Genomic DNA, 111689 nt, shown 5'->3' with positions numbered 1-111689 from the left:
GGATGTCGTAGGGCATGTCCACGCAGGTGGTGACCCCGCCGGCCGCCGCCGACATCGTCGCGCCCTCAATCCCCGGCCAGCCGATCGCGCTGGCGGTATGCATGTGCCCGTCCACCAGCCCCGGGAAGACAAGATTGCCCGAGTGATCCTCCGTGGCCGTGGCAGGAGGCGGCGCGCCCTGGCCGATGGCGGCGATCGCCTCTCCGCGCACGGCGACATAGCCGCCCTCCAGCACGCGGTCGGGTAGGACCAGGTCGCCGAGGATCACGCGGTCGAAGGGCTGGCTCATGCGGAATTCCCGGCTTGCTGCAACGCCGGAGAGGTTAGGGCAGATCGGAGGCCGCGGGTATCCCGCTGCAAGGCCGGGCGGGCTTCGCAGGGGGAAGCCTTCCGTGATGTGATGCCCGCCACCTGCCGCGCGGCGGGTCGACGATGGGCCCAGATTGGACGATGCCCCATCCCCGGTGCAGAACCGCCGCGCACGAATCAGAGGAGGAAACGCCGGTGCAGATGCATCCCGTGAAGGTCTATCCGTCCAAAGCGCTGCTGAAGCGCGAGGACCAGCTCGCCTGGAAGATCGCGGGCGTCGCCGCAGACTCCGTCGCGGTGCCCGAGGACACGGCGGCCATGATCATCAACCGCGTGATCGACAACGCCGCCGTCGCCATTGCCGCCATCAACCGCTCCGCCCCGACTTCGGCCCGCCAGATGGCGCTCGGCCATGCGCGCCAGGGCGGGGCGACGGTGTTCGGGCTGGACCCCGCGCAGCGCTACTCGCCGGAATGGGCGGCCTGGGCGAACGGCACCGCGGTGCGCGAGCTGGACATGCACGACACGTTCCTGGCCGCCGACTACTCCCACCCCGGTGACAACATCCCGCCGATCCTTGCGGTGGCGCAGACCATGGGGAAGTCGGGCGCGGAGCTGCTACGCGGCCTTGCCACCGGCTACGAGATCCATATCGACCTGGTGCGCGCCATCTGCCTGCATGAGCACAAGGTGGACCATATTGCCCATCTCTGCCCCGCCGCGGCGGCCGGCATCGGGACGTTGCTGGGCCTGGACCAGGCCACGATCTTCCAGGCCGTGCAGCAAGCACTGCATGTGAGCGTGACCTTCCGCCAGAGCCGCAAGGGCGAGATCTCCTCCTGGAAGGCCTTCGCCCCGGCCCATGCCGGCAAGCTGGCCGTCGAGGCGGTGGACCGCGCGATGCGCGGCGAGGGCGCGCCGAGCCCGATCTATGAGGGTGAGGACTCCGTCATCGCCTGGGTGCTGGCTGGCCGCACGCAGCGCTATCAGGGCGATGTGTACGAGCCCACCTATTACGAGGTGCCGTTGCCGGGTGCCGGAGAGGGCAAGCGCGCAATCCTCGACAGCTACACGAAGGAGCACTCGGCCGAGTACCAGTCCCAGGCGCTGATCGACCTTGCCTTCCGCATGCGGGAGAGGATCAAGGACCTGGAACAGGTGGAGAAGATCCTTCTGCACACCTCCCACCACACCCATTACGTGATCGGCACCGGCGCCAACGACCCTCAGAAGATGGACCCCACCGCTAGCCGCGAGACGCTGGACCACTCCATCATGTACATCTTCACCGTCGCGCTGCAGGACGGCCGCTGGCACCACGTGGACAGCTACGCCCCCGAGCGCGCCGCCCGTCCCGAGACCGTCCGCCTCTGGCACAAGATGGAGACGCGGGAGGACCCGGAGTGGACGCGGCGCTACCACTCGCGCGACCCGAACGAGCTTGCTTTTGGCGGGCGTGTGGAGATCACCATGAAGGACGGCACCGTACTGGTGGATGAGCTGGCCGTCGCCAACGCCCATCCGCTGGGTGCCAAGCCCTTCGGCCGCGCCGATTACATCCGCAAGTTCCGCATCCTGACCGACGGCATCATCGACGCCGCCGAGGCCGACCGCTTCATCCAGGCGGCCGAAAACCTCGCCTCCCTCAAGGCGGGCGAGCTGGACCAGCTCACCGTGCGCCTGCCCGAGGGCAAGCTGGCCCAGGGCAAGCCGGGCATCTTCTGATCGCACGATGCGTCGCCGGCGATGCCGGCGGCGCGCATGGGCAGGGCCTGCGGGCCCGTCCTTTCCCGCGACAAGCAACGGAGGAATACCCCTTGAGCGAAACCCAGCCCGACATCCGCAAGGGTCTTGTCGGCGTCATCGCCGACGTCTCGGCCGTCTCCAAAGTGATGCCGGAGACGAACAGCCTGACCTATCGCGGCTACCCCGTGCAGGACTTGGCCGAGAATTGCAGCTTCGAGGAGGTCGCGTATCTCCTCTGGAATGGCGAGCTTCCCAACGCTGCCCAGCTCGCCGAATTCCGCCGCGAGGAGTCCGGTGAACGTGCCCTGACGCCCGCCCTTCTCGAGGTGATCCGCGCCTTTCCGCGCGACGCACACCCGATGGACGCGATCCGCACCGCCGTCTCCTTCCTCGGCATGGAGGACCCTGAGGCCGCGGATACGGGCGAGCCCGCCACCCGCCGCAAGGCCATGCGCCTGCTCGCGAAGATCCCGACTGCCATCGCCGCTGCCCACCGCGCCTCCAAGGGGCAGGACGCGATCGCGCCCGACTCCTCGCTCACCTTCGCCGAGAACTTCTTCCATCTAGTCTTCGGGAAGGTACCGCAGCCCGAGGTCGTGAAGGCTTTCGACGTCTCTCTCACCCTCTACGCAGAGCACGGCTTCAACGCCTCCACCTTCACCGCCCGCACCATCACCTCGACCGGCGCGGATCTGCATGGGGCGGTGGTGGGCGGCATTGCGGCGCTGAAGGGGCCGCTTCATGGCGGCGCCAACGAGGCCGTGATGCATATGTTAACCGAGATCGGCGATCCGGCCGGTGCGGTGGAATGGCTGCAGTCCCGCTTCGATCACCGCGCCCTGGTCATGGGCTTCGGCCACCGCGTCTACAAGAACGGCGACAGCCGCGTGCCGACGATGACCAAATATGCCGAGCGCATGGCCGATGTGGTGGGCGACCGCCGCTGGATGGAGATGTCCCGCCTGCTCGCGGCCGAGATGCTGGCGAAGAAGAACATCCACCCGAACCTCGATTTCCCGGCAGGCCCCGCCTACCACCTGATGGGCTTCGACATCCCGCTCTTCACCCCGATCTTCGTCGCTTCCCGCATCACCGGCTGGTCGGCGCATGTCATCGAGCAGGCCGCCGACAACCGCCTCATCCGCCCACTCTCGCAGTACACCGGCGCCACGCAGCGGGCGGTACCGCCGATGGCGCAGCGCGGCTGACGGCGCGCCCCGTGACGGATGCGAGCAGCAGCGCATCCGTCACGGCGCATCACTCTCGCCCATGCTCCTGCGCGGTGCGACGCAACGCACGTCGTGCATCGTCGGATGCACGCGAAAATCTGCGCATGCATGAAGTCTTTTCGTTGACAAGCCGGATGCGCGTGCAGATAGCGTGAGAGGCGCATGAACCGACCCGCGCGATTCGCGTTCGATGCTGTCAAGCACCCTGTGCAGTTCCGATGCACCCGGCATGACGGCGACGCGGCAAGAGCAGGGCGAGGTGATCGGCGCACGCAACGCGGAAGGACGGTTCTTGGGTTCCACGAACCGCTTTGAAAGAGAGCGATGTGGGCTTCGGAGACGGACCCCTTCGGGAGCACTGGACAGGCCACGATGTGGCACGGCCGCTTCTCCCTGCGCGCTGCGAGAGCAGAGGCCCTGTGACGCCCCCCGCAAGACCGTCGGGCGCGTCGACGGGCCCCACTGGCCCAGACGCGACCTAATCGGCATGAACCATCAGGAGATCCAGCACGTGAGCGACGAGAGCACCCCCCGCGCGGCCGCTATGGCCATGAGCACGACCCGCCGCACCGCCGGCACGCGCAAGGCGAGCACCGCCGGCCGTGCGAAGCCGGCCGCGAAGACCACGAAGGCCGCTGCCGCCAAGAAGCCTGCCGCGAAGAAGGCCGCCCCGGCCCGCAAGGCGGCGCCCGCGCGCAAGACGGCGGCCGCAAAGAAGACGACCACGACGTCTCGCGCCAGCACGGCCCGCAAGGCCCCGGCTCGCAAGACGGCCGCGACCAAGGCTGCGCCGGCCCGCAAGGCCGCGCCCGCTCGCAAGACAGCTGCAGCGAAGAAGGCGGCTCCGGCCCGCAAGGCGGCCCCCGCCAAGCGCGCCACTGGCGCGAAGACCGCCGCGAAGTCCGCGACCGCCGCCCGCCGTCCGGCCGCCAAGCGCACCACTGCCGCCGCGAAGCGCACGAGCGCGACGACTGCCCGCAAGGCTGCTCCGAAGCGCGCGACCGCCGCGAAGACGACCACGCGCGGCGCCGCGGCCAAGACCACGGCGCGCAAGGCCCCGGCCAAGCGCACCGCCGCCTCCACGCGTACCACTGCGACCCGCAGCACGGCCGCCGCGACGCGCAGCACGGGCGTCCGCAAGAGCGCCGCGCCGTCCGCGCGCAGCGAGGCCGCCCGTAAGGGTGCCGCGACCCGCGCCCGCAAGAAGGCCGAGGCGGCCGAGGCCACCCAGGCGCCGATGCCTGAGGCCGAGGCGCCCGCCAGCAACGACGCGACCTGAGCGCATCGTACCGACGAGAAGGGGGCGCTTCGGCGCCCCCTTTTTTTGTTTAGGCCTCTGTCAGAAAGGCCCGCAGCAGGATGTCCCGTCCGCCTGCCAGGCCCGGCTTGAACGCGATCTGGCCGGCAGTCCCCGCCACATCGCACCAGCAAACGGCCGCCGCGATCTCGGGCCCTGGCCGCAGCACGCATCCCACTGCGTCGAGCACGGGCCCGAATAGCTCTTCCCCTGCCACGAGTAGGCGCCCGGCGACGCGCGCCAAGACATCTCGCGCCAAGCCGCCGAGAGCGGCTGGGGCCTGGGCAACCAGCGCGGGAGACGCGGAGATGACCAGCGGATGCTCCTCGGAGAGCAGCGGCAACGCGCGGTCCATCGCGCCCGCCAGGTCACCTGACGTGCTCAAATCCAGCACCGGGCCGTGCAGCCGCGCGAAACCAATCTGTGCGAGTGTGGGTCGAGCGGAAGCCGCCGCAAGCACCACCCAGCTTCCGCGCGGTGTGGGAACCGGCTCCGCCGCGGGCTCGCCGGCGTGCAAGGTCGTAGCCAAGCCTGGGCCGAGCCCCGCAACGCCGACAAGCAGTGCCTGCGCGGAGGAGGCCTCGACGGAAGCGATAAGATGCGCGTCCGTCACCGCGTCCAGCACGGCAAGGCGTCGCCCTGCTTCGGCAAGTCGCGACATCTCCCGCCGGATCTCACCAGCCCCGCCGTCTACAATGGAGAAGGGGATCAGCCCGACCGGTGCCTCAGCCCGGGCCGAGAGGCGCCGTGGTAGGTTCGGCTCCTCCACGGCCAACGTGCCGGCCGTGAAGAGATGGCCGAGATAGACGCTGCGCCCGCGCGAGGGATAGGCGGGCATGACAGGCGCGAAGCCCGCCTGCAGCCGCCGCAGAAGCGCATCAGCGATCGGTCCCGTCGCCGGATCGGCGCAGGCTGCATCGGTGAGCAGCAGGATGCGTGTGGCGCCTGCCGCCAAGAGGGCGTCGCAGGCCGCCAGGGCGTCAGAGACCGGCGCGCCCGGCCCCAGCAGAGCGATGACCGCTTCGGCCTCCGGCATGGCGCCAATCCAGCCGACAGGGAGAAGCGCGGCACGCACGCCGCCGGTCGCCAGTGCGGCGCCCAGCTCCAGCGCCGCGGCGGGATCTACCGCGATGCAGCCCAGCCGCATTACCGCGCCCGCTTCGGCGGGAGGGCGAGCAAGTCCGAATGTCCAACCACTGCCCGAAGCCGCCCGCGGCGGGCCTGCGCAAGCCGCACGGCTGACCACGTGCGGACCGCCGGCGCGGCACGCGGCATCTGGCGCATCGCTGCCCCGGCATGGCCGCGCGTGAGGTCGGACAGCATCCGCGTCTGCTCCGCCCCGATACGCCAGGGCGAGGGGGCTGTCGCCACCTCAAAGCCCTCCGAGCGGAAGGTCGACGCCATGAAGCGCGTCGCGTCGGGGCCGAGTGCAGGGCCGCCGAGGCCCTTGTCGCGGATCTGGTCGCGCCGGAACCCGCGCGCGACGATCCCATCGGCCGGATGGGGCGGGAGAAAGCGCGTATCGCCCTGCACGTTCAGCGCCGAGAAGAACGGCAGGCGCAGTTCCGCTGCCATGCGCGAGGCCCAGGGACGCGAGACGAGATCGCAGAGCGCGGTGCAGACCACGCCATCCGCCCGGTCCAGAGGCAGGCCGTCCGGCGCGTCGGCAAGGTCGAGCACCAGGCCTTCAACCCGCCAGGCGCCCGAGGGGGTGTGGACCAACAGCGTGCGCTTGTTCGGCGCGGACACCTCGAGGCCGACATCCATGGCGCGCATGGCAATGGTGTCGAAGGCGAACTCGATCAGCGTTACATCCGCATCCACCAGCGTCCACGCCTGAGGGCGGTTCAGCACGGGGGCGAGCCAGCGAAACAGGCTGCCCGTGCCGGCACCGAGATCCAGCAGCCGCGGGCGGGCAGGAAGGGCAGCGGCGAGCCGGAGGGCAAGATCGATATTGCGGGCGCGCGCATCGGCAGGCTCGCGCAGCTCCAGCCAATCGGCATCGAAGCTCTCGGTCATACGGTTGCGGCCTCGATCTCGCGGGCAAAGGCGGCAGCGCGGTCGGACCAGCGCGGCAGGCGTTGCCCGGCGCGCCAGGCGGCATCCGACATCACCTGGCGCAGGCCTGCATCGTAGATGGGGCGTCGCATCGCCCTGGAAAGACTGTTGTGATCACCCGGCGAGCAGATCACGGCCGCATCGCGGGGCGCTAGGTCGGCCAGCGCACCGCCCGCGGTGATGGCCAGCGGCAGGCCCCGGGCCAGGGCCTCGGCCACTGCCATGCCATAGCCTTCCCACCAGCTGGCCGAGGCGAAGAGGTCGGCCCGGTCGTACAGGGAATCCAGTGCCGCCCCATCCACCTCGCCCGCAAAGGTGACGCGCTGCACGATGCCGAGCTCCTCCGCGAACGCCTGCAACCCCGCGGCGTGCACCGGATCCCGCGCGGCCCCGACGATGGTAAGGCTCCATTCGATGTCGCCCAGGCGGGACAGCGCCCGCAGCAACACGTCATACCCCTTGCGTGGCACGAGAGTGCCGACCGCGAGGATGGCGCAAGCCGGCCCACCCGAACCCTGGGCGCGCGTCGCTTCCTCTGTTCCTGGTTCCACCGTGCCGATCCGCGCCGGATCGGTGCCGAACTCAGGCGCCAGCCGTTCGGCGGTCGGGCGAGACGTGGTAATGAGCCGCGCTAGGTGCGGAAACACCGCGCGCTCGCGCTCGCGCAGCGCTTGTCGCTCCTCATCGTTGAAACCGGTCTCGAGCGCGGTCGGGTGATGGATGAGGCCGATCGCGCGCGCCAGGGCGGGCTCCCCGGCCAGGGACGCGAAGGCTGGCAGGCCGAGCCCGTCCACCACCAGCACCTCATCCGCCCCGACCCTTCCGAGCACATCCCGCGCCGCCTCCTCAGCAGCCGGATTTGGGAGCGGATGGCGCCCGCCCATCTCCTCGACCCGCACCTCATACCCGAGGTCACGCATCCCCGAGAGGATGCGCCGGTCATAACTATATCCGCCACTGACGGCGTCCAGTGGCGCTGGAACGGCGAGAACGATCTTCACGCGGACTTCGCCTCGCGCGGCACCTCAGCATCGTAGGCAGCCCAGGCCAGCGGGCTCTCGCGCAGCAGGACCTTCAGGCCGAGCACGTCTTTGCCACCCTCGCCCAGCCGGCCATCGGCCAGCGCGGCACAGAGCAGGCCGTGGACGTGGAAGCAGAGGAACTCCGTCGTTGTATTCTGCCCGGTGAAGGCGGGCAGCGTGTCCAGGTTGCTGTAGTCGAAGCTGTCCAGGATGCGGCGTAGCTCGACCCGCGCGGCGGCGATGTCCACCAGCAGGTTCGCATCGTCCAGCCGGGGCGCGCGGAACTCGGCCTCTACCACGAAGGTGGCGCCATGCACGCGCTGGGCGGGGCCGAAGCCCTCTCCGCGGAAGGAATGGGCGACCATGACGTGGTCCGCGACGGTCAGGCTGTACATGGCTGTCTCATTCATAAGTAACGACGGGGAGAAGCGGCGCGGACTGACCGTCGGGAACGGGGCCGAGCAGATCGGGCATGGCACGCGGCAGGTCGCGGAAGGCGACCATGGGGCCGCAAAGGGCATCCAGGGCCGAGTCGGCGAGCAGAGAGAGGGCGAGCGCCATCCGCTCCCCATGCGAGCGCCGCCCACGCATCGGCGCGGCGATCTGCCCGACCTGTGTGGATCGGATGGTGACGCGGTTGGCGTGGAAGCCGCCTCCCAGCGGCAGGGCGCACTCGGTCGAGCCGAACCAGGAGGCCTCGAGGATGCGCGCTTCGAAACCTGCGCAGCGCAGGGCCGTGCGCAGCCCTTCGGGATTGCCGGAGGCATGGATGATCAGGTCGCGGTTTTCCGGAGCCGCCTCCGGAGCGACAAGCCGAAGGCCTAGCCGCTGCGCCACTGCCGCGCGCAGGGGATCGGGGTCGACCAATGCAAGTTCCACCGCCGGGAAGCGCGAGAGCAACCAAGCGCTGAGCAGCCCGACCACCCCGGCGCCAACCACAAGCGCGCGCTCACCCGGGAGCGGCTGCGCGTCCCAGATGACGTTCAATGCCGTTTCCATATTGGCCGCCAGCACGGCACGCCATTCCGGCACCCGGTCCGGCACGGGCGAGCACAGCGCGATCGGGGCCACAAATCGGTCCTGGTGCGGATGCAGGCAGAACACCCGCTGGCTGACCCAGTCCTCCGGTCCGTCCTCGACGAGCCCGACCGCCGCGTAACCGTACTTCACGGGGAAGGGGAAACTGCCACCCTGCAGCGGCGCGCGCATGCGCGCCCACTCACCTTCCGGCACCCGGCCATTGAAAACCAGTCGCTCGGTGCCGCGGCTGACTCCGCTGGCAAGCGTCCGTATCAGCACCTCGCCCGGGCCGGGAGAGCGCAGGGTCTCACCGTGGATGGCACCCTGGCCAGGGCCGGTGACCCAGAAGGCGGTGGCGGTCAGCGCGCTCATGCACCCCCACAAACGCGCGGCCGCGTGCGGTGCAGCGGAATGTCGAGCAGGATGTCGCCACCCTCCAGAGGATAGGGAGTCCAACCGAACCGCAGGCCGTCCGCAATGCGTGCGGCCTCCGGCAGTGTGAAGGCTGCACGGCCGGAACCAAGGATGACCGGCGCGATGGTAAGATGCAGCCGATCCAGCAACCCGGCGGCGAGAAAGGAGGACACGGTCAGCCCACCGCCTTCCACGAAGATCCGCGACAGCCCGCGCGCGTGCAGCGCACTTAGCAGGACGGCAAGGTCGATCCCGTCGCCCTCGGCCGGAAGGCGCAGCAGCTCCGCCGCGCCGTGGTGGCTGCCACCGGGGCCGATATCCACACAAGCAAGGATGGTCGCCGGACCGCCGTCGCCGAAGATGCGGTGCGACTCGCCCAGCCGCCGGCGCGGGTCAATCACGACGCGGACCGGGCTTTCGCCCTCCACCTCGCGCGTCGTCAGCCGTGGATCGTCATGCGCCACCGTCCCGGCACCCACCAGCACGGCATCGCAGAGCGCCCGCAGACGATGCGTGTGAAGGATGTCGCCGCGCCCGCCGATCCACTGGCTGGAGCCGCCGGCTGTTGCGATGCGCCCATCCAGTGTCTGCGCGAGCCGCCCGATGACGGTGCAGCCATCCGCCCCCGCGCCAATGGACAGAACGGGGCCGAGCAGCGTGGCGAGCGGGTGGTCCGGCAACGGCACGTCGCGCCCGGCGCGGCGCGCCAGCAGCGCCGCCCAGGCCTCCGTCTCCGCCCGCGCGGCCGTGTGGAAGCAGGCATCCATACGCCGGAGCTATGCCCCAGCCACGCGGCGCACGCCAGGAGCGTGCGCGCGCCACCTACAGAGCTGCCCTGTCAGGCCCGCGCGGCGAGGGCGAGCGATGGCGTCTGCCGGGGCATGGCGCGGTAGCCCATCCCGCCATAGGTCGCAGGGCGGCTCGCCGGCAGTGCGGCGCCCGCGATCGTCTCGATGACGCGCGACTGCAGCGCGATAGCGCGCTCCAGTAGGCGCCGGTTCTCGTCCGTCAGGTTCCGCAGGCGAAGGGCGAGCGTCTCTGCCGCTTGGCGAAGGTCGCCCTCTGCCTTGCTGCCTGTGCGGGTTGCCGCGCCATAAGCGGCCGCAAAGGCATCCGAGGCCTGCAGCTTGGTGGTGGCAAGCGTGGCCGCGCGGCTGAGGTCGAGCCTGTCCAGCGCCTCATTCTCCTCGCGCAGCGCCTCGGCCAGGCTCTGCCCGGCGTTCAGCAGGGCCTGGATCATCGGCACCTGGCTCATGGGGTCGCTCCTTCAGGAACAGTGTGGGACGCGTTGGAGAGGATCGAGTTAACGGCGGTTCCCGGGACGGCCGTGTTTTGGCCCTCCGCGTTTTGGGCGGATGTGTTGTGGATGGCAGTCCCGTCGGCTCCCGGGTTTTGGGTGCCGGCGTCTCGGGCCTGCGGGTTCTGTGCGGCGGATTGCACCCGCACCAGCTCACGGAGGACGGCGTCGGCGATGCCGACCCCGCCGCGGTCGGACCAGGCGCGGGCGTAGTTCTCGACCAGCATCGGCCGCCACTGCGCCTCCGCCGCGCCGCCCGAGAGAAGCCCCTTCGGCCCTTCTCCGAAAACGGGCTGGAAGAGAGAGCCCAGCGCCTCCGCCTCGAAGCGCTTCGCGACGTGGGCAAGGGCGGCGTAGTTGGCGGGCAGGGCGTCCATCACCGCACCTCCAGCTCGGCCTGCAGGGCGCCTGCGGCCTTGATGGACTGGAGGATGGTGATCAGGTCGCGGGGCCCGACACCCAGAGAGTTCAGCCCGCGCACCAGGTCCTCAAGTGTGACCGAGCGCGGCAGGATGCCCAGGCGCCGCTCGCGCTGATCATCCACCTCGATCCCGGTGCGCGGCACCACCACGGTTTCGCCTTGCGCCAGCGCGTTGGGCTGGCTGACCTGCGGAGTCTCGGTGACGCGGATCGTCAGGTTTCCCTGTGCAATGGCGACGGTGGAGACCCGGACATTCGCGCCCATCACGATGGTGCCCGAGGCCTCCTCAATGATGACGCGGGCGGCCTGGTCTGGCTCCACGCGAAGCTGCTCGATATCCGTCAGCAGCCGGGCGATGTCCCGCCCGGCAGTCATCAGCACGATCGTGCGCGGGTCGCTTACCGTGGCGCTGCCGGCCCCGGTCGCGCGGTTGATGGCGGCGGCCACACGCTGGGCCGTGGTCAGGTCCGGGTTACGGAGGGAGAGGCGGACCCGATCGCGCCCGCCCAGTTCAAAGGGCAGCTCCCGCTCGACGATCGCGCCGGCAGAGATGCGAGCCGAGGTCGGCACGCCGCGCTGGACCGAGGCCGCCTGGCCCCGCGCCCCGATCGCGCCGGTGGCTACTGCGCCCTGACCTACCGCATAGACCTCCCCATCCGCTCCCAGCAACGGCGTGACAAGCAGCGTGCCACCGGTGAGGTTCGAGGCATCGCCGAGGGAGGAAACGGCGATGTCCACCCGGCTGCCCGGGCGAGCGAAGGCGGGCAGGTTGGCCGTGACCATCACCGCAGCCACGTTGCGGGTGTCGAGCTGTCGCTCCTGGTCCCGCGTGTTTACGCCAAGCCGTTCCAGCATCCCCACCAGGGACTGACGGGTGAAGATGGCCGAGCGCAGCCGGTCCCCGGTACCGGGCAGGCCGACCACGAGCCCGTAGCCGACGAGTTGGTTGTCCCGGACGCCCTCGATGTCGGCGATATCCTTGATCCGCACCTGCGACGATGCACAGGCGGACCATAGAAGGACGGACATCAGGACCAGCGCGGCCTTCGCGCTTCGGAAACCGGTCTGGCGCATAAGCTCCTCCACCAGGGCGCCTCCCTGGCGCATCCCCGGCAGCGCAACCGCTGTGCCAGCCGGGAAGGGGAGGGGAGGCGGCAGGTCTTGCCGGGTGACGGGCGTTTCCGACCGTCAGCGCGGCAGGATCGGGCGACAGGGCAAACGAAGGAGGCTGCAGTGGCAGGCATGTATGGCATCGGCGGCACAGCCCGGCCGGCGGCACCGTCCGGTCCCCGCGCCGCATCGAGGCCCGGCAGCTTTCGCCTTCCCAGACCCAGAGCGACCGAGATCGCCGAAACTGCGACGGTGTCCGGCACCGCAGCGGTCGGGCTGGTGGCGCTGCAGGAGGACGGGGATCTTGCCGGACGAGACCGCCGCGGCCATGCCCGAGCGCAGGCTCTGCTGGAGGAACTGGCGGCACTGCAGGCCGAGATGCTGCGTGGCGGCGCCGACGCGGACCGGCTGAGCCGACTCGCGCAGCTTACCGAAGGGGAAGCGCCGGCCGATCCGGTGCTGGCGGACGCGCTGGCCGGAATCGGCCTTCGTGCCCGCGTAGAGCTCGCCCGGCGTGGCATAATGGTTGCACCGCCATGAAGAGCCGTGGCTCACGGGCATAGGCCAGGGTTGATCCCCTTGTTTTGCGCCCGGAGCCGTCGCTATACGCGGCTGCCTGACCGGCCGGGGGGACCGGGGGGTCGGGCCAGGCCATCGGGATGCAAGCCATGCTCATCACCCTGCCTCCGGATTACAGGCCTACGGACGACGAGGCCTTCATGAGCCCCCGTCAGCTCGCCTATTTCCGGCAAAAGCTGCTCCGCTGGCGCCAGGACCTGCTACGCGAGGCGGGAGAAACCCTTTCGTCCATGGGCCAGGGCGGAATCGTCGAGGCCGACCTGACCGACCGCGCGAGCGTCGAGACGGACCGGGCGCTTGAACTCCGCACCCGTGACCGCGCCCGAAAGCTGATCAGCAAGATCGACCAGGCGCTGGAGCGGGTCGACAACGGCACCTACGGGTATTGCGAGGAGACAGGCGAGCCGATCGGCCTGCGCCGGCTGGAGGCGCGGCCGATCGCCACGCTGTCCATCGAGGCCCAGGAGCGCCACGAGCGCATGGAGCGTGTCCACCGCGACGACTGAGGCCAGTCCGACCCGGCGCAGCCGCGGCTTCGCGGGCCTCAGCGGCGTCTGCAACGCGACAGGCTTCGGCCGGTTCGCGGGAAAGCTTGCAAAAACGCCTCCGGCAGAGCATGTGTGCGCCCGCAGCACGGGCGCGGCAGCGGCGCCCGGCGGCATCAGGCAGACCGGACATCCGGATCGGACGGGACGCGGGCGGGGCAAGCCAAGGCTGGCCGGCGGCCCGCGCGACTGCATCCGAACTGCCCGCCGCGAGGCCACCCGGCGGTGCCACCGCAGAGCGACCCCGCGGCGCAGCCGCACGACCCGCGGCCCTGCCGCATGACCCGATGCGGCGCAGCCGCAGAACACTTCCGCGGACCCTTCATGCGAAGGGCGCCGCGACCCACGGAGGCCCCAAGTGGCGCGCACCCCCCTCGACCGCATCCGCAACATCGGCATCACGGCTCATATTGACGCCGGCAAGACGACCACGACCGAGCGGATCCTCTACTACACCGGCAAGAACCACCGCATCGGTGAGGTCCATGAGGGCAACACCACGACGGACTACATGGAGCAGGAGCGTGAGCGTGGCATCACGATCACCTCCGCCGCCGTGACCGCCGAGTGGAAGGACCACCGGATCAACGTCATCGACACCCCCGGCCACATCGATTTCAACATCGAGGTGAACCGTTCGCTGCGCGTGCTCGACGGCGCCGTCTTCATCATCGAGGGCGTGGCCGGCGTCCAGCCCCAGTCCGAGACGAACTGGCGCCTGGCGGACCGCTACAACGTCCCCCGCATCATCTTCATCAACAAGCTGGACCGCACGGGCGCCGACTTCTACCGCGCCGCCGCGACCCTGACCGAGAAGCTCGGGATCAACTGGGTCACGCTGCAGCTGCCGATCGGTATCGAGGACAGCCTCAAGGGCATCGTCGATCTGGTCGAGATGAAGGCCTATGTCTGGGAGGGCGACGAGCTCGGCGCCAAGTACCACGAGGCCCCGATTCCCGAGGACCTGAAGGAGAAGGCGGCCGAGTACCGCCAGATTCTGCTCGACACCGCCCTCTCGGTCGATGACGCCGCGATGGAGGAGTATTTCGACAAGGGTGACGTGGACGTCGCGACTCTGAAGCGCTGTGTTAAGCGCGGCACGATCGATGGCACCTTCCGCCCGGTCTTCTGCGGTTCGGCCTTTAAGAACAAGGGCGTGCAGCCCCTGCTCGACGCCGTGATCGACTACCTGCCGTCCCCCATCGACATCCCCGGCATCAAGGTTGCCGCGGAAGAGGGCGAGGACGAGACGACCGAGCGCCGCATCATCCCTGCGAATGTGGATGCGCCCTTCGCCGGCCTCGCCTTCAAGATCGTCAACGACAAGTACGGCAACCTGACCTTCGTCCGCGTCTACTCAGGCGTGCTGAAGACCGGTGACACGGTCCTCAACACCACCAAGGAGGGCAAGGAGCGCGTCGGCCGCATGTTCCAGATGCATGCCGACAAGCGTGAGGAGATCAAGGAGGTCACCGCCGGCGACATCGCGGCCTTCGTGGGCCTGAAGGACACCGGCACGGGTGACACGCTGGCCTCCTCGGAGGACCCGGTGGTGCTCGAGCGCATGGCCTTCCCGGTGCCCGTGATCGACATCTCCGTCGAGCCGAAGACGAAGGAGGGCGTCGAGAAGATGACGCTCGGCCTGCAGAAGCTGGCAGGCGAGGACCCCTCGCTGCGCCTGAAGACCGACCAGGAAACCGGCCAGACCATCCTGTCCGGCATGGGCGAGCTGCATCTCGAGATCATCATCGACCGCCTGAAGCGCGAGTACGGCGTGGACGCCAACATTGGCGCCCCGCAGGTGGCCTATCGCGAGACGATCACGAAGAGCCACACCGAGACCTACACCCACAAGAAGCAGTCGGGTGGCTCGGGCCAGTACGCCGAGGTGAAGGTGACCTTCGAGCCGAAGGAGCGGACCACGGGCATCGAGTTCGTGAACGCCACCGCCGGCGGCTCGGTGCCGAAGGAGTACATCCCGGCCGTCGAGAAGGGCATCAAGGTGCAGGCCGATACGGGCGTGCTCGCCGGCTTCCCGACCGTGGACTTCAAGTACTCCCTGGTGGACGGCAAGTACCACGACGTCGACTCGTCGGCCCTGGCCTTCGAGATCGCCGCCAAGGCCTGCTTCCGCGAGGGCATGAAGAAGGCCGGCCCGGTCATCCTGGAGCCGATCATGGACGTGGAGGTCACCACTCCCTCCGACCATGTGGGCGACGTCGTCGGCGACCTGAACCGCCGCCGCGGCGTGATCCAGAGCCAGGATATGGCCTCCACCTCGGTCATCATCCGGGCCCATGTCCCGCTGAAGGAGATGTTCGGCTACATTTCCAACCTGCGCGGCATGACGAAGGGGCGCGCCTCCTTCTCGATGCAGTTCCATCACTACGATCCCGTCCCCCGCAACGTGGCGGACGAGATCATGAAGGCCTCGGCCTGATCATCGGCCGGCCCCGAGCAATCGGGGCCGCCTTTGCCTGACATGTGGCGGCGCGGGCGAGAGGATCGCCCGCGCCACTTGTGTTTAGGCGCCGCCTGGATCCTCAGCGCCGGAGGTGGTGCAGCCCCGTCGCGTCCAGCACGATCACACCATCGGCCACCCGCGTTGCCACGTAGCGGAGGCGCGCCGATCCCCGGTCCCGCCGCGCGCGGGAGGGTTTCACCTCCACCACCTCCATGGAAACGGCCACCTCTTCTCCCGGCCGTAAAGCCGCAGGCCAGCGGACATCCATGGCGGAACCTGCCAGGCTGATGTCCTGCAGCAGCGGGCTCGCCATCAGCATCCCGAAGCAGGCGGAAAGGGTGTGCAGCCCGGCGGCCACGATCGTGCCGAAGACTGAATCCCGCGCCGCCTCTTCGTCCAGGTGAAAAGGCTGCGGGTCATAGCGGCGGGCGAAATCCCGGATTTCGTCGAGGGAGAGCGACAAGCGGCCCAGCTCGTAGCGGTCGCCGGGATGCAACTCGTCGAGCGAGCGCAGGCGGGGGAGGGTCATCACCAACCCATAGCCCCCTCGCTCTCCGGCATGAAGCCGCAGTGACTGCCCCTTGAAGCGGCGCATTGCAGGGGCGACATCTTGCACATGACGCAGGCTCCCCACCGGCCGCCGGTTCTCGACATGACGCCGGAGGGCGAGTTCCGAGAAGACGCCTCGCGTCCGCTCGCCGGCGGGAGCTGGCTGGACCGTACCCTGCTGCGGCTCGGCGGCGTGGCTGTACTGGCTACGGCGATCGCGGGAGGTCTGCTGCTTGCTGCCTCGGCGGCGCTGATCCTCGGCCTGCTCATCCCGGTCGTGATCGTGGCGGGTCTGGTCGGGTTTGTCTCGCTCTGGTGGCGCATGCGCCGCGCCGGGCGCACCGGCCTTCCCGTCTTCGTCGTGACGCGCCGCTGAGCTTTGCCTTGGGCCCTGCGGGGTTCAGACCGGATCCCGAGCGCCTCTACGAGGTGGGCCGCGACGGGCGTCCCTACACCGTCGACCCAGGCCCGCCTGGGGCTGTCGAGGCGCTTGAGACCCGTGCCCGTCGCTGGTGGATCGCGGCCGTTCTGCTGAATGCTGCAAGCATGGGCATCGCCGCCGGCGCGGCGATGATCGCGCCCCGCATACTGGCAGCCTGGCTCGGCCTGCTCCCCCTCGTCACTGCCCCGCTTCTGCTCGTGGCACCTCTGATGCGAAGGCGAGGGGTGCGGACCGCACGGCGTGTCCATCGCAGCCGTCCGGAGCGCTTTCCACCTCCGGAACTGCCTTAAGTCGAGCCAGCGCCTGGAATTGGTCCTCGACGCCCCAGTCAGTGGGTCGATGCGCGTCCCATGCTACTCCGGCTTAACGGTGTTCCCGCCCCGTCAAACCTGGGTCTTTGCCCGGCTGGTGGCCTTGTAGCCGTGGTTCTTTGGAAAGCCGGGAATGGGGACCCGTTGCCGATCCCTTGCCGCAGGCACGGCCTCATGGAAGCCTGTGATCCTCGGCCGAAAAGCCGCAGAGGAGGACGCCATGGATCGCCGCACCTTGGGGCAGGGCGCCGTCGCCCTCGCCTTCGCCCAGGCCATAACTTCCGAAGCCCCCGCGCAGGGAACCCGCAGCGGCGCCTGGGTGACGAGCTGGGCGGCTTCGGTCCAGGGTCCCTATCCCGTGGGCAATCCCTCTGCGCAGCCCGACCAGTCCTTTCTGTTCCCCGAACCTGCGGAGGGCGCGCGGGACCAGACCCTGCGCCTCGTCCTGCGCCCGTCGCTCTGGGGCCGCCAGGCGCGGCTGCGCTTCTCGAACGCCTTTGGCACGCGGCCGTTGATTTTGGATGGTGTGCATGTCGGGCTGCAGCATGGGGGCGCCACACTGGTACCCGGCACGAACCGCCCCGTACGCTTTGGCGGCACCGATGCCGTTACCATCCCGCCCGGCGGCCAGGCCTGGTCAGACCCAGTGGACCTGCCCTTCGCCGCGGACCCGGACTCCCCGCTCCTCATGGGACGCAAGCTGGCCGTTTCCCTTCATGTCACGGGCGCGAGCGGGCCGATGACTTGGCACGCGAAGGCGCTGCAAACCTCCTACGGCACCGCCCCGGGCGCTGGCGCGAAGGGGGCTGAAGAGAGTGAGGGCGCATTTCCCTTTTCCACAGCCTCCTGGTTCTTCCTCGATGCGCTGGACATGACCGCACCCGCCAGCACGCCCGTCATTGTCGGCTTCGGTGATTCTATCACCGACGGCACCGCCTCCACGATGAACGGCGACGACCGCTGGCCCGACATCCTGGCACGGCGGCTGAATGCGACGCTGGGCAACCGCGTCGCGGTGGTAAATGCCGGGATCGGTGGCAACCAAGTCGTCGGGCCTGCGGAGTACAGCCCGGCCAAGCCCTTCCCCGGAGGACCCTCCGCCCTGGCGCGGCTTGAGCGGGATGTCATCTCCCTCTCCGGCGTCACGACCGTGGTCTGGCTGGAGGGGACCAATGATTTTAGCCGGAACGGCAATGCCAGCCTTGAGGCGGTACGGGACGGGATGAGGGAGGGAGTGCGGCGGCTGCGCCAGGGCATTCCTGGCCTTCGCGTGGTGGGTGCCACCGTCACCACTGCACTCGGCAGTACCAGCGCGGCCCATGGGCATGCCGAGCAGGACGAGAAGCGGCGCGCGCTCAACGCGTTCATCCGGGAGGGCGGGCTGTTCGACGCCGTTGTCGACTTCGACCGCGTGACGGCCGATCCCGCAGGCGGTCTGAAGCGCGAGATGATCCCGGACAACACCATCGGCGGGCCCGGCGACAAGCTGCACCCGAACCGCGCCGGCTATCTGGCGATGGGATCCTCGATCGAGCCCGCCGCCGTGCTTCCCACCCGGCGCTAGGCCGGGCATGCGGCAAGGGGCCGCTCGCGAGCGGCCCCTTGCAGGCCCTCTCAGGCCGCTTTCGCGGCGCCCACATTCGCGCGCTTGTCGAAGCGCGCCACGCGGGTGAGCAGGTAATCCACTTCGGCCTTCGCCGTGGCGGACAGGCTGGAGCCCGGGCGGCGCTGGGCGTCGCTGGCCAGCACGCCGCGGCGCATCAGCACGTATTTCCGCACGGCAAGACCCGTCGGACCTTGCTGCTGCTCGTAGCGAAGCAGGGGGAGATGGGCGTCGAACAGGTCATGCGCCTCGTCGCGCTTCCCCTCGGCCTGCAGCCGCACGATGTCGGTGAGCATGTCCGGGAAGGCGTAGCCGGTCATGGCGCCATCGGCCCCGCGCTCGCACTCGAAGTCGATGAACAGGCCGCCATTCCCGCAAAGAATGGAGATGTGCTTCATCGACCCGTCGCGCTCGAAGCCGCGCAGGGCGGAGATCTTCTCCAGACCCGGCCAGTCCTCATGCTTGACCATCACGCAGTTGGCGTTGGCCTGCACGATCTGGCGGATCACCGCCGGGGTCATGATGACGCTGAAGGTCTGCGGGAAGTCCTGCACCACGAAGGGGACATCCGGCCCGATCGCCTCAGCCGCCTGGGCGTAGTAGCCGACGATCTGGTCATCGGTGCGCAGCGTGTTCGGGGGCGCGATCATCACGCCGGCGGCGCCCGCATCCATCACCGCCTTGGTCAGCGAGGTCATGGCCGCGAAACCGGGGGCCGAAACGCCGACGATCACGGGGATGCCGGCCCGCTTGATCATGCGCGAGGCGAGGGAGACGCTCTCGGCCATGTCCAGCTTCGGTGCTTCGCCCATCACACCGAGGACGGTGATGCCGGTGCAGCCGCTCTCGACGCAAAAATCGGTGTAGCGGTCGTTGGAAGCCTCATCGAGACGGCCATCATCGTGGAAAGCCGTCGGGGCGATTGCGTAGACGCCCTTTGCGGTCGTGAGATCGGTCATCACGCCTGCTCCTTCTTCCAGGCCTCGTAGCGGGCCTTGTTCTCTGCATTCGGGGGATAGAGACCGGGGAGGGAGGCGCCACGCTCCACCTCGCCCATGATCCAGGTCTCCTGCCGCTCCTGCTCCACCGCCGCCTCGGTCACGGCTTCCAGCATCGCCTGCGGGATCAGCACCGCGCCATCCTGGTCCACCACCACCACATCACCGGGGAACACGGCCACGCCGCCGCAGCCGATCGGCTGGTCCCAGGCCACGAAGGTGAGGCCGGCGACCGAGGGCGGGGCCGCGGCGCCGTTGCACCAGACCGGCAGGTTCGTGCCCAGCACGCCCGCGATGTCGCGCACCACGCCATCGGTAATCAGCGCGGCCACGCCCCGCTTCTGCATGCGCTGGCAGAGAATGTCCCCGAAGATGCCGGCGTCCTGCACTCCCATGGAATCGACGACCGCGATGCAGCCTTCCGGCATCGCCTCGATGGCGGCGCGGGTGGAGATCGGCGAGGACCAGCTCTCGGGCGTCGCCAGGTCCTCGCGAGCCGGAACGAAGCGCAGGGTAAAGGCGCGGCCGACGAGGCGGGGCTGCCCCTCACGGATCGGCTTGGTGCCGCGCATCCAGACGTTGCGCAGGCCCTTCTTGAGCAGCACCGTGGTCAGGGTCGCAGTGGAGACGCCTTCCAGCGCCGCCTTGATCTGGGCATCGAGGTCCAAGGGACTCTCCTCCGGAAACGTTGTCTCCGGCTTCGCGCGGCAGGCACGGCGCGTCAAGCGCGAGCGGAAAGAAGCGCGGCAAGGGTTGGCTATCGACCTGTGCGGCACCATCTGCCGCGGCATGATCCGAACCGGCTGTCTCATCGGCCTGGGCGCGGCCGCGCTTCTGGCCGGCCTCGCTGCCCATCCCGGCGAAGCCCTGGCGCAGGAGCGCCGCTTCTTCCAGGTGGCGCCTGGGCCACGCAGCGAGCCCCCACGGCTGGACACCAGCATCGGGGCCGGCCGCGGCGGATCCAATGTCATGGTGATGGACCGCACGGCCATCGCCCGTTGGCTTTGCCCGAACGGCGGAACACCAATGCGCGGCCGCCCCGGGCGCTGCGACGGCCGCGGCGTGGCCCGTGGCGGCGGTTCGGGTACGGAGACCGAGGTGGCCGGCTGGCACGCCGACTTGCCGCCTCCGAGCCATCGCCAGGTCGCCTGCCCGGCAGGCACCGTGGCTGCTCAGGCCCGCTTCAACCCCGGGACCACGCGCTGCATGCCGGAGGAAATCCGGGAGGCGAGTGCTAGGCCGGTGCCGCCCGCAGTCGCGCCCGTGGCCCCGCCGCAGGTGGATGCGCCGGCGGCAGCGACCGCGCCGGTCGCCACTCCCGCTGCCGCGCCTGCGCCGGCCCCGGCCGCACCCGTCGCTCCGGTTGCCTCGGTGGCACCGGCGCCCGCGCCGGTTTCCGCGCTCGCAGCCTCGCTGCCGGCCGTTCCTGCCACGCCGACCGTGGCGCCCGCCGCGTCTCCCGCGCCCGGCGCCCTGTCGCGAATGCTCGCGGAGACCGCCGAGGCCCCGCGGCCTCGTGCCCCTCGGAGCGAGTTGGTGCGGCGGACTGCCCCCGCCGGAGCAGACGGGTCCTAGTCCGCGATCGGGCGAGGCTTCGGCAGGGTCGCGCGGCCCACGAAGAACTGCCGCAGGGCCCAGGAGATTCCGGCCAGCGTCGATATGATCAGGCCGGCGACCAGCACCCATACGGCCGGCCGGATCTCGAAGTCGAATTCCAGATTGGCCGCGAGGATCGCGCCCGCCGGCAGGTTGGTGGCCAGGGCGTACCAGAGATATTCCAGTGCCGCGGCGCCAACCGCGGCCAGCACAGAAATCGGCACGAGCGGCCAGGGTGCCGCGCGCCAGCGTGCCGGCACCACGCGCCAGAGCATCAGCCAAAGAAAGAGGCCGGTCATCAGCACCGGCTCGGAAATGTTGATCTTCGACTGCATGTAGAAATGCAGGATGCCGAGCGCGGTGAGCGGATAGACCAGCTTGTGCACCGGCTTCCACTGCCGCCCGAGCCGCTTCAGCGACGAATCCGTTGATGTCCATCCGAGCACGGCCAGTCCGACCAACGCCGTGAAGCCTGTGGAGAGATAGGGTCGCTTGACGATTTCAAGCAGCACATGCCCCAGCCGGAGATGCTCGTTCCCGACATACAGGGCGAGATGGACGAGGCCGTAGCCGAGCGCCGCCACGCCCAGCATCCGCCGCAGCTGCATGGCCCGCGGCCATTCGAACACCCAACGAGCCGGGGTAGCAGCCAGGCTGATCAGGAGCAGCCGCACGCACCAGTCGCCCGTCTCATGCGTGGCGAAGGCTAACGGCTCCGGCCCAAGCCCATCCGTGGCCCAGAGCCATCCGAGCCGGAGAAGGGGCACGAAGAGCGCGAGGAGGACAAGGGCCTTGAGGGGCGAGAAGCGCCCGCCGCGGTCCAGCCAGGGCCAGGGCCCCGGCACGGGCGTTGGCGGCCCCTCGCGCCGCGGCCGGCGCGGGCGAGGGGCCGAGACGGAGTCCGGGGCTTCGCCGGTGATCGTGCCGCCGCTCACATCGGGGGGACCACGCCGTCCCGCGCCACGGTGACACGGGCGGCATTGAGGGCACCGTCCGAGCCCGGCGTGGCGGAGAGGAAGACCTGAGCGCCGGGCTTGAGATCTTCCATCGCCGCCGGGATCAGCGTGACGACAGGCACGTCGGGCGGCACGAGGACGCGTATCTGCTGGCCGCGGGCGGTGAGGGTGAGGCTTCGGCCATCATTGCCCTGCACTGCGGAATCCACGGTCGCGTTGGTCATGGAGGAGGTGGGCGTCAGGTCCCAGGCGAAATGGCCCTCGCCGGTGCCACGCATCGCCTCGGGGAAGACCAGCACCTCCAGCGCTCGCCAGACGCCATCCGGGCCGGGCTCGGCCGCGGTGCCAATGAAGCTGCCGGGCGCGATCTCCGAGAGCTGGAGCTTGCGGAGGGCGGACACACCCGCATTCTCGGCCAGCCGGATCCGCACTTTTTCCCCCTCCCGGGTCGTCACTGTCATGTCCCGGCCGGAGACGGAGTCGATCGTGCCTCGGATGCGCCGCGGCGCTCCCTGGGCAAGAAGCGGCCCCGCCTTCATCGCAATGCCGAGGGCGGCAGCGGCCAGCAGCAAGTCACGTCGCGTCATCGCGCATATCTCCTGCCATCCCGCGGAAGGCGGGACAGGTTGAACAGCTTCAGCCCTGCAGCACCCCGGCCGCCCGCAACCCATCCAGGGAGACGGCGCCGAGGAGCGGGGCGAGGATTTCGTCGTTGTGCTCGCCCAATCCGGGGGCCGGGCGGGCGAGAATACCGGGCGTGCCGGAGAGGCGCGGGACGTCCCCGTGCATGGGCAGCCAACCCATCTCGTCGTCCGGCACCTCGATCAGGCTCTCATGCTCGGCCACATAGGCGTCCGTCTCCAGTGAGGAGGCGTCCATGATCGGGCCGATAGTAACCCCCGCCTTATCGAAATGCGCCAGGTTCTCGGCCATGCTGCGCTCGCCGACGAACCCACCGATGATGGCGTCCAGTGCTTCGTGATTGCGCAGCCGGGCGGCGTTGGTTGCGTAACGCTCATCCTGGAGGAGCTCCGGCCGGCCGATCGAGGCCAGCAGCTTCGCCGTCATCCCCTGGGTGGAGGAGGACAGACAGACCCAGCCGCCGTCGGCCGTGCGATAGGCGTTGCGCGGCGCCGTGTTGGTACTGCGGCTGCCGGTCCGCGGCTTGCGGCGGCCCGTGAGGCGCCAATTTGCGATCTGCGGCTCCATGACCGAGAAGATCGGGTCGAAGAGCGAAAGGTCCACCACCTGGCCACGGCCAAATTCGCCCTCGGCAGCGCGGAGGGCGATCATGGCGGCCGAGGCGCCGTAGAGGCCGGCATAGGCGTCGCCCATGAACATGGGCGGCAGCACCGGCTCGCGATCCTCGAAGCCGTTCACGGCGGCGAAGCCGGAATAGCCCTCCACCAGCGTGCCGAAGCCCGGCTTGTGCCGATAGGGGCCTGTTTGCCCCCAGCCGGAGACGCGCACCATCACCAGCTTCGGGTTGATCCCCAGCAGCACCTCGGGCGAGAGGCCCATCGCCTCCATCACTCCGGGGCGGAAGCTTTCGACCAGCATCGCGGCGCCTTCGGTCATGCGGCGCACGACCGCCTGGCCCTCGGGCGACTTCAGGTTGAGGCAGACACTCTTCTTGTTGCGGCACCAGGTTTTCCAGGCCGTGGAGATGCCCTCGACCTTCCAGGCGCGCAGCGTGTCGCCCTCCGGCGGCTCCACCTTCACCACCTCGGCGCCATGGTCGGCCAGCACCTTCGTCAGCAGGTTACCGGCGACCAGGCGCGAGAGGTCCACCACCCGCACCCCTTCCAGTGCCCCCTTCGCCGCGGGATCGAAGGCGCGGCGGCGTAGGCGAGGGGGCGGTTCGGTGCTGCTCATTCGATCCGGATATTCGCGGTGGAGGCGACCTGCCGCCACTGGGCAAGGTCGCGCTGCAGGAAGGCGTCGCCATCGGCGGCGGAGAGCGGGGTCGGGGTGGCGCCCTCGCCCTCGAGATAGCTCGCCAGCCGCCCTCCGGACAGCGCCTCGTTGGCCGCGGCGTTCAACCGCTCCCGGATCTCGGGCGGCGTGCCGCGGCGGGCGAGAAGGCCCCACCAGATGCTCGCCTCGTAATCCGGGAGCCCGCTCTCGCGTGGGGTGGGAGCCTGGGGTCCTTTGGCCGGGCGGTTCTCCGCGGTCCAGCCGATCACCTTCACCCGGCCGGAGCTGATAACACCGCTGGCGGAGGGAAGGGTGGTAAAGATGAGCTGGATCGTTCCCGAGGCGAGGTCGGTCGTGGCCGGCCCCATGCCGCGATAGGGCACGTGCTGCATCTGCAGCCCACCGGCCTTCTGGGCGAAGAGCTCCGCCGATAGATGGTTGATGCTGCCCGGCCCGGAGGAGCCGAAATCCACCTTGCCCGGGTTCGCGCGCAGATAGGCCACCAACTCCGCCAGCGTGTTCGGCGGGAAGCCGGGGGCAGCAAGCACGACGAGCGGCGCGACAGCGAGCATCGCAACCGCCTCGAAATCCCCACTCGCGTCATAGGGCGTGCGCTGGGTCGCGGCACTCGTGGCGAAAGTGGAGGAGGTGACCATCAGCACCAAGCCATCCGCCGGGTTCCGCACCACCTCTGCGGAGCCGATCGTGCTGCCCGCGCCGGGCCGGTTCTCCACGACGAAAGGCTGGCCGAACCTGCCCTGCAGATGTTCGGCGAGGGGCCGCGCCACTGCGTCATTGCTGCCGCCGGGCGGGTAGGGGACGATGAGGCGCACGGGGCGCGACGGCCAGGCGGCCTGTGCGTGCGCGACCGCCGGAACTGCCAGCGTGGCAGCCCCCAGGGCGCGTCTCGTGATTGTCATGCTTTGCTCCCCCTTATTCCGTGCCCGGCAGGCCGAGCTTGCGCGCCAGTTCCAGCACCATCTCGGCGCCGGTGACGAAGGGCGCATCTACCATGCTACCATCGACCAGGAAGGCGCCCATCCCGCCACCGATCCGCTCGCGCGCCACCTCGACGATCCGGCGCGCGCGGGCGATTTCGGCGGCGCTGGGCTGGAAGGCGTCGTTCGCCATGGCGATCTGGGTTGGGTGGATGCAGCTCTTGCCCGCGAAGCCCATGCGCCGCGCGGCCTCCGCCTCGGCGCGGTAGGCCACGGGCTGGTCCACCTTGGCGAAAGCGCCGTCGAAGGCCGCCACCCCTGCCTCGGCCGCCGCGAAGCGGATCTCCATCCGCACATGGGCCAGCATCAACGGGTCCATTCGGTCAAAGCCATATGGCTCGAGGAGGTCGGCATAGCCGATCTGCAACCCGATCACGCGCGGATGGGCGCCCGCGATCTCATGCGCCAGGCGCAGCGCGCGCGGGGTTTCGATGTTGCAGAGGATGCCGATCGGCGCGGTCACGCCGTTGTCGCGCTCCGCCTTATCCAGCGCTTCCGCGGCCTGAACCACTTCGGCGGCGTCGCTGATCATTGGAAGGTTGATCATATGCGTGCCGGGCAGGGCGACCGCCGCGATGTCGGACGCAAAATGCGGCGTGCCAATCCCGTTAACACGGATCACGATGATCTTCCCGCCGTGATCGCCGTCGCGCAGAAAGCCCGACAGCATGTCCCGCGCCGCGTCCTTCCGGTTGGGCGCGACTGCGTCCTCAAGGTCGAAGGAGAGGGCGTCGGCGGCGGATGCAGCGGCCTTGGAGAAGAGTTCCTCCCGGGAGCCAGGGACGAAGAGCTTGCTGCGCATGGGTGGGATGACAGGGCGTTCCATGCGCGAAGGCTAGACGCCACGGTCCCTGCGTGGAACGCCTGCCCCGATCACGAATGAGGACGCCCATGATCACCGGCATCACCCTGAACGAGGGCAGCGCCGCTCAACGCGCCGCCGTAAGCGCCTGGCTTGCCGGGCTGGACCGCCTCTCCGCCCCAGTGGCCGAGCGTGTGGTAACCGCCTGGGTCAGCGCCTGGACGTCCAGCCCCTTCGCCGCGCTGGAAGACATGCCGTATTCCACCATGGCGCCGGACCATCGGCTGATGGACCACGTCAACCACGTCACGCGGGCGGGGTTCGACTTAGCAGTGCGGGCGGAGGTGGATTGGGGCGTGGTGGTTGAGCCGGACATCCTCGGTGCCATCCTCATCCTGCATGACATCGACAAGCCGCTGATGTATGTGCGCGAGGACGGAGTGGTGCGCGGCTCCGTGCTGTCGCGCGAGCTGCCGCACGGGATTTCCGGCGCCATGCTGCTGCGCGAAATGGGTTTTCCGCATCGAGTGGTGCACACGGTGGCGACCCACGCCCACAACCAGCCTTTCCACGGCACGAATCCGGAAGCCTGGATCCTGCACTACGCGGATTTCTTTGCGACGGACCGCGCGCTGCTGATTGCCGGAACCCAGCCATTCTACCAGCGCCGGCACTGATCCGGCCACGTGTCGACGGGCAGCCCCGCGGACTACTCCGACCGGCGCGGCATGATGGAAATCGTGCCGCTCACCTCCAGCACCGCCAGGTGGATGTCCTCCATTCGGGCCAGCCCCTGGCTCTCTCGCGCGCTCTGCAGCACCTCGGCGACAGAGATGCGGGCCTCGCGCATCCGGTCCTCCAGCGGCTCGCCATCCACCACCAGGATGGTCGGCAACCCTTCCAGCACGCGGTCCGTCGTACGGTTCCGCGCCTTCACCCAGCGAAGCAGAACGTCCAGCCCGAGCAGGGTGGAGATCACCAGGAGGCCGTTTGTGAGCGAGAAGTCCTCGCCCAGTAGGGCCTGCTGCGTGGCCTCGCCGACGACGAGCAGCAGCACGAAATCGAAGGTCGTAATGTGGCTCATGCTGCGGCGGCCGGTGATGCGGAACAGCAACCACAGCGCAGCGTAGACGGCGGCGGCCCGGATGACGCTTTCCATGGTCTTGCCCCTTCAGGACGGCGTCACGGCAGGACGTAGAGCCGCAGCGGCACGACCGACTCTCCCACCGCGAGCGTCCCGCTCACCACGCCCGGTGCGGAGGAGCGGAGGCGCAGCTTGATCTCGGCCGGGCCGCCTCCCGGAGGCGGGTCGAAACGCAGCCAGGCCCGCCCCGGGGCGCGTGCCTGGCTGCCCGGCTCCGGCTCGGTCGAGCTGACCGTCACCCCATCCGCCAACCCGCCGTCCAATCGAAGTATGAGGGGGCTGTCCGCGGCGGCGGTCGTGCGGATCAGAAGCCGGCTGTCCCGCCCTGCACGCTCAATGCGCTCCCATTCCACCGATACCGCGCCGTCCGCGCTGCGGGTGGAGGCGTCCGCGAGCGGGCCATCCCCGAAGGCGCCGAAGGCCCCGGCCAGGACGAAAACCGTCAACCCCGCCCACCCGAAGCGCTGGAATCGCCAGACGCGGCGCTGGAAGCCGAGATCCTCCCCCACTAGTTGGGAGGCCTCGTGAAGGGCAGGGCTGGCCATGTCGGGCCAACGCGGCCCGTCCCGCGACGTTGCCGGTTCCAGTCGGCTACGTTCCGCCACGCGGCCCCTTCAACAAGCCGGGCGCGCATGCGAAAGCCTGGGCATGCGAGTCCATGTCCAGAACCCTGCCAACGACCCCGAATTCGCGGTGACGGAGGCCCAGTGGCGTGCCGCCGTCGCCCGCAGCCCGGACATGGCGGGCTTGGACGTCACTTTCGCCGCCGAGGAGGAGGGGCTGGCCCGTGCCCTGCCCGAGGCCGAGGTGCTGCTCACCTGGGTGCGGCCTCTGCGTCAACGCTTTCCCGTCGGCGCGCTGCCGGGGGTGGCGCCGAAGCTCCGCGTGATCGCGTGCACCTCCGCCGGCGTGGACAGCGCCGCCCCCTTTGACTGGCTGCCTGACTCCATCGCCCTGCTGAACAATCGCGGCACCCACTCGGATAAGGCCGGCGAGTACGGCATCATGGCGATCCTGATGCTGCATAACCATTTGCCGGCCTTCGCCGACCAGCAGCGGCGCGGCGAGTGGAAGCCGCATTTCGCCTCCACGTTGGAAGGCCGCCGCGTGGTGATCGTCGGCATGGGCTCGCTCGGCGGCGGTGTCGCGCGGCGCGCCAGGCAGTTCGGGATGCATGTCATCGGCCTGCGGCACGGCCCCGAGCCGCACCCCGATTGCGACGAGACGCATCCCAACGAGGCACTCGAGACAATCTTGCCCCAGGCGGATTTCCTGGTGCTCGCCTGCCCGCTGACGGAACGCACCCGCAACCTGCTGTCGCGCGAGCGGATCGCGCTGCTGCCGAGAGGCGCGAGGATCGTGAACATCGCCCGCGGTGCTGTCTGGGACCAGGATGCGGTCTGTGATGCGCTCGATTCCGGCCATCTCGGCGGCTGCGTCACCGACGTTGCCGTGCCGGAGCCGCTGCCCGCGGAGCACCGCCTCTGGACCACACCCGGCATGGTCGTGACACCGCATGTCTCGGCCGACGACCGCGAGCGGTATAACGACCGCACGCTGGATATTCTGTTCGAGAACCTGCGCGCCCTGCGGAATGGCCGGGCGATGCCGAACCGGGTGGACCCGGCAAAGGGGTACTGAGCCCCGGACGGCGCACAGGGCGCCAGCGAGGGTGCTGGGCAGCGGAAAGAGGGGACGGCCGAGCAATGACGGTCGGCGGTTTGCCATAGCGGTAGGGCCGCCAGCCCTCTGACATAGCGTTCGTGTACGCGCCTGCCATGGCCTAGGCCGCGTTCGTCCGTTTGGCACCCGGGTCGGGCGAGTCCGCAATTCCGCTGCGCCCCGCAAACCTCAGGGTCCGCCACCGCGTTCCTCTGTCCATGCGAGTCCATGCAATAGAATGCGGTTCCATGCGGCCCTTCGGCGGCCGGCTCTGGGATGGGGAGACACCTGGCTTCGGCCCGGCCCATCTCTCCTGCCGGTGCCTGCTCGTGGAGACCGAGGCTGGCCCGGTGCTGATCGATACCGGTTTCGGGCTGGAGGACGTCAACCGCCCGGTCCCCAGACTCAGCCGCGCCTTTTACATGGCCGACCGCGTGCATCTGGAAGCGGATGAGACCGCCGTTTCGCGTCTTCGCCAGATGGGGGTCGACCCGCGCGAAGTTCGGCACATCGTCATGACGCATCTCGACTTCGACCATGCGGGCGGGCTCACCGACTTCCCGCAGGCGACAGTGCATGTCCATGCACGGGAACTGGCAGCTTCCCGCCGCCGCAGCACTCCCATCGCGCGCGGCCGGTACCGCCCGGCCCAGCTCGATCACCCCATGCGGGAGTACAGCAACCCCGGCCCGATGTGGTTCGGCCTGCCAACACTGCGCGGTCTGGAAGGAATGCCGCCCTCCATCTTCTTCGTACCGCTGCCCGGTCATACAGAGGGCCATTGCGGCGTGGCGGTCGATACCGGCGATGGCTGGGTGCTGCATGCCGGCGACGCGGTGTTCATGCACGCCGAGTTGCGCCAGCCCATCCGGATGCCGCCCCTCTCCGCAGCATATCAGAACGTCATGCAGGTGAGCCGGGAGGCACGGCTACAGAGCCGGCGCATGCTGCAGACACTGGCGCGGGAGCACGGAGACGAGGTAACGATCGTATGCACTCACGATCCTTCGCTGCCGATCGGCGCGGAGCGGCGGGTTCTCAGCGCGGGTTAGGCTCCGCGCCGTCGGGCCACAGCTTGTTCGCGCCAGAAGATGAACAGGCCCGATCCCACGATGATGGCCGCACCGACCAGGGTAAGCGGTGTCAGCACCTCATCGAAGGTGAGATAGCCGAACAGCATCCCCCAGGGGATGAGCGTGTAGTGCAGCGGCATCACGGCTGAGGCAGGAGCCAGCCGCAGGGAGTGGGTCACGCAGATATTCCCTGCCAGCGAGCCGAGGCCGAGCACGATCAGCAGCACCGTCTCGAGAGGCCCGGGCGTCGCCCAGCTCGTCTGCAGGACCAGCACGAGGCCAAGCAACATAGCCACAAGGAACTGCCAGCCGAGCAGTACGGGGGCAGGCGTCCCGGCCAAGCGTCGCGTGGCAATGACGAAAAGCGCATAGGCGAAGCTGCCGGCGATGGGAACGAGGACCGCCGGGGAGGGGCTCCCCTGCGGGTTCACCGCCAGGATGACGCCGACGAAGCCCACCGAGATCGCTGTCCAACGCCGCCATCCCACCGTCTCGCCGAGGAGGAAGGGCGAGAGAGCGGTCACGAAGATCGGTGATGCCATGTAGAAGGTGATGACCTCCGCCAATGGCAGGAGGAGGATCGAAAGGAAGAAAATGGCCGCCTCGGCGGCCGACGCCAGAGCTCGTAGCAGCTGCAATCCGGGCCGTGCCGGCGTCAACAGGGTGAAACGGTGCCGCCAGATCGAGGGAAGCAGCACAAGCAGCCCAACGGTGCTGCGAAAGAGAAGTAGCTGGCCCACGCCATAAGCGCCGACCAGCCACTTCCCCAGGGTGTCGTTCGCCGCGAAGAGCAGCACTCCCAGAAGCATCAGGAGCACGCCCCGGGCGGTGCTCCGGCCCCCGGGGGTTTCAGGCATGTAGGAGAGGGCGGTCCCTCAGCTCTGCTGCAGGGCTGCGACGCCCGGGAGGGTCTTGCCTTCCAGCCACTCCAGAAAGGCGCCGCCGGCGGAGGAGACGTAGGTCATCCGCTCGGACACGCCGGCATGACGCAGCGCGGCCACGGTGTCGCCGCCGCCGCCAATGGACTTCAGCCCGGCGGACTGGGTCAGCCCGGCCACGCTCTGGGCCACGGCGACAGTCGCCGCGTCGAAGGGCGGAGTCTCGAAGGCACCGAGCGGGCCGTTCCACACGAGGGTGGAGGCCTGGCGCAGACGGCCCTCGATCACGTCGATCGTCTCCGGCCCGACATCGAGCGCCATCATGTCCGACGGGACGGCGTCCACCGTCACGGTGCGGGTGGCCGGATGCGCCTTGAACTCGGCGGATACGACGAGGTCCCGCGGCAGCAGGATCTCGCAATTCGCCGCCTTGGCTTCGCCCAGGATGCGCAGCGCGGTCGCGTGCATCTCGGCTTCCTGCAGCGACTTGCCCATGTCGAAACCCTGGGCGGCGAGGAAGGTGTTGGCCATGGCACCGCCGATCACCAGCACGTCCACCTTGCGGGACAGGTTGCCGAGCAGGTCCAGCTTGGTGGAGACCTTGGCGCCGCCGACGATGGCGACCACGGGGCGGGAAGGGGAGCCAAGCGCCGCTTCGAGGGCCTTCAGCTCGGCCTCCATCAGCCGGCCGGCATAGGCGGGCAGCAGCCTTGCCACCCCCTCGGTCGAGGAGTGGGCGCGATGGGCGGCCGAGAAGGCGTCGTTCACATAGGCATCGCCCAGCTTCGCCAACTCGGCGGAGAGGGCCGGGTCGTTCTTTTCCTCGCCGGCGTGGTAGCGCGTGTTCTCGAGCAGCAGCACCTCGCCGTCGGCCAGCTTGCTCACTGCGGCCTCCGCCTCCGGACCGATGCAGTCATCGGCAAAAGCCACGGGGCGGTCGAGCACGGAGGACAGCGCTTCTGCCAGCGGGCGGAGCGACATCTCCGGCACGCGCTTGCCCTTGGGACGATCGAAATGGGAGAGGATGATCACCTTCGCACCCTTCTCCGACAGCTCCTTGAGCGTCGGCGAGAGGCGCTCGATGCGGGTGCGGTCGGTGATGGCGCCGTCGCGCACGGGGACGTTCAGGTCGGCGCGGACGAGGACGCGCTTGCCCTTGGGATCCAGGTCATCGAGCGTGCGGAAGGCGGCCATCGGTGGTTTCCCCGGAGGTGCTGAAAGGGAAAGGGGGCGCCGAGGCGCCCCCGATCAAGGTCTCAGAGCGTGCCGAGAAGGGCGGCGGTGTCGCTCATGCGGTTCGAGAAGCCCCACTCGTTGTCGTACCAAGACATCACGCGGACCAGCCCGCCATCGACCACTTGCGTCTGCGTGGCGTCGAAGGTGGAGGAGTGGGAGTCGTGGTTGAAGTCGATGGAGACGAGCGGCGCAGTGTTGTAGCCGAGGATGCCCTTCAGCTCGGGGCTCTCGGACGCCTCCTTCATCGCCGCGTTGATCGCCTCCTTGGTCAATCCCTCGGTCCTGGCCGGGACAAAGTCCAGGCTGACGAGGGAGACGTTCGGAGTGGGGATGCGGATGGCGGTGCCGTCCAGCTTGCCCTTCAGCTCCGGCAGCACGAGGCCGACGGCCTTGGCCGCGCCCGTCGAGGTCGGGATGGCGGAGACGGCCGCGGCGCGGGCGCGGTGCAGGTCCTTGTGAAGCGTATCGACCGTGTTCTGGTCACCCGTATAGGCGTGGATGGTGACCATGTAGCCGCGTAGGATGCCAAACTTCTCGTGCAGTACCTTGGCGATCGGTGCCAGGCAGTTGGTGGTGCAGGAGGCGTTGGAAACAATCTTGTGCTCGGGGCGCAGAACCTTGTGGTTCACGCCGTAGACGATCGTCGCCTGGGCGGATTCATCGGCATAGGTCTCGCCCCAGGTGACGGGGGCGGAGACGAGGACCTTGCGGGCGCCGGACTGCAGCAGCAGCGAGGCCTTGGCGGTATCGGTGAAGATGCCCGTGCACTCGGCGGCGACATCCACGCCGTCCCACTGCAGCTTGGTCGGGTCGCGCTCGGCCGAGACCTTGATCGGCTTGTGGGTGCGGCCGGCGGCGGTGATCACCAAGCTGTCGCCCTCGACGCGAACCTCGCCGGGGAAGCGTCCATGCACGGAGTCGTAGCGGAACAGATGGGCGTTCGCCTCGACCGAGCCGAGGTCGTTGATGTGCGTGAACTCGACGTCGTCGCGCCCGCTCTCCATCGCCGCGCGCAGCACGAGGCGACCGATGCGCCCGAACCCGTTGATCGCTACCTTGACCGGCATATCCGTCCCTTTCCTATACAGCCTATCCGGGGTGCAGTTGCTCCCCGGCACCTGTTCACCCAATCAGTTCACGCGGCGTTTCACCGCCGCCACCACCGCATCCGCGGTGATGCCGAAATGCTTATATAGTTCGGGCGCCGGCGCGCTGGCGCCGAAGCCCTGCATGCCAATAAAAATGCCGTCCGGCCCCAGCCAGCGCGACCAGCCGAATTCCAACGCCGCTTCGATCCCCACGCGCAGCGCCGAGCCGAGCACCGCCTCGTGGTAGGAAGGGTCCTGCAACGCGAAAAGCTCCCAGCAGGGCAGGGAGACCACGGCCGTCGAAATGCCCGCCTCCTCTAGAGCATCGCGTGCGGCAAGGGCGATCTCCACCTCGGAACCCGTGGCGATCAGCGTGGCCTTGCGCTCGCCGGACGCCTCGGCCAGCACATAGCCCCCGCGTGCCGTGCGGTTCTCGCCAGCATCGGTCCGCACGGTCGGCAGGTTCTGGCGGGATAGGGCGAGCACGCTCGGCCCGTCCGCGCGCTTCACGGCCAGCTCCCAGGCCTCCGCGGTCTCGATCACATCGGCCGGGCGGAAGACGTGCAAATTCGGGATCACGCGCAGTGCGGCGAGGTGCTCGACCGGCTGGTGCGTCGGCCCGTCCTCGCCCAGGCCAATACTGTCATGGGTCAGCACATGCACCACGCGCTGGCGCATCAGCGCCGCGAGGCGGATCGAGGGGCGCATATAATCCGAGAACACCAGGAAGGTGCCGGAATAGGGAATGATCCCACCATGCAGCGCCATTCCGTTCATGGCGGCGGCCATGCCGTGCTCGCGAATGCCCCAGTGAACGAAGCGGCCACCGAAATTCTCGACCGAGAGGGATGGCACGCCCTTCACATTGGTGTTGTTCGAGCCCGTGAGGTCGGCGGAGCCGCCGATCATTTCGGGCACTGCCGGCACCAGCGCCTCCAGCGCCTTCTGGCCAGCGATCCGGGTGGCGATCTTCGGCTTCTCGGCGATTGCCTTAGCCTTCCACTCGGCGATGCCCGCGTCCCAGCGCTCCGGCAGCTTGCCAGCCATGGCACGCTCGAACTCCGCGCGCTGCGGATGCTTGGTCAGGCGCTTCAGCCAGGAACGGCGCGTGCCGCCGCCGCGCTTCCCTGCGGCTTCCCAGGACTCGCGAATGTCGGCCGGAACCTCGAAAGGCCCGCTCTCCCAGCCCAGCGCCGCCTTGGCCGCGTCCGCCTCCTCGGGACCCAGCGGCGCGCCGTGGCTGCCGGCGGTACCCGCCTTCTTCGGCGCGGAGAAGCCGATGATGGTGCGGCAGGCAATGATCGTCGGGCGGCGGGACTTGGTCGCAGCCGTGAGCGCGGCCGCGATCGCCTCGTGGTCGTGCCCGTCGACCTGGCGCGTTGCCCAGCCATAAGCCTTGAAGCGCGCCAGCGTGTCCTCGGACACCGAGATCGCCGTATCGCCGTCGATGGAGATATGGTTGTCGTCCCAGAGGACCGTCAGCTTGCCCAGGCCGAAGTGCCCGGCGAGCGAGGCCGCCTCGTGGGAAATGCCTTCCTGGAGGTCGCCGTCGGAGGCAATGACCCAGGTGCGGTGGTCCACCAAGCTTTTGCCAAAGCGCGCGGCGAGGTGACGCTCAGCCATGGCCATTCCGACGGCGGTCGAGAGGCCCTGGCCGAGCGGACCGGTGGTCATCTCGATTCCCGGATGCTCGCCCAGCTCGGGATGACCGGCGGCGGGGGAGTGCAGCTGGCGGAAACGGCGCAGCTCCTCGACGCCCATGCCAGCATGGCCGGACAGGTGCAGCCAGGCATAGAGCAGCATCGAGCCGTGGCCGGCCGACAGCACGAAGCGGTCGCGGTCCGGCCAGCGCGGGTCGGCGGCGTCATGTTTCAGGAATCGGCTGAACAGAACGGTCGCGGCGTCGGCCATGCCCATGGGCATGCCGGGATGGCCGGACTTCGCCGCCTCCACACCATCGATCGCAAGGGCGCGGATGGCATCTGCCATCCGCCGCTCGGGCGTCGTGGGACGGGCAAGAATGGTATCCTGCGCCACCAGCGCCGGGCTGCGCTCGGGGGTGGCGGGTTGGCGATCGGGTTCCGAGGTGGCCAAGACGATGTCTCCCGCGGCGGTGCCAGATGGGAGCGGCGTCGCCGCCAGTGCCGCAGCGGCGAGGCGGGGCGTCCCAGTCGCGTCGGCGCCGCTATAGAGGCGGCCCGGTCTGATGCCAACCCTGGGGCGGGTCCACGAAGCGTCCTTGGCTCGGTCCCAAACACGACGGCTGACCGGCTTGCGGACAGCTGTTCCGGATACAGCACGCATGGCCGGGCCGCGGCCGCCCGAGATTTGCGCGTGCCACCGCGCGCGAAACGTGTCATATTATAGCCGAGCCCGGTCGAACGGACTTCAAGGCGCGCCGAAAACGGCATATCGAGTATTAAGAACGAACGGGAATCGATCGTTGATGCCGCCGGAAGAGGCTCCGATGCGCCGTCTCCGGCGCTTCGCCGCACTGGGCCTGATCGTCCTTCTCCTGGTTGCTACGGCCGCCCTTGCCATTGCTATGCTGGTCCCCGCGCCGGTCGCCGGGACTGCAGTCACGGCGCTGCTTCTCGTCTTCGTAGCGATCCTGTTCCTCGCTCTCAGCAAGGCGTGGCCGCACATTCGCCGCGCCGCGCTCCTGCGGGAGGCAGTGGATCGTACCGCCGTGCGTTACGCTGCTTTCGCGCGGGACCGGACGCTGCTGGACCGTAGCCCTGCCTATGATCTCCCAGGGATCGATCCTCGCCCTGTGCCCCCCGGGACCAAGCTCGACGACCTTCTTTCCGCCGCCGGCGGGCGTGGCCCGGGCGCCGCGATTGCCATCGCCCAGCAAATTGCCGAGCACGAGGATGACTCGCGCGCCGAATACGACCGTGCTCTTCCGGATGGCCGCATTCTGCAGGTGAGCAAGCGCCGCCTTTCAGGAGGGGAGGTGGCGCGCTTCGCCCTCGACGTTACCGGCTCCCGAGCGCGAGACCTGCGGGCCCGAACCATCCATGAGACGGTGCCGGCCGCCATCTGGCACTTGGCGCCGGACGGTCGGACCCTGGCCGCGAACCAGCGCCTGACTGACATGTTCAACGGCCGGCTGCCCGCGACACTGATGGAGAGCGGGCTGCAGCAGCTTGGCCGCCCCGGTGACGGTCCCTTCGGCTTGCCGCCCGGGCGGGAGGTGGAGGGCGTTCTGCCCGCACGAGGCGCGGCGCCGGAGCGGCGCGTAATCGTCGTCGCCTCGCCCTGGCTGCCCGGTGAGGGTGGCGGCACCCAGGCAGTGCTGATGCTGCTTGATGTGACCCGGCTGCACGCGGCCCAAGCCCAAGCCCTGCATTTCGCCTGGCACGACCCGCTGACGGGCCTGCCCAATCGGTTCCGCTTCCAGCAGGCTTTGGCCCAGGTCGCCGGCGATGCGGATGGCTGCTCACTCCTCCTGCTCGACCTCACCGGGTTGCGGGCGACTAACGATTCGCTCGGTCAGGTTGCAGGGGACTCAATGCTGCGCGAGGCCGCGCGCCGGCTTCGTGAACAGATGCGCCCGACGGACGGCGTGTTCAGGTTGGGCGGAGACGAGTTCGCCCTGATCGCCGCCGGCCTGCGTACCGCGCAGGCAGCCGGCGGCTTGGCCACGCGAATTCAGCGCGCGCTGGCAACGCCCTTCGACCTTGGTGCGGGGGCCGTGCCGCTGCGAACCAGTATCGGTCACGCCCATCTGCCCGACGATGCCGAGGACGCCGGCGCGTTGCACCGGGCGGCGGCGCTGGCACTCGCGGAGGCGAAGAGGCAGGGCAACGGCGCTGTTGTGCCTTACGACCCGGTCCTGGGCCAGCAGGTGGCGCGCCGGCTCGCCCTGCGTGAGCGGCTGGCCTTGGCCACTTCTGCAGGCGAGTTCCAGCTCGCGTGGCAGGCCCAGGTGGATGCCCGGACCGGATCGCTGCGTGGGGCGGAAGCGCTGATCCGCTGGCCTTCGGGCCCGGTTGGCCAGACTTCTCCGGCTGATTTCTTGCCTGAGGCCGAGGCGATTGGGCTCATGCCCGCCATCGATGCTTGGGTGCTGAATGAGGCGTTGCGGCAGAAGGCGGCCTGGATGGCGGCCGGGAAAGGGCCGGAAGTGGTCGGCGTCAATATTTCGCCCGCCACGCTGCGAGACCCGGACTTTCCTGCGCGCGTCCAGGCCACTCTCGCACGCTACGGCGTGGCAGCCGAGGCGCTGGAGATTGAGATCCCTGAGGACGTGGCGGCGCGCGACATCGACGCCGTCGCCCCCGTGCTCCACGAGCTGATCGCGGATGGCGTACGGCTTTCGCTGGATGATTTTGGCGGCGGCAGTTCGGCGCTGGCGCATCTGCTGCGCCTGCCGGTGGATCAGGTGAAGCTCGATCGTTCCATCGTCGCGGGCTTGCCTGGCGGAGCGCGCGAACGGGCAATTTTGCGCGCGGTGGCCACACTGGCCCGCGGGATGGAGATCCCGCTTCTGGCGGAGGGTGTGGAGACCGAGGCTCAGCGCGAGGCGCTGTTGACCGAGGGCTGCACGGTCATGCAGGGCTGGCTATTCGGCCGGGCTGTACCCGCCGGAGAACTTGTGCCCCGCTGATCGCGGCACCTGTCCTCAGCCGGGTCGGTTGGCGCGGGCGAGCACCGCCTCGAACAGCACCTGGCAGCCATCGGCCGCCTCCCCGGGCAGGATGCTCTCCGCCTCATTGTGGGAGAGTCCGTCCTTGCAGGGGGTGAAGATCATCGCCGCCGGCATGCGCCGCGCGACATAGATCGCATCATGCCCGGCGCCTGAAATGATCTCCCGCGCCGGCAGGCCGAGCCGCGCGGCGGCATCGCGCACCAGGGCGACGCAGTTCGGATCGAAAGGCTGGGCGGGAATGCGGAACAGCTCGCGCAGCTCCAGCACCAGCCCGGTGTCATCCGTGATCGCTTGCGCGCGGGCTGGGAAATCGGCCGCGAGCGTCTCGATCTCCGCATCCAGCGGGTGACGGAACTCGACGGAGAAGCGGACCTCGCCCGGCACCACATTGGGCGAGTTGGGGGAGACCTGCAGGCGCCCGACCGTGCCGCGCCCGTCCTCGCCGCGCGCGCGCATCAGCCCATCCACCAGCTCCACGATCCGGGCCGCGCCCAGCAGCGCATCGCGGCGGGCGGAGGGAGGTGTCGTGCCGGCATGGGAGTCCTGGCCCGTCAGCACCGCCTCGTACCAGACCTGCGCCTGACCGCCGGTGACGATGCCGATCCGCTTGCCCTCGCGCTCTAGGATCGGGCCCTGCTCGATGTGCAGTTCGAAATAAGAATCCGCCTCGAAGGGGGCAGCCGGGATCTCGCCGCGGTAGCCGATGCCCTCCAACGCGTCGATTACGGTGACGCCCTCGGTGTCGCGCAGTGCGTAGGTTGCCTCCTGGTCGTAAACCCCCGCCCAAACCCCGCTGCCCATCAGGGAGTGGCCGAAGCGGCTGCCCTCCTCGTCGGTCCAGTTAACCAGTTCGATCGGCGCCTCGGTCTCGATGTTGAGATCATGCAGAGTGCGCATCACCTCCAGCCCCGCGATCACGCCGAGGGCTCCGTCGAACTTGCCGCCCGTCGGCTGACTATCCAAGTGGCTGCCGAGAAGCACGGGCTTGCGCGCCTGGTCACGGCCGGGGCGGCGGGCGAACATGTTGCCCATGCTGTCCACCCGCACGGTCAGTCCGGCCGCGTGGCACCACTGCGCGAACCTGTCGCGGCCTGCGCGGTCCACCTCCGTCAACGTCAGGCGCTTCACGCCACCCTTGGGTGTGGCGCCAATCTCGGCCATGGCCATCAGCGTGTCCCAGAGCCGGCGGTCGTTGATGCGCTGGTTGGTACCTGACATGGCTGCCGCTCCGTCGTCTTGCGCCGCGATGAATGCGGCGGGCGCGTGCAGCGGGCAAGAGGCGCGGGTGGTCAGGCCCGCGCGCTGTCCCGTCTTGGTGACGACGGTTCCGCGCGGGGGGAAGTGCCCGCCAGTTCGCTCCGGACCGCCTCCAGCATCTCCTCCGACAGCGCGTCCCCGCCCGTCGCGCGAGAAATGGCGACGGCACCGACCATAGCGGCCAGCGTCATCAGCGCCCGCTCGCGGCGGCGGCGCCGGGTCGAGGCGGGCAGCAGCCGTTCCAGCGCTTGGGCCAGGCCACGTACCCCCGCCGAATAGGCCTGCCGAACGGCGCCACCCGGTGCGTCGCGCGCAGCTTCCGCCATAAGACTCGGCGCCGCGCAGCCCCGACCGGGCCGATCGCGATGCTCCACCCGCAAATAGTGCCGAAGAAGCTGGTCCAGCCCGTCTCCTGCCGGTGCCTCGGCGAGGGAGGTCCAGTGTTCCTGGCCCCGCAGGAAAGCACGGGCGCAGGCCTCGGCGGCCAGTGCCTCCTTCGATTCGAAATGCCCGTAGAAGCCGCCATGAGTCAGCCCGGCCTCGGACATCACCTCGGCGACGCTCACCGCCTCCACGCCCCGCTCACGGAACAGGCGGGCGGCGATGTCCAGCACCGCCTCCCGCTTCTCCGCCACCGCTGCCCGTGACGATCGCGCCATGTCTCGCCCTCCCTGGCCAGCTCCATTCTAGCGGCTTGACTTAATCATTACGAGGGTCATGGATTAAGATGACATCGATCATGAGTAATCCCATGGCGCTCTCGATCTCAAGCTCCAGATCATCGCTCCATAGCTGGGAGAAGGCGTGATGCTTGCCGCACCTCTCAGCACCTGGCTGGCGCACCGCGGAGTCCATTACGGGTGGGTGATGGTGGGCCTCACCTTTCTCGTTTCGCTCGCCTCTGCCGGCGCCATGGGCATCCTTGGTGCCTTGCTACTGCCGCTTCAGCGCGACACGGGCTGGGACACCGCGTCCATCTCAGGCGCCCTGGCGCTCCGGATCCTTTTGTTCGGCCTCATGGGGCCCTTCGCCGCCGCCTTAATGCAGCGCTACGGCCTGCGGCGGACGGTGGCGACGGCGCTGACCCTTGTCGTCGCGGGCTGCCTGCTCTCGATGGGCATGACCCAGCTCTGGCAGCTCTGGCTGTTCTGGGGCGTCGTCACCGGCCTCGGCACCGGGATGACCGCCATGGTGCTGGGCGCCACCGTCGCCAATCGCTGGTTCGCCCAGCGCCGCGGCCTCGTGCTCGGTATGCTGACGGCAGCGAATGCCACGGGGCAACTCGCCTTCCTGCCGCTCGCCGCCTGGCTCGCGCAGGAGGAGGGTTGGCGCACTGCCTTGGTGCCCGGCTTGGCCGCTTGCGCCATGGCCTGCGCACTCATGCTCCTCCTTGGGCGCGACAGGCCGGAGCAGCTCGGCCTGCGCGCCTATGGCGAGGCGGCTGATGCCCCGCCGGCGCCTGTTCCGGGGCGTGCGGCCAACCCGGTCCGAACCGCCTTCGGCACCCTGGCCGAGGCATCCCGCAGCCGAGTCTTCTGGATCCTTTTCGGCAGCTTCGCCGTCTGCGGCTTCTCGACCAACGGGCTGATCGGAACGCATTTCATCCCGCTCTGTGCCGATTTCGGCATGCAGGAGGTCCAGGCAGCCTCCGTGCTCGCCATGATGGGCGCCTTCGACTTCGTTGGCACCATCGCCTCCGGCTGGCTGTCGGACCGGTATGACAGCCGCAAGCTCCTGTTCTGGTATTACGGGCTGCGCGGTCTCTCATTGCTGTTCCTGCCGATGAGCACCTTTTCCCTCTACGGCCTCTCCCTCTTCGCCGTCTTCTACGGGCTGGACTGGATCGCGACCGTGCCACCCACGGTGAAGCTCGCCGGCCAGGCATTCGGGCGGGAAAAAGCGCCGCTCGTTTTCGGGTGGGTGTTCTTGGGTCACCAGCTCGGCGCGGCTCTGGCGGCCTTCGGTGGCGGGGTGAGCCGGGATGTGCTCGCCAGCTACTTGCCGGCCTTTTACCTGGCGGGGGCGGCCTGCCTGCTCGCCGCCGTGTTCGTCCTCAAAGCCCGTGCACGGCCGCAGGTGGCCACCGCTCCGGCCTGAGACCGTCGGCCGCGTGCCGACTGCGCGCGGCACGGCTTGCGAAGCGGCGGCGTCGGCGCGAGTTTGCGAGCTTCCTGGCCGGACGAACACATATGGCGCACGCGCTTCCCTCTGCCCCTCCCGACGCTCCGCGGATCCTCCGTAACAGCGACCTGGACACGCCGGAGATTCGCCAGGCGCGGGTAGATCTCGCTGCCTGCTTCCGCATGGCGGCGCGGCTCGGCCTGCAGGAGGGAATCTGCAACCACCTCTCTGCCCTGGTGCCCGGCCGGCCGGACCTGATGCTGGTGAATCCCTATGGTCTCTCCTTTGCCGAGATCACCGCCTCCCGGCTGCTGATCTGCGACTTCGAAGGTAATGTGCTGGCGGGAGAAGGCGTGCCGGAGGCGACAGCCTTCTACATTCATGCCCGCCTGCACCTGCGCCATGCGCGCGCGACGGCCGCCTTTCACACGCATATGCCGAACGCGACCGCGCTCTCGATGCTGGAGGGTCCGCCGCTGGTTTGGGCAGGCCAGACCGCGCTGAAGTTCTACGGCCGCACCGCGGTGGATGAGGATTACAACGGCCTCGCCCTCGATTCCGACGAGGGCGACCGTATCGCGGCAGTGATGGAGGATGCCGATATCGGCTTTCTGAAGAACCACGGCGTGATGGTGGTCGGCCCCTCGATCGCCGAGGCCTGGGACGATCTCTACTACCTGGAGCGCGCGGCCGAGGTTCAGCGTCTGGCCTTCTCCACTGGCCGCCCGTTGAAGCCCGTCTCGCCAGAGGTGGCGGCACGCACCTATGCGCAGATGCGGGAGGGCGATCGCGAGAGCGCCCGGCTGCATCTGGAAAGCATCAAGCGCATCCTCGCCCGCGAGGAGCCGGACTATCTCGACTAACGCTGCCTCGGGCGCCCTGCCGGATACGGCGGACAGCCAGGCACAGCGCTTCGGTTTGCTCTGCCTCGCCGTCACGGCGCTCGGCTGGGGGCTGAACTGGCCTGTGCTGAAGCTGCTGCTGGGTGAGATGCCGCCTCTCTTCGCGCGCGGCATGGCCGGGCTGCTGGCAGCCCTGGCCCTGGCCGGCTTCGCCGCGATTCGCGGTGTTCCGCTCGCCGTGCCGCGCGGACGCTGGGGAGTAGTGATCGTGGCCGCGCTGCTCAATGTCACAGCCTGGATGGGGCTGGCCACCATGGGCCTGCGCTACCTTGGCGCGGGGGAGGGGGCGATGATCTGCTACACCATGCCCGCCTGGACTGCGCTGGCCGCCTGGCCGGTTCTGGGTGAGCGGCCCTCGGCGCGGCGGTTGCTCGCCCTGCTCCTGGGTATGTCCGGCGTGGCCATTCTCGTCACCGGCAACGACTTTGGCCTGCACTGGGGCAAGATGCCGGGGGTGGCGCTGATCCTCGGCGGCGCCATCCTGTTCTCGCTCGGGACGGTCTGGTTCAAGCGGCACCCCCTGGGTCTCAACCCGCTGGCCTCGGTGGCGTGGCAGGTCGGGCTGGGCTGCCTCCCGCTGGCTCTTGCCTCGCCCTTCATCGAGGCGTTCGACCCGACCAATGTCTCGTCCCAGGGCTGGATGGCTTTTCTCTATATGGCCGCGATCCCGCTCTGCCTCTGTTACCTCGCCTGGTTCGCGGCCCTCGCGGCGCTGCCGGCATCGGTCGCGGCAATCGGCACCCTGGCTACGCCACTCGTCGGCGTGCTGTCGGGCGCAATCCTGCTCGGCGAGACGCTTGGGGCACGGCAGCTGGCGGCTCTTCTACTCACCCTGGGCGGCATCCTGCTGGCGGTGCGGGGCGAGGGGCGCGGTCGGGAGGGTTGACAGGTCCGCCGCAGCGGGTGCGTGCGCGCGGCCGCGTTCCGGCCTAGGACGGCCGGCATGTCAGACATGCCCATTCTCCGCCTCCTCCCTGGCCGCGACCGGCGTGCCAAGGCGGGCCATCCCTGGATCTTCTCCAACGAGGTGGCGATGACCCCCGCCGCTCGCGCCATCCCGCCGGGCAGTCCGGTGCGGGTCCAGGGCGATGACGGCGTTCCCCACGGCGTCCACCACTTCAACCCGCACTCCCTCATCGCCGCTCGCCGCCTGTCGCGTGATCCGGGGGCGGTGATCGATGACGCCTTCTGGCAGGACCGGATCGGCGAGGCGCTGGCACTGCGCAGCCGCCTCTTTCCTACGCCGCATTACCGCTTGGTCCATGCCGAGGCGGACGGGCTGCCGGGCCTTATCCTCGATCGCTACGGCGACCTGATCGCGCTGCAGGCGAACACCGCGGGCATGGAGATGGCCACCCCAGCGATCCTGCGGGCCCTCGACACACTGATCGCTCCCCGCGCGGTAGTGGCGCGTAACGAAGCGACGGTGCGCGGGCTGGAAGGCCTGCCGGAGGCCACGCTGCTTCTGCGCGGCACGGAGGCAACCGGGACGGTGGAGGAGGGCGGCGTCTCCTTCGCCGTCGATCCGCTGGGCGGGCAGAAGACCGGCTGGTTCTTCGACCAGCGCGAGAACCGGGCCCGGGTCGCTAATCTCGCGCGCGGGGAAACGGTGCTGGATGCGTTCTGCCACACCGGCGGTTTCGGCCTGCAGGCGGCCGCGGCCGGAGCGGCGCGGGTCACCTTGCTGGACCGGTCGGAGCACGCGCTGGCGACGGCGATGGAGACCGCCCGGCGCAACGGAATGGAGGACCGCGTTGAGACGGTCCGCGGCGAGGCGATGGATGCGCTGGAGCGCATGGGCGGGCAGGGGGCGCGCTACGGTGTGGTGATCGTGGACCCGCCGGCCTTCGCCAAGTCGCGCAAGGACATTCCCCAGGCGATCCGCGCCTATTCCCGCCTGGCCCGGCTCGCGGCGGGTCTGGTGGTGCCGGGCGGTATTCTCTTTATCGCGTCCTGCAGCCACCACGTTCCCGCAGGGGAGTTTGCCGACACGGTGATCGCCGGGCTGCAGCGGGCGAGGCGTGATGCGCGGATCCTGGCTATGACCGGGGCAGGGCCGGACCATCCTGTGCATCCCATGCTGCCCGAGAGTGTGTACCTCAAGGCCCTGACCCTCCAGCTTTTGTAAGTCAGACGAGAACTTGGTTAAGGAGGACTTGAACCAAGCCCGATGTGTCTTACGTAGCCTGCTAACCGTAGCTTGCTACGAGAGGAGCCGTGGCTTGCGCCCGCATGCTGAGTTCGTCACGGCACTGCGCCGGCTCACCCAGCGCTGGCGCACGCGCTGGGATGCGGAGCTGCGAGCGAGCGGCCAGACTCTCGGCCGCGCCCGTGCCCTTATGCTGCTGTCCCAGGCCGGCGGAAGTGCCATGCAGCGCGACCTTGCCGCCCAGCTCTCGGTCGAGCACCCGACCCTCGTCCGGCTGCTGGATGGGCTGGAGAAGCAGGGGTTGATCCGGCGGGAACCTGTGCCGGGGAACGGGCGGGCCAACCGCATCGTCCTCGCCCCTGCCGCTAGACCATTGGTGGAGGAGGTCGAGGCGGTGTCAGACGCTCTTCGACAGCGCGTGCTCAACGACATCCCGCTCGCCGACCTCGAGACGGCGCTGCGCGTCCTGGAGTCAGTTTCCGCGAAGCTTGACGCACTCGACACCGTTCCACACACGCGAATGGCGGCCACGGCGCCGGAAGAACGGCCACGATGAGTGAGACCATCACCGCAGCGCCGCCGTCACCGCCGGCACCGGCCCCCGACGTGCCGCCCGCTACGCCAGGCTGGTTGGTTGTCTACGGCCTGGCCTCGCTGACCTTTGGCCTGGCTCAGGGGCTCGGGAACAATCTCGTCGCCGCCAATATCCAGGCGGTGCAGGCCACCTTCGGCGCCACGACGAACGAGGCTGCCTGGCTGACGGCAGCCTACGCCTCGACGAGCATCACGGCGTCTCTGCTGTTGTTCAAACTGCGGACACAGTTCGGCATCCGCCTCTTCGCCAAACTTGGACTCGCACTGTTCGTGGCCGTGTCGCTCGCGCATTTCCTGGTGCACGACCTGCGCTCGGCTGTGGTGCTGCGGGCCGTCTCGGGATTTGCCAGCGCGCCGCTGAACACGCTCGCGATCCTCTACATGATCGAGCTGCTGCCCCCGAAGCATAAGCTGACCATCGGCATCGCCCTCGCCCTGATCGGCGCGCAGATCGCCGTGCCGCTGGCCCGGATCGTCTCACCGGGGTTGCTGGAGATTGGCCTGTGGCACCGGCTGAACCTGCTGGAGCTGGCGCTCGCCATCCTTTCCTTCGCCTGGGTGCTTTTCATCCCGATCACCCCGCCGCCTCGAGGCAAGGCTTTCGACGCGGTGGATGCCATCAGCCTGCCGCTTCTGGTGGTCGGGCTGGGTCTGCTTGCCGTCGTGCTGGCGCTCGGGCGCTGGTACTGGTGGCTGGAGGCGCCCTGGCTCGGCAGCTGTCTGGCGGTAAGCCTCGCGCTGCTGGCGGTCTTGGTCGCGATCGAGCTCAACCGCGAGCGGCCGATCGTGAACCTGCACTGGCTGTCTTCCACGGACATGATCCTGTTCGGCGGCTCTATGTTCCTCGCCCGTTTTGTCCTTTCGGAGCAGACAACGGGCGCCATCGGCTTCTTCCAGAACCTCGGCCTGCTGAATGAGCACATGGCCGGGCTGATGTGGGTGATCCTGGCGGCTACCCTCGCGGGCTTCATCGGAGTGGCCTTCGTCAACCAGCCGGAGAACCGGCCGGCCATCCATGCGGTGGCGCTTGCCATGATCGCGCTCGGCGCCTGGATGGAGAGTCACGGGACAAACCTGACGCGGCCACAGGATGTGTACCTGCCCCAGGCGCTGGTCGCCTTCGGCGGAGCCATTTTCCTGCCGGCGGCGGTGGGGTGGAGCTTTGGCCATACGCTCAAGGCGGGACCGCAATACCTGACGAGTTTTTTCGCAGTGTTTCTTGCTTCCCAGAACATCGGTGGCCTGCTGGGCGCGGCGCTGCTCGGCAGCTTCATGACGGTGCGGGAGAAGTTCCACTCCAGCCAGATCGTCGAGAACCTCACCCTCGCAGACCCGCAGGTAGCGCAGCGCATCGGGCAGTACGGCGCATCCTATGCCCGCGTGCTCGGCGACCCCGGCCTCCGCGCTGCGGAGGGCTCCGCCCTGCTCGGGCAGGCCGCGACCCGCGAGGCCTATGTTCTCGCCTATAACGACGTTTTCCTCTTGGTGGCCGCCGTCACCGCCCTCGCCCTTCTCGGCCTCCTCCTCCACCAGCTCCTCGCCTGGCTCGGCCGGCGCCGGGCCGGGGAGGGTGTGCAGGCCGTCTGAACACCGCAGGACCCCATGCCTATTCTCAAGCCCGGCCTATCCCGCGCGACCCTCCCGGCCCTCATCCTCGGCGTGCTCGGCGTTCTCCTCGTGCTGTACACCTGGAGCCTGCCGCCCTTCGCCTCGACGGTGCAGGTCACTGACGACGCCTATGTCCGTGGCCCCGTTACGGTCATCAGCCCGCAGGTCGCGGGCTATGTGATGGAGATCCCGGTCCAGGACTACGCGAATGTGCGGCAGGGCGATCTGCTGGTGCGGATCGATGACCGCATCTACCAGCAGCGCCTTGCCCAGGCTCGCGCCCAGCTCTCCGCCAGCCGGGCCTCGCTCGCCAATCTCGACGTCCAGCGCCTCACCCGGGAGGCGCAGGTGGAGGTGGCCCGCGCCCAGATCGAGAACGCGGAGGCCGTGCTGACGAAGGCCCAGGCCGATGTCCGCCGGATTGAGCCGCTGATCGCGGCCAACATCCAGTCCCGCGCGCAGGGGGATGCCGTGCACGCGGCCCTACACCAAGCAGAAGCGGGCCTTGCGCAGGTCCGCGCTTCCGAAACCGTCGCCCAACAGACCCTGGCCGAAACCCTGGCCACGCGAACGGGGCTGGAGTCGGCGGTACTCGGGGCGGAGGCGGCCGTGCATCTGGCCGAGATCGACCTGCAGAACACCCGCATCCTCGCACCGCAGGACGGGCATCTCGGTGAGGTGGGCGCGCGTGTCGGCCAGTATGTGACGGCCGGAACCCAGCTCACCTCCCTGGTGCCGCCCCTCCGGTGGGTGATCGCCAACTACAAGGAGACGCAGATCCCCGGCATGGCGGTGGGCCAGCTCGTGCGCTTCCGGGTGGATGCGCTGCGTGGCGCCGAACTGACGGGTCGGATCGAGCGCTTCTCGCCCGCTACGGGTTCCGAGTTCAGCGTGATCCGGCCTGACAATGCGACGGGCAACTTCACCAAGGTGGCGCAGCGCCTTCCCGTGCGGATCGGCATCGACCCTGGCCAGCCCATGGCGGAGCGCCTTTCGCCGGGCATGTCCGTGGTGGTCAGCATCGACACGGCCCAGCCGCCGGCCGCGCAGCCCTCTTCAGGCGGCGGAGCCGGCTCAGTCAGTCCTGCGGGGCAGCCGCGGGCAGGGTGACGCGGGCGGTGGTGCCGCGGCTCACCTCGCTCTCCAGGACGAGGCGGCCGCCCTGCAGCTCGGCCAGGGCGCGCGCCAGCGGCAATCCGAGGCCCGTCCCTCGCTCCTGGGTCTGGCCGGTGCGGCCGAACGGCTCCAGCGCGATCACGATCTGCTCTGGGGTGAGTCCGATCCCGGTATCGGCAACCCGCAGTTCCACCTCCCCGGTGGTGAGCCGCGCTGCCGAGAGAGTGATGGCCTGGCCGCGGCCGGCGTATTTGACGGCATTCCCGAGCAGGTTGAGCACGACCTGCATCAGCGCGCGCGGATCGGCCTGTACGGTCAGGCCGTCCGGGACCGCCTGTGTGATCGTCATGCCCCGCGCGGCCGCCTCGGCACGGAGGAGGCGCCCCGCCCGCTGGGCCAGCGGAGCGAACGCCACGGGTTGCAGCTCCAGGGCCTGCTTGCCCTCCCGCACGGCGACGAAGCCCTGCACGTCCTCGATGAGGGCGAGCATATGCTGCCCTCCCTCCGCGATGTCGTGGACGAATTCGGCGTAGCGCTGATGTCCGAGCGGGCCGTGGGGCTGCATTTGCAGCAGCTCCGCGAAGCCGAGCACCGCGTTGAGGGGCGTACGCAGCTCATGCGTCACCTCCGCCATAGCGCGCTCACGCCGCTGCAGAGAGTCGAGCGCCTCCTGGCGTGCGCCGCGGGCGGCGGTGAGGGCGGTGTCGAGTTCCGCGAGAGTCTCCTGGGTTGCGGTCATCAATCGACCCGCGAGATCGGCGTGCCCGACTGGCAGGGCGGGGAGCGCTTCGTCGCTGGCATAGGCCCGCAACGCGTGGGTGCTCTCCCTGACCGGCGCAAGCAGCGCGCGTGTGCCGAGCAGGGCAAGGACGGTACCGGCCAGAGTGGTGGCCACGAGAACCCCGAGCAGCGGCCAATCGGCCGGCCGGTCCCGCATCAGCAGGAGAAGCGCGCCGGTCAACGGCAGGTGCGTCGCCACGAAGGACACGAGGAAGAACTTCCCGGTGTAGCCGAAGGGCACGCCGAACCGGTCCAGGAAGAGATAGAGGCGCATCATGGGCTCCCTCTACCCTAGGTTGCGCGGTCGCATCAAAGAAAGCGCGCACGCAGGTCCACGCTGTCCCGTTTCCCAAGCGCCTCACGGTTCTCCGCCAGCCAATGGGCGGCTGCCGCCCGTCCGTCCTGGCGCAGGCCCTGCAGGAAATGGCGGTCACCATTGTATTTCGACGCCATTCCGAGCCGGCGCATGCGCTCCTCGTCCTCGATGAGGTGAACGAAGAGGCGCTGGTAGCGGGGCGGCGTCAGAACGCCCTGGTCCACAAGGCGCTGGACGAACTCGATGGCCCGCATCTCGTACATGAGGGAGGAGTTGAAGCCGATCTCGTTCACCCGCGTGTCGATCTCCTGGACGGTTTGCGGGACGTCGGGACGAGAGAGGGGGTTGATGCCTACCAGCACGATGTCCGGCGGACCGCCCGGCTGTTCGTAAAGCGGCCAGAGGGCCGGGTTACCGAGGAAGCCGCCATCCCAGTAGGCCTCGCCATCGATTTCCACGGCGCGGAACAGATTGGGAAGGCAGGCGGATGCCAGCAGCGCGTCCTGGGTCAGCTCGGCCCGGGTGAAGACACGCGGCTTGCCGCTGCGGACATTGGTGGCGGTGACGAACAGCTGTGGCGCTTCGGGGTGGTGGCACAGCACGCCGAGATCGAGCAACTCGTCCAGCACCCGGCGCAGCGGGTTCATCTCGATCGGGAAGGGGTTGAGCTGATAGGGAGAGAACAGGCGGGTAAGGGTGTCGAAGGCCTGCCACGCGATGCCGTGGCTGAGGTCCGGCCCCCAGATCAGAGACTCCACAGGGCTGTTTCGCAGAGGGCTGAAGGCATAGCCGGCGCCGATCGCGGTCCAGAGCCGGTCCAGCAGTGCCGCCGCCCCGGCTCGCCCACCCTCGGCCAGGCCCTGAGTGAAGGCCGCACCGTTGATGGCGCCGGCCGAGGTGCCGGAGATGGCGGCGACCTCGATCCCTTCCTCCTCCAGCAGACGGTCCAGCACGCCCCAGGTGAAGGCGCCGTGGGTGCCGCCACCCTGGAGGGCCAGGTTGATCCGCACCGGACCGGTGCGACCGGCCACGGCCGGTGTGGCGGGGGCGACCGGCGTCCCCTCAATTGGGGGCAGGCCCTCCTTGGGGGTCGCTGCGGTCAAGAGGCCGTCCAGGCGCCGTCGATGGAAAGGGCCGCGCCGTTCACTGAACCGCTGTTCGGGCCGCAGAGATACAGTGCCATGGCGGCAACCTCGTCCACCTCCACCCAGCGCTTGCTCGGCACCTTCTCGAGCAGGAAATCGGTCAGCGCAGCCTCCTCGGAGACGCCGTGCTTCTTGGCCAGCGGGCCGACCTGCGCCTCGGCGAGGGGGGTGCGGACGAAGCCCGGGCAGATGGCGTTGCAGGTCACGGGCGTGCGCGCGATCTCGATGCCCACCGTTTTGGTCAGCCCGACGACTCCGTGCTTGGCCGCGACATAGGCCGCCTTGTAGGGCGAGGCGATGAGGCCGTGGGCGGAGGCGATGTTGATGATCCGCCCCCAGCCGCGGTCCCGCATCCCCGGCAGCAGAGCCTTGATGGCGTGGAAGTTGGAGGACAGGTTGATCGCGAGGATCGCGTCCCACTTGTCGTCCGGGAACTCATCGACCGGGCTGACGAACTGGATCCCGGCGTTGTTCACCAGGATGTCCACCTGCCCGAGCGCGGCGGTCGCCTCGGCGCACATCGCCCGCACGCCCTCGGCCTTCGAGAGGTCCGCGGCGGAATAGGGCGTCTCGCCGCCCTGGATCGCGGCAACCTCGGCGCGGGCGGCGGCGATCGCCTCCGGCGAGCCGAAGCCGTTCAGCATCACCCGAGCCCCCTCTCGCGCGAAGGCGAGGGCGATCGAGAGGCCGATGCCGCTGGTGGAGCCAGTGACGAGAGCCGTGCGGCCCTCCAGGGACTTGGTCATGCGCTGCCTTCCGCGTGGTCGGGGCGCAGGAAACGCCTAGGGCAGGCGCTTCGCAATCCCCGCTAGCCAGCGGACGGCCGGGTTGCCCAGGGTGGGCGCCCTTTGCTCCAGCGCGGCCCGGGCGATGCCGGCGGCGAGGGAAGGGTGTGGCAGGGCCACCCCCGCCAGCTCCGAGACCGGCCGGCCGATGGCCAGGGAAAGCAGCCCTGCCATTTCCAGGCCACCGGGCGCCAGCAGCCCGGCCCCGGCCAGCCGTCCACGCCGGTCCACGGAGAGGGAGACGAGGCCTTCGGCAATGCCTTCGGCGCAGGCGCGGGCGGTATCGGCCAGTGGCCAGCGCAGGGTCTCGTTGCCTGCCTCCGCCGCCATCGTACCGATCTCCACCAGGGCGGGTTCGGTTCGGATGGCGCGAAGCGGTGGGGGGGCGTCCGGCGTGCCAGGGACACGGAACAGCATGCTGCGGGCGAGCGCGCCGACGCCGGAGGCGCCGGGCTGGCCGATTACGCCCCCCGCCGCCCAGATGCGCCGGCTTCCCCGGACGCGAAGGGCGCCGTCCACTTCAAGGCCGGCTGCGGGCAGACCGGCGAGCGGCAGGTCCAGCCCTGCCAGCCGCGGCGAGTTGCCGAGGGCAAGGAGGAGATGGGAGCCCTGCAACTGGGTGCCGTCCTCGAGCAGGATCTCAACTCCGCCGTCCTGCCGGGCGACGCGGGCGCTGCGATGACCCTCCAGCAGCGCCACCCCGTCCCGCCGGAGCGCACGGGCCAGTCCCTCCGCCAAAACGGGATCGGCATCGGGCGCGATCCGGGCGGCCTCGACCACGGTTGTGCGCGCGCCGAGCCGGGCAAAGGCCTGGGCCATTTCCAGCCCGAAGCCGGTGCCTCCGAGGACGATAAGGTGCTCCGGCCGGGCTTCCAGAGCGTGAATCGTCTCGGAGGTCAGGTACGGCACGGCCTCCAGCCCATCGAGGGCCGGGACGACGGGGGCGGCGCCGGTCGCGATCAGGGCGCGCCGGAAGCGCCATTCCCGGCTACCGGCCGAGACGGCATCGGGCGCGGAGAAATGGGCGGCTGCGCGGACCACCTCCACCCCCATTGCCTCGAACCGGGCAGCGGTCGAATCAGGTGCAGCATCGGCATCGGCGGCAGCGAGATGGGTGCGGAGGGCAAGCCAGTCTACCGGCATGTCCCCGGTGCCGATGCCCATCCGCGCCGCGTCCCGCGCCATTGCGGCCCGGTTCGCGGCTGCCCGCAACGCGGCCTGGACGATCTCCGGGTCCGGCGCCTCGCCACCCATGGGACCGCGCTCGAACAGGGTGACGCGCAGGCCGAGGGCGGCGGCCAGCGCGGCCAGGCCCCGCCCGGCGGTGCCCGCGCCGATGACGGCAATGTCGGTCTCGGCCATGGGGTCCCCTTTTCTGCGGCGCGCCGTGATAACGCGGCGGCGCGGGAAGGGTAGGGGCCAAGCTCTGGTTGACGGGAACGGGACCGGGTTTCTATACAGCGCCACCCGCGCCGGGCATCCCGCCGCGGCTGCCCGCGTCCATGTCCTTCTTTCAGGGCAGGAGGGGGCGGCCAGGCTGCCCGGGCCAGACCACCCATTGCCGCCCCGTTTCCTGTCCGGGCGGCCCGCATCTGAACGGAGCGCCTTGCCGTGAAGCGTACCTACCAGCCCTCCAAGCTCGTCCGGAAGCGCCGGCATGGGTTCCGCGCCCGTATGGAGACCGTCGGCGGCCGCAACGTGATCGCCAACCGCCGCGCCAAGGGCCGCAAGAAGCTCTCGGCCTGATCAACGGACTGGGGGTGCAGAGATGTCGCCCCCGCTCGCAGTTCGCCCGATGAAGCTGCCCCGTATGAAGAAGCGGCGCGACTTCCTGCGCGCCGCCCAGCGCGGCAAGCGGGCTGCCCGGCCGGGGCTGGTCCTCCAGGCCTTGCCCGAGACGGGTGGGCCGATGCGCCTCGGCTTCACCGTTACGAAGAAGGTGGGCAACGCCGTGGTGCGGAACCGCACCAAGCGCCGCCTGCGCGAGGCCGCGCGGCTGCTGCTCGGCCCCATCCCGCCCGAAGGGTGGGACATCGTGCTGATCGGCCGTGACGAGACGCGCAGCCGGCCCTTCACCCAGCTTCAAGGCGATCTGCGGGGTGCGTTGCGGCAGACGGGCGTTGCCCTGCCATGAATGCCCACGCGGCCAGCCTGCCTGCCGAGGCGCTGAAGATCGGCGTCCGGGTCTACCAGTTCACCTTGCGCCCCTTTATCGGGGCGCATTGCCGTTATCACCCCCACTGCAGCGCCTACGCGATCGAGGCCTTGAACGAGCACGGGGCCATTCGCGGCACTGCCATGACGGCCCGCCGCATCCTCCGCTGCAATCCCTGGACTCCGGGCGGCTACGACCCCGTGCCTCCCGCCAAGAAATCCTGAACGCCGGACCCGATGGACAACAAGCGACTCCTTGCCGCGATCGCGATCTCGATCGGCATCCTGCTGCTCTTCGACGTCTGGAACCGTCCTGCGCGCGAGGCGCAGCGCCAGGCCGCGCAGAACGTGCAGCAGTCCCAGACCAGCACCGTGCCGCTGCCCCAGGCCAACACCGCGCTGAACCCGGCAGGCGTCGCCAGCACCGGCCAGAATGACGGCGCGCCGACGACCCCGGCGCCGCGCCTACGAATCGAGAGCCCGCGCGTCCAGGGCAGCGTGAACCTCCGTGGCGCGCGCATCGACGATCTCGTGCTGCGCGACTACCGCGAGACCATCCAGCCCGGCAGCCCGAATGTCCGCATCCTAGCCCCGCGCGAGGACAATGCGCCCTATTTCGCGCAGTGGGGTTGGACCTCGGCCGACAGCCGTACCCCGGTGCCCGGCCCCGCCACCGACTGGACCGCCGAGGGCGGCACGCTAACCCCTACCACCCCGGTGACGCTGCGCTGGGACAACGGCGCGGGACAGCGCTTCGAGATCGCCCTCTCGCTCGACGCCAACTTCATGGTGACGGCCGAGCAGCGCGTGGTGAACACGAGCGGTGAGTCCGTGCAGCTGCTGCCCTGGGCCCGAGTCCGCCGCGAGCACACGCCCCATGTCGCCGGCTACTACATCCTGCATGAGGGCTTCGTCGGCGTCGTCGACGGCCGCCTCCGGGAGGAAAAATACGCCGACGCCAAGACCGAGGCGGCGCGCCGTAATGGTGGCCCTGCCTTCGAGCAGGAGAGCACAGGCGGCTGGGCTGGCTTCACCGACAAATACTGGCTGGCCGCGCTGGCGCCGGTGGACCAGTCCCTGCGCACCCGCGCGGCCTTCCGCGCGACGCAGGAGGGTGGCCAGGACCGCTGGCAGGTCGATTTCGCGCCCACTGCACCGATGGCAGCCGCACCAGGCGCCACAGCCGCCTTCGCCACCCGGCTCTTCGCCGGCGCGAAGGAGGTGCACCTGCTGGATGCATATGCGACGAACCTCGGTATCACCGACTTCGACAAGGCGATCGACTTCGGCTGGTTCTACTTCCTGACCAAGCCGTTCTTCTACGGGCTGGACTGGCTGTTCAAGCTGGTCGGCAACTTCGGCGTGGCGATCCTGATCTTTACGATCGCGCTGAAGCTGCTGTTCTTCCCGCTGGCCAGCAAGTCCTACAAGTCGATGGGTCGGATGAAGGTCCTCGGCCCGAAGATGCAGGAGCTGAAGGAGCGCAACAAGGACGATCCCGCCAAGATGCAGGCGGAGATGATGGCGCTCTACAAGTCGGAGAAGATCAATCCGGCGGCGGGCTGCCTACCTATACTGCTGCAGATCCCCGTGTTCTTCGCGCTCTACAAGGTGCTGTTCGTTACCATCGAGATGCGGCACGCACCATTCTTCGGCTGGATCCGCGATCTTTCGGCGCCCGATCCCACGAACCTGTTCAACCTGTTCGGCCTGATCCCCTGGGATCCGCCTCTGTTCCTGCACATGCCGGCCTGGGCGATCATCATGGGCATCACGATGTTCATCCAGTTCAAGCTGAATCCGACGCCGCCCGACCCCATTCAGGCGAAACTGTTCAGCTTCATGCCCATCATCTTCACCTTCATGTTGGCGAGCTTCCCCGCCGGCCTGGTGATCTACTGGTCCTGGAACAACCTGCTCTCGGTTGCCCAGCAGTACTACATCGCGCGTGAGGACCGGGCGGAGCGGCGGGCCGCCAAGGCCGCGGCAGGAACGTGAGCGGGATCTCGCCCGAGGAGGAGGAGGCCCGGCGGCTCGAGGCGGGTCGTCTCCTCTTCGCGCGCCCCGTCAACTTCTTCTTCGCGGCCCAGCAAATCGACAAACTTCCGCCGGCGACTTCGCCGGAGGTGGCCTTCTGCGGGCGCTCGAATGTCGGCAAGTCGTCGCTGATCAATGCGCTGGCCGGGCATCATGGCCTGGCCCGCGTCTCCCACACGCCGGGCCGCACGCGGCAGCTCAACTTCTTCGCGGCGGGGGAGGGGACAGAGCATCCCCTGACCGTGGTGGACATGCCCGGCTATGGCTATGCCGCCGCCAGCAAGGCGGTGAAAGCGGACTGGCAGGGCCTGATGTTCGATTACCTGCGCGGCCGACCGACGCTCCGCCGCGTATTCCTGCTCATGGATGCGCGGATCGAGACGAAGGGTGGCGATCGGGCAGCGATGGACCTGCTGGGAGAGGCCGCCGTGCCTTTCCAGATCGTCCTGACCAAGTCGGATGATACCAAGCCCGCTTCCCGGCTTCTCAAGCGGCAGGAGGAGATGGCGGAGATCGTGCGCAAGCGCGTGGCCGCCCATCCGGTGATCATTACCACCTCCTCCAACAAGGGCGCGGGCATCCCCGAGCTTCGGGCGGCGCTGGCGGAGATTGCCGCGTCGGGCTGATCGCCGGGCTGCCTTGCCGGCGCGTTGGGTTGACCTCTGGCGCTGTGCCCCCTTACCACCGCCGCCGACCTGCCATCCCGGGAGAGCCATGAGCACCGACGCGCAAGACCGGATGGCGATCCTCGCCGGCGCCCTGCCATACCTGAAGCGATACGACGACCAGATCGTCGTGGTGAAGTATGGCGGCCACGCGATGGGCGAGGAGGAGGGCGCGCTGCGCTTCGGCCGCGACATCGCGCTGCTGGAGCAGGTGGGCGTGAGTCCCGTCGTCGTCCATGGCGGCGGCCCACAGATCAACGCCATGCTCAAGCGGCTGGACGTGCAGTCCACCTTCGTGAACGGGCTGCGCGTGACCGACGGGGCCACCGTGGACGTGGTCGAGATGGTTCTCGCCGGGACGGTCAACAAGCAGGTCGCCGAAGCGATTACCCGCGCCGGGGTCATCGCCGTGGGCATCTCGGGCAAGGACGGCAACCTCATCCGCGCCCGCAAGGCTGAGCGGACGGTGCGCGACCCCGACACGAACGAGGAGCGCGCGGTCGATCTCGGCTTCGTGGGCGAGCCGGCCGAAGTGGACACGAAGGTGCTGCGGCTGCTGATCGGCGCGGACATCGTGCCGGTGGTGGCGCCGGTCGGGATCGGTGCGGACGGACAGACCTACAACATCAACGCCGATACCGTTGCTGGCGCCATCGCCGGCGCGTTGGGCGCTGCGCGGCTGCTGATGCTTACCGACGTCGCGGGTGTTCGTGGGCCGGACGGCGTGCACATACCGGAGATGACGGTGGCCCAGGTGCAGGCGGGGCTTAAAGCCGGCTGGATCTCGGGTGGCATGATCCCGAAAGTGGAGACCTGCATCTACGCTATCGAGCGCGGCGTGCAGGGCGCGGTGATCCTGGACGGGCGCGTGCCGCATGCCGTTCTGGCCGAACTGTTCACCGCCGGCGGCCCGGGAACCCTTATCAAGCCCTGAGGGCGCATGTCACGCCCTGCCCGGCACCGGGCAGGTCAGGGCCGAGACCAGTGCGTCCATCCGGCTGGGCGCCATAGCCCATTCGCCGCCGGGAAGAATGAGCAGCTCCTCGGCCGCGCTGCCGGCCAGGCGCATTTGCGCAAAGGTGGCGGCCCGGGGCGAGAAGCCGGCTTTCCAGCACAATGGCACCAGCATCGGCGCTTCCCGTGCGGCGAGTGCCCGTGCCACTGCGCCGGCCGGGAGGCCGCTAAGGGCCGCGAGGATCCGGGCGCATTCTGCCATCTGGCCTTTGCGGGCAGCGGCGACGAATCCCTCCTCGCTCATTCCGGCCGACCCGGCCTCAGCGGGCTGGTGTGGGACAGGGCGGAAGGCGCCGAGCGCGGCAGCGTCCAGATCGGCCCGGTTCAGCAGAATGCGGAGCGCCTCCTCCGCCAGCAACCCACGGAGGCCGGCGAGGACTGTGGCGCTCAGGCCGGGGCGCCGGACAAGGGCGATCTGCCATGCCGCCTGGGCACCCGATCGGGAGGCAAGAGCTACCAGCGTCGTCTCGCGGATGCGGGCGGAAGCGTTGGCAAGTAGGGCCGTGACCGAGAACTCTTCGGCCCGGGCAACGATGGCATCCGAGGGCCGCTCCGGCAGGTGCGGGCGCCGGGCGATGGCGGCCAATGTTTCCTCCACTGGCGGATCGGCGACGAGGCCCAGCAAGTCCTCCTCGTCCAGCACGGGTGATCCACGCAGCACGGGCTCTGCCACCGCCATGGCGACATCGCGCGCCAGGCGCAGGATCAGCGGCCGCGGTACGTCCGGGTGCTCGGCAACCAGTTCCGTCACGGCAGCGCGCACTGCGACGACGTCGTCCTCGATGAGCCTGAGCAGGGCCTCCCAGGTGGCGCGGCGGTGACGGTCGGTGCTGTCCCGGTCGAGCAGGGGGGCAAGGGAGGCGAGCTTGCGGGCGAGGACACGGCGCACCCCGGGCTGCGAGTCGCGGGCAAGAACCTGGTCGGCGAGGGGCGGGGTGGCAGCGTTGGCGGCGATCGCGGCCCGAACGGCGATCGTAGGGTCGTTGGCGAGGAAGAAGAGCATCTCGGGGGGGTGTATCCGCCCTCTCTGCCAGCCCCGCCCGCGCGGCATCGTACATGCGGCGGGGCGAGGTCGCCATCATGGCTTCCATGTCGCCTCCAGTCATCCGGCGAAGGGCTTCCCCTGTGGGCGTGGCCTCGCGAGAGCGGAGGCTGCCCCGTTCTCGTAAAGGATTGCTGAATCGCGCCGCTTCCTGCGCGTTGACAGTCCGGGCTGCTCGCGCGATGGGGCTGACCCACCCACGCCTCTGCCCAGGACGCCCCGATGGACCTCGACGCCCTCCAGCCCCGCATCGAGGCCCTGTGGCAGCGCCGCGCCGAGCTGACGCCCACCACATCCGGCGATGACCGCGATTTCGTCGAGGCTGCGCTCGAGCTGCTTGACTCCGGCAAGGCGCGGGTGGCCGAGCCGGACGGGAATGGCGGCTGGCGGGTGAACCAGTGGCTGAAGCAGGCCGTTCTGCTGTCCTTCCGGCTGGAGGACAGCGTGGCGATGGACACCTCGGCCGGCGCCTATGACAAGGTTCCGCTGAAGTTCGCGGACTGGGGCGAAAACCGCTTCAAGGAGGCCGGCTTTCGCGCTGTGCCGGGCGCCGTTGTCCGCCGTTCCGCCTTCATCGCGCCGGGCGTCGTGCTGATGCCAAGCTTCGTGAACCTGGGCGCCTATGTCGATAGGAACACGATGGTGGACACTTGGACCACCGTCGGCTCCTGCGCGCAGATCGGGAAGAACTGCCACCTCTCGGGCGGCGTTGGGATCGGCGGCGTACTGGAGCCGCTACAGGCCAATCCGGTGGTGATCGAGGACGACTGCTTCATCGGCGCCCGTTCCGAGGTGGCCGAGGGTGTCGTTGTGGAGCGTGGCGCGGTGCTCTCCATGGGCGTGTTCCTCGGCGCCTCCACCAAGGTCATCGACCGCGCGACGGGAGAGGTCTTCGTCGGCCGCGTGCCGGCCTATTCCGTGGTGGTGCCGGGCACGCTGCCGGGCCGGCCGCTGCCGGACGGCACGCCGGGCCCCGCGCTCTACTGTGCGGTGATCGTGAAGCGCGTGGACGCGCGCACCCGCGAGAAGACCTCGATCAACGAGCTGCTGCGCGACTGATGGCGACCGATCCGCTTCCCATAGCGCAGGACCTCATCCGCTGCGCCTCCGTCACGCCGCTCGACGAGGGTGCTTTGGCGGTGCTGGAGCGGGCGCTGGAGCCGCTGGGCTTCATCTGCACGCGTCTGCCTTTCGGCGAGGTGCAGAACCTCTTTGCCATCCGGCGTTCAGGCGGGAACGGGCCGCATCTCTGCTTTGCCGGGCATACGGATGTGGTGCCGCCGGGCGAGGGGTGGACCCACCCCCCCTTCGAGGCGGCGGTAGAGGACGGCACCCTCTACGGACGCGGTGCGGTGGACATGAAGGGCGGCGTCGCGGCCTTCGTGGCGGCCGCACGCGATGCGGTTGCCGATGGCACGGCCGATCGAGGCACGCTCTCCTTCCTCATCACCGGCGACGAGGAGGGGGTGGCGAAGGACGGCACCACCAAGGTGCTGGACTGGATGGCCGAAAACCACCTCGTCCCAGACATGTGCCTGGTGGGGGAGCCGACGAGCAAGGAACGGCTGGGTGACACGATTAAGATCGGTCGTCGCGGCAGCATCACCGCGCACATCGCCGTGTACGGCACCCAGGGCCACGTCGCCTATCCCGACCGGGCGGACAATCCGATCCACCGGCTGGTCCGCGTGCTGCACCGGCTGACGGCCGAGCCTCTGGATGGCGGCACCGAGTGGTTCCAGCCGAGTACGCTGCAGGTCACCTCGGTCGATGTCGGCAATCCCGTGGACAACGTTGTGCCCGCGAAGGTGGTCGCCCATCTGAACATCCGTTTCAACGACATGCACACGGCGGCCTCCCTGGAAGCCTGGATCCGAGGCGTCCTGGCGGAGGAGGCGCCGCGGCATGAGGCAGGCTTCTCCTGCTCCGGCGAGGCGTTCCTGACCAAGCCGGGACCCTTCGTTGACGCGCTGCGCCGTGCCGTGCAGGCGGAGACGGGCCAGGCCGGCACGATGGATACTGGCGGCGGCACCTCGGATGCGCGCTTCATCACCCGCTTCTGCCCCGTTGCCGAGCTGGGAGCGGTGGGCACGACCATGCACAAGGTGGACGAGCGCACGCCGGTGGAGGAGTTGCGCCGCTTGTCGTCGCTCTATGGTGCCGTGATCCGGGAGTGCCTGGGCTGAGCGCCCCCCAGGTCAGCCCGGCCACCCAGATCGTGGCTGGGCTGCGGGCGGCCTATCTCCTCGCTCAGGGCCGGGAGGAAGGGCTGCGCCTCACCCTTCTCTCGCCGGAAGGGGCCGCACGGTCCTTCTGGGCTGGTGCAATCTGCTTCATTCCCTTCCTCCTGATCCGCGCGATGGTGGCGAGTGGGCCGGTCGGCGACGGGCTGCCGGTCGAGATGATTGGCTATGTCCTGGGCTGGGTCGTCTTCCCGCTCGCCTCGCTCACGCTGGTGGACGCCTCCGGTCGCGAGCCGTTCTGGCCGCTGTTCATCGCGGCCTGGAACTGGACGAACCTCGCCCAGTACGCTGCGCTCCTGGCGGCGACCGTGCTCGGCCCGCTGTTGCCGGCCGGGCTGGGAGGAGCACTCACCCTCGCGGCCTTCGGCTACGCGCTGTGGCTGGAATGGTTCGTCGCTCGCGCCGCACTGCGGATCACCGGCATACGCGCCGGGTTCTTCGTCCTGCTGGACATGGCAACGGGGCTGTTCATCGCCTCCGTCGTCACGCGCCTCGGCGGGGGCTGAGGGCGGCGGCACCCGTCGTACAGGTGGTCTGGTCGCAGTCGGGTCAGTCCGCGCCAGGAGAAGTGGCCAGCACTCGCCACGGCCCCTGCGTGCAGGCATTCCATCCATCTTTGCGCGTCCCAGGGTCTTCGCCCTCCACCCACGCCAGGGATGCCGCACCGGTTGCTGCTTCAAAGACTCATCAGGCTTGCATTGCCGCCTGCTGCCGCCGTGTTGGTGCTGATGGATCGTTCTGCGACGAGCATGTCGAGCGGATAGAAACCGTTCCGTGGGATGATGACCGGGCGGATGGCACCGGACGCTTCCGCTACCTCCCGCAGCAGGCCTTGGAGCGCTTCCTCTGCACCCTGAAACAGCAGGGCGCCGACCCCGTCCAGGCCGTTCCCTGGATGGACATGCGGCGCGACAGCAGGGGGCATGGTGCCCAGCGAGCGGAAATCCGTGAGCGCGACCCTGGCGTCGTTGCCTGTACCAAGACAGGCAGCGATTTGGACCAGCAGCTCGTCGCCGCTTGCCGCATGGCACAGCACGGGGTCGCGGGGTTCCAGGCGGTAAAGGTTCCGTTCCCCCACCGGGCCTGGCAACTCGATCTCTAATCCTGCCCGCGCAGCTCGCCCCTGCGCCTCGCAGCGCCCGGCCAGCTCGGTCCGGCCTTCGGCGCGCAACCAACCGACCAGCGCATCCAGTGCCGGCTGCGGCGGGGTGGCGGGTAGGGGCGGCTCCACCGGGCAGGCTGAGAGAAGGCGGCGCAGGTAAAGCGGCCCGCCCGCCTTCGGCCCGGTTCCCGAGAGTCCGTGCCCGCCGAAGGGCTGCACCCCCACCACAGCCCCGATCAGGTTGCGGTTGATGTAGATGTTCCCCGCTGCGGCCGCGCCAGCCAGACGCGTGATGGTTTCGTCGATGCGGGAGTGGACTCCGAAAGTCAGGCCGTAGCCGGTGGCGTTGATGTCGCGGATCAGGGAATCCATCGCCTCGCGCCGGAAGCGGAGCACGTGCAGCACGGGGCCGAATACCTCCTGCTTCAGCTCCGCAATGCTGTCGATCTCGATGATGGTCGGCGCGACGAAGCTGCCGTATCGGCATGCATCGAGCAGTGCCAGGGCGTGCACGGGCCGTCCCGCCGCGCGCATAGCATCGACATGGCCCTGGATCCCTGCCCGCGCCTCCTCGGTGATGACGGGACCGATATCCGTCGAGAGGCGGTCAGGGTTGCCGACCGAGAGCTCGGCAAGGGCACCCTTGAGCATCCCCAGCACACGATCCGCCGCCTCCTCTTGCAGGCAGAGGACGCGCAGTGCGGAGCAACGCTGGCCCGCACTGTCGAAGGCCGAGGCAAGGACGTCCGCCACCACCTGTTCCGCGAGCGCCGAGCTGTCCACCACGAGGGCATTCTGCCCCCCGGTCTCGGCGATCAACGGAATGGGCTGCCCGTCCCGGGTCAGGCGGCCTGCGATGCTGCGCCCGATCAGCCGCGCGACCTCGGTCGATCCAGTGAACATTATGCCTTGCACCCGCGCATCACTCACCAGCCGCGCCCCGACCGTGCCGTCTCCCGGCAACAGATGCAGGACGGCAGGCGGCACCCCGGCCTCATGCAGCAGCGCAACGGCAAGGGACGCAATCAGCGGCACCTCTTCGGCGGGCTTAGCCAGTACGGTGTTTCCCGCCGCAAGCGCGGCCGCCACCTGGCCGGTGAAGATCGCAAGCGGGAAGTTCCAGGGCGAGATGCAGGCGACCGGCCCGAGCGGGCGGTGATCCGCCCCGAAGCCGCACGCACTGGCAGCGTAATAGCGAAGGAAGTCGACGGCCTCCCGCACCTCGCCCACGGCATTGGGCAGGGACTTGCCCGCCTCCCGCACGATGGGGCCGAGAAGCGCGCCCATACGGGCCTCCATCAGTGTCGCGGCTTCTTCCAGCAGCGCGGCGCGCTCGGCCGGGGGCGTTGCGGCCCAGCCCGGGCCGGCGGCTTCGGCCTGACAGAGCGCGGCATCCACCACGGCCGGGTCAGCTTCGATCACGTACCCGACGAGGTCGCGCCGGTCCGCCGGATTGCGGATCTTCCGCGCCGGGCCCTCGGCGGCTTCCTCGCCGAGCAGCGGCGCCGCACGCAGAAGCGTGGCGCCTTCCCGCAGCGTGGACACCAGTTCAGAGAGACGAACCTCATCCGTCAGGTCCAGCCCGGCTGCGTTGCGGCGCACCGCGCCGAACAGGTCACGTGGCTGGGCGATGCCGTCATGCGGCCGACCGAGCGGGGAGAGGGCGCGCGCCTCGGCCACCGGATCCGCCACCAGCGCCTCCACCGGGACATCCGGGTCGTTGATGCGGTTCACGAAGGAGGAGTTGGCGCCGTTTTCGAGCAGGCGCCGGACGAGATAGGCCAGCAGCGTCTCGTGCGTGCCGACGGGAGCGTAGATGCGGCAGGGTCGGTCCAGCCGGTCGCGGCCAACCACCTCGTCATAGAGCGGCTCGCCCATTCCATGCAGACACTGGAATTCGTACTGGCCAGGGTGCCAAGCGGCGGGATCGGCCATGGCGTGGATGGCGGCGACGGTGCGGGCGTTGTGGGTGGCGAATTGCGGGAAGACCGCGTCCGGGGCCGCCACCAGGCGGCGCGCGCAGGCGAGGTAGGACACGTCCGTGTGGACCTTGCGGGTGAAGACCGGGAAGCCCTCCAGCCCATCCATCTGGGCCCGCTTGATCTCGCTGTCCCAGTAGGCACCCTTCACGAGGCGAACCATCATTCGGCGGCCGGTGCGGCGAGCGAGATCGACCACGAAGTCAATTACGAAAGGCGCACGCCGTTGGTAGGCCTGGACGACGAAGCCGACGCCGTTCCACCCCGCCAGGCGCTCGTCGTGGCAAAGAGCTTCCAGCAGGTCGAGCGACAGCTCCAGCCGGTCGGCCTCCTCGGCGTCGATGTTCAGGCCGATGTCGTAGCGGCGGGCGAGCACGGCGAGGCCTGCAATGCGCGGCAGCAGCTCGGCCATCACCCGCGCGCGCTGCGCACGGGCGTAGCGGGGGTGGAGGGCGGAGAGCTTGATGGAGATGCCCGGCCCATCGACGATCCCGCGCCCGCCCGAAGCCTGCCCGATCGCGTGGATCGCATTCTCGTAGTCGCGCAGGTAGCGGGCGGCGTCGCCGGCCGTCGTCGCGGCCTCGCCAAGCATGTCGTAGGAGTACCGAAAGCCCCGCGCCTCCAGGGCGCGGCTGCGGGTCAGCGCCTCCTCGATCGTCTGCCCGGTGACGAACTGCTCGCCCATCATCCGCATGGCGAGATCGACGCCGCGGCGGATCACCGGCTCGCCCGCGCGGGCGATGAGCCGAGTCAGGGACGCCCCCAGCCCGACCTCGCTGCTGGTTGAAGTGAGCTTGCCCGTGACCACCAGACCCCAGGTCGCCGCATTGACGAAGAGGGACGGGGAGTGGCCCAGATGGGACCGCCAGTCCCCACCGCCGAGCTTGTCTTGGATCAGCGCGTCGCGGGTTGCGGTATCGGGGATGCGCAGCAGGGCCTCAGCCAGGCACATCAGCGCCACGCCTTCTCCGCTGGAGAGGGAGAACTCCTGCACAAGTGCCTCCACCCCGCCAGAGCGGCGCTTTGCGCGCAGCGCGGAGACGAGGTGATGGGCAAGGGCCATGGCCGCGGCATCCTGCTCGGCTGCTAGGGCGGCCGCCTCGATCAAAGGCGGGAGGCATCTTTCCTCGGGGCGCCTGTAGGCAGCAGTGATGGCGGCGCGCAGCGGAGCCTGGGCGTGCAGTTCAGAGGCGAAAGCCTGGAACGGCTGCGGGCTGGTCTCGGACAGGGTCGCGGTGCTCATGGCGCAGGCCTCCTGACTTGGTACGGCCGAGCGTAAGGCTGGTCTCGCCGCAGGAACATGCGATAGATCGGCTGGATGGCCGCATGAATCACGGTGCATGTCGGCTGCGGGAGAGAAATATGCAGGAGACCGACCGCGCTGATCGCATGATGCTGGCGATCCTCCAGCGGGAGGGACGGATCACGAACCTGGAGCTCGCTGACCGCATCGGCCTGTCCCCGACTGCGACGAGCGAGCGCATGCGGCGGCTTCTCAAGGACGGCCTAGTGACCGGGTTCGGCGCGCGGCTGGACCCCCACCGTCTGGGCTTCGGGCTGCTCGTCTTCGTGGAGGTGCTGCTCGACAAGACCACGCCGGACGTATTCGACCGCTTCGCAGCAGCCGTGAACCGCGCGCCGGAGGTGCTGGAGTGCCATATGGTCGCCGGGGGCTTCGACTATCTCGTCAAGACGAGGGTCCGGGACATGGCCGCCTATCGCGACTTCCTTGGTAAGGTCCTGCTCGCACTGCCGGGCGTGCGGGAGACGCGAACCTACGCCGTGATGGAGGAGGTGAAGTCGGACGGACCACTTCCGCTTTGACACGCGTTGTCCGCTCACGACCGAAGAGCACAGCCTGCATCAATCGCATCACGAGGAACGTGAGAGTTTAGTTGGCTATGAACCCCACCGCTCCAGTGCTCCCACCGGGCAGCGTCGGATCTGGCAATCAGGGAACATCGCCTCGGCCACTCGCGGCGTGCCGCTGCGCACTTGCAGCGGGTGATATCGTCGCGCTTGAGGGGACGTGAGCGAGTTCAACTGCTACGATCAATCTCCGGGGCAGCCTACGCCGTCAGCGTCGCACCGCTAGTCCGCGCCCGGCCCGGACCGCACCCTCGCCGAAGCGGGCGCGCAGCGCTTCCATGGCGGCCCAGCGGGCAGCGCGCCGCGGCGCTTCCGGATCGGCCAAGTCGCCCTGGTCGGCGCCGGAGGCCTCCACAAGCGGCTGGGCGCCGACTCCGATGAACCGGAATGCCGTGCCGTCAGCCTCCCGCGCCAGAAGCTTTAGAGCGGCGGCGTAGAGGGTCTCGGGCACGGCGGTGGGCCCGGACAGGCGCAGGTTGCGGGTGCGCAGAGCGAAGCGCGAGGTCTTGAGCTTCAGCACCACTCCACCTGCCGCAAAGCCCTTCTCGCCGAGACGACGCGCCAGCTTCTCGCACAGCCGCCAGAGGATAGGCTCCATCTCAGCGGGAAGGCTGATGTCGCGCTCGAAGGTGGTCTCGGCGGAAATGGATTTGGTTTCGCGCTCCGGCCGCACCGGTCGGGCATCCTCGCCCCTCGCTCGGGCAACGAGGGTGATGCCGTCCTCGCCGAAGCGGCGCATCGCTTCCCGAGCATCGAGCGATTGAAGCTGGCCGAGGGTGGAGTACCCCATGCCTGCCAGTTTCGCCGCAAAGGCCGGGCCCACTCCGGGCAGGATGGTCACCGGCTCTGCGGCGAGAAGGCTGGCGGCCTCGGCAATCCCGATGCAGGCCAAACCGCGCGGCTTGTCCCGCTCCACCGCGATCTTGGCCAGCAGGCGGTTGGGGGCGAGGCCGATCGAGACCGTGACGCCCACCTCGCGCTCCACCCGCCGCGCAAAGCGGGCCAGGGCCACCGCGGGCGGGGCGCCGTGAAGCGCCTCGGTTCCGGAGAGGTCGAGCACGGCCTCGTCGATCGACATCGCCTGCACCAGAGGGGTGAGTTCCTCCATCACCGTGCGGATCTGGCGCGAGGCCGCGACGTATTTGGCGAAGTCCGGTTTGATCACCACAGCGTCCGGGCAAGCCTTCAGCGCCTTGAACATCGGCATCGCGGATTTCACGCCGCGGGTGCGGGCGACGTAGCAGGCGGTTGAGACGACTCCGCGCTGCCCGCCGCCGATGATCACCGGCCGGCTGGCCAGTTCTGGCCGGTCGCGTTTCTCCACGCTGGCGAAGAAGGCGTCGCAGTCGATATGCGCGATCGCGAGGGTGAACAGCTCGCGATGGGAGGACTGCCGTGCGGAGCCGCATGCGCCGCAACGGCGCTGCGTTACCTGAGTATCATGCTGCTGCGCGAAGCAGTCCCGGCAGAGGGAAGGCATGGCGAAGTCTTAGCACGGAAGGGGAACAGATGCCCGAGTCGCCTCGCGGCCGCAGTCAGTCCCGGTCCCAGAGGCGAGCGGCGCCGAACACGCCGGAGCTGTCCCCGTGCCGCGCCTGGACGAGGTTCACGGTCTTGGAATCCCCGAAGATGAAGGGCGCCATCAACCCGGGCACGTCGGTGTAGAGATGCGCGAAGTTCGAGACACCGCCTCCCAGCACGATCACGTCGGGGTCCATGATGTTCACCACCTGGGCCAGGGCGCGGGCGAGCCGGTCGGCATGTCGGGCCAGCCCGGCCTGACAGGCGGCGTCACCCGCGCGGGCGCCGTGATCGACGCGACTGGCATCGCGGTGGCCGGGGCCGTGCGTGTCGGCGGCCAGGGACGGGCCGGCCAGGAAGGTCTCCAGGCAGTCATGCCGGCCACACCAGCACTGCCGGCTGCGCAGTTCCTCCGGCCGCATCCAGGGCAGGGGGGTATGGCCCCATTCGCCCGCCACGCGGTTGAGCCCGTCGAGCGGGCGGCCATCCACCACCCAGCCGCCGCCCACGCCGGTACCGAGGATGGCGGCGAACACCACAGGATAGCCCGCGCCGGCGCCGTCCGCCGCTTCGCTCATCGCCAGGCAGTTGGCGTCGTTCATCACCCGTACCTCGCGGCCGAGCGCGGCGGCGAGGTCCTTGTCCAGCGGGTTGCCGTTCAGCGCCTGGGTGTTGCCGTTGCGGACGAGACCCGTTCGCGGATTGATGCTGCCGGGGATGCCCACGCCCACCGTGCCGCGCCCGCCCAGTTCGGCCTCTGCCTCGTGCACCAGCTCGGCAATGGTCTGGATGATGGCGGGATAGCCCTGGCCGGTGGGCCTGCGGCGGCGCAGCAGCACGGTCCCGGCCGCGTCCAGCGCCACGATCTCCGTCTTGGTCCCGCCGAGGTCCACGCCGAGCTTGATGGTCATGGGGCGATGAATGCCGGGGAGGCGGGGCTGCGTCCAGCCGGGCGCCGGTCACAGCCGCGTCGGCAGCGCTGGACTTGCGGCGATCCAGGTGGTGGATTGGCCGACCCCATGGCATCGCCTTCTCCCCCCGCCCCGAAGAACGAGACCCTGCTCGACGTCCAGGGGCTGACTTGTCCGCTGCCCGTGCTGAAGGCCAACAAGGTCCTGCGCGGGCTGCCGCCGGGCGCAAGGCTGACCGTTCTGGCGACCGATGCAGCCAGCGTCGTCGATTTCCAAGCCTACTGCCGGGAGACGGGCCACGCCCTCGTCTCCTTCAGCGAGAGCGCGGGGGTCTACCGCTACACCCTGCGCAAGCGGGACGAGCCGGCGGGGAAGGACGGGCGCTGATGCTGCTGCTGACCCACCCCGCCTGCCTTCGCCATGACAACGGGCCCTATCACCCCGAGGCACCTGCTCGCCTGCGAGCCGTTCTGCAGGCGCTGGAGGCGCAGGAATTCTCGAACCTCGTTCGGGCCGAGGCGCCGGCCGCGACGCGAGAGCAGCTTCTTCGAGTCCATCCTGTTGCTCACGTGGACCGCATCCTGTCCATCCGACCGGCGGAGGGAGAGATGGTACAGCTGGATGCCGACACCTCGATGAACGCCCACTCCGCCGAGGCCGCCCTGCGCGCCGCCGGGGCTGGGGTGGAAGCGGTGGACTGCGTCATGCGGGGCGAGTTCCCCCGTGCCTTCTGCGCCGTGCGCCCGCCCGGCCACCATGCCGAGCCCGACACGGCAATGGGATTCTGCCTGTTTTCCAGCGCCGCGGTTGCTGCACGCCATGCCCAGGCTGCCCATGGGGTGGAGCGCGTGGTGGTGCTGGACTTCGACGTGCATCATGGCAATGGCACCCAGGCCGCATTCTGGGACGAGCCCAGCCTCATGCTCGCCTCGTCCCATCAGTCGCCGCTCTATCCCGGCACCGGTGCCGCCTCGGAGACAGGGGCAGGGAACATCCTGAACGTCCCGCTCGCCGCGCGTACCGACGGTCCGGCCTTCCGCCGGGTGTGGGAGCGCGAGATCCTTCCCGCCGTGCAGGCCTTCAACCCGGACCTCGTCATCGTGTCCGCCGGCTTTGATGCTCATCGCGCTGACCCGCTCGCCGGGTTGCTGCTGGACGAGGCGGACTTCGCCTGGGTGACGGAAGCGATCTGTGAACTGGCCAACTCTGTCTGTGGCGGCCGGGTGGTCTCGATGCTGGAAGGCGGCTACGACCTCGGCGCCCTGGCCCGGTCCACGGCCGCCCATCTCCGCGCCTTGATCCGCGCCTGAATGCCAACCGGAGCCCTGATGCCCGATCCCGTATCCACCCCTCCGGCATTGGCCGATGTGGAGGCCCTTTCCTTTGAGGAGGCCATGGCCGAGCTGGAATCCATCGTGCGCCGGCTCGAGGGCGGCCAGGCCCGGCTCGAGGAGGCGATGGACTCCTATGCCCGTGGCACCGCGCTGCGGGCTCATTGCGAGCGCAAACTGTCGGAGGCCGAGGCGCGCGTGCAGGCGCTGGTTCCCAGCCCGGCCGGCCCGACCCTGAGGGACGTGGAATGAGCGGCACCGATATGGCGGAGACCCAATCGGCCGAGGCGCTGAAGGCCGCGATGGCCGACGCCGCCTCCGAGGTAGACGAGGCGCTGGACGCGCTGCTGCCGAAGGAGGAGGGCGCTGAGCGCAGCCTGTTTGCCGCGATGCGCTACGCCACCATGGGCGGCGGCAAGAAGATGCGGGCCTTTCTTGTTCTCGAGGGTGCGCGCCAGTTCGGCGTCGCCCGCCAGTCCGCGCTGCGGGCCGCGGCGGCCGTCGAGATGCTGCATGCCTATTCGCTGGTGCATGACGACCTGCCCGCGATGGACGATGACGACCTGCGGCGGGGCAAGCCCACCGTCCACAAGGCCTGGGACGAGGCGACTGCCATCCTGGTGGGCGATGCGCTGCAGACCCAGGCCTTCGCCGTGCTCGCTGCGCCTGAAACCCATTCGGACCCAGCCGTGCGCGCCGAGCTATGCCTGCAGTTGGCGCTCGCGGCCGGTGCCCGCGGCATGGTGGGCGGGCAGATGCTGGACATGATGGCCGAAAAGGCCACCTCTCCGCTGGATGAGGCGGCGATCAGCCGCCTGCAGCTGCTCAAGACCGGCAAGCTGATCGAGTTCTCGGCCGAGGCAGGTGCGATCCTGGGCAAAGCTCCGCACCTGCCACGCCAGGCCCTGGTCTCCTACGGGCGCGAGATCGGGACCGCTTTCCAGATCGCCGACGATCTGCTGGACCTAACGGCCACGCCGGAGGAGGCTGGCAAGGCGACCGGCAAAGATGCCGGGGCCGGGAAGGCGACGCTGCTTGGGCTTCTGGGCCCCGAGCGCGCCCGGGCCCAGGCGGAAAGGCTGATCGAGCAGGCCAAGGCCCATCTGGATGGCTTCGACGAGCGTGCGAGCCTGCTGCGACAGATGGCGGACCATGTCGTCCGCCGTAAGAACTAGCCATTTGAACTAGCGCTGACGAGAGAACGGTCCGAGAAAGAGCCCATGTCCCCAGTCTCCAACACGCCCTTGCTCGATCGCGTCCGCTTCCCGGCGGATATGCGCAACCTGTCGCCGGAGCAGCTCAAGCAGCTGGCCGAGGAGGTGCGGGCGGAGACCATTCATGCGGTTTCCGTCACCGGCGGGCACCTCGGCGCCTCGCTGGGCGTGGTGGAGCTGACCGTCGCGCTGCACGCCATCTTCGATACCCCGACGGACCGGCTCATCTGGGACGTCGGCCACCAGGCCTATCCGCACAAGATCCTCACGGGCCGGCGGGACCGTATCCGGACCCTGCGCCAGGGCGGCGGCCTGTCCGGCTTCACCCGCCGTTCCGAGAGCGAGTACGACCCCTTCGGCGCGGCTCACTCCTCCACCTCCATCTCCTCAGGGCTGGGCATGGCGGTGGCGCGCGACCTGCTCGCGGCCCAGGGGCTTGGCGCCGGGGCCGACCAGAACGTGATCGCGGTCATCGGTGACGGCGCGATGTCCGCGGGCATGGCCTATGAGGCGATGAACAATGCGGGAGCGCTCAAGTCGCGGCTGATCGTCGTGCTGAACGACAACGACATGTCCATCGCACGCCCCGTCGGCGCCATGTCGGCCTATCTATCCCGCCTCATCTCCTCCCGCCCGTTCCTCTCGATCCGGGAGGTCATGGCGCGCCTCGCCCGCCGCTTCCCGCGCCCGCTGGCCCAGGCCGCTCGCCGGGCCGATGAGTACGCGCGCGGCATGCTGACCGGCGGCACACTCTTCGAGGAAATGGGCTTCTACTATGTCGGCCCGATCGATGGGCACGACCTGGACCACCTGCTGCCCGTCCTGCGAAACCTGCGCGAGGCCGAGGAGAGCGGGCCGATCCTGCTCCACGTCGTCACGCAGAAGGGCAAGGGTTACGCGCCGGCCGAGGCCTCGGCCGACAAGTATCATGGCGTGGTGAAGTTCAATGTCGTCACCGGCGAGCAGGCCAAGGCGCCACCGGGCCCGCCTTCCTACACCAAGGTCTTCGCCCGCGCCCTGATGGTCGAAGCCGAGGCCGATCCGCGCATCGTGGCCGTCACTGCCGCGATGCCGGGCGGCACGGGACTGGATTCGTTTGAGAAGGCTTTCCCGCGCCGCACCTTCGACGTGGGGATTGCCGAGCAGCACGCCGTCACCTTCGCGGCCGGCATGGCCTGCGAGGGTCTGCGCCCCTTCGTCGCGATCTACTCGACCTTCCTGCAGCGCGCCTACGACCAAGTCGTGCATGATGTGGCCTTGCAGAACCTGCCCGTGCGTTTCGCCATGGACCGCGCGGGTCTGGTGGGTGCGGACGGCGCCACCCATGCCGGTGCTTATGACGTCGCCTATCTCGGCTGTATCCCGAACATGACGTTGATGGCGGCCGCCGACGAGGTGGAGCTGACTCATATGGTCGCCACCGCCGCCGCCCACGACAGCGGCCCGATCGCCTTCCGCTACCCGCGCGGCGAGGGCACCGGGCTGGAGCTTCCGGCCCGGGGATCTGTGTTGCCGATCGGTAAGGGCCGCGTGCTGCGCGAGGGGAACACCATCGCCATCTTCTCCTACGGCACGCGCCTGGCCGAAGCGATGCGGGCTGCCGAGGAGCTGGCGGCCCAGGGTCTGTCCTGCACCGTCGCTGATGCACGCTTCGCCAAGCCGCTCGACACTGAGCTGTTGGAGCAGCTGGCGCGGAACCACGCGGTTCTGCTGACGGTGGAGGAAGGCTCGGTGGGCGGCTTCGGCTCATTGGTGGCCCAGCACCTCGCCCATGCCGGGCTGCTGGATGGCGGGCTGCGCTTCCGGCCGCTGGTGCTGCCGGACGTGTATATCGACCACGAGTCTCCTCAGAAGCAGTACGACTTCGCCGGGCTGAACGCGCCGCAGATCGTCCGCGCGGCGCGTCAGGCTCTTGGGCAGGAAAGCACGGCGCAGCCGGCGCGGGCTTGATACGGTTGGCCCCAGGGGAAGGCACCGACTTCCCCTGGGGCCAACCGCGAGAAACCTGAGATTCCTCGACCTCACACTTATAAAAAAGCGTTAGACGTAGGCGGTGCCGGCTGTTCCATTCGAACGCGGGGCGGCCGGAGGCTTCGTCCTCGCCTTCTCCTGTGCTTGCGGTGCGTCCACTCAGGACGTCTTCAGTACCTCACGGTTGACGACCGCATCCGTGTCGGGATGTCCGGCGAGGAAGTCCAGGACGTTCCCGGCAGCGTCCCAGGCCATGCGTTGAAGTCCCTCTGCCGTGCTCGCGGCCACATGCGGCGTGACGACGAGGTTCTCCAGCCGCAGGAGTGGAACTGGTTCCACCATCGGCTCCGTCCGCAGCACGTCGAGCCCTCCGCCGCCAAGATGGCCAGAGCGTAGCGCGGCCTCGAGCGCCACCTCATCCACCAGCGTGCCTCGGGCAGTGTTGATCAGCACGGCGCCGGGCTTCATGGCGGCGAGGAAGCCCGCATTCACCATACCGCGGGTCGACTCGCCGGCGGGCAGGTGGAGGGTAACGATGTCTGCAGTGGCGAGCCCGGCGGAAAGATCCTTCACCGCCTCGTAGCCGGCACCGCGGATCGTGCCCGCGGGGAGGTAGGGATCATGCACCAGCACATGCATCCCAAAAGCGGCGCAGAGCCGGGCCACGCGGGTGCCAATCCGGCCGAAACCGACCACCAGCACGCGGCGTCCACCCAGCTCGAAGGTGCGGGACTGACCCTGCACACGCCACTGCCCGGCGCGCACCCCGGCATCCACGGGCAGGACCTGCCGGGCGACGGCGAGCATGAGCATCAGTGCGTGCTCGGCGACGGAGGCGGCGTTCGCTTCAGGGGTGATCATCACGGCCACCCCGGCCCGCGTCATGGCCTGAACGTCCACTAGGTCATAGCCGACGCCGTGGCGGCAAACCATGCGGAGGCGTGGCGCGAGGGCGAGCAGGGCGGAACCCACAATCGTGCCGCGCACGACCAGCGCCTCTGCGTCGCGCAGCCGAGTCGCAAGCGACGGGGCTGCTTGGGTATCCGGATGCAGGCCAGGATGGTCGAGCGTGATACCCGGCGCGTCGTGCAGGCGGTGGATCCCATCGGGGTGGATGGGATCGAGAACGACAACATGGGGCATGGCAGGTCCTCCATCGATGGCGCCTGGCGCCTTGCTCCCCTCTGTCCGACGCCGCAGACCTCGCCGCAAGGTCAGGGACGGGTCGGCCCCGGTGCCCGGCCCTGCTATCCTGGGATGTGACAGACGGGAGAGAGAGCTTGCCGCAGCCCAAGCCGGCCAAGCAGCGTGCCGATGCTGCTTTGGTGGAGCGAGGCCTGGCCGAGAGCCGCACCCGGGCGCAGGCGCTGATCCTGGCCGGGAAGGTCTTCAGTGGCGAGCGCCGGATCGAGAAGCCCGGCCAGGAGCTGCGGGAAGGCGACGCGCTGGAAGTGCGCGGCCAGGATCACCCCTGGGTCAGCCGTGGCGGCCTGAAGCTGGCGCATGGGCTGGCGGCATTCGGGCTCGAACCCTCGGGCCGGGTTTGCGTCGATGTGGGCGCGTCGACCGGCGGCTTCACCCATGTTCTGCTGCATCATGGGGCGGCGCGGGTCTATGCTGTCGATGTCGGCCACGGGCAACTCGCCTGGAGTCTCCGGAACGATCCGCGCGTGGTGGTGCTGGAACGGGTGAATGCCCGCTATGTCACAGCGGAGCAGATCCCTGAGCCGGTCGGGGCAGTCGTGTGCGACGCATCGTTCATCGGGCTGTCGACTGTCCTTCCCGCCGCGCTCGCATTAGCCGCACCAGGAGCTTTTGCCGTGGCGCTGATCAAGCCGCAGTTCGAGGCCGGGCCGGGCATGGTAGGGAAGGGCGGCGTCGTGCGGGACCCTGCGGTTCATCGCTCAGTCTGCGAGAAGGTCGAGTCCTGGTGGTCGCAGCTCCCAGGCTGGACCGTGCTCGGCATTTCCGAAAGCCCAATCACTGGGCCTGAGGGAAACCGGGAGTTCCTGATCGGAGCCCGGTTCCGCGGCTAACGGGTCGCGGAACGCGGGGCCGAGGCACCCTGGGCGGACAGTGTTTCGGCAAGCGCCCACACCCGCGCCGGATCCATGCGGACATCCGGGTCGTTCAGAAGTCGGTCGAGTTCGGAGAGCGCGCTCTCCATTTCCGTCTCCGTCATGACAACCCTCAAATGGCATGCGTCACGTGCCGTCCACGCCGTGTATCGCAGTGCAACATGGCCCTTAACGATCTATTTACGCCAGGGTTTCTGCGCTCGGTCCGGCAGGACGGGCTTCACCAAGGCGTGAATGGCCGGCTCAGCCCGTGGAGGTGAGGGCAGGCAAAAGGGCAGCCTCGCGCGGGTGCGGCCGAGCGGGGTTACGGAAGCGCAGCTCGCCTTCCGACACAGAATCGGGCGGAGCCATACCGAACATTTCCATGCGGGAAGCGCAGGAGACAGCGGAGACGCGCCGAGCCGCGGCAGTGGTGAGGAAACGACGGACCGACCCCTCCAATTCCATACGCTCGCGAAGACCGCGCCATTCCTGGCGACCGATATCGTCCAGGAAGATAGCCAGCAGTCCGGCCTTCTCGCCGGAAAAGCGGGCGGACGCGTCAACCATGCGGCGGCACACCGCTTGGGCGATGTCGCTGGCCTGCCCCGCGCGGGCCGCGAGGACGAGGATGTTGCCGCCGCCCTGCGTAACGGCCAGATGTGCCTCCGGCCCGAACAGAGCCCGCAGCGCATTGGCGGGCACGGCGGCCTGGGCCCCTGCCAGGATCAGCGGATCGAGCTTCAGCACGGCATCGGCCGCGCTATCCTGGCGCCGGCGGTCGCGAAGCATCTCCATGATCCGGCGCTGCAGCGTGGCAACATCGAGGGCGTCGCGCTTCAGACCATCGGGGAGCGTCATCTTGAGGACGTAGCGGCCGGGATGGGCGGCGAGCCAGGTCTGCAAGTCGGGGTTGATACCGTCTACGAAGGCGCACCAGTCGCCGCGTAGCACGGGGCGGCCCTCCTCCGCCGACACGGTTTCGCAAACCACCTCGGCAGCGCAGCCATCGCGCTCGATCAGCAGATCGTGCGCGGTGCCCTCGCCCAGGCCGGTGAAGCGCACGGTGAAACCACGCTCCCGGTGCAGCGCCGCGACACGGAGCATGTGGAAGAGGGGAACGAGATTTGCCTCGCCGGTCAGGCCCGAGAGAATCAGCTCGCGCAACCGGCCGCGCGGCTCGGGTGGCAGTTCATCCGCCAAGCGCACGGCCTCCTGCGCCAGGAGGAGCAGACGGCGCTCCCCAACACCGGCAGCTGCCAGTGCGTCGGGAGCGGAGAGGCGCTGCAGGGTCAGCTCCAGTGCGTGGCGTTCCTGGACGGCACGGCCGGTGAGAGAGGTCGTCGCGGAACGCCGGCCGATCTCGGCCATCCGCGCCTTCCATTTCCGCGTTCCTGCCAGGCCAAGGAAGCCGGAGAGAGCCTTCTGGTCAGGATCCCTCCCGAGCGTGGATCGGGCCGGAGCGTCGGAGTCCTGGGCGCGGAGAGCGGGCATCGGGTCACCTCATGGTGTCCCGTTAATAACTGAGCGTTCTGGTAGGACAAAGCCGCTGCGTGATCAGTTTCTCGGGAGGCGGGTGGTCAGGGGAGCATCCGGCACCTGGGCGCGGTGCCGGAGCAGGGCGTCAGCCAGGACGCAGGCCATCATCGCCTCGCCCACGGGCACGGCGCGGATACCGACGCAGGGGTCGTGGCGCCCCTTGGTGATCAGATCGCGTTCCTGGCCGTGCCGGTCCACGGTACGGCGGGAAACAAGGATCGAGGAGGTCGGCTTCACGGCGAAGCGCGCCACCACCGGCTGACCAGTGGAAATGCCCCCGAGCACGCCGCCGGAATGATTGGCCAGGAAGTCCACCGTGCCGTCAGGCGCTATGCGCATCTCGTCCGCATTGCCCTCACCCGTGAGTTCCGCGGCCGCGAACCCATCCCCGAGCTCCACGCCCTTTACCGCATTGATGGACATGAAGGCGGCCGCGATCTCGGCATCCAGCTTGCCGTACAGTGGTGCACCGAGGCCGGGCGGCAGGCCTTCGGCCACCACCTCCACAACAGCGCCAACGCTGGATCCGGCCTTTCGCAGGGCGAGGAGGCGTTCCTCCCATCGGGCGGCAGCGGCGCGGTCAGGACAGAAGAAGTCGTTTTCCCGAATGGCGGCCCAATCCCAGGCCGCGCGGTCCACCGCATCGCCACCCATCGCAACGAGCGCACCGCGGATCGTCACACCGGCGCCCAGCACCTTGCGCGCGACTGCGCCGGCTGCGACCCGCATCGCCGTTTCCCGCGCCGAGGACCGGCCGCCGCCGCGATAATCCCGCACGCCGTATTTGAGGTGATAGGCAAGGTCGGCGTGGCCGGGGCGGAAGGCCTCCGCGATCTCGCCGTAGTCGCGGGAGCGCTGGTCCATGTTCTCGATGAGCAGCGAAATCGGCGTCCCGGTCGTCAGTCCTTCGAAAGTGCCGGAGAGGATGCGGACCTCGTCCGGCTCCTGCCGCTGTGTGACGAACTTGGACTGTCCGGGACGGCGCAGATCCAGCCAGGGCTGGATGTCGGCTTCGGTGAGCGAGAGCCCGGGCGGGCAGCCATCGACAACGCCTCCGATTGCCGGCCCATGGCTCTCGCCCCAGGTAGTGACGCGGAAGAGGTGGCCGAAGCTGTTGTGAGACATCGAGGAGGAGCGGTCAGCTCTTCTCGATTGTGATATCCGGCGCCTCGGGGTGCTTCATCCCGACAATGTGGTAGCCGCAATCGACGTGGTGAACCTCGCCCGTCACGCCGCCCGAGAGCGGGGAGAGCAGGTACAGCCCGGCGCCGCCGACCTCATCCAGCGAGACGTTGCGGCGCATGGGCGAGTTGTACTGGTTCCACTTCAGGATGTAGCGGAAGTCGCCGATTCCGCTGGCCGCCAGCGTCTTGATCGGGCCCGCGGAAATCGCGTTCACGCGGATGCCGCTGTCGCCGAGATCGGCGGCCATGTAGCGCACGCTGGCCTCCAGCGCCGCCTTGGCCACGCCCATGACATTGTAATGCGGCGTCCAGCGCTCGGCGCCGAGATAGGAAAGGGTGAGAAGCGAACCGCCCGGCTTCATCATTGCGGCGGCCCGGCGGGAGACCGAGACAAAGGAGAAGCAGGAGATGTCGAGTGCCTGGAGGAAGGCCTCCTTCGGCGTGTCGAGGTAGCGGCCGCGCAGGTACTGTTTGTCGGCGAAGCCAATGGCGTGGATCAGGAAGTCGATGCCATCCCAGCGCTCGGCCACCTTTGCAAAGGCGACGTCGATCGCCGCTTCGTCCGACACATCGCAGGGCACCAGCAGGTCGGAGCCGACGGTCGCGGCCAGCGGCCGAACGCGCTTTTCCAGCGCCTCGCCCTGATAGGTGAAGGCCAGTTCTGCGCCCTGGGCGGCTACGGCCTGGGCAATGGCCCAGGCGATGGAGCGGTCGTTGGCGACGCCCATGACGATGCCGCGGCGCCCCTTCATCAGGTCGCCCTTCATGGGCAGGGAGTCGGCATCGGCCACCGGCTTGGCGTCATCCATGGGGCGTCTCCGGGCGGGCGGGCATTGGTTGCGACGGGCGGGGAGGGGTGGCACACCGAATGGAACCGAACAAGGGGCCGAACGCATGAGCCTGACCACAGAGGCCCCCGCCGGCGAGGAGCACGCCGCCGGGATTCCCGAAGCCACCGAGCCTTATGGCCTATTCGAGGCCTGGTTCGCGGAGGCCACGGCAAGGGAGCCGAACGACCCGAATGCCATGTGCCTGGCCACCAGCAAGCCCGATGGCTGGCCCTCCGCCCGCATGGTGCTGCTGAAGGGCCGGGACGACCATGGCTTTGTCTTCTACACCAATGAGGAGAGCCGGAAGGGCGGAGAGCTGCTGTCCAACCCGCGCGCGGCACTCCTGTTTCATTGGAAGTCCTTGCGGCGGCAGGTCAGGGTGGAGGGCGTGATCGAGCGGGTGAGCGCGGCCGAGTCCGATGCATATTTCGCCTCCCGCTCGCGCGGGTCACGGATTTCGGCCGCCGCCTCTGACCAGTCCCGCCCACTCGCCTCTCGTGCTGAATTCGAGCGCCGGATCGCCGAGACGGAGGCGCGCTATCCCGGCGAGAGCGTGACGCGCCCGCCACATTGGGGAGGCTTCCGGGTGCTGCCGGCGCGCATCGAGTTCTGGCAGGACATGCCCTTCCGCATGCATGACCGCCTCGTCTTCGAACGGGATGGCGAGGGATGGCGCACGGGCCGGCTGTTTCCGTGAGCCATCCGTGACCATCCCCGCCTCCCAGGCGGGCGCGGCAGCGCTGCTGGCGTGGCTGACGGGGGTGGAGCGACCGGTGGAGACGCATATTTCCGCCGTCTATGTCGGCGGCGGGCGGGCGCTGAAGCTGAAAAAGGCCGTCGGCCTCGGCTTTCTCGACTTCACCACCCCGGCCGCGCGGCGCCGCTTCACGGAGCGCGAGCTGGCGCTGAACACAGCTTGGGCACCGGGCATCTACCGCGCCGTCCACGGCATCACCGCCGACGCCGACCGGCTGGTGCCGCCGGACGATCCGGCGGTGGTGGACTGGGTGCTGGAGATGGCCCCTGTGCCGCCCGAGCACTTCCTCGATGCCGTTGCGGCCCGAACTGGGCTGGACGGATCGATGCTCGATGCGCTGAGCGATGCAGTGGTGGTGTTGCGGGACAGCTATCCGCCCCCCGTGCCGGGCCCTGATCCCGTCAGAGCCTTCGCCGCCGTCCTACGGAGCAACGCGCGAGCGGCATGGTCCTCCGGGCTCGATCCCTCCCGGGTCGTGGCTTGGCGCCGCGCGATGGGCCACCGGCTGCGCCGGTTGTCACCCTTCTTACGGGCACGGGCAGAGGAGGGGCGCATCCGTCGCTGCCACGGCGACCTGCATCTGGGAAACCTCCTGCTCTGGGAGGGTCGGCCAACCCCCTTCGACGCGCTCGAATTCGATGAGGCCCTCGCCACCATCGACACGGGCTACGACCTCGCCTTCCTCGTGGCGGACTTGTTGCACCGCTGCGGTCGGCCGGCTGCCTGCCGCGTGTTGAACCGGGTAATCGCGATCGGGGGCGATGCGGGGCTGGTGGCGGGCCTGCCGCTCTGGCTGTCCTCGCGGGCACTGATCAGGGCCCATTGCCTGGCCCGCATCCCGGGCGATGAGGCCGGAGCGTCGGCCTTCCTGGCCGAAGCCGAATCCTACCTCAAGCCAGCGTCGCCCCGGCTGATCGCGGTCGGCGGGCTGCCGGGCTCGGGGAAGACACGGCTGGGTCGTGCGCTGGCGCCGTGCTTCGGCGCCGCGCCGGGGGCGCTGCACCTGCGCAGCGACGAGATCCGCAAGCGCCTCGCCGGCCTTCCACCCGAGGTGCCGTTACCAGCTTCGGCCTACACCACCGCTGCCAGCGATGCGGTGCATGAGGCCCTGTTCCGGGACGCGACCGCGGCCCTGCGCGGCGGCCATTCGGTGTTAGCCGATGCGGCCTTTCTTGATCCCGCCCGTCGCGCCGGCATCGAGTCGGTGGCGCGGGCGGCGGGTGTACCCTTCGACGGCTTCTGGCTCGATGCGCCGATTGAGGTGCTGCGAGAACGGGTGGCGGCACGGCGGGGCGACGCCTCGGACGCGACCGTCGCGGTGCTGGACTATGCCGCGGCCCTGCCCATGGGTGAGATCACCTGGACACGTCTCGACGCCGGGGGCGACCCCCTGGCGGCGGCGCTTGCGGCGGCCCAATTGCAGATATGCTAGACCGGGTGTGCCCGGCCGGATTCGGCAGGGCACGGGGAGGGGGGCGCTGCGTCCCTTTCGCCGGACCACGACGGGAGAAAAGCCGACATGGCCTACCGCCGCATCCTCCTGCCCCTGACCGGCACCGCCGCCGGCGAGGCGGCGCTGCATACCGCGGTGATGACCGCGCGCATCTGGCATTCCCATGTCCATTGTCTCCACGTGCGCGTGGATGCGCGCGATGTGGCGCCGCTGGCCGGTGAGGGCCTGTCGGGCGCCATGATCGAGGAGATGATGGCCGCCACCGAGCGCGAGTCGGGTGACCGTGCCAGCCGCGTCCAGCAGCTGTTCGATCGGTTCGTGGACGGCAAGGACGTGGTGCTGGCCAGCTCCGCCGAGGCCGCCGAGAAGGCAGATGCCGCGACCCTCTCCTTCGCCTCCGTCGCGGGGCGGGAGGAGGATCTCGTCGCTCAGCAGTCGCGCCTCTACGATATGGCCGTGGTGCCGCACCCGGACTCGCGGGAGGACGTCTCCTCCTCCGATGCGCTGCACGCCGTGCTGTTCGACAGCGGCCGGCCCGTGCTGATCGCGCCGCGCATGCCGCCCGCCAGCATCGGTGCGCGGGTCTGCTGCGCCTGGAACGGCACCGCCGAGAGCGCGGCCGCCATTGCCGCCTCCCTGCCCTGGCTGCACCGGGCAGAAGCAGTACAGATCCTGCACAGCAAGGACTACCAGCGGCGCGGGCCGGATGTGTCGGGCATCCTCGCCTATCTTCGCTGGCACAACATCGCGGCCGAGCCAGTGGAGTTCGCGCCGGTCACGCGCGAGGTGGGCGCCGGGCTGCTCGGGGCCGCGCGGGACTTCGGGGCCGACCTGCTCTGCATGGGCGCCTACAGCCACTCGCGCATTCGCCAGCTTATCCTGGGCGGCGTCACGCGGCATGTGCTGGAAAATTCCGACATGCCGGTGATGATGTGCCGCTGAGGGGCTAGGACGCGGCCTCGAATTCCTCGCGGCGCATTTCCAGCTCCAGCCAGCGCTCCTCCGCCGCAGCCAGCGCCGCCTGGCGCTGCGCGAGAAGCTCGGTGGCCTTCGCAAAACGATGGGCATCGCGGGAATAGAGCTGCGGGTCCGCCAGGATGTCGTTCAGCTTGGCGACCTCGGCGTTCAGCTTCTCCATCTCGCCCGGCAGCGTTTTCAGCGCCTGCATTTCCGCCATGCTCAGGCGGGGTCGAGCTGCGATGGGGCCTGACGCTGCGCCCACGGCCCGCTTCGGAGTGGCATCTGCTGCCAGGGCTTCCGCGCGCGCCCGCACGCCGTGGCCGCGCTGCGCCACCATGTCTGAATAGCCACCCGCATAGTCCTGCCAGCGCCCATCGCCCTCGTAGGCGATGAGGCTCGTCGCCACGCGGTCCAGGAAGTCGCGGTCATGGCTGACGACCATGACAGTTCCCGGATAGTCGGCGATCATCTCCTGCAGCAGGTCGAGCGTCTCGAGGTCGAGGTCGTTGGTCGGCTCGTCCAGCACCAGCAGGTTGCTCGGCCGCGCCATCGCGCGCGCCAGCATGACCCGCGCCCGCTCACCGCCGGAGAGCACGCCGAGTGGCGTGCGCGCCTGCTCTGGCAGGAACAGGAACTCCTTCATGTAACCCACCACATGCCGCGGCGTGCCGCCGACATGCACCATGTCGCCGCGTCCTTCGGTCAGCGCGTCCGACAGGGTCATGGAGGGGTTGAGGCTTGCGCGGCGCTGATCGAGGGTGACCATCTCAATCCCCGTGCCGAGCCGCACCTCCCCGGAATCCGGTGCCAACACGCCGGTGAGCATGTTGAGGAGCGTCGTCTTGCCCGCGCCGTTGGGCCCGACGATGCCGACGCGGTCGCCGCGCAGGATGCGAACCGAGACGTCCCGCACCACTGCTCGTCCGCCATAGGATTTGGAGATGTGCTCGGCGGAAACGACCTGGCTGCCCGAGCCCTCAGCCTCACTGGAAGCGAGGCGCACGCCGCCCTGAGGACCGCGGCGCTGCCGATGCTTCTCGCGCAACGCCTGCAGCTCGCCAACGCGCCGCATGTTGCGCTTGCGGCGGGCCGTGACGCCGTAGCGCAGCCAGTGCTCCTCACGAACGATCTCGCGCGCCAGCTTGTGGGCGTCGCGCTCCTCCTCCTCCAGCACCTGGTCGCGCCAGGTTTCGAAATGGGCGAAGCCCTGCTCAAGCCGACGCGTGGTGCCGCGGTCGAGCCAGACCATGGCGCGTGAGAGGGACTGTAGGAAGCGCCGGTCATGGCTGATGAGCACCATCGCGGCGCGCATGCCCGCGAGCTCTGATTCCAGCCACTCGATCGCGGGCAGATCGAGATGGTTGGTCGGCTCGTCCAGCAGCAGGATGTCCGGGGAGGGGGCAAGGACCGCGGCTAGAGCTGCGCGCCGCGCCTCGCCCCCGGAAAGGCGATCGGGCGCTTCCTCGCCGGTCAGTCCGAGCTGCTCCAAGAGGTATCGCGCGCGGTAGGGATCGTCCCCTGGGCCGAGCGCCGCCTCAACATAGGAAAGCGTGTTCGCGTGGCCCGACAGGTCCGGCTCCTGCGGGAGATACCGCAGCGTGGCGCCGGGCTGCAGGAACCGCGTGCCGCCATCGGGCATGATCAGCCCGGCGGCGACCTTCAGCAAAGTGGACTTGCCTGAGCCATTGCGCCCGACCAGCGCGACGCGCTCACCGGGCGCGACAGCAAGGGTGGCTTCGCGCAGAAGTGGCGTTGTGCCAAAGCCCTGCCGAATACCCTGAAGAAGAAGGAGAGGGGGTGCCATAGCCGCCATATGGCATTCCTGGCCGAGTGTAGCACCCGCATACATACTCAACCCACGCGCGAATTTGGGCTTGCGTTCTCGGAATCGTGATCGCTAGACTGGGGAGTGACGCCGACACCGGGCGCGGATCCCCCGCGGAGCAACCGGCCCTTAACTCACGGCGCAGCAGGCTGGGGTAATGCCGATCCACATCCCGCGCCGATCCGCGCTTGGCCTCATTGGCGGAGCTGCCTTGCTGCTCCGCGGTGAGCCCGCGATCGCGGCAGAGACGTCGCGCGAATGGGAGGCCTTCAAGACCCGCTTTCTGCTGCCGGAGGGGCGGGTCGTTGATACCGGCAATGGCGGCCAGTCCCATTCCGAAGGCCAGGGTTGGGGTCTCGCCCTGGCCGAGCACAACGACGATCGCCCCGCCTTCGATCGGATGCTGACCTGGACGCGGCGGAATCTGCGGCGGGAATCGGACTGCCTGCATTCCTGGCGCTGGCGCCCTGGCCAGCAACCCGCGGTGGCGGATAGCAACAACGCGACCGATGGTGACCTCTTTATCGCGAGTGCCCTTCTGAAGGGCGGCAGGCGCTGGTCTGACCCCGGCCTGACGGAGGAGGGCACCGCCGTGGCGCGCGATGTGCTGCGGCTGTTGGTCCGGCGCGCCGGGGGGAACTTAGTGTTGCTGCCGGGCGCGCATGGGTTCGAGCACCGCACCCATGTGGTCCTGAACCCATCCTACTACGCCTACCCAGCAATTGCGGTGGTGGCCGAGGCCGTTCCAGACCCTGCCTGGCTCCGCGTCGCATCTGACGGGTTACGCATTCTGAGGACAGCCCGGTTCGGCCGCTGGGGCCTCTCACCCGACTGGCTGGCGGTCTCACGGAGCGACGGTGTCGTCTCGCCCGCGCAGGGATGGCCGGCGCGCTTTTCCTACGATGCGATCCGGGTTCCTCTGTGGCTGGCCTGGGCGGGCCTGGGTGATGAAATGGCGGTCGCCGCGCCTTTGAGCTTCTGGTCGGATTCCAGCCATCGCCAGGTTCCGGCCTGGGCAGATCTTTCGACCGACAATGTCGCGCCTTACGCGGCAGGCCAGGGCGTAATTGAGATAGGCCGCTTCGCCGCTCTTCAGCGCGGCGCGCTGTGGAACCGCGGCCTGTCCGAAAGCCCGATCGGGGGACGTGACTATTATGACACAGCACTGTCTCTCCTCGCCCGCATGGGGGCCTCCGAGAGGGGGCACAGTCTCTAATCCCATTAGAACCCCACAAATTTGGGATAGTCTCTACTTTGTTGGCGGCCGGATTCTGGCGCCACGGGCGGACGGAGTGCGGTCGATGCGTCAGGACACAGATGTTGCCCGGATGGCAGCGGCCCTGCGAACCCCTTCCTTGAAGTACCGCAGCTTCGGCAACGAACCCGTCCGCAATCCGATCCCGGCTGTTGCGGCGCCCGAGGAGCGGGCTTTCAGCATTCTGGGTGACGCACTTGCAGGTGCGAACGACCTGCCGCCGGAAGCCGTGCTCGGTTACCCCGAGTCGGTGCCGACCGAAGCGCCAATGCTTCCCGTGGGCGATGCCTACGCCACGCACGAGGTCAGCTCGCCTCAGCCCTATCCCGTTGCGCCCAACCCGCATGTAGAGCTGCAGCGCGCACCCGCGCCGATCGAGCCGCCGTCACTGCCCGCGCCAATGATCCCGCCTGCGCCGCTGCCGGTTGCTCCGCCCGTCGCGGCCGAGTTCCCGGTGGTGTCGACCCACATGCCGCCGGTACTGCGGCCCGCCGCGCCGGAGCCGCAGGGCCAGAGCCTCCTGCAGGTTTTGCTGGGTGGCCAGGCGCCGCCATCCTTTCCTGTCGCGCCTCAGCAGGTGGCGCCCGCACCACCGCCACCGCCGCCCATTGCTGCAACGATTCGCGCACCTGTCCCGCAGTCAGTTGTCCCGGCAGCCGCCGCTCTGGCGCCGACGGTTCCCCAGGCGTTGCAGATGCCGCTGCTTGCCGCCCTGGCCGCCGAACCGGCGCCGGCAATGGTACCGATGCGCCTCGGAGGCAGCACTGGTTCCTCGCTGCTGGACGCGCTGATGGGCTTCGGTCCTGGCGCGGAGGCTGGTTCCATCCACTATCCCTTGTTGGACTCCCTGGGGGAGGCCATGCGCGGCAACCCCGGTGATCCCTCGCCGCGCCATTGGCCTGCGGCCCGAGTGGATATTGCTCTCCCTGAACTGCTCCGGCGCGTGGCCGCCGGTGTCCGTTTTACCCGCACTGCCGCCTGAGTTCAGGAGCAACGCTGTGTCGCTGATCTGCTTCGCGTCGCCCAAGGGTGGGGTCGGCAAGACCACGCTCACCGCCAATCTCGCCGACGCGTTGCAGCGCCTGGGCCATCGTGTGCTGGCGGTTGATCTCGACTCCCAGAATGCCCTGCGTCTGCATTTCGGCGTCCCACTCACAGACCGCTCCGGCTTCGTCACCGGACTGCTCAAGGGTGACGCTGACTGGCGCAAGCAACTTCGCCAGACGTCCTCGGGCGTGCTGCTCTTGCCGCACGGTGCACTGGATCTCCGTGGGGCGCTCGACCTCGCGGTCGCGCTCGACCGGGAGCCGGACCTTCTTGGAAATCCGTTGCGCGAGATGTTGGCGGAGCCGAACTTGGTCGTCGTTGCGGATCTTCCGCCGGGGCCCTCCCAGGCGCTCGCCCTGCTCGCGCCCATGGCCACGATGGTGATCGGCGTGCTGCAGGCGGAAGCTATAAGCGCCGCGCTGGTCCCCGAAATCGAGAGCGGCCGGTTCCTCGGTACCGGGACCATGGCCGCGCTGCTGGCCGGGCGGCTGCGCGTGGTGCTGAACGGGGTGGACCTCGCCTCGCGCCTGTCACGCGCCTCCGCCGAGGCCGTGGCGCGGCATCTCGGTTTCCGCATGCTCGGGGCGATGAGCCGCGAGGAGACGGTGGCCGAAAGCCTCGCCTGCCAGCGCCTGGTATTGGACCACGCGCCCGACAGTCGCGCCGCCTCCGATCTGAAAGAGGTTGCGCGCCTGATCTCCGCCGCGCTGCCACCGCCGGCCGCGGTCACCGCCGCGACGCCGCCCATCCCGGAACCAGCCGTGCTGCCCCAGCCCATGCCTGCGCCCCAGCAGCCCACCGTTGAGGCCAGCCGATGAGGCGTTTCCGTCGCTCCGCCGGCGGTAGCCTTTGGCTGGGTCGCACCGCGGTCCTGCTCGGCTTCCTCCTCGCCCTACCGTTCATTGTCGCGCCGCTCGAGGCGGAGCAGCAGGCCTGGCTGGCCGTTGGCGGCCTGCTCGTCTTCGCGATCGCGTCGCTTGTGCCTGGACGGGGTTCACTCGTCTTCCTGGCGCTGCTCTCGGGCGTGATCTCCACGCGTTACATCTACTGGCGCATCACCGACACGCTCGACTACACGGGTTTCTGGCCGACCTTCCTTGGCACCGGTCTGCTACTGGCCGAGATCTACGCCGTCATTGCGCTGATGCTCTCCTACCTTCAGTCGCTCTGGCCGCTGGATCGCCGCCCGGCGCCGCTGCCGGAAGATCCGGAGGAGTGGCCGACGGTCGATGTGTTCATCCCGACCTATAACGAGCCGCTCGATGTGGTGAAGCCGACGATCTTCGCTGCGCTGGCAATGGATTGGCCGCGCCACAAGATGAACGTCGTCCTGCTCGATGACGGGCGGCGCGAGAATTTCCGCGCCTTCTGCGAGCAGGTCGGCTGCGGCTACATGATTCGCCCGGACAACAAGGGCGCCAAGGCCGGCAACATCAACCATGCCCTGTCGCGGACGGATGCCGAGTACGTCCTCATTTTCGACTGCGACCACGTTGCCACCCGCGCCTTCCTGCAGATGACGATGGGATGGCTGGTGCGCGATGCCGGCCTGGCGATGATCCAGACGCCGCACCACTTCTACTCGCCCGACCCTTTTGAGCGGAATCTGGCCTCCGGTACCCGCGTGCCGAACGAGGGCCTGCTTTTCTACGGGCTGATACAGCAGGGCAACGACCTCTGGAATGCAGCCTTCTTCTGTGGCTCCTGCGCCGTGATCCGGCGCGTAGCGCTGGAGCAGGTAGGCGGCGTGCCCACCCAGACGGTGACTGAGGACTGCCATTGCTCGCTTAAGATGCAGCGGCTCGGCTGGCGCACGGCCTATCTGCGCCTGCCTCTCGCCGCCGGTCTCGCAACCGACCGTCTCGTCGCGCATATCGGCCAGCGGATGCGCTGGGCGCGCGGGATGGTGCAGATCTTCCGCGTGGAGAACCCGCTGCTCGGGCCGGGGCTGAGCCTGACCCAGCGGCTCTGCTACGTCGCCTCGATGTGGCACTTTCTGTTCCCGCTGCCGCGCTTCATCTTTCTTACGGCGCCGCTCGCCTATCTTCTCTTTGGGCAGAACATCATCGCGGCTTCTCCGCTGGCGATCATCGCCTATGCGGGATCGCATGTGATCCATGCGGTTCTCACCAATTCGAAGCTGCAGGCGCGCGTCCGCCACTCTTTCTGGTCCGAGATCTACGAGACGGTGCTGGCGCTCTATCTCCTGCCAGTGGTGCTCACCACGCTGCTGGATCCCAAGCGTGGCAAGTTCAACGTCACGGACAAGGGCGGCACGCTGGAGGAAGGTTACTTCGACTTCCGCGCCACTGGGCCGAACTTCATCCTCGCCGTCATCCTCGTGATCGGGCTCCTCTCTGGTATTTACGGCATGGCCGCGAACCCGCTTGAGAGCCTCGAGTTCCAAGCCTACGCGCTGAATACGGTTTGGGTCGTACTCTCGTTGGCGACCGTGATGGCCGGCTTGGCTGTCGGTCGCGAGCGGCGACAGGTTCGTGAGCGCGCGCGCATCGGCGCCATCATGCCGGTCAACGTGATGCTGCCCGATGGCCAGTTTATTCCCGGCGAGACGCTGGATCTTTCCCTCGGCGGCGCTGCCATCGCCGCCCCGCGGCCGGACGGGCTGCCGGACAATGCCCTTGTGACACTGGAGATCGAGTTGGGTCCGGAACGCGTATCGATCCCCGCAGAAGCCCTGCGCTGGCAGGAGAGCCGCCTGCAGGTGCGCTTCGTGCCCCAGGATGTGCGAGACGAGGGCAACATCACCCGCGTGGTGCTCGGCCGCGCCGACGCCTGGGTGGATTGGGACGACGTGCGGCATGACCGCCCAATGCGCGCCCTCGGGGAGGTGGTGCGCAGCATCAGCGGCCTCTTCCGCGGCGATAGCCAGTTCTCACTGCGCGCCCGCCGGGCCCGCCGCCAGGCAGCTGCCCGTGTGGTTCGCCCCCAGCCGCCGCGCGGCGCTGTCACCCCGCCGGCCAATGCAGCCGCACGGGGTGCCGAGGCAGCGCGCAGCCGTGCCGCTGAGCGCGCACGCCGCTCGGCCGCGATCCTCATCGTCGTAGGCCTCGGTCTGCCGGTCTCGGCCGCAGCGCAGACCCCGCGCCAGGCTCCGCCGGTCGCGACGGGACAGAACGGCTTCAATCCACCGCCGCTTCCTTCCTCGCCTACCCCTTTCACCCCCTCCACCCCGGGCGGGGTGCCGCAATACGCGCCGACGCCGCAGCCGCCAGCGGCCGCACCCGCGACCACTCCGGCCGGCTCGCCCCCGCCCGTCAGCGTTGCACCTTCTGCCCCCGTGACCTTTGGCGGCGAGGCGACGCCGAGCGCCGGATCGCGCACCGAAACGCGGACCCTGCGCCAGCTCGGCCTGCGCAGCCCGATGCAGTTGCGCGGCCTCGCGGACCTGCAGGGCATTCTGTTCGGCATCCGCTCGGACGAGGTGGTGACGAACGCGCGGCTGACGCTGCAGGGCGCGACCAGCCCGGCGCTCATCCCGGAGCTGTCGCAGATCGCGATCACGATGAACGAGCAGTTCGTCGGTACGATCACCCCCGACCGCGCCCGCCCAGCCTTCGGCCCGGTCGAATTCCAGATCAACCCGGTGTTCTTCGCTGACAGTAACCGGCTGAACTTCCGCTTCACCGGCCGCTACGCGGTGGAGTGCAACGACCCGCTCTCGGGCCTCCTCTGGTCCACGGTTTCCGATCTCTCGACCCTGTCGCTGACGCTGGAGCGGCTGCCGCTGACGCGTGACCTGGCTCGCCTGCCGGAACCCTTCTTCGACCCGCGCCTGCTGCGCGAGCCACTGGTGCTTCCGGTAATCATGGCCGAGGGCTCGGGCAACGATGCCGTACGTGCCTCCATCATCGCTTCCTCCTGGTTTGCGGTGCAGGCCGATTACCGCGGCGCCAGCTTCCCGGTGAGCGCGGTGGTGCCGTCCCGCGGGAATGCCATTGTCATCGCCACGGGCTCCGATTCCCTTCCGGGGTTGACGCTGCCGCGAATGGACGGCCCGACGCTGGCCATCCTGCCGAATCCGAACGATCCGAACTCGGTGCTGCTGCTTGTCGGTGGCCGGTCAGGTGCCGAAGCGGCCACCGCCGCCCAGGTTCTGGCCACCGCCAAGGAAGGCCTCTCGGGCGAGACGGCGACAGTCGCCGTGAACGAACTGCCCGCCCGCCAGGCCTATGATGCGCCGCGCTGGATCCGCAACGACCGGCCCGTTCGGTTCGGCGAGCTGGTCGATCCCTCCGAGCTGCAGTCTTTTGGCTACGCGCCCGGCCCTGTCTCAATTCCTTTCCGCACGGCGCCAGACCTCTACACCTTTCGCGACCGCAACCTGCCTGTTGACGTTCGTTTCCGTGCGCCCCCGGGCCCGATCCTGGACCTCGCGGTCTCGCGCCTCGATGCGGCGCTGAACGATGTCTATCTAAAATCCTTCCCGTTGCGGGAAGGCGAGGCGGGGTGGCCTTGGAGCTGGCTCTACCGGACGGTCGGCAATGCCGGGGCCGAGCGTGCCGAGGGCCAGGTGGGCCTGCCGCCCTATTTGGTCTTCGGCCTGAACGAGCTGCAGTTCCGCTTTGACCTGCGACCGCTGCATCGCGGTGACTGCGTGAGTGTCCCGGGCGACATCCGCTCCTCGATCGACCCGGACAGCACGATCGATCTCTCGGCCGCCTATCGCTACACGGAACTGCCGAACCTGGCTTACTTCGTGGGCTCCGGCTTCCCCTACACGCGGATGGCGGACCTCTCTTCCACTGCGGTGGTGCTGCCCGACCGTGCGACCGCGCTGGAGATCTCCTCCACGCTCAACCTGATCGGCCGGATCGCCGCCATCGTCGGTTACCCTGCGACGCGGGTCGACGTGGCTCGTCCGGGCGGGCTGGACGCGGTGAAGGACCGTGACCTGCTCGTGATTGGCCCGCTGAACCGCCAGCCGGCGCTGTCCCAGCTGTTGCGGGATGGCCCAATCACGGTGGAGGGCAACCGCGTGAGCGTTGCCCTGCCGGACACGCTGCAGAGCTTCCGCAACATCTTCCTCTCCGACGACCGGCGCCTGGACCGTGAGCGGCTGACGGCCACGCTGGGCGGCGGAGGCGGCGAGGGGAGCGGTATGCTCATCGGGTTCCAGAGCCCGCTGAACTCCGACCGTTCGGTCATCGCGCTCACCGGTTCCAGCCCGCAGGGGATGGAGGCGATGGTTGGCGCGTTGCGCGACCCGGATCAGCAGCCGCGCATCCAGGGCGACGTGGCATATCTCACGAATGGCCGTGTCGACTCCTTCAAGGTGTCCCGCAACTACGGTGTGGGTAGCCTGCCGATCACGCTGCTGCCCCAGCGATACCTTACCACCCGCCCCGACCTCATGCTGGGCCTGCTGGTGATCGCGGCGCTGGTGGTCGCCATACCGCTCTATTGGACGCTGCGCCGCCGGGCCATTCGCCGGCTGAGGATCCGCGCATGACCACCCTCCGCCATCATCTGCTTGCAGCGGCCGCTACGGCTGCCTGCCTTGCCTCGGGGTCTGCGCTTGCACAGGGCAGTGTGGGCGTGCTGGTCGAGCAGGCGGGGTTCTGGCGGGCACAGGGCCAACCTGCTCGGGCCGCCGCGGCGCTGGAGCGCGCGCTGACCTCGCAGCCATCGAACCCCGATGCGCTGACGGTCGCCGCGCTGACTCAGCTTGAGTTGGGGCAGCCGGCTGGTGCCGCGGCTCTGCTCGATCGTCTCCGAACCGCGGTTCCCGGCGATGTCCGGGTGGCACGCGTGGAGGAAGCACTGCGCGCCGCCACGGCGAGGACCGAGCCTGCCCTGACCGCCAATGCCCGCCAGGCCGGGCAGGTTGCGCTGGGCGCAGGCGATGTCGCGCGAGCGGCGCAGGCCTTCGAAGCCGTGCTGCTGCGCGATCCCAACGATGTTTCCGCCCTGGGAGTGCTCGGCCTTGCGCGGATGCGTCAGGGCCGTGCTGCTGAGGCGCGTGACCTGCTGGGTCGCGCCGCTGCGGGGACCTCGGACGAAGCGCGTCGGTGGGATCGCCCCCTGGATGAGGCGGCCTTCCTGGTCGAACTGACAGAGGCCCGGCGCCAGGTTGCCCTGGGTGCGCCCGAGACTGCCGAGACCGTCCTTCTGCGTGCTTCCCGTCGCGACGTGGCGGATCGAGCCGAAGCTGAGGCCATGCTGGGCGAGCTCTCGCTTCGCGCGGGTGAGTTGCCAGAAGCCGAGAACCGTTTCCGCAACGCCCTCATCCGCCGGCCGGCCTTGCCGACGGCCAGCTACGGCCTGCTGGAAAGCCTGCGGCGCCAGGGTCGCATCGCGGAGGCTGATTCACTCTCTCGCCAGTTGGCGAGTGACGGCGCCTCGCGCGCCGATGCCCTCCGGGCCGAGGCGGCGCGGACCGAGGATCCGGAATCGGCACTCGCGCTGCTGCGGAAGGCTGCTCTTGCTGCACCGGACAGCACCTGGATGCGACTGGACCTGGCCCGTCTGCTGTCCCGGCAGGACCGCGCGGCGGAAGGCCGCGCGCTACTCGAGACGGGCATGACGGGCGCCGCGGCGACCCAGGCGGCGGCACTTTTTGCTGAGGAGGAGGGTCGCGTTGTTGACGCGATCCGACTGCTCGAGCGCCTGCCGGATCGGTTGCGCGGTCCGGAGCAGGCTCGGCTTCTTCGCAGCCTGCGCTGGCAGGTTGAGGTGGGTACTGCCCTGGCCCAGCCTCTGGCAGAGCGCCGCGCGGCACTGCTGGCTCTGGCCGGGCGCGTGGACCCGACGGGAGAGGCCTTGCTCCTCGCCCTTCGCGGATTTCTTCGCGCCGGAGACCGCGAAGGTGCGTCGGAAGTCGTCCGCCTCGTGCTCTCCGCCGGTCGCGGCGTGGTGCACGGTGCGCGGATCAACCTCGCCGCCATGCTGTCCGACGCGCGCATGGAGCGCGAGGCCGCGGATGTTCTTCAGCCGCTGATGAACGAGGCCGCTCTCTCCCCCGCGCAGCGACGGCAGGTTGCCGCGCTGTTCGGCTCGGCGCCGCAGCAGGTCGCTGCCGCGCCGGCACCGATCGAGGCCGAAGCGCCGCGCCTGTACCAGGGCGCGCGCGACCCGCGCGTGGCCGGACGGATTGCTGAGGCGGTGCTGCGGCGCGATCCTCGCAATGTTGAGGCGCGGATCGGTGCGATCGAGGCGGCGCTCATGCGCCGTGACCTGGCCGCTGCGGAAACCCTGCTGACGGAGGGGCGCCTTCTGAACGGCAGCGACCCCCGAGTCTCGGTCATGGAGGCGCGGATGGCCCGCGCTGGTGGCGACGGGCGCCGCGCGCAGATCGCGCTGCAGCTCGCCGCGGATCAGCGCCGGGCGCAGCTCGGCGGCTCGGGCGGATTGTCGCTCGCCGTGGCCGAGACGCCCTATCGGCGCACCATGCTTGCCGGCGAGGGCGCGATGGACGGGCAGGGCTCGTCCTTCAGTCCCCTCGCTTCCAATCCGGCCAGCGCAGCCGTGGGCGGGGTCACGCCGAGCCAGCTGCGAGCTTCCGAGGATCCGCTGCTGAGCGAGATCGGGCGGCAGCTGGCCGAGGTGAACGAGCAGGCCTCTGGCCGGATCGTGCCGAATTTCGCCTTCCGCGCGCGCTCCGGCGACCGTGGGCTGGAGCGGCTGCGCGAGTATGGCGGAGGGGTCGAGGCTGCGGTTCCTCTTCCGAGCATCGGAGGCGAGCTGAGCGCCCGCTTACAGGCCGTGACGATCGATGCGGGCAGGCTGGATTCCTCAGCTGGCAGCCTGAACCGCTTCGGCACGATTGCAACCCTGCCGTCCGGCGCGCTTGACGATCCCGGCCGGCGTGCGGCGCTCCGCCCGCGGGACGAGTCAGCAACCGGGACCAGCATTGGCGCGGCCTATACTCGTGGAGGCGTCACGGTTGACATCGGCTCCACCCCACTGGGCTTCCGCGAGCAGACTATCCTGGGCGGCGTGGAACTGACGCCGCGCCTGTCGCAGGATGTGCAGCTGCGCCTTCGCGCCGAGCGTCGCTCGGTGACGGATAGCCTGCTCTCCTGGTCCGGGATGCGTGACCCGAATCTGGGGCTGACGTTCGGCGGCGTCGTCCGCAATACCGGGCGCGGGCAGATCGAGTACTTTGCTGGCCGGTTCGGAGCCTATGCGGGGGCAGGCTACTCCACCCTCAACGGCAAGAACGTGGCGGACAACACCCGTATAGAGGCTGGCGGCGGCGTCACCTACGCCGTCATGCGCGAGCCGGATCGCGAGCTGGTGGGCGGGCTCGACCTCACCTATTACGGCTACGACAAAAATTTGCGTCTCTTCACGCTCGGGCATGGCGGCTATTTCAGCCCGCAAACCTATGTCGGCCTTTCCATCCCGGTCGATTACCGCCAGCGCTGGGGCGACTGGGCCCTTCGTGTGGGGGGGACCGCTGGTGTCGCATATTTCCGCGAGAAGCGCAGCGATCTCTACCCGACCGACCGCGGCCTGCAGGATATCGCGGAGCAGCAGGCAGGAGCTACCCGCGTCTCGGCCTTCTATCCGTCGCAGAGCGCGACAAGCTTCATCGCGGGTGCGCGGGCGGATCTGGAATACGCCATCACACCTTCGCTTCGCGTTGGCGCATCGGCTCGCTACGACCGCTCGGCCGATTTCAACGAAACGCGCGCACTCGTCTACGCGCGTTACCGCTTCGACCCGTGAGGAGGCGCCGAGCCCGATGACCTCCATTGATGCCCGTTCCGGCGATGGCCCGGACTGGGAGGGCTTTCTGCGGGCCCTGCTGGACACGTTGGACGCCCATATGCCTGCGGACGAGCAGGCCGTGTTGCTGCGCGCGATCGGTGCGCAGATCGCTGCCCTCTCGCCGATCCCGCCCGAGGACACGCTGGCCGGGTTCGAGGCACGGATCAACGAGCGCTTGGCCGGCCCGCGCTGGGGATCCGTCTCCATCGCGCTGGATTCGGACGGTCCCGCGCTGGTCCTGACCCATGCCGCGCCGCCGGTGATCCCGACGGCGAAAGACGAGGCGGGCGGCTGGATCGCGCCCGTCCTCGAAGGGCTGCATGCTGGCTGGATCGCGGCCCAGCCCGGCGCCGCGGCCGAGGTGCAGACTCATCTCGTCAGCGCCGATCAGAACCGGATGGTTCTGCGCTACGGCGCCTAGGCGCCTGCTTCAGTGGCGGCCCGGCGTCTCACCGGCCCGCTGCTCGATAACCCCGAGTGCATCGGCCAGTCTCGTATCGGCGCTGCCAGGGCGTGCAGGGCGGGGCTGGTCCGGCCCCGGGCTCCAGCCCGTCAGGGTAAGAAGGCGCAGGGTTGCCGGCACGCCCTCCGGCCCGCCCGGAAGGGCGGACAGGGCCATGGGGAACAACCCGCGTGGCGGGATGCGGTCGTCCCGCGTCAGGACAGCGTTGCTCTCTCCCGCAGCCTGGAGGTCGCGCAGCAGGAGGAGTGGGTTGCGATAAGCGAGCGATATCTCCTCGAGATCGGCGACCGGAAGCGCGAAACCCGCGCGCTGCAGCAGGGCCGCGCCGTCCCGCAATTCCGGAAACGGCGAGACCCGCGGGGCCGCACCGTCCCGTAGGGCGGCATCAGCGGCTGTCAGCGCCTCGCGAAGGGGTTGGAGTGTGCCCAGGGCCGGCATGGTGGCCAGGAACAAGCCGTCCGGCGTCATGGCCCGTCGGATCTGGGCGAGGGCGCCCGGCAGGTCGTTCACCCAGTGCAGCGAGAGATTGGCCACGACCAGATCGAAGCTGGCCGGGGCGAAGGGCAGCCATTCCTCGTCGCCCGCGACCGCCAGCCCGCCGCAACCCGCCACTTGGCGCGGTGAGAGATCCATAGAAACGACGAAGGGGATCCCTCGCGCTGCGAGCGCGGGCGCGATGAGTCCGCGGCCGCCGATCTCCAGCGCCCGGCCGAAGCGCCGGGTGGTGTCGTCCAGCCGGTCGACGAGCCGTTCAGCCGCTGCCTCCAGCACTGGTGCAACGCGGTGCTGGGTAGCCGCGGCGCGATCACGGCGCCGGCGCAGCAGGCCGCGATCGAAGATAAGATGGGGCGATCCGCTCATGTACCTTGATATGCCGCGGCACGGGCGCTTGTGCCAGAGGCACCGGCGGCTTCCGCCTGAGTACCGCGCCAGCCTAGAATTGCTTGACGGCAAAGGAGCGGGGATGCGCGCAGCGGCGGCTGTGGAAGGGGCGGGGCGGCTTGTGCGGACCGGCGCGCGGGGCGTGCTGGATACATTGCTGCCGCCGCACTGCCTTGCCTGCGACAACCGGGTTATGGAGCAGGGCGCCTTGTGCCCGGACTGCTTCAGCGGCCTGCACCTGATCGTGGAACCCTATTGTCGCATCTGCGGCGTGCCTTTCGCGCATGATGGGGAAGGGGAGGTCGGGCTGTGCCCCTCCTGCGTCGCCGCGCCGCCCTCCTTTTCTCGTGCCAGGGCTGTCTTTTCCTACAATGAGGCCGCCCGGCGGCTGGTTCTGCCGCTTAAGCATGGCGACCGGACGGAGCTGGCCGGGCCTCTGGCCCGCCACATGGCACAGGCCGGGGCGGCGCTGCTGGAGGCGGCAGAGCTCATCGTCCCTGTGCCGCTGCACCGCCGGCGCCTGTTCCTCCGGCGCTACAATCAGGCGGCACTGCTGGCAGCACGGTTGGGGCGGTTAGTGGGGCGCGCGGTGTTGCCAGATGCGCTCCGGCGGACACAGCGGACGCCGCCGCTTGGGGAACTTGGGGCGGCGGCGCGACGGGCGGTGCTGGAGGGCGCGATCGCGGTCGCGCCAGGAGCGCGTCGGCGGATTGCGGGCCGGCGCGTGCTGCTGGTGGACGACGTGCTGACAAGCGGCGCTACCGCAGGCGCCTGCGCCGAGGCTTTGCTCGCGGCCGGTGCAGTGCGGGTGGAAGTCCTGGCAGTCGCGCGCGTCCCCAACCCGCGTCTGGCGGGCTGACCGGGGCCGGCGCCTTGAAGCGAGCCGCCGGGTTACCGAAATGACGGGGATGGCCCAGATCGAGATCTATACCATCCCTTATTGCCCATATTGCGAGCGCGCCAAGGCGTTGCTGACGCGCAAGGGAGCGGCCTTCGAGGAGATTGACGCGCCGACCGGCTCTCCCTCCCGCAAGGCCGCGATCGAGCGGTCAGGCGGCCGCACGACGGTGCCGCAGATCTTCATCGGCGGGCAGGCGATCGGCGGGTCCGACGACCTTTCCGCGCTGGACCGGGCCGGCAAGCTGGACGCGCTACTGGCCGCCTGACCTATTTTCTGGCACCTCGTTGATGGAGGTGCCAGAACGCGGCCCCGATCCGTCCGGAACCCTTCAAGACCACTGATGATCCACTACCAACTTCGCTGCAGCCAGGAGCACGGCTTCGACGGCTGGTTCAGGGACAGCGCCGGCTTCGAGAAGCTGGCCGCCTCCGGCCTCGTCGACTGCCCGGTATGCGGGGACACCGGCGTTCGCCGCGACCTGATGGCCCCGGCGATCGCCAAGCCCCGCGCCCAGGTCCCTACCGAATCTCGTGCCGAGCCGGCGCCCGTACCCTCAGCCCCGCCCGAGACTCCGCCCGCATTGGCCCCCGAGGCGACGACCGCTGGCCCTGTGCCCGCCCAACTCTTCGCGCTCCTGCAACGCATGCGCGCCGAGGTGGAGAAGAGCTGCGACCATGTCGGTCGCGACTTCGCCGAGGAGGCTCGGCGGATGCATCGTGGCGAGAGCGAGCGCCGCGGCATCTATGGCGAGGCGACCGCGGACGAGGCGGAGTCCCTGGCCGACGAGGGGATCGAGATCGGCCGCATCCCCTGGGTGCCGCGCGCGGACGGCTAGGGATTGCTGTCTGGTGCGGGTTAGTCCCTGACCGCAGCCATGATGTAGTTTACTGCCGTGTCGCGGCTTTCCCGCCAGCCGCCGGTCAGCGGCTCCGGCACCATGCCGGCCACGTCCACTACCCGCAGCCCGGCGCGTCGTAGCCCGGCGCCGAGTTCGGCGGGGGTGACGAACATCTTCCAGTCATGCGTACCCACCGGCAGCATTCTCAGCAGGTATTCCGCGCCCAGCTTGGCGAAAAGGAAGCTGCGGGCCGTGCGATTAAGGGTGGAGAGGAAGACCATGCCGCCCGGCCGTGCCGAGCGGGCGAGGGAGGCCAGGAAGGCGTCCCGGTCGGCGACGTGCTCGATCACCTCCAGAGCCGTCACCGCGTCGAACTGGCCGGTGAGGTCCTCGGGGCGGCCCTGGCGGTATTCGATGGAGAGGCCCTGGCCGGCGGCGTGGAAGCGGGCGGCTTCAAGCGCCTCCGCGGCCATGTCCAGGCCGGTCACCCGGGCGCCGCGGCACGCGAAGGCCTCAGCCGCCAGTCCGGCGCCGCAGCCGACATCGAGCAGGGTCAGCCCGTCCAGCGCCGTGCCGCTGCGGTCAGATTGCCGGGCCAGGCGATCGGCGATCCAGCCGGTGCGCAGCGGGTTCATGGCGTGAAGCGGCGCCATTGGCCCGCGCGGGTTCCACCATTCGGCGGCCAATGCGTCGAACTTGGCGACCTCGTTCGCCAGCACCGTGCCGCCTGCCATCGGAACCCTCCCCGGTTGCCCCGGGGGGCCCGGGCCGGTATCTGTGCCGCCCCGCGCCGGGACGCAACCCGCGCGCCTCCCTTTCGGCAGCGCACGACCTCTCCTATGGCCCGTATCGTGATGAAGTTCGGCGGCACCTCCGTCGCCGATCTGGATCGTATCCGCAACGTCGCTACCCGCGTGAAGCGGGAGGTGGAGGCCGGGCATGAGGTGGCGGTGGTGGTCTCCGCCATGTCCGGCGTGACCAATCAGCTCGTGAAATGGTGCACCGAGCTGTCCCCGCTGCACGACGCGCGGGAGTACGACACGGTGGTCGCCACCGGCGAGCAGGTGACGACGGGGCTGCTGGCCATCGCCCTGCAGACGGTCGGCGTCGATGCTCGATCCTGGCAGGGCTGGCAGGTGCCGATCCGTACGGATGGGGCCCATGGCAAGGCGCGGGTCGAGGAGATCGAGGGCGCCCTGCTAATCGAGCGCATGGCGCAGGGCCAGGTGCCCGTGATCGCCGGCTTCCAGGGCATCGGTCCGCGCGAGCGAATTACGACGCTTGGCCGCGGCGGCTCGGACCTGTCGGCGGTGGCCGTAGCGGCAGCCGTCCGCGCCGATCGCTGCGACATCTACACGGATGTCGACGGCATCTACACGACCGACCCTCGCATCGTGCCCCGCGCGCGCAAGCTGGCCGCGGTGGCGTATGAGGAGATGCTGGAATTGGCCTCGGTCGGCGCGAAGGTGCTGCAGACCCGGTCAGTTGAGCTCGCGATGAAGCAGAAGGTTCGGGTGCAGGTCCTGTCCTCCTTCGAGGACAAGCCCGGTTCCCTGGTGGTGGACGAGGACGAGATCGTGGAACAGCCCATGGTGACGGGCGTCGCGTATTCCCGCGACGAGGCGAAGGTCACGCTGCGCCGGGTGCCGGATAAGCCCGGCATTGCCGCGACCGTGTTCGGGCCGCTGGCCGATGCGAATGTGAATGTGGACATGATCGTGCAGAATCTCGGCACGGACGGCACCACGGACATGACCTTTACCCTGGGCAAGACGGACCTCCCGCGCGCGCGCGAGGTGCTGGAAGCGGCCCGCGGCACGATCGGCTATGGCGACGTGATTGCCGATACCGAGGTGACGAAGATCTCCGTCGTCGGCATCGGCATGCGCAGCCATGCGGGTGTCGCCGCAACCATGTTCAAGACGCTGGCGGAGAAGGGAATCAACATCCAGGTCATCTCCACCAGCGAGATCAAGACAAGCGTGCTGGTCGGCGCCGAGTACACGGAACTGGCCGTGCGCGCGCTGCACACCGCCTACGGCCTTGACGGGCCGGCGTGAAGGAACCGGTTTGATGGCTGCGGACCTCGTCTCCTCCGATCTGCCCGCGATCCCCGGCGCGCAGGGCGACACGCCCTTCGTGCGGGCCGCGGATGCGCTCGAGAGCAATTCGGTGGAGCAGCCCGGGGCTGGCCCTGCGGATGCAGCCGCCCGGGCGCGCCTTGCCCGGCTGATGGCGCGCGGCGCCGCCTTCCTGGGCAGCGAAGTCGCCATCATGGGCGGCGCGATGTCCTGGATCAGCGAGCGCAACCTCGTTGCGGCGCTGTCCAATTCCGGCGCCTTCGGGGTGATCGCCTGCGGTGCGATGGAGCCGCCGCGGCTGGCCGAGGAGATCGCGGCCACCCAGGCGCTGACCAGCCGGCCGTTCGGCGTGAACCTCATCACCATGCATCCGCGCCTGGATGATCTCGTGCAGGTCTGCCTCGACGCGAAGGTCGGACATATCGTCTTTGCTGGCGGTATTCCGCCGACGCCGGCCATCCGCAAGGCCAAGGAAGGCGGCGCCAAGGTGGTGTGCTTTGCTCCGGCCCTGGCGCTCGCCAAGAAGCTCGTGCGGTCCGGTGCGGATGCCCTGGTGATCGAGGGCTCGGAGGCGGGCGGGCATATCGGGCCGGTCTCGCTGAACGTGCTGGCGCAGGAAATACTGCCGACCATGGCCTCCGAGGTGCCGATTTTCGTCGCTGGCGGCATAGGCCGGGGTGAGGCGCTGCTTTCCTACCTCGAGATGGGCGCGGCCGGGGCGCAGATTGGCACGCGCTTCGTCTGCGCGAGCGAGAGCATCGCCCATGCGCGCTTCAAGCAGGCTTTCATCCGGGGCGCCGCCCGGGATGCGCTTCCGACGATCCAGCTCGACGACCGCTTCCCCGTGATCCCCGTCCGTGCCCTGCAGAACGAGGGCACCAAGCGGTTCCTGGAGCACCAAGCCACGGTCATCCGGCGCCACCAGTCGGGCGAGCTCGACAAGACCGCCGCACAGCTCGACATCGAGCATTACTGGGCCGGTGCGCTGCGCCGTGCCGTGATCGATGGAGATGTGGAGAACGGGTCCCTGATGGCCGGGCAGAGCGTCGGCATGGTCACGAGGGAAGCCCCCGCGGCCGCGATCCTGGCCGAGCTGATGGACCAGGCCGCCGCCGTCCTCACCGCCCGCGCGACCTGAACGGCTGATCGCAGGCGCAGGGCTTTCGCACCCCGCCCGGCCGCGTTAGGTGTTGCCAACCACCCCCAAGAAGTCCTCACCTGCCGATGGTTAAGCCCGACATGACGACGGCGGAGGCGGCCCGCGTTGGCGAGGAGCTGCGCGACGCCCGCCTGGCGCTCGGCGCCACCCTTGAGGAGGTGGCCGACAACCTTCGCATCAACCGCCGCTACCTCGCCGCGCTCGAGGAGGGCCGTAGTCGCGACCTGCCGGGGCCGGCCTATGCGCTCGGCTTCGTCCGCACCTATGCGCGCGCTCTCGGGCTCGATGCGGACGATCTGGCCCGCCGCTACCGCGAGAATGGCCCGGCTCGTACCGGCCGCACCGACCTTGTCTTCCCCGAGCCGGTGCCCGAGCGGGGCATTCCGGCCGGGGTGGTGATCCTGCTCGGCGTCGTCATCATGGTCGGAGCCTATGCGGCCTGGTGGCGTTGGAGCGGCTCGGCAGAGCGGACGGTGGACCAGGTGCCGCCGCCGCCTGCGCGAATTGAGCAGGCGGCGCGGGATGCGCGGCCATCCATGCCCGCCAACGACACGGCGCCGGTGCTGCCCCCCACCCTCGGCCAGGCGACTCCTGGTGCCGGTGCTGGCCGGCCCGGCACGACACCGCCGCCGCCAGGCGGGCCTGCGGGCAATCAGCAGGCCACGGCCCCGGCCAGTCCCCCTGCGCCGCAATTGCCGGCTCTGCCCGGCGCTCGCCCGCTTGGCGCTCCCCCGTCTGGCGCCCCAGTGGTCCAGCCTGGCAGCCCACCGATTCCGGCTGCGGTTACGCCCGCCTTGCCGGGTTCGCCGCCGACGACTCCGGCATCGCCGGCCGAGCCTCCCAACCGGATCACCTTGCGTGCGGTGGATGGGCCGGGCACCGGCGAGGGCGCCTGGGTACAGGTTCGCGACCCCCGATCCGGCCAGACCGTGCTGAACCGCGTGCTCCGGCCGGGTGAGAGCTTTGCCGTCCCGCGGGAAGGGCTGGTGATGACCACGGGACGGGCGCAGGGTCTCGAAGTTGTGGTGGATGGCCAGCCGACCGGTGCGCTCTCCGGCCGTACCGGCGTGGTGCGTGACGTCGCGCTGAACCCTGACCAACTCCGCCAGCCTCGCCCCGCCGCGGGTGGGCCGGCAACCAATACGGCCCCCGTCACGGGCCGGTAATCATCCTCCCCTTGGACGGCGCCACCGCGCCTGCCATATCCTGGGGACGGTTTCGGGGAAGCCCGCGCATGTCGTCCTATCGTCCGTACCAGCATATCGAGCGTCGGAAGTCGCGCCAGATCATGGTCGGCAAAGTGCCGGTGGGGGGCGATGCGCCCATCACCGTCCAGACCATGACGAACACGCCCACCGAGGACGCCGAGGCGACCATCGCCCAGATCCGGCGCTCCGAGCTGGCGGGCGTGGACATCGTCCGCGTTTCCTGCCCGACCGAGGAGGCGACCGCGGCGCTCGCCGAGATCGTGCGGGAGGTGAATGTCCCGATCGTGGCCGACATCCACTTCCACTACCGCCGCGCGATCGAGGCCGCGAAGGCCGGCGCGGCCTGCCTGCGGATCAATCCGGGCAATATTGGCTCTCCGGAGCGGGTGAAGGAGGTCCTCAAGGCCGCCCGCGACTATGGCTGCTCCATCCGCATTGGCGTTAATGCCGGCAGCCTGGAGAAGCACCTGCTGGAGAAGTACGGGGAGCCCAACCCGGAGGCGCTGGTGGAGAGCGCGCTGTGGCACGCTGACCACCTGCTTCAGAACGACTTTCACGAGTTCAAGATCAGCGTGAAGGCCAGCGACGTGTTCCTGGCCGTTGCCGCCTATCAGCAGCTGGCTGAGGCCTGCGACCACCCCTTGCATATCGGCATTACCGAGGCGGGCGGGCGGCGGACGGGCACGGTGAAGTCCTCCATCGGCCTTGGGAACCTGCTCTGGGCCGGGGTCGGCGATACGCTGCGCGTTTCCCTCTCGGCGGAGCCGGAGGAGGAGGTGCTGGTGGGTTGGGACATCCTGAAGTCCCTTGGCATCCGCCATCGCGGCGTGAAGATCATCTCCTGCCCTTCATGCGCGCGGCAGGGCTTCAACGTCATTAAGACGGTTGAGGCGCTGGAGAACCGGCTGGCGCATATCGAGCAGCCCATCACGCTCTCGATCATCGGCTGCGTGGTGAACGGGCCGGGCGAGGCACTGATGACCGATATCGGGCTCACCGGCGGCGGGGCAGGGACCCACATGGTCTACTCGGCCGGCAAGACGAGCCACACCACCCGGAGCGAGGAGATGGTGGACCATATCGTGGACCTGGTGGAGCAGCGCGCCTCCCTGCTGAAGGCGCAGAAGGATGCTGAGAAGGCCGCCGCGGCCGTTGGCGACATCCCGCTCGCGATCCAGGCGGCCGAGTGATGCCTTCCGCCGAGCAGGATCCCCACCCCGTCCTCGCCGCCATGGAGCAGGCCATTCTCGACCTCCTTGAGGAGTTCGAGGAAGGGCACGGGCCGATGGATGAGCGGGATGCCGAGGTGTTCCAGGAAGCCAAGGAGCACCTGCAGCGGGCGGTGAGGGTGCTCCGGGAGGGCTGAGGCCGCGCTAGTGGTGCGGCCCGAAGCCCACTAGCAGAAGCCAGGCGGTGATCGTGCCGGTGGCCAGTCCGGGCAGCACGGGGATCAGCAGCAGCAGGGCGCCGCGGCCGGGCCGGCCCGCCTGGGCCAAGCGCCGGGCCTTGAACAGGATGGCGAGCGTGGCAGCCAGGATGGCCAGCAGCACCCAGCCCTCGGTCCTGTCTCCGCCGTAGCTCGCCGTCATCGTAAAGATATGTCCGATCCAGTAGGCGTTCCCCGCCGCGACGAGGAGCCCGAGGGGGAAGAGGGAGCGGTAAGCCAGCATCCGGTCAGGCTAGGTGCTGGCCCCGGCGGCGCGCAAGGAGAGCGCCGGAAGAGGTAGGGACATCCCTACGATCAGGTGCTAATCCGCCGCGACCATGGCGAAACAAGACCTCCAGCCCGCGCGCGGCACGCATGACCTGATCGGCGAGGAGTTCCGGCGCCACCACCACGTAATCGATACCGCGCGGCGCATCTCTGCTCTCTATGGGTTTGAGGAGTGGGCGACCCCGATCTTTGAAGATACCCGCGTTTTCTCCCGCAGCCTGGGCGAGACCTCCGACGTCGTCTCGAAGGAGATGTACACCTTCGAGGACCGTGGCGGAGAGAGCGTGACGCTGCGGCCGGAGGGCACGGCCGGTGCCTGCCGGGCGCTGGTAACCAACGGGCTCACCCAGACCAACCTGCCGCGCAAGGTGTTCTATGCCGGCCCCATGTTTCGCTACGAGCGACCGCAGAAAGGCCGCTACCGCCAATTTCATCAGATCGGCGCCGAGGTGATGGGCGCGGCCGAGCCGCTGGCCGATGCCGAGGTGATCGCCTGCGGCTGGCACATCCAGCAGGCGTTGGGGATCGACCAGGGCGCCGTGCTCGAGATCAACACGCTGGGCGATTCCGCAAGCCGCGACGCCTACCGCGCCGCGCTCGTCGCCCATTTCCGCGCCTCCGCCGACAAGCTTTCGGAGGAGAGTCGGTCGCGGCTGGAGAAGAACCCGCTTCGCATCGTCGACAGCAAGGATCCCGGCGATAGGGCGCTCGTGGAAGATGCGCCGACCATCCATACGCATCTCACCGAGGCCGCCGCCGCCTTCTATGCCGGGGTGAAGCGCGCCTTGGATCGCTTCGGCGTGCCCTATCGCGAGAACCCACGGATCGTGCGAGGCCTGGACTACTACAGCCACACCGCCTTCGAGTTCGTCACCGACCGGCTTGGCGCCCAAGGCACCGTGATGGCGGGTGGCCGCTATGACGGGCTCGTGGAGGAGATGGGCGGTCCGGCAACACCCTCCGTCGGTTGGGCGGCGGGGGTGGAGCGGCTCTCCATGCTGCTGGAGACCGCACCCGCCGCACCCCGCCCTGTCGCGGTGATCCCGGTTGGCGAGGCCGCCGAGGCCGCGGCGCTGGATGCCGTACAGGCGTTGCGCCGGGCCGGGGTGGCCGCCGAAATCGGCTACAAGGGCAATCTGAAGCGCCGGATGGAGCGCGCGAACCGACTGGGCGCGCGTGCCGCCGTCATCATCGGCGATGACGAAATGGCGGAGGGCGTGGCGCAGCTGCGCGACCTCGATGCCGGCACGCAGGATCGCGTACCGCTGGCGGAACTCGCCGCAAGGCTCGCCTGATGGCGCTTCCCGCGAAGCTGGACCGCCTGCTCTCCCGTGCCGAGGAGCTGCGGCACGAGCTTGGCACCGCCGATGGCAGCCGCTTCGGCGTGCTGTCGAAGGAGCTGTCAGAGCTCGAGCCCGTCGTCGAGAAGATGAACGCGCTGCGCGAGGCCGAGCGCGCGCGCGACGACGCGGAGACAATGATGGCCGATCCCGAGATGCGCGAGCTGGCCGAAGCCGAATATTTCGAGAAGCGGGATCTCGTCCCTGCGCTCGAACACGAGATCCGGATCATGCTGCTGCCGAAGGATGCGGCGGATGAGCGTTCCGCGATTCTGGAAGTGCGCCCTGCGGCCGGGGGCGACGAGGCCGGGCTGTTCGCGGCCGAGCTGTTCCGTGCCTACCAGAAATACGCTGAATCCCAGGGCTGGCGCTTCGAGGCGCTTGAATGGGATGAGGCCGAGGCGGGCGGCATCAAGGGCGCGAGCGCCAACATCTCTGGCCGCGGCGTCTTCGCCAAGCTGAAATTCGAGAGCGGCGTGCACCGTGTGCAGCGCGTGCCGGCGACCGAGACCCAGGGGCGCATCCACACCTCCACCGTCACGGTCGCGGTGATGGCTGAGGCGGAGGAAGTGGATGTCCAGATCAACGACAGCGACCTGCGCATCGATACCTATCGCGCTTCGGGTGCCGGCGGGCAGCATGTGAACAAGACGGACAGCGCCGTCCGCATCACCCATATCCCGACCAATACCGTGGTGGCGATGCAGGAGGAGCGGTCCCAGCACAAGAACCGCGCGAAGGCGATGAAGGTGCTGCGCGCACGCATCTACGAGACGCAGCGTCAAGCGCTGGCCGGTGCCCGAGCAGCAGACCGCAAAGGCCAGGTCGGCACGGGCGACCGCAGCGAGCGCATCCGCACCTACAACTTTCCGCAGGGGCGCGTGACCGACCATCGCATCGGGCTCACCCTTCATAAGGTGGACCGGGTGATGATGGGGGAGTTCGAGGAGATCATCTCCGCCCTCATGGCCGAGGACCAGGCGGCGCGGCTCGCCGCCGAGAACGAGTGAACGGCTGCGAGCCGGGCGAGTCGGTCGGCGCTTTTCTCTGCCAGGCCGGGCAGGTGCTTCGCGCCGCCGGGATCGAGGCGCCCCGCCAGGAGGCGCGAATGCTCCTCGCCCACGCCCTCGGCTGCCGGCAGGAGGACCTGCTGCGCGACCCCCGCGCCCCAGTTCCGCAAGAAGCCCAGGTGCGGTTCCGCTCGACGCTCGGTGCTCGCTCGCGCCACATGCCCATCGCCCATTTGCTGGGCCATACCGGTTTCTGGACGCTCGACCTCCTCAGCACCCCCGCAACCCTGATCCCGCGCGCCGACACAGAGACGCTGGTCGAAGCCGCGCTGGACGCTCTGCCGGGCCGTGGCGCCGTCTCGCGCGTGCTGGACCTCGGCACGGGCACCGGCGCACTGCTCCTGGCCTGCCTGGAGGAGTACCCCGGCGCCTTCGGGGTCGGGGTGGACCGCAGCCCGGAGGCTGCCGCCCTGGCACGCGCCAACGCCGCCCGGAACGGGTTGGCCAGCCGCGCTGCCATCCTGGCCGGGGATTGGGCCGCTGCCCTGACCGGGCGCTTCGACCTGATCCTTTCCAACCCCCCCTACATCGAGTCCGCAGCCATCCCCGATTTGATGCCCGAGGTCGCGTTGTACGAGCCCGCCCTGGCCCTCGATGGCGGTGAGGACGGGCTGGAGGCCTATCGCATCCTGGCCGCCGAGCTGCCCCGCCTCCTGGTGCCGGGTGGCCGTGCGGTTCTGGAACTCGGGCAGGGTCAGCGGCCGGAGGTGGAGGCGCTGATGCGCGCCGCCGGTTTGCACCCGGCCGGGTGCCGGGCCGATCTCGGCGGCATCCCCCGAGCCCTGGTACTGGAAGCCTTGTAAGGACCACCTGGAAAAAACCATTTGGAGGAATCGGCCGGGCTCACTACGTTCCTCCTGCGGCCCCCATCGCGCGATGCGCGGCGGGTCCGCCGGAGCAACCGGCCCAGCAGTCCCGAGACGGGGTGGGCCATCTCTCCGGCGCCGCCAGGCACAAGGATCATCATCTCGTCCGCCGGCTTCCGGGTTTCGGGGCCAGTCCCAGCTACGCAGCCGGCGCGAGCATGCAGGTGCGAACCAGACCCAGATGAACATGAAGCGTATGCGCGGCCGCGGGAACTTCCGGCAGGGAGGCCATGGCGGTGGCCATGGTGGCGGCGGAGGGGGTGGCGGCGGTCCGCGTCCCCAGCAGCACAGCGGCAACCAGCCGATGAACCGGAACCATGTGTTCGACTCGATTGGGCCGGACATGCGGATGCGGGGCACGGCCCAGCAGCTTTTCGAGAAGTACCTGCAGCTCGGCCGCGACGCGACCGGCTCGGGCGACCGCGTGATGGCGGAGGGATACTTCCAGCATGCGGAGCACTATTTCCGCATTCTCAACGCCATGAACCAGGCCCAGCAGCAGCAGGGCGGTGGTCAGCCCGGCCCTCAGCATGGTGGCCGCCGATACCCTGGCAATGACGGATCGGACGGCTTCGGTGAGCCCGAGGGCGAGCCCCAGGTGACCCAGATGGGCAATTCGTCCGGCAGCTACGACGGCTCGATGGATGGCGAGGCGCGCGAGGCGGCGCAGTAGGATTAGGCGGCGGTCAGGTGATGACCGCCACCTCGACTGCCCCTCGCCGCCGCAGCAGGTTTACTGAGACCCCGCCATCCCTGTCGTGCCGCCGCAGCCGCAGGTCCACCGCAGCGGTGCCGAGCTGCAGGTTCTCGATCCGCAGATCCTCCAGCCATGCCGGCAGGAACGGTCGCTGGAAGCGGATAACCCCTTCCTCGGACCGGAAGGAAAGGCCGAGCATCGCGCCGAGGGTCGAGTACACCGCCGCCGCTGCCCAGGCATGGGGAAGGCAGGCCACGGGATAGGTTGTTGGTCCCTCACCATGGCGCCGAGGAAAGCCGCAGAACAGTTCGGGGAGGCGGTGCAGGTCCACGGCCAGCGCTGAGTCGTATATCCCCGTGAGCAGCCGCTCAAGCTGCCCGTTCAGCCCGTAGCGCTTCATCCCGAGCGCGATGAGCCCGTTGTCGTGCGGCCAGACCGAGCCGTTGTGGTAGGACATCGGGTTATACCGCCGCTCGCCCTCGGCGACTGTTCGTATGCCCCAGCCGCCGAAGCTTTCCGGCGCCATCAGCGTCTGCGCAATACGATGGGCCCGGTCCGGGCTAGGTAGGCCGGTCAGCAGGGTGTGGCCGGCATTGGACGAGCGGATGCGGCAGGGCCGCTTCTCGCCATCCAGCGCCATTGCGTAGGTGGACAGTTCCTCGATCCAGAACGCCTCCTCCACCCGGGCTCGAAGGGCGTCCGCGCGGTCGGTCCAGACCTCTGCCTCGTCCTCATGGCCCAGTGCGCGCGCCATGCGGCCGGCACCGCGCCAGGCGGCTTCCGCATAGGCCTGCACCTCGATAAGCGCGATGGGCGCCTCGGCAAGCGTTCCGTCCTCGTGAAAGACGCTGTCCCAACTGTCCTTCCAGCCCTGGTTGATCAGCCCGTTCGAGGACTGCCGGTCGTATTCAAGCAGCAGGTCACCATCGATGTCGCCGTGGCGCTCGATCCAGCCGAGGGCGGCGACGATGTTGGGCCAGATCTGGCGGATCAGCGCCCAGTCGCCCGTGCGCTCGGCGTATAGGGTGGCCAGCAGCACGAAGAGCGGGGTGGAGTCGACGGAGCCGTAGTAGCGGCCGAAGGGCACCTCGCCGAGTGCCGCCATCTCGCCCCGGCGGCTTTCATGCAGGATCTTCCCGGGCTCCGCGTCGCGCGCCGGATCCATCGCGGTCGCCTGCATCCGGGCGTGATAGCGCAGGACGCCGCGCGCCAGTTCGGGATCCGCCCAGAGGCACTGCATGGCCGTGATGAGGGAATCACGGCCGAAAGGGCAGGAGAACCAGGGAATGCCACCGTAGGGGAAGGGGCCGGATCCTGTTTCCGTCGTCAGCATCGTCAGGTCGGCGGCGGAGCGCGCGAACCAGTCGTTGAAGGCGGGGTTGGACGAGGTGACGCGAGCCTTCTCGTCCTCTCGCTCACCGCACCAGGCACGGATGCCGGCGAGCAGCCCGTCGAAGCCGGGTGGGGCAGGGGGCTCGGCGGCCTCCAGACCAGTCTCGCAGGTGATGGTCACCTCGATCACGCGCTGCGCGCCCGGAGCAAGATCCAGCGGCCAGCGATTGTCGCGGCCAGGGGTGCCCTCCGGTGGCGGGTCGAAGCGGAGGCGTGTACGCCGCTCCACATCATCCAGCCCGCGATAGGAGAAGACGAGGCTGCCGTCCGGCCGCGCCTCGGGCGTGCGCCGCTCGCCGCGCCGTGGGCGCTTCTGGCCGCGCACCTCAAAGATGTCGGCAAAATCGGCGGCAAAGGTAAGGGAAATCTCGGATTGGAGAGGCTGGTCGCCGAAATTGCGCAGCGCAATCCGCTCCCGCACCAGCCCAGCACCGAGGACGATCTGACGCTCCACATGCACCGTGTCCCGGGTCAGTCCGCGGTCGGGCGCGACGGGGATGTCGGGGTTGGTCAAGTTCACGGTGAGCACGGCATTGTCCGCGCTCACCGCCGAAGAGAGCAGCAGAGGCCGCAGCCCGGCCACGCGCAGTGACACACGGGAGAGAAAGCGGGTGTCATCGTGGAACAGGCCTTCCGCGGTGGAACCGATCGCCTGTGCGTCACCGAAATGGTCGAGGACGAGAAAGGATGAGCCATTCTTCAGGGTGCGAGGCCGGTAGAGCGCGAGGGCGGTGGCCGCTGTGGCCGCGATGGTCCATCCGCTCTCATCCTCGGGACGCAAGGAACCCGTGCCGTCCTCGTCCATGGCCTGCTCCCTCCTCCTTGCTGCCCGACCGTTTCAGGCCGGTTCCAGCGCGTCGCCTACCGCCACGCGACCGCCATCCGCGACGGTGGCATGCACGCCCAGATCAGCGTGGCCGAAATGCTCGCGCAGTAACCGTGGGATGTCGCAGTCCCGCTCGCCGGTTGTGAGATCAACCTGCGTCGCCGGGCAGCGGACCGTCCGCTTGAACACCGACAGGCGCGCGCCGCCGAGCAACAGCTCCTGCCCGACCCAATCATGCTCCACCCAGGCAGGAAGCCCGGAGAAGTAGATGTTCGCGCGAAAGCGCAGCGGGTCCAGGCGGCGGCCGATCGCCTTTTCCAGCGCCTCGATGCTGGCCAAGTTGATGAGGGAGACGCCCTTCTTCACCTGGTCAGTGAAGGCGTGGCCAGCGGCTTCAGTGAAGCGCGGCGGGCGGGGGGTGCCATCCGGTCTTGTTCCGTGGCGGGCTTCGTCCCCGAGGAAGCGGATCAGCCATTTGCTGATGGCCGTGCGGCCTTCGGCCGTGCCGGTTGGGGCCGAGAGGGGAGGGTGCCCCTCGGCAGCCAGGGCCAGGCTTTCCGCCCGCGGGTCGAAGGCGGCGCGGACCAGCACCACCTTCCCGTTCTTCATCATGCAGGCAAAGTTCTGCTTGGGCAGGAAACGGGGCGCATCCTCCTCGAAGGGCGCATCGCCTTGTGCGAGGGCGAAGCGGCGGTCATGCGGGAAGGTCTCGCCGGCCGCGAGGATCACCTCCTCGAGGCTCTCGGCCGTGAGGCCTTTCACGGGGTAGCGATAGAGCCGCTCGACACGCATCGAAAATCCTCCGGTGACCTCTGGACCAAGCTCTGGACGAACCTCTGGGCCGACCTCTTGAAGCCGGGGCGCGCCCGATACCACATTCCCTTCAAACGCTTAACCCACCGCCTGATGAGGGGTGGGGAGGGCGGTCGCCATTGATCCCCCAAGGCCTGTTCCGGTCCGGGGTGGAGGGACAGAGAAGATGGATATCGAGAAGCTTACTGAGCGCGCCCGGGGATTCCTGCAGGCCGCGCAGACCATTGCCATTCGCGAATACCACCAGCGGGTCACGCCCGAGCACCTGCTCAAGGCGTTGCTGGACGATGAGGAGGGCGCGGCCTCCGGCCTGATTCGGGCTGCCGGCGGCGATCCGGCCGCGGCCAAGCGCGACGTCGATGCGGAAGTGTCCCGCAATCCGCGGGTCTCGGGCGGCGGCGCCGGGCAACCGCAGGTGACACCCGATTTCGTGCGCGTGTTGGACGCGGCCGAGCGCGCCGCCACCAAAGCGGGGGACAGCTTCGTTGCCCAGGACAGACTGCTGGTTGCCCTTTCGGCGAGCGATAATCCCGCGGGCAAATTGCTGGTGCGCGCAGGTGCCACCGCACAGAAGCTGGAAGCGGCCGTAGCCGACTTGCGCAAGGGCCGCACCGTGGACAATGCGAATGCCGAGCAGCAGTTCGACGCCCTGAAGAAGTACGCGCGGGACCTGACTGAGGCCGCGCGTGACGGAAAGCTGGACCCGGTTATCGGGCGCGACGAGGAGATCCGTCGCACGATCCAGGTGCTCGCGCGCCGGACGAAGAATAACCCTGTGCTGATCGGCGAGCCCGGTGTGGGCAAGACCGCCATCGTCGAGGGCCTCGCGCTGCGGATCGTCAATGGCGATGTGCCGGAGGCGCTGAAGACCAAGCGCGTGCTCGCGCTCGATCTCGGCGCGATGGTGGCCGGCGCAAAGTATCGCGGCGAGTTCGAGGAGCGGCTGAAGGGTGTGCTCACCGAGATGGAGACGGCCGCCGGCGAGGTAATCCTCTTCATCGACGAGATGCACACGCTGGTCGGAGCGGGCAAGGCGGATGGCGCGATGGATGCCTCCAACCTGCTCAAGCCTGCGCTGGCCCGCGGCGAGCTGCACTGCATCGGCGCGACCACGCTGGATGAGTACCGCAAGCACGTGGAAAAGGACGCGGCGCTCGCCCGTCGCTTCCAGCCTGTTTTCGTCGGCGAGCCGAGCGTGGAGGACACTGTGTCCATCCTGCGCGGCATCCGGGAGAAGTATGAGCTGCACCACGGAGTGCGGATCGCGGACAGCGCCCTGGTGGCCGCGGCAACCCTGTCGAACCGCTACATCACCGATCGGTTCCTGCCCGACAAGGCTATCGACCTTGTCGACGAGGCCGCGTCGCGCCTGCGTATGGCTGTCGACAGCAAGCCCGAGGAGCTGGACGCGATCGACCGCGACCTGCTGCGGTCTCGTATCGAGCGGGAGGCGTTGAAGCGTGAGACCGATGCGGCCAGCCGCGACCGTTTGGAGAAGCTTGAGCGCGAGATCGCGTCGTTGGAGGAGAAGTCCTCGGCGCTGACGGCGCGCTGGCAGGCGGAGAAGAACAAGCTATCCGAGGCCCAGAAGGCCAAGGAGGAGCTGGATCGCGCCCGCACCGAGGTCGAGCTGGCCCAGCGCAAGGGCGACTACGCCCGAGCCGGCGAGCTGACCTACGGCGTCATCCCCCAATTGGAGAAGCAGATTGCCGAGGGGGCCGATGATGGCGGCCGGCTGGTGAACGAGGCGGTCACCGAGGAGGGCATCGCGGCCGTCGTCTCCCGCTGGACCGGCGTGCCGGTGGAGAAAATGCTGGAGGGTGAACGCGCGAAGCTGATCCGCATGGAGGACGAGCTGCGCCGCCGGGTCGTCGGCCAGGAGGAGGCACTCGAGGCCGTTTCCAAGGCCGTGCGGCGGGCCCGTGCGGGCCTGCAGGACCCAGGGCGGCCGATTGGCAGCTTCCTGTTCCTCGGCCCGACCGGCGTCGGCAAGACCGAGCTGACCAAGGCGCTGGCGAGCTTTCTCTTCGACGACGACCGGGCGCTGCTGCGCATCGACATGTCGGAATACATGGAGAAGCACGCCGTTTCCCGGCTGGTCGGCGCTCCCCCGGGCTATGTCGGCTATGAGGAGGGTGGTGCACTCACCGAGGCAGTTCGCCGGCGGCCCTACCAGGTCATCCTTTTCGACGAGGTCGAGAAGGCGCACGAGGATGTCTTCAACATCCTGCTGCAGGTACTCGATGACGGGCGGCTGACGGACGGGCAGGGGCGGACGGTGGACTTCCGCAATACGCTCATCGTGCTGACCAGCAACATGGGTTCCGAGATCTTGGCGGCACAGCCGGAAGGCGAGGATGTGGACCTCGTGCGTGGCCAGGTCATGAACGTGGTGCGCACACGGTTCCGGCCGGAGTTCCTGAACCGGCTCGACGAGATCGTCCTATTCCGGCGGCTCGCGCGGGGAGACATGGGCTCGATCGTCGAGATCCAGCTCGGCCGCCTCCGCAAGCTGCTGGAGGACCGGAAGATTACGTTGGAACTGGACAAGGATG

103 protein-coding genes (2 of these 103 running past the window's edge) are annotated in these 111689 nt (G+C 69.1%); 58 read left to right on the top strand and 45 right to left on the bottom strand.

Features of this window, described 5'->3' with window-relative positions; all coding sequences use genetic code 11:
• On the bottom strand, positions 1 to 289 hold the 5' end (the start) of the coding sequence (locus ACVBD7_RS08350) for a dihydroorotase (protein ID WP_458097017.1). It extends 1094 nt beyond the left edge of the window; 289 of the gene's 1383 nt are visible here — the first part of the coding sequence; the start codon lies at positions 287 to 289; the stop codon falls past the left edge of the window.
• 215 nt (positions 290 to 504) lie between these two features.
• Here ACVBD7_RS08350 and ACVBD7_RS08345 point away from each other — a divergent pair, with 215 nt between their 5' ends.
• From ACVBD7_RS08345 to ACVBD7_RS08335, 3 genes are all read left to right on the top strand, one after another.
• Positions 505 to 2034, top strand: a complete 1530-nt coding sequence (locus ACVBD7_RS08345; RefSeq protein WP_458097016.1) for an MmgE/PrpD family protein — start codon at positions 505 to 507, stop codon at positions 2032 to 2034.
• 92 nt (positions 2035 to 2126) lie between these two features.
• On the top strand, positions 2127 to 3263 hold the full coding sequence (locus ACVBD7_RS08340) for a bifunctional 2-methylcitrate synthase/citrate synthase (RefSeq protein WP_458097015.1): 1137 nt from the start codon (positions 2127 to 2129) through the stop codon (positions 3261 to 3263).
• 532 nt (positions 3264 to 3795) lie between these two features.
• On the top strand, positions 3796 to 4563 hold the full coding sequence (locus tag ACVBD7_RS08335) for a hypothetical protein (RefSeq protein ID WP_458097014.1): 768 nt from the start codon (positions 3796 to 3798) through the stop codon (positions 4561 to 4563).
• A 49-nt stretch (positions 4564 to 4612) separates the two neighbouring features.
• Here ACVBD7_RS08335 and ACVBD7_RS08330 read toward each other — a convergent pair whose 3' ends face one another.
• The 9 genes from ACVBD7_RS08330 to ACVBD7_RS08290 form a co-directional block, all read right to left on the bottom strand.
• Positions 4613 to 5728, bottom strand: a complete 1116-nt coding sequence (locus ACVBD7_RS08330; protein WP_458097013.1) for a four-carbon acid sugar kinase family protein — start codon at positions 5726 to 5728, stop codon at positions 4613 to 4615.
• Entirely contained in the window at positions 5728 to 6600 is an 873-nt protein-coding gene (locus ACVBD7_RS08325; RefSeq protein ID WP_458097012.1) for a class I SAM-dependent methyltransferase, read from the bottom strand. Before ACVBD7_RS08325 ends, ACVBD7_RS08330 begins: the two co-directional genes overlap by 1 nt.
• Positions 6597 to 7640: a glycosyltransferase family 4 protein gene (locus ACVBD7_RS08320; RefSeq protein ID WP_458097011.1), complete on the bottom strand. Its 1044-nt coding sequence runs from the start codon at positions 7638 to 7640 to the stop codon at positions 6597 to 6599. The genes ACVBD7_RS08325 and ACVBD7_RS08320 overlap by 4 nt, the downstream gene beginning before the upstream one ends.
• Positions 7637 to 8056 carry a 6-pyruvoyl trahydropterin synthase family protein gene (locus tag ACVBD7_RS08315; protein WP_458097010.1) on the bottom strand — a complete coding sequence of 140 codons (420 nt, stop codon included), beginning with the start codon at positions 8054 to 8056 and terminating at the stop codon, positions 7637 to 7639. The genes ACVBD7_RS08320 and ACVBD7_RS08315 overlap by 4 nt, the downstream gene beginning before the upstream one ends.
• 7 nt (positions 8057 to 8063) lie before the next feature.
• Complete coding sequence (locus tag ACVBD7_RS08310; RefSeq protein WP_458097009.1) at positions 8064 to 9053, bottom strand: zinc-dependent alcohol dehydrogenase; 990 nt, start codon at positions 9051 to 9053, stop codon at positions 8064 to 8066.
• Entirely contained in the window at positions 9050 to 9862 is an 813-nt protein-coding gene (locus tag ACVBD7_RS08305; RefSeq protein WP_458097008.1) for a RibD family protein, read from the bottom strand. Before ACVBD7_RS08305 ends, ACVBD7_RS08310 begins: the two co-directional genes overlap by 4 nt.
• 71 nt (positions 9863 to 9933) lie before the next feature.
• Positions 9934 to 10350, bottom strand: coding sequence for a hypothetical protein (locus tag ACVBD7_RS08300; RefSeq protein WP_458097007.1), 417 nt, complete (start codon positions 10348 to 10350; stop codon positions 9934 to 9936).
• On the bottom strand, positions 10347 to 10769 hold the full coding sequence (locus tag ACVBD7_RS08295; protein ID WP_458097006.1) for a rod-binding protein: 423 nt from the start codon (positions 10767 to 10769) through the stop codon (positions 10347 to 10349). Before ACVBD7_RS08295 ends, ACVBD7_RS08300 begins: the two co-directional genes overlap by 4 nt.
• On the bottom strand, positions 10769 to 11842 hold the full coding sequence (locus tag ACVBD7_RS08290) for a flagellar basal body P-ring protein FlgI (RefSeq protein WP_458097669.1): 1074 nt from the start codon (positions 11840 to 11842) through the stop codon (positions 10769 to 10771). Before ACVBD7_RS08290 ends, ACVBD7_RS08295 begins: the two co-directional genes overlap by 1 nt.
• A gap of 213 nt (positions 11843 to 12055) precedes the next feature.
• Between ACVBD7_RS08290 and ACVBD7_RS08285 the strand changes: the two genes are divergently transcribed.
• The 3 genes from ACVBD7_RS08285 (at position 12056) to fusA (ending at position 15487) form a co-directional block, all read left to right on the top strand.
• On the top strand, positions 12056 to 12463 hold the full coding sequence (locus ACVBD7_RS08285) for a flagellar assembly protein FliX (protein ID WP_458097668.1): 408 nt from the start codon (positions 12056 to 12058) through the stop codon (positions 12461 to 12463).
• Between the two features lie 128 nt (positions 12464 to 12591).
• A complete protein-coding gene (dksA, locus tag ACVBD7_RS08280) occupies positions 12592 to 13008 on the top strand; it encodes an RNA polymerase-binding protein DksA (RefSeq protein ID WP_458097005.1) in 417 nt (138 codons plus the stop codon).
• Between the two features lie 397 nt (positions 13009 to 13405).
• Positions 13406 to 15487 (top strand): elongation factor G, encoded by a 2082-nt coding sequence (fusA, locus tag ACVBD7_RS08275; RefSeq protein WP_458097004.1) that lies wholly within the window; start codon positions 13406 to 13408, stop codon positions 15485 to 15487.
• Positions 15488 to 15590: 103 nt separating this feature from the next.
• On the opposite strand, the gene ACVBD7_RS08270 is transcribed toward fusA, so the two are convergent.
• Positions 15591 to 16040: a MaoC/PaaZ C-terminal domain-containing protein gene (locus tag ACVBD7_RS08270; RefSeq protein ID WP_458097003.1), complete on the bottom strand. Its 450-nt coding sequence runs from the start codon at positions 16038 to 16040 to the stop codon at positions 15591 to 15593.
• 87 nt (positions 16041 to 16127) lie between these two features.
• On the opposite strand from ACVBD7_RS08270, the gene ACVBD7_RS08265 reads away from it, so the two are divergent.
• Complete coding sequence (locus ACVBD7_RS08265) at positions 16128 to 16436, top strand: hypothetical protein (protein WP_458097002.1); 309 nt, start codon at positions 16128 to 16130, stop codon at positions 16434 to 16436.
• 597 nt (positions 16437 to 17033) lie between these two features.
• The gene (locus ACVBD7_RS08260; RefSeq protein ID WP_458097001.1) at positions 17034 to 18377 is read left to right on the top strand and encodes a GDSL-type esterase/lipase family protein; all 1344 of its coding nucleotides are present in this window, start codon (positions 17034 to 17036) and stop codon (positions 18375 to 18377) included.
• Between the two features lie 50 nt (positions 18378 to 18427).
• Here ACVBD7_RS08260 and ACVBD7_RS08255 read toward each other — a convergent pair whose 3' ends face one another.
• Complete coding sequence (locus ACVBD7_RS08255; RefSeq protein WP_458097000.1) at positions 18428 to 19375, bottom strand: dihydrodipicolinate synthase family protein; 948 nt, start codon at positions 19373 to 19375, stop codon at positions 18428 to 18430.
• On the bottom strand, positions 19375 to 20082 hold the full coding sequence (locus ACVBD7_RS08250) for a ribonuclease activity regulator RraA (RefSeq protein ID WP_458096999.1): 708 nt from the start codon (positions 20080 to 20082) through the stop codon (positions 19375 to 19377). Before ACVBD7_RS08250 ends, ACVBD7_RS08255 begins: the two co-directional genes overlap by 1 nt.
• A gap of 85 nt (positions 20083 to 20167) precedes the next feature.
• Between ACVBD7_RS08250 and ACVBD7_RS08245 the strand changes: the two genes are divergently transcribed.
• Complete coding sequence (locus ACVBD7_RS08245; protein ID WP_458096998.1) at positions 20168 to 20989, top strand: hypothetical protein; 822 nt, start codon at positions 20168 to 20170, stop codon at positions 20987 to 20989.
• Here the strand turns inward: ACVBD7_RS08245 and ACVBD7_RS08240 are convergent.
• From ACVBD7_RS08240 to ACVBD7_RS08220, 5 genes are read right to left on the bottom strand one after another with little or no spacing between them, the layout of a single operon-like run.
• The gene (locus ACVBD7_RS08240; RefSeq protein WP_458096997.1) at positions 20986 to 21945 is read right to left on the bottom strand and encodes a sulfite oxidase heme-binding subunit YedZ; all 960 of its coding nucleotides are present in this window, start codon (positions 21943 to 21945) and stop codon (positions 20986 to 20988) included. The genes ACVBD7_RS08245 and ACVBD7_RS08240 overlap by 4 nt on opposite strands.
• Positions 21942 to 22553 (bottom strand): hypothetical protein, encoded by a 612-nt coding sequence (locus ACVBD7_RS08235; protein ID WP_458096996.1) that lies wholly within the window; start codon positions 22551 to 22553, stop codon positions 21942 to 21944. Before ACVBD7_RS08235 ends, ACVBD7_RS08240 begins: the two co-directional genes overlap by 4 nt.
• A gap of 49 nt (positions 22554 to 22602) precedes the next feature.
• Complete coding sequence (locus ACVBD7_RS08230) at positions 22603 to 23841, bottom strand: CaiB/BaiF CoA transferase family protein (protein ID WP_458096995.1); 1239 nt, start codon at positions 23839 to 23841, stop codon at positions 22603 to 22605.
• Entirely contained in the window at positions 23838 to 24803 is a 966-nt protein-coding gene (locus ACVBD7_RS08225) for a Bug family tripartite tricarboxylate transporter substrate binding protein (RefSeq protein ID WP_458096994.1), read from the bottom strand. The genes ACVBD7_RS08230 and ACVBD7_RS08225 overlap by 4 nt, the downstream gene beginning before the upstream one ends.
• A 13-nt stretch (positions 24804 to 24816) precedes the next feature.
• A complete protein-coding gene (locus tag ACVBD7_RS08220; RefSeq protein ID WP_458096993.1) occupies positions 24817 to 25707 on the bottom strand; it encodes an HpcH/HpaI aldolase/citrate lyase family protein in 891 nt (296 codons plus the stop codon).
• Between the two features lie 65 nt (positions 25708 to 25772).
• Between ACVBD7_RS08220 and ACVBD7_RS08215 the strand changes: the two genes are divergently transcribed.
• Positions 25773 to 26360, top strand: coding sequence for an HDIG domain-containing metalloprotein (locus tag ACVBD7_RS08215; protein ID WP_458096992.1), 588 nt, complete (start codon positions 25773 to 25775; stop codon positions 26358 to 26360).
• Positions 26361 to 26392: 32 nt separating this feature from the next.
• Here the strand turns inward: ACVBD7_RS08215 and ACVBD7_RS08210 are convergent, their stop codons facing one another.
• Positions 26393 to 26842 (bottom strand): DUF421 domain-containing protein, encoded by a 450-nt coding sequence (locus tag ACVBD7_RS08210; RefSeq protein WP_458096991.1) that lies wholly within the window; start codon positions 26840 to 26842, stop codon positions 26393 to 26395.
• Positions 26843 to 26865: 23 nt separating this feature from the next.
• Positions 26866 to 27432: a hypothetical protein gene (locus ACVBD7_RS08205; RefSeq protein ID WP_458096990.1), complete on the bottom strand. Its 567-nt coding sequence runs from the start codon at positions 27430 to 27432 to the stop codon at positions 26866 to 26868.
• A 43-nt stretch (positions 27433 to 27475) separates the two neighbouring features.
• Here ACVBD7_RS08205 and ACVBD7_RS08200 point away from each other — a divergent pair, with 43 nt between their 5' ends.
• Together ACVBD7_RS08200 and ACVBD7_RS08195 are read left to right on the top strand one after the other, a co-directional pair.
• A complete protein-coding gene (locus ACVBD7_RS08200; RefSeq protein WP_458096989.1) occupies positions 27476 to 28468 on the top strand; it encodes a D-2-hydroxyacid dehydrogenase in 993 nt (330 codons plus the stop codon).
• A 269-nt stretch (positions 28469 to 28737) separates the two neighbouring features.
• Entirely contained in the window at positions 28738 to 29541 is an 804-nt protein-coding gene (locus ACVBD7_RS08195; RefSeq protein WP_458096988.1) for an MBL fold metallo-hydrolase, read from the top strand.
• Here the strand turns inward: ACVBD7_RS08195 and ACVBD7_RS08190 are convergent.
• The 4 genes from ACVBD7_RS08190 to tkt all read right to left on the bottom strand — a co-directional run bounded on the left by ACVBD7_RS08190 (position 29538) and on the right by tkt (position 34753).
• Positions 29538 to 30371, bottom strand: a complete 834-nt coding sequence (locus ACVBD7_RS08190; protein WP_458097667.1) for a DMT family transporter — start codon at positions 30369 to 30371, stop codon at positions 29538 to 29540. The two genes, ACVBD7_RS08195 and ACVBD7_RS08190, sit on opposite strands and share 4 nt — an antisense overlap.
• A 66-nt stretch (positions 30372 to 30437) precedes the next feature.
• A complete protein-coding gene (locus ACVBD7_RS08185; RefSeq protein WP_458096987.1) occupies positions 30438 to 31634 on the bottom strand; it encodes a phosphoglycerate kinase in 1197 nt (398 codons plus the stop codon).
• A gap of 62 nt (positions 31635 to 31696) precedes the next feature.
• Positions 31697 to 32743, bottom strand: a complete 1047-nt coding sequence (gene gap, locus ACVBD7_RS08180) for a type I glyceraldehyde-3-phosphate dehydrogenase (RefSeq protein WP_458096986.1) — start codon at positions 32741 to 32743, stop codon at positions 31697 to 31699.
• A 63-nt stretch (positions 32744 to 32806) separates the two neighbouring features.
• Positions 32807 to 34753 carry a transketolase gene (gene tkt, locus ACVBD7_RS08175; protein WP_458097666.1) on the bottom strand — a complete coding sequence of 649 codons (1947 nt, stop codon included), beginning with the start codon at positions 34751 to 34753 and terminating at the stop codon, positions 32807 to 32809.
• Positions 34754 to 35231: 478 nt separating this feature from the next.
• Here tkt and ACVBD7_RS08170 point away from each other — a divergent pair, with 478 nt between their 5' ends.
• Positions 35232 to 37376, top strand: coding sequence for a putative bifunctional diguanylate cyclase/phosphodiesterase (locus ACVBD7_RS08170; RefSeq protein WP_458096985.1), 2145 nt, complete (start codon positions 35232 to 35234; stop codon positions 37374 to 37376).
• Between the two features lie 15 nt (positions 37377 to 37391).
• Here ACVBD7_RS08170 and ACVBD7_RS08165 read toward each other — a convergent pair whose 3' ends face one another.
• Both ACVBD7_RS08165 and ACVBD7_RS08160 read right to left on the bottom strand, forming a co-directional pair.
• The gene (locus tag ACVBD7_RS08165; protein WP_458096984.1) at positions 37392 to 38636 is read right to left on the bottom strand and encodes a Zn-dependent hydrolase; all 1245 of its coding nucleotides are present in this window, start codon (positions 38634 to 38636) and stop codon (positions 37392 to 37394) included.
• Between the two features lie 71 nt (positions 38637 to 38707).
• The gene (locus ACVBD7_RS08160) at positions 38708 to 39334 is read right to left on the bottom strand and encodes a TetR family transcriptional regulator (RefSeq protein WP_458096983.1); all 627 of its coding nucleotides are present in this window, start codon (positions 39332 to 39334) and stop codon (positions 38708 to 38710) included.
• A gap of 148 nt (positions 39335 to 39482) precedes the next feature.
• On the opposite strand from ACVBD7_RS08160, the gene ACVBD7_RS08155 reads away from it, so the two are divergent.
• From ACVBD7_RS08155 to ACVBD7_RS08125, 7 genes are all read left to right on the top strand, one after another.
• Positions 39483 to 40772, top strand: a complete 1290-nt coding sequence (locus tag ACVBD7_RS08155) for an MFS transporter (RefSeq protein ID WP_458096982.1) — start codon at positions 39483 to 39485, stop codon at positions 40770 to 40772.
• A gap of 92 nt (positions 40773 to 40864) precedes the next feature.
• A complete protein-coding gene (locus tag ACVBD7_RS08150; RefSeq protein ID WP_458096981.1) occupies positions 40865 to 41659 on the top strand; it encodes an aldolase in 795 nt (264 codons plus the stop codon).
• 55 nt (positions 41660 to 41714) lie between these two features.
• The gene (locus ACVBD7_RS08145) at positions 41715 to 42584 is read left to right on the top strand and encodes a DMT family transporter (RefSeq protein WP_458096980.1); all 870 of its coding nucleotides are present in this window, start codon (positions 41715 to 41717) and stop codon (positions 42582 to 42584) included.
• Positions 42585 to 42641: 57 nt separating this feature from the next.
• Positions 42642 to 43826: a class I SAM-dependent rRNA methyltransferase gene (locus ACVBD7_RS08140; RefSeq protein WP_458096979.1), complete on the top strand. Its 1185-nt coding sequence runs from the start codon at positions 42642 to 42644 to the stop codon at positions 43824 to 43826.
• Positions 43827 to 43920: 94 nt separating this feature from the next.
• Positions 43921 to 44403 carry a MarR family winged helix-turn-helix transcriptional regulator gene (locus ACVBD7_RS08135; RefSeq protein WP_458096978.1) on the top strand — a complete coding sequence of 161 codons (483 nt, stop codon included), beginning with the start codon at positions 43921 to 43923 and terminating at the stop codon, positions 44401 to 44403.
• Positions 44400 to 46028, top strand: a complete 1629-nt coding sequence (locus ACVBD7_RS08130; RefSeq protein WP_458096977.1) for an MFS transporter — start codon at positions 44400 to 44402, stop codon at positions 46026 to 46028. Before ACVBD7_RS08135 ends, ACVBD7_RS08130 begins: the two co-directional genes overlap by 4 nt.
• 15 nt (positions 46029 to 46043) lie before the next feature.
• Positions 46044 to 47159, top strand: coding sequence for an HlyD family secretion protein (locus ACVBD7_RS08125; protein ID WP_458096976.1), 1116 nt, complete (start codon positions 46044 to 46046; stop codon positions 47157 to 47159).
• On the opposite strand, the gene ACVBD7_RS08120 is transcribed toward ACVBD7_RS08125, so the two are convergent.
• The 4 genes from ACVBD7_RS08120 to ACVBD7_RS08105 are packed head-to-tail and all read right to left on the bottom strand — an operon-like array spanning position 47128 to position 51553.
• Positions 47128 to 48222 carry a sensor histidine kinase gene (locus tag ACVBD7_RS08120; protein WP_458096975.1) on the bottom strand — a complete coding sequence of 365 codons (1095 nt, stop codon included), beginning with the start codon at positions 48220 to 48222 and terminating at the stop codon, positions 47128 to 47130. The genes ACVBD7_RS08125 and ACVBD7_RS08120 overlap by 32 nt on opposite strands.
• 32 nt (positions 48223 to 48254) lie before the next feature.
• Positions 48255 to 49364 carry a patatin-like phospholipase family protein gene (locus ACVBD7_RS08115; RefSeq protein ID WP_458096974.1) on the bottom strand — a complete coding sequence of 370 codons (1110 nt, stop codon included), beginning with the start codon at positions 49362 to 49364 and terminating at the stop codon, positions 48255 to 48257.
• On the bottom strand, positions 49361 to 50152 hold the full coding sequence (locus tag ACVBD7_RS08110; RefSeq protein WP_458096973.1) for a 3-hydroxybutyrate dehydrogenase: 792 nt from the start codon (positions 50150 to 50152) through the stop codon (positions 49361 to 49363). Before ACVBD7_RS08110 ends, ACVBD7_RS08115 begins: the two co-directional genes overlap by 4 nt.
• 36 nt (positions 50153 to 50188) lie before the next feature.
• On the bottom strand, positions 50189 to 51553 hold the full coding sequence (locus ACVBD7_RS08105; protein ID WP_458096972.1) for an FAD-dependent oxidoreductase: 1365 nt from the start codon (positions 51551 to 51553) through the stop codon (positions 50189 to 50191).
• Between the two features lie 249 nt (positions 51554 to 51802).
• Between ACVBD7_RS08105 and rpmH the strand changes: the two genes are divergently transcribed.
• From rpmH to argB, 6 genes are all read left to right on the top strand, one after another.
• Positions 51803 to 51937, top strand: a complete 135-nt coding sequence (gene rpmH / locus ACVBD7_RS08100) for a 50S ribosomal protein L34 (RefSeq protein ID WP_458096971.1) — start codon at positions 51803 to 51805, stop codon at positions 51935 to 51937.
• Between the two features lie 49 nt (positions 51938 to 51986).
• Positions 51987 to 52325 (top strand): ribonuclease P protein component, encoded by a 339-nt coding sequence (gene rnpA / locus ACVBD7_RS08095; RefSeq protein ID WP_458096970.1) that lies wholly within the window; start codon positions 51987 to 51989, stop codon positions 52323 to 52325.
• A complete protein-coding gene (yidD, locus tag ACVBD7_RS08090; protein ID WP_458096969.1) occupies positions 52322 to 52570 on the top strand; it encodes a membrane protein insertion efficiency factor YidD in 249 nt (82 codons plus the stop codon). The genes rnpA and yidD overlap by 4 nt, the downstream gene beginning before the upstream one ends.
• 12 nt (positions 52571 to 52582) lie before the next feature.
• Entirely contained in the window at positions 52583 to 54343 is a 1761-nt protein-coding gene (gene yidC, locus ACVBD7_RS08085) for a membrane protein insertase YidC (RefSeq protein ID WP_458096968.1), read from the top strand.
• Positions 54340 to 55008, top strand: coding sequence for a ribosome biogenesis GTP-binding protein YihA/YsxC (gene yihA, locus ACVBD7_RS08080; RefSeq protein WP_458096967.1), 669 nt, complete (start codon positions 54340 to 54342; stop codon positions 55006 to 55008). The genes yidC and yihA overlap by 4 nt, the downstream gene beginning before the upstream one ends.
• Before the next feature lie 88 nt (positions 55009 to 55096).
• Positions 55097 to 55981: an acetylglutamate kinase gene (gene argB, locus ACVBD7_RS08075; protein WP_458096966.1), complete on the top strand. Its 885-nt coding sequence runs from the start codon at positions 55097 to 55099 to the stop codon at positions 55979 to 55981.
• A 9-nt stretch (positions 55982 to 55990) separates the two neighbouring features.
• On the opposite strand, the gene ACVBD7_RS08070 is transcribed toward argB, so the two are convergent.
• Entirely contained in the window at positions 55991 to 57064 is a 1074-nt protein-coding gene (locus ACVBD7_RS08070; protein WP_458096965.1) for a DUF2336 domain-containing protein, read from the bottom strand.
• Between the two features lie 261 nt (positions 57065 to 57325).
• On the opposite strand from ACVBD7_RS08070, the gene dapD reads away from it, so the two are divergent.
• Genes dapD through ACVBD7_RS08055 form a run of 3 tightly spaced genes read left to right on the top strand, consistent with a single transcriptional unit; the run spans position 57326 to position 59852 of the window.
• Complete coding sequence (gene dapD, locus ACVBD7_RS08065) at positions 57326 to 58162, top strand: 2,3,4,5-tetrahydropyridine-2,6-dicarboxylate N-succinyltransferase (RefSeq protein WP_458096964.1); 837 nt, start codon at positions 57326 to 57328, stop codon at positions 58160 to 58162.
• Positions 58162 to 59289, top strand: a complete 1128-nt coding sequence (gene dapE / locus ACVBD7_RS08060) for a succinyl-diaminopimelate desuccinylase (RefSeq protein ID WP_458096963.1) — start codon at positions 58162 to 58164, stop codon at positions 59287 to 59289. The genes dapD and dapE overlap by 1 nt, the downstream gene beginning before the upstream one ends.
• Positions 59277 to 59852, top strand: coding sequence for a hypothetical protein (locus ACVBD7_RS08055; RefSeq protein WP_458096962.1), 576 nt, complete (start codon positions 59277 to 59279; stop codon positions 59850 to 59852). The genes dapE and ACVBD7_RS08055 overlap by 13 nt, the downstream gene beginning before the upstream one ends.
• 170 nt (positions 59853 to 60022) lie before the next feature.
• Here ACVBD7_RS08055 and putA read toward each other — a convergent pair whose 3' ends face one another.
• Positions 60023 to 63670, bottom strand: coding sequence for a trifunctional transcriptional regulator/proline dehydrogenase/L-glutamate gamma-semialdehyde dehydrogenase (gene putA, locus ACVBD7_RS08050; RefSeq protein ID WP_458096961.1), 3648 nt, complete (start codon positions 63668 to 63670; stop codon positions 60023 to 60025).
• A 119-nt stretch (positions 63671 to 63789) separates the two neighbouring features.
• On the opposite strand from putA, the gene ACVBD7_RS08045 reads away from it, so the two are divergent.
• Positions 63790 to 64251, top strand: coding sequence for an Lrp/AsnC ligand binding domain-containing protein (locus ACVBD7_RS08045; RefSeq protein ID WP_458096960.1), 462 nt, complete (start codon positions 63790 to 63792; stop codon positions 64249 to 64251).
• A 253-nt stretch (positions 64252 to 64504) separates the two neighbouring features.
• Here ACVBD7_RS08045 and ACVBD7_RS08040 read toward each other — a convergent pair whose 3' ends face one another.
• Together ACVBD7_RS08040 and ACVBD7_RS08035 are read right to left on the bottom strand one after the other, a co-directional pair.
• The gene (locus tag ACVBD7_RS08040; RefSeq protein ID WP_458096959.1) at positions 64505 to 65776 is read right to left on the bottom strand and encodes a DNA polymerase IV; all 1272 of its coding nucleotides are present in this window, start codon (positions 65774 to 65776) and stop codon (positions 64505 to 64507) included.
• A gap of 55 nt (positions 65777 to 65831) precedes the next feature.
• The gene (locus ACVBD7_RS08035; RefSeq protein ID WP_458096958.1) at positions 65832 to 66728 is read right to left on the bottom strand and encodes an ROK family protein; all 897 of its coding nucleotides are present in this window, start codon (positions 66726 to 66728) and stop codon (positions 65832 to 65834) included.
• A 108-nt stretch (positions 66729 to 66836) separates the two neighbouring features.
• Between ACVBD7_RS08035 and ACVBD7_RS08030 the strand changes: the two genes are divergently transcribed.
• From ACVBD7_RS08030 to dxs, 5 genes are read left to right on the top strand one after another with little or no spacing between them, the layout of a single operon-like run.
• Positions 66837 to 67115, top strand: coding sequence for a sulfurtransferase TusA family protein (locus tag ACVBD7_RS08030; RefSeq protein ID WP_458096957.1), 279 nt, complete (start codon positions 66837 to 66839; stop codon positions 67113 to 67115).
• On the top strand, positions 67115 to 68038 hold the full coding sequence (locus ACVBD7_RS08025) for a histone deacetylase family protein (RefSeq protein ID WP_458096956.1): 924 nt from the start codon (positions 67115 to 67117) through the stop codon (positions 68036 to 68038). Before ACVBD7_RS08030 ends, ACVBD7_RS08025 begins: the two co-directional genes overlap by 1 nt.
• 18 nt (positions 68039 to 68056) lie before the next feature.
• Positions 68057 to 68311, top strand: coding sequence for an exodeoxyribonuclease VII small subunit (locus ACVBD7_RS08020; RefSeq protein ID WP_458096955.1), 255 nt, complete (start codon positions 68057 to 68059; stop codon positions 68309 to 68311).
• Between the two features lie 11 nt (positions 68312 to 68322).
• Positions 68323 to 69234: a polyprenyl synthetase family protein gene (locus ACVBD7_RS08015; RefSeq protein WP_458097665.1), complete on the top strand. Its 912-nt coding sequence runs from the start codon at positions 68323 to 68325 to the stop codon at positions 69232 to 69234.
• A 45-nt stretch (positions 69235 to 69279) separates the two neighbouring features.
• The gene (dxs, locus tag ACVBD7_RS08010; protein ID WP_458096954.1) at positions 69280 to 71223 is read left to right on the top strand and encodes a 1-deoxy-D-xylulose-5-phosphate synthase; all 1944 of its coding nucleotides are present in this window, start codon (positions 69280 to 69282) and stop codon (positions 71221 to 71223) included.
• 180 nt (positions 71224 to 71403) lie between these two features.
• On the opposite strand, the gene ACVBD7_RS08005 is transcribed toward dxs, so the two are convergent.
• Entirely contained in the window at positions 71404 to 72387 is a 984-nt protein-coding gene (locus ACVBD7_RS08005) for a hydroxyacid dehydrogenase (protein WP_458096953.1), read from the bottom strand.
• A 137-nt stretch (positions 72388 to 72524) separates the two neighbouring features.
• Here ACVBD7_RS08005 and ACVBD7_RS08000 point away from each other — a divergent pair, with 137 nt between their 5' ends.
• Complete coding sequence (locus ACVBD7_RS08000; RefSeq protein ID WP_458096952.1) at positions 72525 to 73280, top strand: TlyA family RNA methyltransferase; 756 nt, start codon at positions 72525 to 72527, stop codon at positions 73278 to 73280.
• On the opposite strand, the gene ACVBD7_RS07995 is transcribed toward ACVBD7_RS08000, so the two are convergent.
• The 4 genes from ACVBD7_RS07995 to fabI all read right to left on the bottom strand — a co-directional run bounded on the left by ACVBD7_RS07995 (position 73277) and on the right by fabI (position 76833).
• Positions 73277 to 73426: a peptide chain release factor 1 gene (locus ACVBD7_RS07995; RefSeq protein WP_458096951.1), complete on the bottom strand. Its 150-nt coding sequence runs from the start codon at positions 73424 to 73426 to the stop codon at positions 73277 to 73279. The two genes, ACVBD7_RS08000 and ACVBD7_RS07995, sit on opposite strands and share 4 nt — an antisense overlap.
• 139 nt (positions 73427 to 73565) lie before the next feature.
• The gene (locus ACVBD7_RS07990; RefSeq protein WP_458096950.1) at positions 73566 to 74672 is read right to left on the bottom strand and encodes a hypothetical protein; all 1107 of its coding nucleotides are present in this window, start codon (positions 74670 to 74672) and stop codon (positions 73566 to 73568) included.
• A 186-nt stretch (positions 74673 to 74858) separates the two neighbouring features.
• Positions 74859 to 75965 (bottom strand): chorismate synthase, encoded by a 1107-nt coding sequence (gene aroC, locus ACVBD7_RS07985; protein ID WP_458096949.1) that lies wholly within the window; start codon positions 75963 to 75965, stop codon positions 74859 to 74861.
• Between the two features lie 13 nt (positions 75966 to 75978).
• Positions 75979 to 76833 (bottom strand): enoyl-ACP reductase FabI, encoded by an 855-nt coding sequence (gene fabI, locus ACVBD7_RS07980; RefSeq protein WP_458096948.1) that lies wholly within the window; start codon positions 76831 to 76833, stop codon positions 75979 to 75981.
• Positions 76834 to 76918: 85 nt separating this feature from the next.
• Here fabI and pdxH point away from each other — a divergent pair, with 85 nt between their 5' ends.
• The 3 genes from pdxH (at position 76919) to ACVBD7_RS07965 (ending at position 80006) form a co-directional block, all read left to right on the top strand.
• Positions 76919 to 77551: a pyridoxamine 5'-phosphate oxidase gene (gene pdxH, locus ACVBD7_RS07975; RefSeq protein ID WP_458096947.1), complete on the top strand. Its 633-nt coding sequence runs from the start codon at positions 76919 to 76921 to the stop codon at positions 77549 to 77551.
• A 7-nt stretch (positions 77552 to 77558) separates the two neighbouring features.
• Positions 77559 to 79043 carry a bifunctional aminoglycoside phosphotransferase/ATP-binding protein gene (locus tag ACVBD7_RS07970; protein WP_458096946.1) on the top strand — a complete coding sequence of 495 codons (1485 nt, stop codon included), beginning with the start codon at positions 77559 to 77561 and terminating at the stop codon, positions 79041 to 79043.
• 87 nt (positions 79044 to 79130) lie between these two features.
• Positions 79131 to 80006, top strand: coding sequence for a universal stress protein (locus tag ACVBD7_RS07965; RefSeq protein ID WP_458096945.1), 876 nt, complete (start codon positions 79131 to 79133; stop codon positions 80004 to 80006).
• 4 nt (positions 80007 to 80010) lie between these two features.
• On the opposite strand, the gene ACVBD7_RS07960 is transcribed toward ACVBD7_RS07965, so the two are convergent.
• The gene (locus tag ACVBD7_RS07960) at positions 80011 to 81828 is read right to left on the bottom strand and encodes an ABC-F family ATP-binding cassette domain-containing protein (protein ID WP_458096944.1); all 1818 of its coding nucleotides are present in this window, start codon (positions 81826 to 81828) and stop codon (positions 80011 to 80013) included.
• Between the two features lie 232 nt (positions 81829 to 82060).
• Here ACVBD7_RS07960 and ACVBD7_RS07955 point away from each other — a divergent pair, with 232 nt between their 5' ends.
• The 6 genes from ACVBD7_RS07955 to bcsD all read left to right on the top strand — a co-directional run bounded on the left by ACVBD7_RS07955 (position 82061) and on the right by bcsD (position 93305).
• Complete coding sequence (locus tag ACVBD7_RS07955; RefSeq protein WP_458096943.1) at positions 82061 to 83065, top strand: glycosyl hydrolase family 8; 1005 nt, start codon at positions 82061 to 82063, stop codon at positions 83063 to 83065.
• 85 nt (positions 83066 to 83150) lie between these two features.
• Positions 83151 to 84086: a hypothetical protein gene (locus ACVBD7_RS07950; protein ID WP_458096942.1), complete on the top strand. Its 936-nt coding sequence runs from the start codon at positions 83151 to 83153 to the stop codon at positions 84084 to 84086.
• Positions 84087 to 84102: 16 nt separating this feature from the next.
• Complete coding sequence (locus tag ACVBD7_RS07945; RefSeq protein WP_458096941.1) at positions 84103 to 84969, top strand: cellulose synthase operon protein YhjQ/BcsQ; 867 nt, start codon at positions 84103 to 84105, stop codon at positions 84967 to 84969.
• Entirely contained in the window at positions 84966 to 89621 is a 4656-nt protein-coding gene (gene bcsA / locus ACVBD7_RS07940; RefSeq protein WP_458096940.1) for a UDP-forming cellulose synthase catalytic subunit, read from the top strand. The genes ACVBD7_RS07945 and bcsA overlap by 4 nt, the downstream gene beginning before the upstream one ends.
• Positions 89618 to 92842 carry a cellulose synthase subunit BcsC-related outer membrane protein gene (locus tag ACVBD7_RS07935; RefSeq protein WP_458096939.1) on the top strand — a complete coding sequence of 1075 codons (3225 nt, stop codon included), beginning with the start codon at positions 89618 to 89620 and terminating at the stop codon, positions 92840 to 92842. The genes bcsA and ACVBD7_RS07935 overlap by 4 nt, the downstream gene beginning before the upstream one ends.
• Positions 92843 to 92858: 16 nt before the next feature.
• A complete protein-coding gene (bcsD, locus tag ACVBD7_RS07930) occupies positions 92859 to 93305 on the top strand; it encodes a cellulose biosynthesis protein BcsD (RefSeq protein WP_458096938.1) in 447 nt (148 codons plus the stop codon).
• A 9-nt stretch (positions 93306 to 93314) separates the two neighbouring features.
• Here the strand turns inward: bcsD and ACVBD7_RS07925 are convergent, their stop codons facing one another.
• Positions 93315 to 94208 carry a methyltransferase domain-containing protein gene (locus tag ACVBD7_RS07925; RefSeq protein ID WP_458096937.1) on the bottom strand — a complete coding sequence of 298 codons (894 nt, stop codon included), beginning with the start codon at positions 94206 to 94208 and terminating at the stop codon, positions 93315 to 93317.
• 103 nt (positions 94209 to 94311) lie between these two features.
• Between ACVBD7_RS07925 and ACVBD7_RS07920 the strand changes: the two genes are divergently transcribed.
• The 3 genes from ACVBD7_RS07920 to ACVBD7_RS07910 all read left to right on the top strand — a co-directional run bounded on the left by ACVBD7_RS07920 (position 94312) and on the right by ACVBD7_RS07910 (position 95965).
• The gene (locus ACVBD7_RS07920) at positions 94312 to 95088 is read left to right on the top strand and encodes a ComF family protein (protein WP_458096936.1); all 777 of its coding nucleotides are present in this window, start codon (positions 94312 to 94314) and stop codon (positions 95086 to 95088) included.
• A gap of 49 nt (positions 95089 to 95137) precedes the next feature.
• Positions 95138 to 95395 carry a glutaredoxin 3 gene (grxC, locus tag ACVBD7_RS07915; RefSeq protein WP_458097664.1) on the top strand — a complete coding sequence of 86 codons (258 nt, stop codon included), beginning with the start codon at positions 95138 to 95140 and terminating at the stop codon, positions 95393 to 95395.
• Positions 95396 to 95470: 75 nt separating this feature from the next.
• Positions 95471 to 95965 (top strand): DUF1178 family protein, encoded by a 495-nt coding sequence (locus ACVBD7_RS07910; RefSeq protein WP_458096935.1) that lies wholly within the window; start codon positions 95471 to 95473, stop codon positions 95963 to 95965.
• Between the two features lie 20 nt (positions 95966 to 95985).
• On the opposite strand, the gene ubiG is transcribed toward ACVBD7_RS07910, so the two are convergent.
• Positions 95986 to 96702 carry a bifunctional 2-polyprenyl-6-hydroxyphenol methylase/3-demethylubiquinol 3-O-methyltransferase UbiG gene (ubiG, locus tag ACVBD7_RS07905; protein ID WP_458096934.1) on the bottom strand — a complete coding sequence of 239 codons (717 nt, stop codon included), beginning with the start codon at positions 96700 to 96702 and terminating at the stop codon, positions 95986 to 95988.
• 105 nt (positions 96703 to 96807) lie between these two features.
• Between ubiG and ACVBD7_RS07900 the strand changes: the two genes are divergently transcribed.
• The 5 genes from ACVBD7_RS07900 (at position 96808) to ACVBD7_RS07880 (ending at position 101782) form a co-directional block, all read left to right on the top strand.
• Positions 96808 to 98028, top strand: a complete 1221-nt coding sequence (locus ACVBD7_RS07900) for an aspartate kinase (protein ID WP_458096933.1) — start codon at positions 96808 to 96810, stop codon at positions 98026 to 98028.
• A gap of 172 nt (positions 98029 to 98200) precedes the next feature.
• The gene (locus ACVBD7_RS07895; protein WP_458097663.1) at positions 98201 to 99187 is read left to right on the top strand and encodes an NAD(P)H-dependent flavin oxidoreductase; all 987 of its coding nucleotides are present in this window, start codon (positions 98201 to 98203) and stop codon (positions 99185 to 99187) included.
• A gap of 86 nt (positions 99188 to 99273) precedes the next feature.
• Positions 99274 to 100374, top strand: a complete 1101-nt coding sequence (locus ACVBD7_RS07890; RefSeq protein WP_458096932.1) for a helix-turn-helix domain-containing protein — start codon at positions 99274 to 99276, stop codon at positions 100372 to 100374.
• A 68-nt stretch (positions 100375 to 100442) separates the two neighbouring features.
• A complete protein-coding gene (gene ispG / locus ACVBD7_RS07885; protein ID WP_458096931.1) occupies positions 100443 to 101606 on the top strand; it encodes a flavodoxin-dependent (E)-4-hydroxy-3-methylbut-2-enyl-diphosphate synthase in 1164 nt (387 codons plus the stop codon).
• Positions 101606 to 101782, top strand: a complete 177-nt coding sequence (locus tag ACVBD7_RS07880; protein ID WP_458096930.1) for a hypothetical protein — start codon at positions 101606 to 101608, stop codon at positions 101780 to 101782. Before ispG ends, ACVBD7_RS07880 begins: the two co-directional genes overlap by 1 nt.
• Before the next feature lie 7 nt (positions 101783 to 101789).
• Here the strand turns inward: ACVBD7_RS07880 and ACVBD7_RS07875 are convergent, their stop codons facing one another.
• Positions 101790 to 102086, bottom strand: a complete 297-nt coding sequence (locus tag ACVBD7_RS07875) for a hypothetical protein (protein WP_458096929.1) — start codon at positions 102084 to 102086, stop codon at positions 101790 to 101792.
• A 94-nt stretch (positions 102087 to 102180) separates the two neighbouring features.
• Here ACVBD7_RS07875 and hisS point away from each other — a divergent pair, with 94 nt between their 5' ends.
• The 4 genes from hisS to ACVBD7_RS07855 all read left to right on the top strand — a co-directional run bounded on the left by hisS (position 102181) and on the right by ACVBD7_RS07855 (position 106079).
• Positions 102181 to 103425: a histidine--tRNA ligase gene (hisS, locus tag ACVBD7_RS07870; protein ID WP_458096928.1), complete on the top strand. Its 1245-nt coding sequence runs from the start codon at positions 102181 to 102183 to the stop codon at positions 103423 to 103425.
• Positions 103425 to 104480: a peptide chain release factor 1 gene (gene prfA, locus ACVBD7_RS07865; protein ID WP_458096927.1), complete on the top strand. Its 1056-nt coding sequence runs from the start codon at positions 103425 to 103427 to the stop codon at positions 104478 to 104480. The genes hisS and prfA overlap by 1 nt, the downstream gene beginning before the upstream one ends.
• Complete coding sequence (gene prmC / locus ACVBD7_RS07860) at positions 104477 to 105343, top strand: peptide chain release factor N(5)-glutamine methyltransferase (RefSeq protein WP_458096926.1); 867 nt, start codon at positions 104477 to 104479, stop codon at positions 105341 to 105343. The genes prfA and prmC overlap by 4 nt, the downstream gene beginning before the upstream one ends.
• 244 nt (positions 105344 to 105587) lie before the next feature.
• Positions 105588 to 106079, top strand: a complete 492-nt coding sequence (locus ACVBD7_RS07855) for a DUF4167 domain-containing protein (protein WP_458096925.1) — start codon at positions 105588 to 105590, stop codon at positions 106077 to 106079.
• A 13-nt stretch (positions 106080 to 106092) separates the two neighbouring features.
• Here the strand turns inward: ACVBD7_RS07855 and ACVBD7_RS07850 are convergent, their stop codons facing one another.
• Positions 106093 to 108300, bottom strand: a complete 2208-nt coding sequence (locus ACVBD7_RS07850) for an amylo-alpha-1,6-glucosidase (RefSeq protein WP_458096924.1) — start codon at positions 108298 to 108300, stop codon at positions 106093 to 106095.
• A 33-nt stretch (positions 108301 to 108333) separates the two neighbouring features.
• Positions 108334 to 109113 carry an MOSC domain-containing protein gene (locus ACVBD7_RS07845; RefSeq protein ID WP_458096923.1) on the bottom strand — a complete coding sequence of 260 codons (780 nt, stop codon included), beginning with the start codon at positions 109111 to 109113 and terminating at the stop codon, positions 108334 to 108336.
• Positions 109114 to 109300: 187 nt separating this feature from the next.
• Here ACVBD7_RS07845 and clpB point away from each other — a divergent pair, with 187 nt between their 5' ends.
• Positions 109301 to 111689: the 5' portion of an ATP-dependent chaperone ClpB gene (gene clpB, locus ACVBD7_RS07840; protein ID WP_458096922.1), read on the top strand. The gene runs 203 nt beyond the window's last position; 2389 of the gene's 2592 nt are visible here — the first part of the coding sequence; the start codon lies at positions 109301 to 109303; the stop codon falls past the right edge of the window.

Source organism: Roseomonas sp. WA12, assembly GCF_054165765.1.
This window is presented reverse-complemented; position numbering and strand designations above follow the sequence as displayed.

Excerpts from the sequence above, each read along its gene's own strand:
- ACVBD7_RS08330 (WP_458097013.1), bottom strand. The coding sequence starts at position 5,728 with ATGCGGCTGGGCTGCATCGCGGTAGATCCCGCCGCGGCGCTGGAGCTG.
- ACVBD7_RS08325 (WP_458097012.1), bottom strand. The coding sequence starts at position 6,600 with ATGACCGAGAGCTTCGATGCCGATTGGCTGGAGCTGCGCGAGCCTGCC.
- ACVBD7_RS08315 (WP_458097010.1), bottom strand. The coding sequence starts at position 8,056 with ATGTACAGCCTGACCGTCGCGGACCACGTCATGGTCGCCCATTCCTTC.
- ACVBD7_RS08310 (WP_458097009.1), bottom strand. The coding sequence starts at position 9,053 with ATGAGCGCGCTGACCGCCACCGCCTTCTGGGTCACCGGCCCTGGCCAG.
- ACVBD7_RS08305 (WP_458097008.1), bottom strand. The coding sequence starts at position 9,862 with ATGGATGCCTGCTTCCACACGGCCGCGCGGGCGGAGACGGAGGCCTGG.
- ACVBD7_RS08300 (WP_458097007.1), bottom strand. The coding sequence starts at position 10,350 with ATGAGCCAGGTGCCGATGATCCAGGCCCTGCTGAACGCCGGGCAGAGC.
- ACVBD7_RS08295 (WP_458097006.1), bottom strand. The coding sequence starts at position 10,769 with ATGGACGCCCTGCCCGCCAACTACGCCGCCCTTGCCCACGTCGCGAAG.
- ACVBD7_RS08290 (WP_458097669.1), bottom strand. The coding sequence starts at position 11,842 with ATGTCCGTCCTTCTATGGTCCGCCTGTGCATCGTCGCAGGTGCGGATC.
- ACVBD7_RS08285 (WP_458097668.1), top strand. The coding sequence starts at position 12,056 with ATGTATGGCATCGGCGGCACAGCCCGGCCGGCGGCACCGTCCGGTCCC.
- dksA (WP_458097005.1), top strand. The coding sequence starts at position 12,592 with ATGCTCATCACCCTGCCTCCGGATTACAGGCCTACGGACGACGAGGCC.
- ACVBD7_RS08270 (WP_458097003.1), bottom strand. The coding sequence starts at position 16,040 with ATGACCCTCCCCCGCCTGCGCTCGCTCGACGAGTTGCATCCCGGCGAC.
- ACVBD7_RS08265 (WP_458097002.1), top strand. The coding sequence starts at position 16,128 with ATGACGCAGGCTCCCCACCGGCCGCCGGTTCTCGACATGACGCCGGAG.
- ACVBD7_RS08260 (WP_458097001.1), top strand. The coding sequence starts at position 17,034 with ATGGATCGCCGCACCTTGGGGCAGGGCGCCGTCGCCCTCGCCTTCGCC.
- ACVBD7_RS08255 (WP_458097000.1), bottom strand. The coding sequence starts at position 19,375 with ATGACCGATCTCACGACCGCAAAGGGCGTCTACGCAATCGCCCCGACG.
- ACVBD7_RS08235 (WP_458096996.1), bottom strand. The coding sequence starts at position 22,553 with ATGACGCGACGTGACTTGCTGCTGGCCGCTGCCGCCCTCGGCATTGCG.
- ACVBD7_RS08230 (WP_458096995.1), bottom strand. The coding sequence starts at position 23,841 with ATGAGCAGCACCGAACCGCCCCCTCGCCTACGCCGCCGCGCCTTCGAT.
- ACVBD7_RS08225 (WP_458096994.1), bottom strand. The coding sequence starts at position 24,803 with ATGACAATCACGAGACGCGCCCTGGGGGCTGCCACGCTGGCAGTTCCG.
- ACVBD7_RS08220 (WP_458096993.1), bottom strand. The coding sequence starts at position 25,707 with ATGGAACGCCCTGTCATCCCACCCATGCGCAGCAAGCTCTTCGTCCCT.
- ACVBD7_RS08215 (WP_458096992.1), top strand. The coding sequence starts at position 25,773 with ATGATCACCGGCATCACCCTGAACGAGGGCAGCGCCGCTCAACGCGCC.
- ACVBD7_RS08210 (WP_458096991.1), bottom strand. The coding sequence starts at position 26,842 with ATGGAAAGCGTCATCCGGGCCGCCGCCGTCTACGCTGCGCTGTGGTTG.
- ACVBD7_RS08200 (WP_458096989.1), top strand. The coding sequence starts at position 27,476 with ATGCGAGTCCATGTCCAGAACCCTGCCAACGACCCCGAATTCGCGGTG.
- ACVBD7_RS08195 (WP_458096988.1), top strand. The coding sequence starts at position 28,738 with ATGCGGCCCTTCGGCGGCCGGCTCTGGGATGGGGAGACACCTGGCTTC.
- ACVBD7_RS08190 (WP_458097667.1), bottom strand. The coding sequence starts at position 30,371 with ATGCTTCTGGGAGTGCTGCTCTTCGCGGCGAACGACACCCTGGGGAAG.
- ACVBD7_RS08185 (WP_458096987.1), bottom strand. The coding sequence starts at position 31,634 with ATGGCCGCCTTCCGCACGCTCGATGACCTGGATCCCAAGGGCAAGCGC.
- gap (WP_458096986.1), bottom strand. The coding sequence starts at position 32,743 with ATGCCGGTCAAGGTAGCGATCAACGGGTTCGGGCGCATCGGTCGCCTC.
- tkt (WP_458097666.1), bottom strand. The coding sequence starts at position 34,753 with ATGGCAGATGCCATCCGCGCCCTTGCGATCGATGGTGTGGAGGCGGCG.
- ACVBD7_RS08170 (WP_458096985.1), top strand. The coding sequence starts at position 35,232 with ATGCGCCGTCTCCGGCGCTTCGCCGCACTGGGCCTGATCGTCCTTCTC.
- ACVBD7_RS08165 (WP_458096984.1), bottom strand. The coding sequence starts at position 38,636 with ATGTCAGGTACCAACCAGCGCATCAACGACCGCCGGCTCTGGGACACG.
- ACVBD7_RS08160 (WP_458096983.1), bottom strand. The coding sequence starts at position 39,334 with ATGGCGCGATCGTCACGGGCAGCGGTGGCGGAGAAGCGGGAGGCGGTG.
- ACVBD7_RS08155 (WP_458096982.1), top strand. The coding sequence starts at position 39,483 with ATGCTTGCCGCACCTCTCAGCACCTGGCTGGCGCACCGCGGAGTCCAT.
- ACVBD7_RS08150 (WP_458096981.1), top strand. The coding sequence starts at position 40,865 with ATGGCGCACGCGCTTCCCTCTGCCCCTCCCGACGCTCCGCGGATCCTC.
- ACVBD7_RS08140 (WP_458096979.1), top strand. The coding sequence starts at position 42,642 with ATGTCAGACATGCCCATTCTCCGCCTCCTCCCTGGCCGCGACCGGCGT.
- ACVBD7_RS08130 (WP_458096977.1), top strand. The coding sequence starts at position 44,400 with ATGAGTGAGACCATCACCGCAGCGCCGCCGTCACCGCCGGCACCGGCC.
- ACVBD7_RS08125 (WP_458096976.1), top strand. The coding sequence starts at position 46,044 with ATGCCTATTCTCAAGCCCGGCCTATCCCGCGCGACCCTCCCGGCCCTC.
- ACVBD7_RS08120 (WP_458096975.1), bottom strand. The coding sequence starts at position 48,222 with ATGATGCGCCTCTATCTCTTCCTGGACCGGTTCGGCGTGCCCTTCGGC.
- ACVBD7_RS08110 (WP_458096973.1), bottom strand. The coding sequence starts at position 50,152 with ATGACCAAGTCCCTGGAGGGCCGCACGGCTCTCGTCACTGGCTCCACC.
- ACVBD7_RS08105 (WP_458096972.1), bottom strand. The coding sequence starts at position 51,553 with ATGGCCGAGACCGACATTGCCGTCATCGGCGCGGGCACCGCCGGGCGG.
- rnpA (WP_458096970.1), top strand. The coding sequence starts at position 51,987 with ATGAAGCTGCCCCGTATGAAGAAGCGGCGCGACTTCCTGCGCGCCGCC.
- yidD (WP_458096969.1), top strand. The coding sequence starts at position 52,322 with ATGAATGCCCACGCGGCCAGCCTGCCTGCCGAGGCGCTGAAGATCGGC.
- yidC (WP_458096968.1), top strand. The coding sequence starts at position 52,583 with ATGGACAACAAGCGACTCCTTGCCGCGATCGCGATCTCGATCGGCATC.
- argB (WP_458096966.1), top strand. The coding sequence starts at position 55,097 with ATGAGCACCGACGCGCAAGACCGGATGGCGATCCTCGCCGGCGCCCTG.
- ACVBD7_RS08070 (WP_458096965.1), bottom strand. The coding sequence starts at position 57,064 with ATGCTCTTCTTCCTCGCCAACGACCCTACGATCGCCGTTCGGGCCGCG.
- dapD (WP_458096964.1), top strand. The coding sequence starts at position 57,326 with ATGGACCTCGACGCCCTCCAGCCCCGCATCGAGGCCCTGTGGCAGCGC.
- dapE (WP_458096963.1), top strand. The coding sequence starts at position 58,162 with ATGGCGACCGATCCGCTTCCCATAGCGCAGGACCTCATCCGCTGCGCC.
- putA (WP_458096961.1), bottom strand. The coding sequence starts at position 63,670 with ATGAGCACCGCGACCCTGTCCGAGACCAGCCCGCAGCCGTTCCAGGCT.
- ACVBD7_RS08045 (WP_458096960.1), top strand. The coding sequence starts at position 63,790 with ATGCAGGAGACCGACCGCGCTGATCGCATGATGCTGGCGATCCTCCAG.
- ACVBD7_RS08040 (WP_458096959.1), bottom strand. The coding sequence starts at position 65,776 with ATGCCTTCCCTCTGCCGGGACTGCTTCGCGCAGCAGCATGATACTCAG.
- ACVBD7_RS08035 (WP_458096958.1), bottom strand. The coding sequence starts at position 66,728 with ATGACCATCAAGCTCGGCGTGGACCTCGGCGGGACCAAGACGGAGATC.
- ACVBD7_RS08030 (WP_458096957.1), top strand. The coding sequence starts at position 66,837 with ATGGCATCGCCTTCTCCCCCCGCCCCGAAGAACGAGACCCTGCTCGAC.
- ACVBD7_RS08025 (WP_458096956.1), top strand. The coding sequence starts at position 67,115 with ATGCTGCTGCTGACCCACCCCGCCTGCCTTCGCCATGACAACGGGCCC.
- ACVBD7_RS08020 (WP_458096955.1), top strand. The coding sequence starts at position 68,057 with ATGCCCGATCCCGTATCCACCCCTCCGGCATTGGCCGATGTGGAGGCC.
- ACVBD7_RS08015 (WP_458097665.1), top strand. The coding sequence starts at position 68,323 with ATGGCGGAGACCCAATCGGCCGAGGCGCTGAAGGCCGCGATGGCCGAC.
- dxs (WP_458096954.1), top strand. The coding sequence starts at position 69,280 with ATGTCCCCAGTCTCCAACACGCCCTTGCTCGATCGCGTCCGCTTCCCG.
- ACVBD7_RS08005 (WP_458096953.1), bottom strand. The coding sequence starts at position 72,387 with ATGCCCCATGTTGTCGTTCTCGATCCCATCCACCCCGATGGGATCCAC.
- ACVBD7_RS07995 (WP_458096951.1), bottom strand. The coding sequence starts at position 73,426 with ATGACGGAGACGGAAATGGAGAGCGCGCTCTCCGAACTCGACCGACTT.
- ACVBD7_RS07990 (WP_458096950.1), bottom strand. The coding sequence starts at position 74,672 with ATGGCCGAGATCGGCCGGCGTTCCGCGACGACCTCTCTCACCGGCCGT.
- aroC (WP_458096949.1), bottom strand. The coding sequence starts at position 75,965 with ATGTCTCACAACAGCTTCGGCCACCTCTTCCGCGTCACTACCTGGGGC.
- fabI (WP_458096948.1), bottom strand. The coding sequence starts at position 76,833 with ATGGATGACGCCAAGCCGGTGGCCGATGCCGACTCCCTGCCCATGAAG.
- pdxH (WP_458096947.1), top strand. The coding sequence starts at position 76,919 with ATGAGCCTGACCACAGAGGCCCCCGCCGGCGAGGAGCACGCCGCCGGG.
- ACVBD7_RS07965 (WP_458096945.1), top strand. The coding sequence starts at position 79,131 with ATGGCCTACCGCCGCATCCTCCTGCCCCTGACCGGCACCGCCGCCGGC.
- ACVBD7_RS07960 (WP_458096944.1), bottom strand. The coding sequence starts at position 81,828 with ATGGCACCCCCTCTCCTTCTTCTTCAGGGTATTCGGCAGGGCTTTGGC.
- ACVBD7_RS07950 (WP_458096942.1), top strand. The coding sequence starts at position 83,151 with ATGCGTCAGGACACAGATGTTGCCCGGATGGCAGCGGCCCTGCGAACC.
- bcsA (WP_458096940.1), top strand. The coding sequence starts at position 84,966 with ATGAGGCGTTTCCGTCGCTCCGCCGGCGGTAGCCTTTGGCTGGGTCGC.
- ACVBD7_RS07935 (WP_458096939.1), top strand. The coding sequence starts at position 89,618 with ATGACCACCCTCCGCCATCATCTGCTTGCAGCGGCCGCTACGGCTGCC.
- bcsD (WP_458096938.1), top strand. The coding sequence starts at position 92,859 with ATGACCTCCATTGATGCCCGTTCCGGCGATGGCCCGGACTGGGAGGGC.
- ACVBD7_RS07925 (WP_458096937.1), bottom strand. The coding sequence starts at position 94,208 with ATGAGCGGATCGCCCCATCTTATCTTCGATCGCGGCCTGCTGCGCCGG.
- ACVBD7_RS07920 (WP_458096936.1), top strand. The coding sequence starts at position 94,312 with ATGCGCGCAGCGGCGGCTGTGGAAGGGGCGGGGCGGCTTGTGCGGACC.
- grxC (WP_458097664.1), top strand. The coding sequence starts at position 95,138 with ATGGCCCAGATCGAGATCTATACCATCCCTTATTGCCCATATTGCGAG.
- ACVBD7_RS07910 (WP_458096935.1), top strand. The coding sequence starts at position 95,471 with ATGATCCACTACCAACTTCGCTGCAGCCAGGAGCACGGCTTCGACGGC.
- ubiG (WP_458096934.1), bottom strand. The coding sequence starts at position 96,702 with ATGGCAGGCGGCACGGTGCTGGCGAACGAGGTCGCCAAGTTCGACGCA.
- ACVBD7_RS07900 (WP_458096933.1), top strand. The coding sequence starts at position 96,808 with ATGGCCCGTATCGTGATGAAGTTCGGCGGCACCTCCGTCGCCGATCTG.
- ACVBD7_RS07895 (WP_458097663.1), top strand. The coding sequence starts at position 98,201 with ATGGCGCGCGGCGCCGCCTTCCTGGGCAGCGAAGTCGCCATCATGGGC.
- ACVBD7_RS07890 (WP_458096932.1), top strand. The coding sequence starts at position 99,274 with ATGGTTAAGCCCGACATGACGACGGCGGAGGCGGCCCGCGTTGGCGAG.
- ispG (WP_458096931.1), top strand. The coding sequence starts at position 100,443 with ATGTCGTCCTATCGTCCGTACCAGCATATCGAGCGTCGGAAGTCGCGC.
- ACVBD7_RS07880 (WP_458096930.1), top strand. The coding sequence starts at position 101,606 with ATGCCTTCCGCCGAGCAGGATCCCCACCCCGTCCTCGCCGCCATGGAG.
- ACVBD7_RS07875 (WP_458096929.1), bottom strand. The coding sequence starts at position 102,086 with ATGCTGGCTTACCGCTCCCTCTTCCCCCTCGGGCTCCTCGTCGCGGCG.
- hisS (WP_458096928.1), top strand. The coding sequence starts at position 102,181 with ATGGCGAAACAAGACCTCCAGCCCGCGCGCGGCACGCATGACCTGATC.
- prfA (WP_458096927.1), top strand. The coding sequence starts at position 103,425 with ATGGCGCTTCCCGCGAAGCTGGACCGCCTGCTCTCCCGTGCCGAGGAG.
- ACVBD7_RS07855 (WP_458096925.1), top strand. The coding sequence starts at position 105,588 with ATGAACATGAAGCGTATGCGCGGCCGCGGGAACTTCCGGCAGGGAGGC.
- ACVBD7_RS07850 (WP_458096924.1), bottom strand. The coding sequence starts at position 108,300 with ATGGACGAGGACGGCACGGGTTCCTTGCGTCCCGAGGATGAGAGCGGA.
- ACVBD7_RS07845 (WP_458096923.1), bottom strand. The coding sequence starts at position 109,113 with ATGCGTGTCGAGCGGCTCTATCGCTACCCCGTGAAAGGCCTCACGGCC.